106 protein-coding genes and 2 tRNA genes (2 of these 108 cut by a window edge) are annotated in these 114469 nt (G+C 58.9%); 37 read left to right on the top strand and 71 right to left on the bottom strand.

The window, feature by feature from the left end; translation table 11 throughout:
* Positions 1-1142: the 5' portion of an ABC transporter substrate-binding protein gene (locus U8U01_RS01180; protein WP_322169144.1), read on the bottom strand. It extends 406 nt beyond the left edge of the window; only the first 1142 of its 1548 coding nucleotides appear in the window; the start codon lies at positions 1140-1142; its stop codon lies beyond the left edge, outside the window.
* A gap of 258 nt (positions 1143-1400) precedes the next feature.
* Here U8U01_RS01180 and U8U01_RS01175 point away from each other — a divergent pair, with 258 nt between their 5' ends.
* The 6 genes from U8U01_RS01175 to U8U01_RS01150 all read left to right on the top strand — a co-directional run bounded on the left by U8U01_RS01175 (position 1401) and on the right by U8U01_RS01150 (position 7937).
* Entirely contained in the window at positions 1401-3050 is a 1650-nt protein-coding gene (locus U8U01_RS01175; protein WP_322169141.1) for a sensor histidine kinase, read from the top strand.
* 124 nt (positions 3051-3174) lie between these two features.
* Entirely contained in the window at positions 3175-3984 is an 810-nt protein-coding gene (locus tag U8U01_RS01170) for an alpha/beta hydrolase (RefSeq protein ID WP_322169138.1), read from the top strand.
* Positions 3985-4025: 41 nt separating this feature from the next.
* Positions 4026-4838, top strand: a complete 813-nt coding sequence (locus tag U8U01_RS01165; protein WP_322169135.1) for an alpha/beta hydrolase — start codon at positions 4026-4028, stop codon at positions 4836-4838.
* A gap of 262 nt (positions 4839-5100) precedes the next feature.
* A complete protein-coding gene (locus tag U8U01_RS01160) occupies positions 5101-6180 on the top strand; it encodes a PHB depolymerase family esterase (RefSeq protein ID WP_322169133.1) in 1080 nt (359 codons plus the stop codon).
* Between the two features lie 13 nt (positions 6181-6193).
* Positions 6194-7030: an alpha/beta hydrolase gene (locus tag U8U01_RS01155; RefSeq protein WP_322169130.1), complete on the top strand. Its 837-nt coding sequence runs from the start codon at positions 6194-6196 to the stop codon at positions 7028-7030.
* 88 nt (positions 7031-7118) lie between these two features.
* Positions 7119-7937, top strand: coding sequence for an alpha/beta hydrolase-fold protein (locus U8U01_RS01150; RefSeq protein ID WP_322169127.1), 819 nt, complete (start codon positions 7119-7121; stop codon positions 7935-7937).
* A gap of 294 nt (positions 7938-8231) precedes the next feature.
* On the opposite strand, the gene U8U01_RS01145 is transcribed toward U8U01_RS01150, so the two are convergent.
* The 4 genes from U8U01_RS01145 to U8U01_RS01130 form a co-directional block, all read right to left on the bottom strand.
* Complete coding sequence (locus U8U01_RS01145; protein WP_322169124.1) at positions 8232-9113, bottom strand: sensor histidine kinase; 882 nt, start codon at positions 9111-9113, stop codon at positions 8232-8234.
* Between the two features lie 13 nt (positions 9114-9126).
* The gene (locus U8U01_RS01140) at positions 9127-9933 is read right to left on the bottom strand and encodes a hypothetical protein (protein WP_322169121.1); all 807 of its coding nucleotides are present in this window, start codon (positions 9931-9933) and stop codon (positions 9127-9129) included.
* Entirely contained in the window at positions 9926-10837 is a 912-nt protein-coding gene (locus tag U8U01_RS01135; RefSeq protein WP_322169118.1) for an ATP-binding cassette domain-containing protein, read from the bottom strand. The genes U8U01_RS01140 and U8U01_RS01135 overlap by 8 nt, the downstream gene beginning before the upstream one ends.
* Positions 10838-10937: 100 nt before the next feature.
* Positions 10938-11606 carry a response regulator transcription factor gene (locus U8U01_RS01130; protein ID WP_322169116.1) on the bottom strand — a complete coding sequence of 223 codons (669 nt, stop codon included), beginning with the start codon at positions 11604-11606 and terminating at the stop codon, positions 10938-10940.
* A 431-nt stretch (positions 11607-12037) separates the two neighbouring features.
* Between U8U01_RS01130 and U8U01_RS01125 the strand changes: the two genes are divergently transcribed.
* The 4 genes from U8U01_RS01125 (at position 12038) to U8U01_RS01110 (ending at position 16997) form a co-directional block, all read left to right on the top strand.
* Positions 12038-12700: a response regulator transcription factor gene (locus U8U01_RS01125; protein ID WP_322169113.1), complete on the top strand. Its 663-nt coding sequence runs from the start codon at positions 12038-12040 to the stop codon at positions 12698-12700.
* Positions 12697-13674 carry a sensor histidine kinase gene (locus U8U01_RS01120; protein ID WP_322169110.1) on the top strand — a complete coding sequence of 326 codons (978 nt, stop codon included), beginning with the start codon at positions 12697-12699 and terminating at the stop codon, positions 13672-13674. Before U8U01_RS01125 ends, U8U01_RS01120 begins: the two co-directional genes overlap by 4 nt.
* A gap of 81 nt (positions 13675-13755) precedes the next feature.
* A complete protein-coding gene (locus U8U01_RS01115) occupies positions 13756-14442 on the top strand; it encodes an ABC transporter ATP-binding protein (protein ID WP_322169234.1) in 687 nt (228 codons plus the stop codon).
* On the top strand, positions 14439-16997 hold the full coding sequence (locus tag U8U01_RS01110) for an ABC transporter permease (RefSeq protein WP_322169107.1): 2559 nt from the start codon (positions 14439-14441) through the stop codon (positions 16995-16997). Before U8U01_RS01115 ends, U8U01_RS01110 begins: the two co-directional genes overlap by 4 nt.
* 169 nt (positions 16998-17166) lie before the next feature.
* Here the strand turns inward: U8U01_RS01110 and U8U01_RS01105 are convergent, their stop codons facing one another.
* The gene (locus tag U8U01_RS01105) at positions 17167-17832 is read right to left on the bottom strand and encodes a recombinase family protein (RefSeq protein ID WP_322169104.1); all 666 of its coding nucleotides are present in this window, start codon (positions 17830-17832) and stop codon (positions 17167-17169) included.
* A gap of 342 nt (positions 17833-18174) precedes the next feature.
* Between U8U01_RS01105 and U8U01_RS01100 the strand changes: the two genes are divergently transcribed.
* Positions 18175-19653, top strand: a complete 1479-nt coding sequence (locus U8U01_RS01100) for an O-antigen ligase family protein (protein ID WP_322169101.1) — start codon at positions 18175-18177, stop codon at positions 19651-19653.
* Positions 19650-21134 (top strand): O-antigen ligase family protein, encoded by a 1485-nt coding sequence (locus tag U8U01_RS01095; RefSeq protein ID WP_437124375.1) that lies wholly within the window; start codon positions 19650-19652, stop codon positions 21132-21134. Before U8U01_RS01100 ends, U8U01_RS01095 begins: the two co-directional genes overlap by 4 nt.
* Positions 21135-21884: 750 nt before the next feature.
* Here the strand turns inward: U8U01_RS01095 and U8U01_RS01090 are convergent.
* Genes U8U01_RS01090 through U8U01_RS01080 form a run of 3 tightly spaced genes read right to left on the bottom strand, consistent with a single transcriptional unit; the run spans position 21885 to position 23374 of the window.
* On the bottom strand, positions 21885-22325 hold the full coding sequence (locus U8U01_RS01090; RefSeq protein WP_322169095.1) for a C-glycoside deglycosidase beta subunit domain-containing protein: 441 nt from the start codon (positions 22323-22325) through the stop codon (positions 21885-21887).
* The gene (locus U8U01_RS01085) at positions 22280-22498 is read right to left on the bottom strand and encodes a hypothetical protein (protein WP_322169091.1); all 219 of its coding nucleotides are present in this window, start codon (positions 22496-22498) and stop codon (positions 22280-22282) included. The genes U8U01_RS01090 and U8U01_RS01085 overlap by 46 nt, the downstream gene beginning before the upstream one ends.
* 3 nt (positions 22499-22501) lie before the next feature.
* Entirely contained in the window at positions 22502-23374 is an 873-nt protein-coding gene (locus tag U8U01_RS01080) for a sugar phosphate isomerase/epimerase family protein (protein ID WP_322169087.1), read from the bottom strand.
* Positions 23375-23574: 200 nt separating this feature from the next.
* Between U8U01_RS01080 and U8U01_RS01075 the strand changes: the two genes are divergently transcribed.
* Positions 23575-24204, top strand: a complete 630-nt coding sequence (locus U8U01_RS01075; protein ID WP_322169086.1) for a cyclic nucleotide-binding domain-containing protein — start codon at positions 23575-23577, stop codon at positions 24202-24204.
* A gap of 55 nt (positions 24205-24259) precedes the next feature.
* Here U8U01_RS01075 and U8U01_RS01070 read toward each other — a convergent pair whose 3' ends face one another.
* The 23 genes from U8U01_RS01070 to U8U01_RS00960 all read right to left on the bottom strand — a co-directional run bounded on the left by U8U01_RS01070 (position 24260) and on the right by U8U01_RS00960 (position 40978).
* Positions 24260-25360: an alginate O-acetyltransferase AlgX-related protein gene (locus U8U01_RS01070; protein WP_322169083.1), complete on the bottom strand. Its 1101-nt coding sequence runs from the start codon at positions 25358-25360 to the stop codon at positions 24260-24262.
* A 9-nt stretch (positions 25361-25369) separates the two neighbouring features.
* Entirely contained in the window at positions 25370-26770 is a 1401-nt protein-coding gene (locus U8U01_RS01065; protein ID WP_322169079.1) for an MBOAT family O-acyltransferase, read from the bottom strand.
* A gap of 25 nt (positions 26771-26795) precedes the next feature.
* Positions 26796-27374, bottom strand: a complete 579-nt coding sequence (locus U8U01_RS01060) for a bacteriocin transport accessory protein (protein WP_322169077.1) — start codon at positions 27372-27374, stop codon at positions 26796-26798.
* Positions 27375-27687: 313 nt separating this feature from the next.
* Positions 27688-28509 (bottom strand): Fic family protein, encoded by an 822-nt coding sequence (locus tag U8U01_RS01055; protein WP_322169075.1) that lies wholly within the window; start codon positions 28507-28509, stop codon positions 27688-27690.
* Between the two features lie 42 nt (positions 28510-28551).
* On the bottom strand, positions 28552-29397 hold the full coding sequence (locus U8U01_RS01050) for an Rpn family recombination-promoting nuclease/putative transposase (protein WP_322169071.1): 846 nt from the start codon (positions 29395-29397) through the stop codon (positions 28552-28554).
* 63 nt (positions 29398-29460) lie between these two features.
* Positions 29461-29628 carry a hypothetical protein gene (locus tag U8U01_RS01045; RefSeq protein WP_322169068.1) on the bottom strand — a complete coding sequence of 56 codons (168 nt, stop codon included), beginning with the start codon at positions 29626-29628 and terminating at the stop codon, positions 29461-29463.
* 29 nt (positions 29629-29657) lie between these two features.
* Positions 29658-30305, bottom strand: a complete 648-nt coding sequence (locus tag U8U01_RS01040; RefSeq protein ID WP_437124374.1) for a CHAP domain-containing protein — start codon at positions 30303-30305, stop codon at positions 29658-29660.
* A 250-nt stretch (positions 30306-30555) separates the two neighbouring features.
* Positions 30556-31953 carry a class B sortase gene (locus tag U8U01_RS01035; protein ID WP_322169065.1) on the bottom strand — a complete coding sequence of 466 codons (1398 nt, stop codon included), beginning with the start codon at positions 31951-31953 and terminating at the stop codon, positions 30556-30558.
* Positions 31950-32540 (bottom strand): hypothetical protein, encoded by a 591-nt coding sequence (locus U8U01_RS01030; protein ID WP_322169062.1) that lies wholly within the window; start codon positions 32538-32540, stop codon positions 31950-31952. Before U8U01_RS01030 ends, U8U01_RS01035 begins: the two co-directional genes overlap by 4 nt.
* Positions 32537-32806, bottom strand: coding sequence for a hypothetical protein (locus tag U8U01_RS01025; protein ID WP_322169059.1), 270 nt, complete (start codon positions 32804-32806; stop codon positions 32537-32539). Before U8U01_RS01025 ends, U8U01_RS01030 begins: the two co-directional genes overlap by 4 nt.
* Before the next feature lie 63 nt (positions 32807-32869).
* Entirely contained in the window at positions 32870-33301 is a 432-nt protein-coding gene (locus U8U01_RS01020; protein WP_322169057.1) for a HEPN domain-containing protein, read from the bottom strand.
* Positions 33267-33617 (bottom strand): nucleotidyltransferase domain-containing protein, encoded by a 351-nt coding sequence (locus tag U8U01_RS01015; protein WP_322169054.1) that lies wholly within the window; start codon positions 33615-33617, stop codon positions 33267-33269. Before U8U01_RS01015 ends, U8U01_RS01020 begins: the two co-directional genes overlap by 35 nt.
* Before the next feature lie 59 nt (positions 33618-33676).
* Positions 33677-34612, bottom strand: coding sequence for a conjugal transfer protein TrbL family protein (locus tag U8U01_RS01010; RefSeq protein WP_322169052.1), 936 nt, complete (start codon positions 34610-34612; stop codon positions 33677-33679).
* Between the two features lie 34 nt (positions 34613-34646).
* Positions 34647-35060 (bottom strand): hypothetical protein, encoded by a 414-nt coding sequence (locus U8U01_RS01005; RefSeq protein ID WP_322169049.1) that lies wholly within the window; start codon positions 35058-35060, stop codon positions 34647-34649.
* 88 nt (positions 35061-35148) lie between these two features.
* A complete protein-coding gene (locus U8U01_RS01000; protein WP_322169046.1) occupies positions 35149-35487 on the bottom strand; it encodes a DUF3852 domain-containing protein in 339 nt (112 codons plus the stop codon).
* A gap of 40 nt (positions 35488-35527) precedes the next feature.
* Positions 35528-37216, bottom strand: a complete 1689-nt coding sequence (locus U8U01_RS00995; RefSeq protein WP_322169043.1) for a VaFE repeat-containing surface-anchored protein — start codon at positions 37214-37216, stop codon at positions 35528-35530.
* Positions 37206-37865, bottom strand: coding sequence for a DUF4240 domain-containing protein (locus U8U01_RS00990; RefSeq protein WP_322169041.1), 660 nt, complete (start codon positions 37863-37865; stop codon positions 37206-37208). Before U8U01_RS00990 ends, U8U01_RS00995 begins: the two co-directional genes overlap by 11 nt.
* Entirely contained in the window at positions 37846-38007 is a 162-nt protein-coding gene (locus U8U01_RS00985; RefSeq protein ID WP_322169038.1) for a hypothetical protein, read from the bottom strand. Before U8U01_RS00985 ends, U8U01_RS00990 begins: the two co-directional genes overlap by 20 nt.
* A gap of 259 nt (positions 38008-38266) precedes the next feature.
* Positions 38267-38343, bottom strand: a tRNA-Ile gene (locus tag U8U01_RS00980).
* A 129-nt stretch (positions 38344-38472) separates the two neighbouring features.
* The gene (locus U8U01_RS00975; protein ID WP_322169035.1) at positions 38473-38733 is read right to left on the bottom strand and encodes a hypothetical protein; all 261 of its coding nucleotides are present in this window, start codon (positions 38731-38733) and stop codon (positions 38473-38475) included.
* A gap of 53 nt (positions 38734-38786) precedes the next feature.
* Positions 38787-39515: a DUF8091 domain-containing protein gene (locus tag U8U01_RS00970; RefSeq protein ID WP_322169032.1), complete on the bottom strand. Its 729-nt coding sequence runs from the start codon at positions 39513-39515 to the stop codon at positions 38787-38789.
* Positions 39508-40329, bottom strand: a complete 822-nt coding sequence (locus U8U01_RS00965; protein WP_322169029.1) for an amidohydrolase family protein — start codon at positions 40327-40329, stop codon at positions 39508-39510. The genes U8U01_RS00970 and U8U01_RS00965 overlap by 8 nt, the downstream gene beginning before the upstream one ends.
* Positions 40316-40978, bottom strand: coding sequence for an epoxyqueuosine reductase QueH (locus tag U8U01_RS00960; protein WP_322169026.1), 663 nt, complete (start codon positions 40976-40978; stop codon positions 40316-40318). The genes U8U01_RS00965 and U8U01_RS00960 overlap by 14 nt, the downstream gene beginning before the upstream one ends.
* A gap of 184 nt (positions 40979-41162) precedes the next feature.
* Between U8U01_RS00960 and U8U01_RS00955 the strand changes: the two genes are divergently transcribed.
* Complete coding sequence (locus U8U01_RS00955) at positions 41163-41657, top strand: divergent PAP2 family protein (protein WP_322169023.1); 495 nt, start codon at positions 41163-41165, stop codon at positions 41655-41657.
* A 58-nt stretch (positions 41658-41715) separates the two neighbouring features.
* Here the strand turns inward: U8U01_RS00955 and U8U01_RS00950 are convergent, their stop codons facing one another.
* Genes U8U01_RS00950 through U8U01_RS00940 form a run of 3 tightly spaced genes read right to left on the bottom strand, consistent with a single transcriptional unit; the run spans position 41716 to position 43133 of the window.
* Positions 41716-41850 carry a hypothetical protein gene (locus tag U8U01_RS00950; protein WP_322169020.1) on the bottom strand — a complete coding sequence of 45 codons (135 nt, stop codon included), beginning with the start codon at positions 41848-41850 and terminating at the stop codon, positions 41716-41718.
* A 24-nt stretch (positions 41851-41874) separates the two neighbouring features.
* A complete protein-coding gene (locus tag U8U01_RS00945) occupies positions 41875-42405 on the bottom strand; it encodes a hypothetical protein (protein ID WP_322169017.1) in 531 nt (176 codons plus the stop codon).
* Entirely contained in the window at positions 42402-43133 is a 732-nt protein-coding gene (locus U8U01_RS00940) for a hypothetical protein (protein ID WP_322169014.1), read from the bottom strand. The genes U8U01_RS00945 and U8U01_RS00940 overlap by 4 nt, the downstream gene beginning before the upstream one ends.
* 389 nt (positions 43134-43522) lie before the next feature.
* Here U8U01_RS00940 and U8U01_RS00935 point away from each other — a divergent pair, with 389 nt between their 5' ends.
* From U8U01_RS00935 to U8U01_RS00920, 4 genes are all read left to right on the top strand, one after another.
* Positions 43523-45127 (top strand): peptide chain release factor 3, encoded by a 1605-nt coding sequence (locus tag U8U01_RS00935; RefSeq protein ID WP_322169011.1) that lies wholly within the window; start codon positions 43523-43525, stop codon positions 45125-45127.
* A 213-nt stretch (positions 45128-45340) separates the two neighbouring features.
* Positions 45341-45898 carry a hypothetical protein gene (locus tag U8U01_RS00930; RefSeq protein WP_322169008.1) on the top strand — a complete coding sequence of 186 codons (558 nt, stop codon included), beginning with the start codon at positions 45341-45343 and terminating at the stop codon, positions 45896-45898.
* Between the two features lie 5 nt (positions 45899-45903).
* On the top strand, positions 45904-46395 hold the full coding sequence (locus U8U01_RS00925) for an RNA polymerase sigma factor (protein ID WP_322169005.1): 492 nt from the start codon (positions 45904-45906) through the stop codon (positions 46393-46395).
* Positions 46380-46934 (top strand): anti-sigma-I factor RsgI family protein, encoded by a 555-nt coding sequence (locus U8U01_RS00920; protein WP_322169002.1) that lies wholly within the window; start codon positions 46380-46382, stop codon positions 46932-46934. Before U8U01_RS00925 ends, U8U01_RS00920 begins: the two co-directional genes overlap by 16 nt.
* 69 nt (positions 46935-47003) lie before the next feature.
* On the opposite strand, the gene U8U01_RS00915 is transcribed toward U8U01_RS00920, so the two are convergent.
* From U8U01_RS00915 to U8U01_RS00835, 17 genes are all read right to left on the bottom strand, one after another.
* Complete coding sequence (locus U8U01_RS00915) at positions 47004-47312, bottom strand: zinc-ribbon domain containing protein (protein ID WP_322168999.1); 309 nt, start codon at positions 47310-47312, stop codon at positions 47004-47006.
* 50 nt (positions 47313-47362) lie between these two features.
* On the bottom strand, positions 47363-47932 hold the full coding sequence (locus tag U8U01_RS00910; RefSeq protein WP_322168997.1) for a sigma-70 family RNA polymerase sigma factor: 570 nt from the start codon (positions 47930-47932) through the stop codon (positions 47363-47365).
* Between the two features lie 77 nt (positions 47933-48009).
* Positions 48010-48792: a hypothetical protein gene (locus U8U01_RS00905; RefSeq protein ID WP_322168994.1), complete on the bottom strand. Its 783-nt coding sequence runs from the start codon at positions 48790-48792 to the stop codon at positions 48010-48012.
* Positions 48761-49813: an ABC transporter ATP-binding protein gene (locus U8U01_RS00900; protein WP_322168991.1), complete on the bottom strand. Its 1053-nt coding sequence runs from the start codon at positions 49811-49813 to the stop codon at positions 48761-48763. Before U8U01_RS00900 ends, U8U01_RS00905 begins: the two co-directional genes overlap by 32 nt.
* 470 nt (positions 49814-50283) lie before the next feature.
* Positions 50284-50871 (bottom strand): HD domain-containing protein, encoded by a 588-nt coding sequence (locus U8U01_RS00895; protein WP_322168988.1) that lies wholly within the window; start codon positions 50869-50871, stop codon positions 50284-50286.
* A gap of 91 nt (positions 50872-50962) precedes the next feature.
* Positions 50963-51874, bottom strand: coding sequence for a YitT family protein (locus U8U01_RS00890; protein WP_322168985.1), 912 nt, complete (start codon positions 51872-51874; stop codon positions 50963-50965).
* A gap of 334 nt (positions 51875-52208) precedes the next feature.
* Positions 52209-53048: a sugar phosphate isomerase/epimerase family protein gene (locus U8U01_RS00885; protein WP_322168983.1), complete on the bottom strand. Its 840-nt coding sequence runs from the start codon at positions 53046-53048 to the stop codon at positions 52209-52211.
* Between the two features lie 22 nt (positions 53049-53070).
* Complete coding sequence (locus U8U01_RS00880) at positions 53071-53607, bottom strand: DUF6144 family protein (RefSeq protein WP_322168980.1); 537 nt, start codon at positions 53605-53607, stop codon at positions 53071-53073.
* Between the two features lie 7 nt (positions 53608-53614).
* Entirely contained in the window at positions 53615-54673 is a 1059-nt protein-coding gene (locus U8U01_RS00875; RefSeq protein WP_322168977.1) for a Gfo/Idh/MocA family protein, read from the bottom strand.
* A 307-nt stretch (positions 54674-54980) separates the two neighbouring features.
* Complete coding sequence (locus U8U01_RS00870) at positions 54981-55454, bottom strand: pyridoxamine 5'-phosphate oxidase family protein (RefSeq protein WP_322168974.1); 474 nt, start codon at positions 55452-55454, stop codon at positions 54981-54983.
* A gap of 369 nt (positions 55455-55823) precedes the next feature.
* On the bottom strand, positions 55824-56807 hold the full coding sequence (locus U8U01_RS00865) for a MerR family transcriptional regulator (protein WP_322168971.1): 984 nt from the start codon (positions 56805-56807) through the stop codon (positions 55824-55826).
* A gap of 182 nt (positions 56808-56989) precedes the next feature.
* Positions 56990-57685 (bottom strand): nucleotidyltransferase domain-containing protein, encoded by a 696-nt coding sequence (locus tag U8U01_RS00860; protein WP_322168968.1) that lies wholly within the window; start codon positions 57683-57685, stop codon positions 56990-56992.
* Positions 57686-57783: 98 nt separating this feature from the next.
* On the bottom strand, positions 57784-58797 hold the full coding sequence (gap, locus tag U8U01_RS00855; protein WP_322168965.1) for a type I glyceraldehyde-3-phosphate dehydrogenase: 1014 nt from the start codon (positions 58795-58797) through the stop codon (positions 57784-57786).
* Positions 58798-58904: 107 nt separating this feature from the next.
* Positions 58905-59501, bottom strand: a complete 597-nt coding sequence (locus U8U01_RS00850) for a GNAT family N-acetyltransferase (RefSeq protein ID WP_322168962.1) — start codon at positions 59499-59501, stop codon at positions 58905-58907.
* Entirely contained in the window at positions 59491-60069 is a 579-nt protein-coding gene (locus U8U01_RS00845) for a hypothetical protein (RefSeq protein ID WP_322168960.1), read from the bottom strand. The genes U8U01_RS00850 and U8U01_RS00845 overlap by 11 nt, the downstream gene beginning before the upstream one ends.
* A 661-nt stretch (positions 60070-60730) precedes the next feature.
* Entirely contained in the window at positions 60731-61609 is an 879-nt protein-coding gene (locus U8U01_RS00840; RefSeq protein WP_322168957.1) for a hypothetical protein, read from the bottom strand.
* An 84-nt stretch (positions 61610-61693) separates the two neighbouring features.
* Entirely contained in the window at positions 61694-63061 is a 1368-nt protein-coding gene (locus tag U8U01_RS00835; RefSeq protein ID WP_322168955.1) for a citrate synthase, read from the bottom strand.
* 214 nt (positions 63062-63275) lie between these two features.
* Between U8U01_RS00835 and U8U01_RS00830 the strand changes: the two genes are divergently transcribed.
* Entirely contained in the window at positions 63276-64283 is a 1008-nt protein-coding gene (locus tag U8U01_RS00830; protein ID WP_322168953.1) for a SpoIID/LytB domain-containing protein, read from the top strand.
* 989 nt (positions 64284-65272) lie between these two features.
* Here the strand turns inward: U8U01_RS00830 and U8U01_RS00825 are convergent.
* From U8U01_RS00825 to U8U01_RS00800, 6 genes are all read right to left on the bottom strand, one after another.
* Positions 65273-66358 (bottom strand): tetratricopeptide repeat-containing glycosyltransferase family 2 protein, encoded by a 1086-nt coding sequence (locus tag U8U01_RS00825; RefSeq protein WP_322168951.1) that lies wholly within the window; start codon positions 66356-66358, stop codon positions 65273-65275.
* A 94-nt stretch (positions 66359-66452) separates the two neighbouring features.
* Positions 66453-67787, bottom strand: coding sequence for a BclA C-terminal domain-containing protein (locus U8U01_RS00820; protein WP_322168948.1), 1335 nt, complete (start codon positions 67785-67787; stop codon positions 66453-66455).
* 120 nt (positions 67788-67907) lie between these two features.
* Positions 67908-70304: an ATP-binding protein gene (locus tag U8U01_RS00815; RefSeq protein WP_322168945.1), complete on the bottom strand. Its 2397-nt coding sequence runs from the start codon at positions 70302-70304 to the stop codon at positions 67908-67910.
* Position 70305: 1 nt separating this feature from the next.
* Positions 70306-71412: a metallophosphoesterase family protein gene (locus U8U01_RS00810; RefSeq protein WP_322168943.1), complete on the bottom strand. Its 1107-nt coding sequence runs from the start codon at positions 71410-71412 to the stop codon at positions 70306-70308.
* 59 nt (positions 71413-71471) lie between these two features.
* Complete coding sequence (locus tag U8U01_RS00805) at positions 71472-72500, bottom strand: acyltransferase family protein (RefSeq protein ID WP_322168940.1); 1029 nt, start codon at positions 72498-72500, stop codon at positions 71472-71474.
* Between the two features lie 441 nt (positions 72501-72941).
* The gene (locus U8U01_RS00800) at positions 72942-74918 is read right to left on the bottom strand and encodes a methyl-accepting chemotaxis protein (protein ID WP_322168938.1); all 1977 of its coding nucleotides are present in this window, start codon (positions 74916-74918) and stop codon (positions 72942-72944) included.
* A 377-nt stretch (positions 74919-75295) separates the two neighbouring features.
* On the opposite strand from U8U01_RS00800, the gene U8U01_RS17395 reads away from it, so the two are divergent.
* Genes U8U01_RS17395 through U8U01_RS00790 form a run of 3 tightly spaced genes read left to right on the top strand, consistent with a single transcriptional unit; the run spans position 75296 to position 77313 of the window.
* Positions 75296-75826: an FIST N-terminal domain-containing protein gene (locus U8U01_RS17395; RefSeq protein ID WP_367575582.1), complete on the top strand. Its 531-nt coding sequence runs from the start codon at positions 75296-75298 to the stop codon at positions 75824-75826.
* 19 nt (positions 75827-75845) lie between these two features.
* Complete coding sequence (locus U8U01_RS17390; protein ID WP_367575581.1) at positions 75846-76352, top strand: FIST C-terminal domain-containing protein; 507 nt, start codon at positions 75846-75848, stop codon at positions 76350-76352.
* A 13-nt stretch (positions 76353-76365) separates the two neighbouring features.
* Positions 76366-77313: a methyl-accepting chemotaxis protein gene (locus tag U8U01_RS00790; RefSeq protein WP_322168935.1), complete on the top strand. Its 948-nt coding sequence runs from the start codon at positions 76366-76368 to the stop codon at positions 77311-77313.
* A gap of 102 nt (positions 77314-77415) precedes the next feature.
* Here the strand turns inward: U8U01_RS00790 and U8U01_RS00785 are convergent, their stop codons facing one another.
* The 6 genes from U8U01_RS00785 to U8U01_RS00760 all read right to left on the bottom strand — a co-directional run bounded on the left by U8U01_RS00785 (position 77416) and on the right by U8U01_RS00760 (position 85346).
* Positions 77416-78939 carry a DUF5605 domain-containing protein gene (locus U8U01_RS00785; protein ID WP_322168932.1) on the bottom strand — a complete coding sequence of 508 codons (1524 nt, stop codon included), beginning with the start codon at positions 78937-78939 and terminating at the stop codon, positions 77416-77418.
* Positions 78940-79288: 349 nt separating this feature from the next.
* Positions 79289-80731, bottom strand: coding sequence for an FGGY-family carbohydrate kinase (locus U8U01_RS00780; protein WP_322168929.1), 1443 nt, complete (start codon positions 80729-80731; stop codon positions 79289-79291).
* Positions 80716-81669 carry a transketolase family protein gene (locus tag U8U01_RS00775; RefSeq protein ID WP_322168925.1) on the bottom strand — a complete coding sequence of 318 codons (954 nt, stop codon included), beginning with the start codon at positions 81667-81669 and terminating at the stop codon, positions 80716-80718. The genes U8U01_RS00780 and U8U01_RS00775 overlap by 16 nt, the downstream gene beginning before the upstream one ends.
* Positions 81662-82498, bottom strand: a complete 837-nt coding sequence (locus U8U01_RS00770; protein ID WP_367575580.1) for a transketolase — start codon at positions 82496-82498, stop codon at positions 81662-81664. The genes U8U01_RS00775 and U8U01_RS00770 overlap by 8 nt, the downstream gene beginning before the upstream one ends.
* A gap of 357 nt (positions 82499-82855) precedes the next feature.
* Entirely contained in the window at positions 82856-84259 is a 1404-nt protein-coding gene (locus tag U8U01_RS00765; RefSeq protein WP_322168923.1) for an L-fucose/L-arabinose isomerase family protein, read from the bottom strand.
* A 64-nt stretch (positions 84260-84323) separates the two neighbouring features.
* Positions 84324-85346, bottom strand: coding sequence for a LacI family DNA-binding transcriptional regulator (locus U8U01_RS00760; protein ID WP_322168920.1), 1023 nt, complete (start codon positions 85344-85346; stop codon positions 84324-84326).
* A 762-nt stretch (positions 85347-86108) separates the two neighbouring features.
* Between U8U01_RS00760 and U8U01_RS00755 the strand changes: the two genes are divergently transcribed.
* From U8U01_RS00755 to U8U01_RS00730, 6 genes are all read left to right on the top strand, one after another.
* A complete protein-coding gene (locus U8U01_RS00755) occupies positions 86109-86843 on the top strand; it encodes a LytR/AlgR family response regulator transcription factor (RefSeq protein ID WP_322168917.1) in 735 nt (244 codons plus the stop codon).
* Positions 86843-87820, top strand: coding sequence for a sensor histidine kinase (locus tag U8U01_RS00750; RefSeq protein ID WP_322168914.1), 978 nt, complete (start codon positions 86843-86845; stop codon positions 87818-87820). Before U8U01_RS00755 ends, U8U01_RS00750 begins: the two co-directional genes overlap by 1 nt.
* A 208-nt stretch (positions 87821-88028) precedes the next feature.
* Complete coding sequence (locus U8U01_RS00745) at positions 88029-88916, top strand: glycosyltransferase family 2 protein (protein ID WP_322168912.1); 888 nt, start codon at positions 88029-88031, stop codon at positions 88914-88916.
* The gene (locus U8U01_RS00740; protein WP_322168909.1) at positions 88913-90652 is read left to right on the top strand and encodes an ABC transporter ATP-binding protein; all 1740 of its coding nucleotides are present in this window, start codon (positions 88913-88915) and stop codon (positions 90650-90652) included. The genes U8U01_RS00745 and U8U01_RS00740 overlap by 4 nt, the downstream gene beginning before the upstream one ends.
* Entirely contained in the window at positions 90649-92409 is a 1761-nt protein-coding gene (locus tag U8U01_RS00735; RefSeq protein ID WP_322168906.1) for an ABC transporter ATP-binding protein, read from the top strand. Before U8U01_RS00740 ends, U8U01_RS00735 begins: the two co-directional genes overlap by 4 nt.
* A 116-nt stretch (positions 92410-92525) precedes the next feature.
* Positions 92526-92612, top strand: a tRNA-Leu gene (locus tag U8U01_RS00730).
* 345 nt (positions 92613-92957) lie between these two features.
* Here U8U01_RS00730 and U8U01_RS00725 read toward each other — a convergent pair.
* Positions 92958-93521, bottom strand: coding sequence for a TetR/AcrR family transcriptional regulator C-terminal domain-containing protein (locus U8U01_RS00725; RefSeq protein ID WP_322168903.1), 564 nt, complete (start codon positions 93519-93521; stop codon positions 92958-92960).
* Between the two features lie 212 nt (positions 93522-93733).
* On the opposite strand from U8U01_RS00725, the gene U8U01_RS00720 reads away from it, so the two are divergent.
* A complete protein-coding gene (locus U8U01_RS00720) occupies positions 93734-95845 on the top strand; it encodes an efflux RND transporter permease subunit (RefSeq protein WP_322168901.1) in 2112 nt (703 codons plus the stop codon).
* Between the two features lie 36 nt (positions 95846-95881).
* Positions 95882-98074 carry a hypothetical protein gene (locus U8U01_RS00715; protein ID WP_322168897.1) on the top strand — a complete coding sequence of 731 codons (2193 nt, stop codon included), beginning with the start codon at positions 95882-95884 and terminating at the stop codon, positions 98072-98074.
* A gap of 135 nt (positions 98075-98209) precedes the next feature.
* Here the strand turns inward: U8U01_RS00715 and U8U01_RS00710 are convergent, their stop codons facing one another.
* From U8U01_RS00710 to U8U01_RS00700, 3 genes are all read right to left on the bottom strand, one after another.
* Positions 98210-99796, bottom strand: a complete 1587-nt coding sequence (locus U8U01_RS00710) for a methyl-accepting chemotaxis protein (RefSeq protein ID WP_322168895.1) — start codon at positions 99794-99796, stop codon at positions 98210-98212.
* Positions 99797-99846: 50 nt separating this feature from the next.
* A complete protein-coding gene (locus U8U01_RS00705) occupies positions 99847-101079 on the bottom strand; it encodes an extracellular solute-binding protein (RefSeq protein ID WP_322168892.1) in 1233 nt (410 codons plus the stop codon).
* Positions 101080-101330: 251 nt separating this feature from the next.
* Entirely contained in the window at positions 101331-103289 is a 1959-nt protein-coding gene (locus U8U01_RS00700; RefSeq protein ID WP_322168890.1) for a GTP-binding protein, read from the bottom strand.
* Between the two features lie 340 nt (positions 103290-103629).
* Here U8U01_RS00700 and U8U01_RS00695 point away from each other — a divergent pair, with 340 nt between their 5' ends.
* The 5 genes from U8U01_RS00695 (at position 103630) to trxA (ending at position 107961) form a co-directional block, all read left to right on the top strand.
* Complete coding sequence (locus tag U8U01_RS00695) at positions 103630-104511, top strand: transporter substrate-binding domain-containing protein (RefSeq protein WP_322168888.1); 882 nt, start codon at positions 103630-103632, stop codon at positions 104509-104511.
* Positions 104512-104604: 93 nt separating this feature from the next.
* On the top strand, positions 104605-105294 hold the full coding sequence (locus U8U01_RS00690) for an amino acid ABC transporter permease (protein WP_322168886.1): 690 nt from the start codon (positions 104605-104607) through the stop codon (positions 105292-105294).
* A gap of 1 nt (position 105295) precedes the next feature.
* A complete protein-coding gene (locus U8U01_RS00685; RefSeq protein ID WP_322169227.1) occupies positions 105296-106018 on the top strand; it encodes an amino acid ABC transporter ATP-binding protein in 723 nt (240 codons plus the stop codon).
* A 31-nt stretch (positions 106019-106049) separates the two neighbouring features.
* Positions 106050-107495: an amidohydrolase gene (locus tag U8U01_RS00680; protein ID WP_322168884.1), complete on the top strand. Its 1446-nt coding sequence runs from the start codon at positions 106050-106052 to the stop codon at positions 107493-107495.
* Positions 107496-107652: 157 nt separating this feature from the next.
* The gene (gene trxA / locus U8U01_RS00675) at positions 107653-107961 is read left to right on the top strand and encodes a thioredoxin (protein WP_322168883.1); all 309 of its coding nucleotides are present in this window, start codon (positions 107653-107655) and stop codon (positions 107959-107961) included.
* On the opposite strand, the gene U8U01_RS00670 is transcribed toward trxA, so the two are convergent.
* Positions 107932-108624: a Crp/Fnr family transcriptional regulator gene (locus tag U8U01_RS00670; protein ID WP_322168880.1), complete on the bottom strand. Its 693-nt coding sequence runs from the start codon at positions 108622-108624 to the stop codon at positions 107932-107934. The two genes, trxA and U8U01_RS00670, sit on opposite strands and share 30 nt — an antisense overlap.
* A 36-nt stretch (positions 108625-108660) precedes the next feature.
* Between U8U01_RS00670 and U8U01_RS00665 the strand changes: the two genes are divergently transcribed.
* On the top strand, positions 108661-110331 hold the full coding sequence (locus U8U01_RS00665; protein WP_322168876.1) for an FAD-dependent oxidoreductase: 1671 nt from the start codon (positions 108661-108663) through the stop codon (positions 110329-110331).
* A gap of 184 nt (positions 110332-110515) precedes the next feature.
* On the opposite strand, the gene U8U01_RS00660 is transcribed toward U8U01_RS00665, so the two are convergent.
* Positions 110516-111523 (bottom strand): hypothetical protein, encoded by a 1008-nt coding sequence (locus U8U01_RS00660; RefSeq protein WP_322168874.1) that lies wholly within the window; start codon positions 111521-111523, stop codon positions 110516-110518.
* 337 nt (positions 111524-111860) lie between these two features.
* Here U8U01_RS00660 and U8U01_RS00655 point away from each other — a divergent pair, with 337 nt between their 5' ends.
* On the top strand, positions 111861-113888 hold the full coding sequence (locus U8U01_RS00655) for a methyl-accepting chemotaxis protein (RefSeq protein ID WP_322168871.1): 2028 nt from the start codon (positions 111861-111863) through the stop codon (positions 113886-113888).
* 98 nt (positions 113889-113986) lie between these two features.
* Here U8U01_RS00655 and U8U01_RS00650 read toward each other — a convergent pair whose 3' ends face one another.
* Positions 113987-114469 carry the 3' portion of an aldo/keto reductase gene (locus U8U01_RS00650; RefSeq protein WP_322168869.1) on the bottom strand. Its footprint extends 651 nt past the window's final position, so the window shows 483 of its 1134 coding nt (coding positions 652-1134); its start codon lies off the right edge, out of view; it ends in the stop codon at positions 113987-113989.

The following is a 114469-nucleotide window of genomic DNA, read 5'->3' as shown; positions in this document are numbered from 1 at the left end:
CCCTCAATGCCCCAGTTGATCAGGTCGGCAAATTCGCTGCTGCCATAACACCAGTTAAAGAACTCCACTGCCTTTTTCGGGTCTTTGGAGGCATTGGCCACTGAATAGATGGTGATGCCTGCGTTGGATGCCATCCGGCTGCCCAACGGGATAATCTCCAGTTCGTAACCTGTTTGGGCAATTTTCTCCTGTATGGTGTTGGGCTTATACGCCAGCATAATGGAGAAGGTATTCCCCGCCTTCATTTTTACTTCGCCAGAGTCGGTGTTGACGGCAATGTCCTGGGAGGCGTACCCGGCGTCATACCAGGACTTTCCAATTTCGCAGAAATCCCGGAACAGGTCCGATTCATACACATTGGTAACGGTGGTTTCCTGCCCGTAATTACCCAGTACACCAAAACCGTCCCCTAGACCGTCTACAAACGAGCTAGTAACTTGCGTGCCCATAATGCAGGTGCCATCCAAAACCGTCATCTCCGGGTGGGCTGTTTTTACAGCCGCAAAAAGTTCGGTAATCTGATCAAAGGAACGCATATCCTCGGTGGTAACATGGAAATCGTCTACCGAGTATTTCAACTCCTCAAAAATATCCTTTCGTACAGCCAATCCCAAGGGATACCCGGCCTCTTTTACAATGGGAAAGCCGGTAAGGAAGTCGCCAATATATCCGCCTTCCATCAGGCCGCCCACATACTGTTTCACATTGGGCACCATATCCAAGTAAGGGCTAACATCCACAATGTACTGCGACGCAATGTACGTCGCCCCCATGCCAATGCCCAGGGGCATCAAATCCATGGGCTCGCTGGCTGCCAATCTCATAGGCAACTGGGATTGGAATTCACTAAATGTCATGGGGATAAGGTTTACGGTCATGTTCAGTTCTTCCACGGCCAGTTCATTCACTGCGGCACGCACTTTGTCCATATTGGGGCCTACAGAGGCCACCAGATACGCAAAGTTAATTTCATAGGGCTCCTCTTGGGTCGCGGCGCTGGACGGTTCTTCCGATGTGCTGGAAGATCCTGCGCTTGAGGCACCGCCTGTAGAAGAGGCGCTGCTGTTTTCCCCATTCGAGCACCCAGTCAGTGTGGACAGGCCTAGCATGAGAGCCAGGCAGAATGCAATCAGTTTTTTCATGGTTTTCCTCCTTTGAATTTTAGAAAAAGAAAATACGTGCCATGTTCCCAGGGCCCTGGGATGTCATATTCCCTGTTTAGAGCATACCGAAAAAAACGGTACAAAACTAGCAAAAAAACGGAGGAGTAGTTTTGTTATTCGGACTTTCCCCCAAAAAGCATTTACCTGGGCACCGTTTCTATTATATAATTGGGGCAAAGAATTCACAATCACCCAAACATACAGTCCCTGTGGGTGGAAGAGAGGAGGAATACTTCCATGGAAAGTAAAAAAACTTCCTATTCCCTACGTAAAATACTGGCGGTCATGCTGGCTGTTCTGTTTCCTGTGGCTCTGGGCGGTATTTTTTTCATTTTGTATACCATCCGGGATACGCAGGAAAGGGAGCACGAGGCCCTGTGTGCCTCAATAAGTACCCAGACAGCCCAAGTAAGTACAGAACTGTCGCGGATGAACAGCTATATGGTGGATTTGTTGCTGAACGATCCCTATGTAGAAGAGTTGCGCTTTGCCAAAACTGTAAACCAGCGCAATGTCGCGGCCCGGAACTTGATTTCCCAGTTCGAGTACGATGATGCGATTTGGGATACAGCTTACAGCTTTTCTTTTTTCATTCCCCAAGAAGAACTGATGTTCTCCCGATTCAACTACACCTTTCCCTATGCGGATAATCTGGCAATGCGTGCTTTCTTCCAGGAGAAAATCCACAGCGGCACCCTGGAACTTCCTGGCATCACCTGGGAAACCATAACGCTGGGGGAAAGCCTTTACCTCTATCAGGTGTATCGTGTAGACAATATTACCTTGGCAGCATGGGTCTCCTGCGACGCCCTGTTTTTCCCCATCAAGGCCAACAGCCTCTCCCCCCAAGGGGACATTTTCTACCTAAGCGCCTCTCAGGCAACGAAGAAGGAGTTCCCCGACCATACGGTTCAGTTTGAAATATCCCCAGAATATACCCATGTTTCTTTGGTCATTACCGACGAGCCTTATCTGGACTGGGGGAGTTTCTCCCTGATGATCTGCTTTGTGGTATTTATCTTTCTGGTTGTTCTGGTTGTTACCATCTATACCCTCCGGTATTACCGTAGATATATCCAGCAGCCCTTAGAAAATTTTATCCACCATGTGGATGAGTACTCTAAACACCGCCAGTCGGTAAAACGGGGTGGTATCCGGGAACTCAACGATGCATTGGAGGCCTTCGATGGCCTTTCCCAACAAATCGAAAAGCTGCGTATTGACCTGTACGAGGAAAAACTGGTTTTAGCCCAGACGGAGATGGAATACCTACAGCTACAGATTAAGCCCCACTTTTTTGTTAATTGCTTTTCTCTCATCCACGCTATGGCACAAAAGCAGGAGTATAAGCGCATCCAGTCTTTCTGCGTTAAACTCTCTAACTATGTGCGTTACCTGTTTTCCGAAAGCCTCAGCCTTGTCCCCTTGGAGCGGGAACTCTCTATGGTGCGGGAATTTTTGGATATCCAGCGCATCCGCCACCGGGTAGACTCCCAGCTAACGGAGGATATTACCGGTACCCCGGAGGCATGGCAGATCCCCCCTCTCGCCCTGCTTACCTTTGTAGAAAACGCCCTAAAGCATGGGGGCTCAAAAAACATCCACATCGAAATCCGGGTACGGCTATGCCAGGCAGAGGCAAAGGAATGGCTGCAAATTTTGGTCCAGGATACCGGGGCCGGTTTCCCCCCTTCCATGCTGGAAAAAGCCTCTCAGCCAGAACCAGGCAAAAGCAATACCCGTCATTTGGGTATTTTCAACATCAGCAAGCGGCTGCAATTTCTATACGGGGAAAACTTCCGCCTCTCGTTTTCCAATAATTCGCAAGGTGGCCTGGTTACCCTGCTCCTGCCCATGGAATGGCAAGAGAATACGTCTGGATTCTGATAAAACCCTACGCTTTTCTGATATCTCCCCTACCTGCCAATGTGCTATGATGGAATAGGAAAAGCAGCCGCCCCGGTAGGAACCCTCCTGAAGTGGGGCGGCCAAAACGAAAGGATGGTTCTTTATGGGAAAGTTTGTCTGTAATTTCATCAGCTATTCGCTAAAACGTACCGTAGACGTAACCGTGGTGGTACCCACCCCTACCCTGACCGATGGTTTTACCCTGGAGGCCGACCCTGGCGCCCCTGTTAGCCACAAGCCCCAGCACAAATACCCGGTGCTGTACTTGCTCCACGGCATGGGGAATAACCACGCCACCTGGAGCGGCTACACCAATATTGAGATGTACGCTGAGGAGCAGAACATTATGGTGGTCATGTTCTCTGCGGAAAACAAAAGCTATATTGATGTACCCGGTGGCGGCATTATCCAGGATAATTTCTTCCGGTTCCTCCATAAGGAACTGCCTGATTTTGTCTGCGGTATGTTCCCTGCTTTAAGCGAACCGGAGCACACTTACATTGCGGGGCTTTCGATGGGCGGCTATGGTACGTTGGTCCACGGTTTTTCCAACCCGGAGCAGTATAAGGCTATGGGTGTGTTCTCCGTAGGCTGTTCCCTTCCTCCCCAGAGCGACGAGGACGGTAAGCCCATTCCCCGTGACGCCCGCTGGGAGCCTATGAAACTGGCGGAAAAAATCAAGGCCGAAGGCCGGCAGTTCCCCAAAATGTACATTGCCTGCGGCGATAAAGACCACCTTTATGACAGTGCCGTGGAACTCCAGAAAAAAATGAAGGAGTTGGGTGCCGACGTCACCTGGGTATCCCGCCCCGGCTTTATCCACGAATGGCGGTTGTGGGACGAGCAGGTAGAGGCTTTCCTCAACTGGATCCCCCGGACAGACTTTTATGCCGGCAGCAAGCGGCGGATTTAAGCCCTGCGGTCTGTTTGCATAACTAGGAAGGAGCATTTTGAATGGGAAAAATTTCGTGTAATTTTATCAGCTATTCCTTAAAGCGCACGGTGGACATAACGGTGGTGGTGCCCACCCCCACCCTGACCGATGGTTTTACCCTGGAGGCCGGCCCCAGTGCCCCTGTTAGCCACAAACCTCCGCACAAATACCCGGTGCTATACTTACTTCATGGTATGGGGAATAACCACGCTACCTGGAGCGGCTATAGCAATGTTGAGATGTACGCGGAAGAGCGAAATATTATCGTAGTCATGTTCTCCGCAGAGAATAAAAACTACCAGGATGTGCCCGGCATCAACGGGATGCTCAAGGACAATTTCTTCCGGTTCCTCCATAAAGAACTGCCTGATTTTGTCTGCGGTATGTTCCCCGCTTTAAGTAAGCCGGAACACACTTACATTGCAGGGCTTTCAATGGGCGGCTATGGCACTCTTGTTCACGGCTTTACCAACCCGGAACAGTACCGGGCTATGGGGGCGCTCTCCATCGGAGGCAATCCGCCGCCCCGTAAGGACGCAGAGGGCAATGATATCCCCTACCCGGACTCCTGGAAACCTATAAAGCTAGCAGAAAAGGTAAAGGCCGAGGGAAGGCAATTCCCCAAAATGTACATTGCCTGCGGCGATAAAGATGGCCTATACCCCGCCGCTTTGGAACTTCAGGAAAAGATGAAAGAACTGGGCGCCGATGTCACCTGGGTGCCCTGCCCCGGCTTTGTCCACGAATGGCGGCTGTGGGACCAGCAAATAGAGGCTTTCCTGGACTGGATTCCCCGGACAGATTTTTACGCTGGCAGCAAACGGCGGATTTGAACCCTCCGGGATATGCCTTTTACTCCACAGCAGGGAAGGCGCCCTGCTGTGGATGTTTTGTATCTTCTTCTGGTGTGTGCTATACTAGGGCGTGTTCCCATAAGCGTTCGTACCCGTCTTTTGGGCAAATTTTTGCCATCTTTTGCGTTGAAAATTCTTGAAATACGCAAGTACGTCTGCGAATTTTCGCATTGCATCTGACAAAAATTTTCTCCAAAATCTGCATACGCAGCTTATGTGAACACGCCCTAAGGAAAACAGTTTGATTTACAGAAAGGAGCGGTTTACATTGCAAGCACAGGTTTACGCAAAGGTGACGAACATTGGCTGGGCCCCCCACTACTTCCAACTGAAGGGTTGCCCCCAAAACGTTGCCCCGGAAAACTTCACCCTACAGGTGGAACAAAGAGGGAAACGGGAAGAAAAGGCCATTATGCGGGTAGAAAGCCTCCCCGAAGGGTTGCGGCTCTACCCCGAAGAATTCTCCTACAACTGTGACTTTCTGCTGGAAGGGACGGGGCCAGCTAAGGGCATTCGGCTTACCAAGCAGGAAGTAGCCCAGGTAGAGGTGGAAAATCTGGAACTATTTGCCGCCAAAGAGGAACAGGGTGTTCGTTACAGGCTGTATAGCCCCGCCCATGCCGCCGGCCCCAGGCCCCTTATGCTGTTCCTGCATGGAGGTGGAGAAGGCGGCACAGACAACTTCACGCAGATGGTAGGCACCGTTGGGGCCCTCAGGCTGGCAGAGCTTTACCCCGATATGTATGTGATGGCTCCCCAGGCCCCAGCCGGCAAGCCGCCTTCATCTCCTGCGGCCCAGTCTTTCTCTGGCAGTATAAACCAGCCAGATACCGGCTGGCACCGGGCATATCTGGCCGCTGTATGCGATATCATCCGGGGGCTGGTTGCCGCTGGCAAGGTGGACAGTAACCGGGTTTTGGTCACCGGTATGTCCATGGGAGGGGGCGGTACTCTGCGGGCCCTATCGGTAGGCAGCGGGCTATTCGCCGCCGCAGTTCCCATCTGCCCCACCATGACCCCGGAAACCTATGGCATCCTGCGCAGCCTGACAGATACAAAAATCTGGGTAGCGGCTGCTTATGTCGACCACACCATCTACCGCCACAAATACATTGTGGACGGGATTTTAGCGCTACGGGACGCCGGTAACCAGGACGCCCACCTTACCATCTTCTCCCCGGAGGAACTGGCCGCCTATGGCCTGGGTAACGCCCCCAGCATTTCCCTGGAAGAAAAGTTCGGCCAGAACCACGCCTGCTGGATGCTCGTCTACAACGGCGAACACGGGATTATGGAGTGGCTTGCCAGCCAGCACAAATGAAAGGAGAACACCTATGTCCGTCCTTACCTACAATTTTGAAAGCCAATACTTAAAGAACAACCACGAAATTTCCGTCATCCTCCCCGACAAGCCCCGTGAACTGACTCCCGCTCAGTTTTTTGGAAGTGGGCAAAAGTTCAAGGTATTGTGGCTGCTCCACGGCACCTTTGGCGATCATTCCGACTGGCTGCGCAAAACCAGCATTGAGCTGTATGCAACCGAGAAAAACCTGGTGGTGGTGATGCCCTCTGCCCTGAACTCCAACTATTCTAACTGGGACAGCACTATGATGGGCTACCAGATGTACGACTATCTCACCCAGGAGTTGATGCCCCTTATTTACGGCTGGTTTCCCGTATCCGACAAGCGGGAGGACAACTTTATCGCCGGGCTTTCTATGGGCGGCCGGGGGACAATTAAATATGCCGTAAATCATCCCGAAAAATTTGCAGCGGCAGCCGTGCTATCCGCTTCCCCTATGGATTTCTCCCTCCTGTCGCCGGATAACCCCAACGCCATGTTAAATTCACAGAACCCACGCATGAAGAATACGCTGGCCAATGCCGGAGGGCTGGAGGCTTTCCGGGATTCCTGTGAAAACGTGTGGGCTATCATCGACAAGCTGGCCCCCACCGGCAAGCTGCCCCGGCTGATGTTCGCCTGTGGCCGGGATGACACGATGATCTATAACAGCTTGCTGGAATTCAAGAAACACTGCGGTGAAATTGGCCTGGAACCTCATTGGTTTTTCCGGGACGGCTACCGCCACGAATGGCGTTTCTGGGACTTGGCCATCCAGGAGGCATTGGATTTCTTTGGCCTCACCGAAACAGGCGGGAACCCTTTCTAAGGCAAACAGGATCCCGGCTTAAAAAGGAGTAGGTTTCTTTATGTCCTTATTTCAGTACAATTTTAAAAGCCAAAGTGTGGGAAGGAACGTGAACATCACCTTCATACTTCCCACAGACGGCCTGAGTTTCTTCGACCCTGCTGAAGCAGAACAGCGGGGACAGAATCCCATCACCCGGCCCTTCCAATACACCTACCGGCCGGGCATGAAGTTTCAGACGGTTTATGTATACCATGGCGGCGGGGAAGACAATTCCATATCCGCCCGTTACGCTGCCCTGGAACGGGTGGCGCAAGAAAACAAGGTCATGCTGGTTTGCCCAGACATCCAGTTTTTTGGCACGGACTGCCCTGGGGGCAAGTATTTTACCTATCTGACAGAGGAACTGCCCTGCATTGTGCAAACCCTATTCCCCTCTTCACCAAAGCGGGAGGACAATTTCGTTATGGGATATGCTATGGGGGCCAACGTAGCCTTAGGCACAGCCATTCTTCGCTCGGATCTGTTCCGCGCCTGCATGGACATTTCAGGGGGAATCGGGATGACCTTGCAGACCAGCACGTTGGTGGAAGAACTGGAAAGTGACCACTTCCGCACCTATATGCCTTCTTACCAAATAGCTTTTGGAAACCCGGAGAGTTTCCCCGGCTCTACTTATGATCTGTATCCCCCTGCCAGGAGATTCAAAGAGGAGGGCAGGGAACTTACGGAATTCATCCTGGTTTGCGGGAGCAAAGAGTTTATTCGCCAACGGGTAGAGGATGACGCGGCCCGGCTCAAAGAGATAGGCTATCAGGTAACCTACCTCTGCCCAGAGGGCTACGACCATGACTGGAGAACCTGGGACGAATACATGGCCAGGGGGTTAAACGAACTTTTGCCCCTAAAGAGGGAATACCTGTATTGATCAGATTGCCCCCATAAAAAGGAGGATATCCCCCGGTTGTTCGCGCCATTTACCAACCGTATCTGCCGGGAATACAGGATCTTCCGTTTCATATCTACCCGTCTTGGGGCCCGTTGCACCGGTTGAGAAAGCTGGCTAATGTGCATCATAGCCTCCCTTTTCGCAACTTTTTCAAGATTCACACGGCCCCTGCAAGGTATCTTATCGGCAAAAAAGCTATCATAAAAACACGCCGTTCCCCGTAGAGCACCTGCCGGGAACGGCGTGTTTTTGTGATAACCTCTTTCCGCCATTTTACTCCGTTTCGTTTCGGAAACACAGTTCGATCTGCAATTCGTTACCCTCAATCCGCGCGGAAACGCCCCCCTCCATCTGTTCCATCAGTTCCCGGACAATGGCCAATCCCAAACCTGCTCCGCCATGGTTGCGGGCTGGATCCCCTTGGTATAGACGGTCAAAAAGGCGGGTGGGATCGGGCCGTTCGCCTGCTCCGATGGGGTTGGCAAAGCAAACGCCGCTGGCAGTCGCAGATACGGTAAGCCCCCCTCCCCCATGCCGGATGGCATTGGAAATCAGATTTTTGTAGACCCGCCCCAGGGCGTCCCTATCAGCGTAAACGGTGATATCCTCCCTGTCAAACCGCAGTTGCGGCTCAATCTGCGCTATTTCCAGCTTGGGATAAAATTCTGCCAACGCATCATACAGGGGTGGGAGCAATGCCACCATCCCGCAGTCCAGCGGCAGGGGGCCACTTTGCAGGCGGGTATAGAGGAACAGTTCATCCAGTAGCCCGTCTAATTCTTTGAGCCGCTTTCCAATAATCTCCATATACTCCACCCGGCGCTCCGGCTCCTCTTCCAGCAACTGTAAATAGCCCATCGCCCCGGCCAGCGGCGTACGGATATCGTGAGAGATACAGGCCATAGTGTATTTTAACGCCTCTTCTCTACGTATGGTTTCCAGCCGGAGTTTACGGCTTTCTTCCAGCCTGCCATTCATGGCCCTGCATAATTGCCGGGCGGGTTTGCCACCGGTTTGCACTGTCAGGTTCAGGTTGCTCTCTGCCGGGGTTTTCTCCAACACCTGGGCCATTTCCAGAAATTGCCTGCGATATGCATACAGCCGAAACAGTGCGAGCACCAGTGCAAGAACCGCCAAGAGTAAAGCCGGCAGCATAGAGAGCCCCCCCTTATATATCCCGTTTTTTTGTCAGCAACAGGCTGCCGGCAATGTAGAGCACGCTCCACCCAGCCACACTGGCCAGAATCATCCAAATCTTCTCCATCCCCGCCTGGGGAACACAACAATTACTGACCAAAGAGCTGATAAAATACTTCTCTATAGGGGGCCAGCCCAGTTTCCCCGTGAACACACGCAGCAGTACCGCCGGGATCCCCCCACCGCACACCACTGACATAGGGATGCCTAAGGACACGCTGCGCGTGATCAGAACCATAGTCAGCGCCATCAGGGAAAACGCCCAGGTAGGCAGCCAGATCCAAAAGGTGTAGCTTAGCACATCCCCTATTGCGCTAGCGGCCGGATGCAGCCCAAACACAGGCGGCAGTATCAGGGAGAAAAACACTGCCAGTATGGTGATTACACCGCTGTATATCCCGCCAACCAGCGCCTTAGAGGCTACGTATTCCCAACGGTGCGGCCTTGCAAAGCATATGTTTTTTATATACCCACCCGCAAAGTCATTTCCCACAAAGAACGTCATCCCCATACCGGCCAATATGAGCAGGAATCCGCTGGATAAGCACTCATGGGCAAATGCAAGCTGGCTCATACTGGCGATCTGGGCCCCCATCTGATAATCTGCCGTTTCCACATCCGCGCCACTCTGCTCCATAGCGTCCAGAACTTCTGGCGAGGTTATAACAGCCAGCATAAGGCACAAAAACACGACCAGTGCCACCGTTATGGACAACATCACATAAAAATTCCGGCTTTTGAACAGCCTGCGGCTGTCCATTTTCAATGTGTTAAGCATGACCGTCCCCTCCCATTTTCTCTAAAAAGTACCCTTCCAGGTCTTGCTGGTGCTTGCCCATCTCCTCCACGGCGATACCGGCCTGGGTAAGCACCTGGCCGACAGACTTCACATCCACCGCGTCATATATGCGCATTTCCCCTTCAGGACGCATTTCCCAACGGCCCAACGCGAACTCCCGTTCCAGAATGGCAGCAGCCTTTTTAGACTGGCCTGTGCGAAGATGCAGGTAATCGGTGCATTTCTGCTCCAGCTCCTGGGCGCTGATTTGCTCAACCATTTTCCCCTGCCGGATAATACCATACCGGGTGGCAATTTTGCTCAGTTCGCCCAATATGTGGGAGCTGAGCAGAATGGTCAGGCCGCGCTCCCGGTTAAGCCGCTGTAAAAGTTCCCGCATCTCCCGGATCCCTTCCGGGTCCAGGCCATTGATGGGTTCGTCCAGCAGCAGGAGGTCCGGGCTGCCCAACAGGGCAAGCCCAACGCCCAGCCTCTGTTTCATCCCCATAGAATACTGTTTCACCGGTTTCTTTTCATGAGGGATAAGGCCCACTGTCTTTAATGTTTCATCCACCTGCCGCTTAGGGTCAGCCAATCCCAAAAGCGTGGCATAAAGGTACAGGTTTTCCCGGCCGCTTAGATCCTGATACAACCCCGGCTGCTCGACCAGCACCCCTATACGCCGGTGTGCTACTGTATCCCGCAGGGGCCTGTCGAAGATGGTTATCTCGCCCTGCGTGGGGCTTGCCAGGCCACATAACAGCTTGAGCGTAGTTGACTTCCCGGCGCCATTCTGCCCGATAAAACCGTAGATATCCCCCTGCTCTACCCGCAGTTCCAAGTGGTCTACAGCCCACTTGTCCTTGTAACGCTTTGACAGGCCCATTGTCTGTACAACTGCCATTCCAATGTCCTCCTTTGTCTGGTTTACAAGGCATAGTATAGCGGCCAAATGTCCAAACATCGCCAAGAAAAGGTAAAGAAAGTATAAAGTTCAGCCCAGTTCAGCTCAGCTTGAAACCGATCCCCCACACAGTCTGGATGTAGCTTTCCGTACCGCTGGGGCGAAGTTTTGCACGGATATTGCTGATGTGCACGTTGATGGTCTTATCTTCAATCGCGTTTTCTTCCTGCCAGACCGTTTCATAAATCAGTTGTTTCGTAAACACTTTCTTCGGGCGGCGCACCATAAGTTCCACGATCTTAAACTCATGGGGGGTCAGCTCCACAGGCAGGCCCCCCGCTATCAGGGCCATTTCGCCGATATTCAACTGCCAGTCCCGGAAGTACAGCACCTCGTCCTCCAGCGCCGTGCTGGCGTGGCGCAACTGAACCTGTATCCTGGCCCAAAGTTCTTCCAGTTGATAGGGCTTGGTCATATAGTCATCTGCTCCCAGCCCCAACAGTTCCACCTTGTCGGAGAGTCCGGAACGGGCTGACAGGACGATCACCGGCACCCGGCTTTCCCGGCGAATCCCGTCAATCAACTCGCTGCCGGAGAGCCCCGGCAGCATCAAGTCTATTAGCAGCAGGTCACAGCCGGAACTTTTCCAGAGCATACGGCCTTCGGTACCGGAAAATGCCTGGGTACACTGGCAGCCATGCCGCCGCAGGTATCGGGCTGTGGCGTTGTTGATGTCGGTGTCGTCTTCAATGATGAGGATGTGGGGCATAGGGGCCCTCCTTGTTTTCGTTTCTGCTGGAAAACAGTATAGCATCAAATCCAAAGGCCGTCAATCGGCGGACAGGAGGTTCGGTGTGTAGGTGACCGGCAACGCAATGTTTCATCGTTTGTCCCCTTTTCATGCGCTGCCCTGCCAGGTGTCCGCTTAAGAGCAAGTTGGGTTTCCTTCATCCACTGTCGTTTTACACAGCGCCCCCATGCTCGTTCCGTCCTGCAAGCAAGCGCTTAAAATCGGCCAGGGCCCATGGAAACGATTGCGAAATCCCAAAGGCTGGGGTATAATGAAACCATCCATTTGCACCCCCATAGAAACCATCTAGGTCGGGAGCAGCACCTCAAAGGCAGCAAAAGCCTACGGGCACAACATAGAGAACTTTCAGCCCATACGAAACGACGTCACAGAGCAAGGAGGTCACACACATGAAAAAAATCTTGATCGTTGAGGACGACGAAGCCATCCGTACAGGCCTGTGCCGGTCACTTTCTTCTGACGCATGGATTGCGGTGGGCGCAGAAGATTTGGCGTCTGCCGGGCGGCGCTTGGAAACGGAGGGGTTCGATTTATTACTTCTCGACTGCAATCTTCCAGACGGAAACGGCATTGATTTCTGCCGGGACCTTATGAATAAAACGGCGCTGCCTGTGATCTTCCTTACCGTACGGGACGCCGAGATGGACGAAGTGGCGGCGTTTCGTGCCGGGGCCTGCGACTATGTGAAAAAGCCCTTTTCCCTGATGGTGCTCCGGGAACGCATTGCCGCCCTGCTGGAGCGCACGGAAAAGCAAAGGGATTTATATGTAGACCGGCGGTACCGGTTTGATTTTGGGGCGTTGGATTTTTTGGTAGACGGTACAAGGGTGCATCTGGGCGCTACCGAATATAAACTGCTGGCGGTGCTGGTGAAAAACGCAGGCAAAGTGCTTTCCCGGGCAGCGCTGACAGACGCCCTTTGGGAGGGCGGCGAGGAACTGAACGAAAACGCGCTGTCTGTAACGGTCAGCCGGTTGCGCGGGCGGCTGGGGGAGAAAAGTATCAGCACCATTTACGGGCTTGGGTATATGTGGGTAGGTGACCGGGCATGATACTGTTTTTTATCCTGGCTTGGCTCATCCTGACCCTGGTGTTCTGCTTTGCAAACAGCCTTTTTGTGGGCAGCATCTGGCCGGCCGCCTGCTATTTAGCACTTATGGGTTTTGCCGCTTTGGGCTTTGCGCTGTATGAGAAGAAACAAAGGCAAAGGCTCCTGGACGACGTACAAAAAGCCCTGGAAGGCAAAGACGATTTTGCGGTGGAGGAACGGGAAATTGCGCCACTGGCACGGCAGCTTAAGCTGAAACGCAGCGAGGAGGAATGCCGGGACCGGCGGGTTACAGAGAGTTACCGCAATCTTTCCGCGCTGGTTTCCGACATCGCCCACCAATGCAAAACGCCGCTGACCGCTGCCGCCATGTACGCCGAACTGCTGCCAGCCTCCCCCGAATCAGCGGCGATTGGGGAACAGACGAGAAAACTGCGGTTTCTTTTGGATGCCTTGGTCAAACTCTCCCGGTGCGAGGGCGGGCTGATTGCGGAAAACGTACACCCTGCCAAGGAGCCGTTAGAGAAGTTGACGGCCCAGGCCCTGTCTGCTGTTGTGCCTGAGGCCGCAAGGAAAAACCTGACCCTTTCGGCAGAAATCCCCCAGGGCTTGGCCGCGCTGTTTGACCTGCGCTGGACTGCGGAGGCGCTGGGGGCGATTCTGGATAACGCCGTGAAATATGCGCCGGAAAACTCGGAAATCACGGTCGCTGCCCAGCGGTATGACAGCTATATCCGGCTGGATATCCTGGATGAGGGCCCCGGCATCCCGGAGGAGGAGTTGCCGGAGATTTGGAAACGGTTTTACCGCGGCAAAACCGCCCGGCAGGTTTCCGGCGTGGGCATCGGCCTTACCCTCTGCCGGATGATCGTCCAGGCGCAGGATGGGCGGGTTGTCTGCCAGAACCGGGACCGTGGTGGCTGCCGGTTCAGTATCTTCCTGCCGGCAGAACCCCGCCAGCAGGATAAAAAAGCATGATCCTTTCAAAAGTGAAAGATTTTGTTGCCGCAGGGAAAGATTCGTCTGTTATAATTTTGGCATCAGAAAGGAGGAGCGCAAATCATGCTCATACAAACGAATCAACTGACAAAGATTTACGGAAACGGAGAAAACGCACTGCGGGCGCTGGACAGGGTAAACCTGTCTGTGGAGCGGGGCGCGTTTGTTTCCGTGGTAGGTTCCAGCGGCAGCGGCAAAAGCACCCTTTTACACCTGCTTGGGGGTATCGACAAGCCCAGCAGCGGGACAGTGGCCATTGACGGCACAAGCCTGGATTCCCTCGCCCCCGACCCCCTCACCGTGTTCCGGCGGCGCTACATCGGGTTCGTGTTCCAAAGCTACAACCTGATTCCCGGTCTGAACGTCTGGGAGAACATCGCCCTGCCCCTGGGGCTGGACAAGCTGAAAGCCGACAAGGAGGAAATGGGGCAACTGCTCTCTACCCTGGGCATTTACGAAAAGCGCTATTCCATGCCCGCCCAGCTTTCCGGCGGCCAGCAGCAGCGGGTAGCCATTGCCCGGGCACTGGCCACAAAGCCCCATATCATCCTGGCGGACGAGCCAACCGGGAACCTGGACAGCAAGACCAGCCTGGAGGTCATGCTCCTTCTGGAAAAGCTGAACCGGGAATTATCCCAGACGATTTTGATGATCACCCACAACGAGGAGTTGGCGCAGATGACTTCCCGGCGCATCCGCATCGAGGACGGACGCATCGTGTCCGACAGTGGGGAGGTGGCGGGATGATTTTCCGGCTTGCACGCTTGCAGATTCAGTCCCACCGGCTGCGCACGGCGTTTGTGGCCGTGGCGGTGGTGCTCACCACGGTGCTGTACATGACGGTGATCAGCTTTGCCTACTGCACTTTGGCTTCCATCCAGCTTTCCAAAATGTTGGCGTTTACCTCCGATTTTCACGCGTTAATTGTTGATACCGGATATTCTATCTCCGGGGAAACCTTGCGGGAGGAAATTCAAAGCGCCCCTGAGGTTTCGGAAACATTTCTGGCAGCCTTTGCCCCTGTGCATTGGGAGGAACCGGCAGAGGCGAGCAGCGTAGAGCAAGGGTTTGGCATGGCTTTTGTGGATAGGGAGAAAGTTCTCCCGCACCTGTTCATAACACGGACCGAGGGCCGGTTCCCCCAAGGGGTGGACGAAATTATGCTCTACCGGGAGGCGTTCCCCACCCATTCCATTGGCGATCCGGTCCGGCTTTTCATTCTGGGCACGGGGAATGCGGAGCCGATGGTAAGGGAGAGAATCTACACGGTCTCCGGTTTCTATCGCAGCGACGCGGATAGGCCGCCCCCGGCGGTGGCGCTGTATGGAGAGCACGTGGCGGAGGAATTGGAACTGAGTGTGATGGTGAACTTTCACAGCAGTTTCGGAATAGAACAGCGGCTGGAGGCGGTAACAGAGCGGCTTTCCCAATGGGAACTTCCGGGGGAGGAGCAGCGCACACAAATCAACCAGGCCTATGTGGGGGCGGATTTGGGCAACCTCCTCCAGCCAGTCAACGTCCTGCTGATGCTCTTGGTGATCGGGGTGCTGTTCTTTGCGGCTTTCCTGCTCATTTATAACATCTATTCCATCGCGCTGACCCAGGATTTGCGGTCGTTTGGACTATTGAAAGTTATCGGCATGACCCATAGGCAGATGAAAAAGCTCACCCTCACGCAAACCGGGCTCATTGCCTGCGGGGCGCTGCCGGTGGGTCTGGTGGCGGGGTATTTTATTGGGTTCCGGCTCCTCTCCCCTATATTTATGAGCATGAGCGGGGAGGTGCTGCCCTACCGGTTCAACCCGATTATTGCCCTGCTCAGCGGGGGACTGACGCTGTTTACCCTGTTCTTCTCGGCGCTGCGGCCCCTGGCACGCATCAAGAAAATGACGCCCATCCAGTCGGTTTCGGCTGAGCCGGAGAGCAAAACTCCCAAAAAGGAAAAGCAACGGGAGGCCCCTACCTCCCCCCTCACGCTCGCCATAGCCGGGCTGCGCCGCAGTCGTGGCCGGATGCTGGTGACTTCCCTTTCGGCGATGGTGTCTGTGCTGCTCTTTGTGATGGTGGGCGGGTTCACAGATATAATTGTGAACGTGGAAAGGGTCGGGATGTTCGACGTGGAACTGGGGCTGGGGGATGGGGACCGCACGGGCCTTATCCCCGATGCGCTTACGCAAATCTCAAGTTTCATTGCGGTGGAGCCGGATATGATTGAGAAACTTGCCGCGTCCGATACCGTGGAGGAAATGCAGTTTCTGCGCTTTGGCCAGGTAGAGGCAGATATTTCTCCCGGTCTGGAAGAGAGCCTTCGCTCGTTTCTGGCACAAAAAACAGAATATGAGTGGGAGCGTGAGAAGTACCAGGGTATTCTTGACATCGGCAGGATAAAAACCGCCGTTCTCTCCATCCCCGACCAGCTCTGCCGGGATATTGTCGTCTACCGGGATGATATGCTCAAGCCTTTTCACTATGACGGAGAGGAACTGTACGACGGCAAACACGTGCTGTGCGTTTTCACGAAAAACGAGCTGCAGATTCTCCCGGATATACAGTTTTCCGCCGGGGAGGTACTTTCCTCAGAAAGCTTAAAAAGAGAATATGAAGTCATCCCCGTGGAGCTGTCCTATGGCCTCTGGACAGCTCTGGCGGAGATTTGCGGGAGCCCCACGGCGAATAACGCCGGCGTGGAGGAAGTGTTTTTCCTGCTGCCCGAAAGCGTCTTTGAGAAGGAGTTCCCGGACGCGCCGGTGTTCAAGGTGCTTGTGAACGCAAAAGAGGGCAGGTCGGACGCGCTCCTAGAAGAGGCGCAAGCCCTGATTGAGGGGCGCGGCGTGGGCTCCGGCGACACAAGATTCGACTATCTTTTGGGCGGCAAACTCCTGGATTTCGAGGAATTACAGGAGCGGCTTGCGGCGATCCAACTCACCGGGTACGGCCTGTGCGGCATTATTTTCCTGATTGGGCTGATGAACATGGTCAACAGCGCCATCACCTCCACGATTCTACGGCGGCGGGAGTTCGCCCTGCTGGAGGCAGTAGGCATGACCCATGCGCAACTTCGCCGGATGCTGCTGTATGAAAACAGCGTGGGCGGGCTGTTTGGCCTGGGGGCGTTTGCGGTTGGGTCTGCTCTCTCTTATACGCTGCTGGCGCAGGCGTTCGGCGTGCAAGCCCATGCGGTTTCCATGCCGGCAGTGGGCATACTGCTCCTTTTGTTTGCTGCCGGGAGCGTGGCGGCAGAATTTGCCTATCGGATCGTGATCAAAGCCTCGCTGACCGAGCGGGTAAAGTGGGAAGATTGATTGGTTCGGTAATCACGTTTGCGCATTTTGTTTAGCCCAGTTGGGAAGATAGCCGCCCTGTCCCGTTGCCTTCATTTCGTGCACAGTGCACAATTATATTGATAATTCGCTGGCATTGCCCACACAAAGCACAGATAGGCAAGGCAAATTATAGGCTGTGTTTACCCGTCTAAGGGCGCAGGAAGGGGGCACCGGCCCTGGTGCTGTCCCCCTTGCGGAACTGCCGCAGCCGCCTGTAAAAGGTGGAATCGCTTATATCGCACAGCTCCAATACATCCCCAATGCCAAGCTCTTTTTTCTCCCAGCGCCGCACAATTTCGGGAAAATCCGCGGGCAATGGCTTTTCCGGCCTACCGAACTTCACCCCCCTGGCCTTTGCCGCGGCAATGCCCTGTTCCTGCCGTTTGCGGATATTTGTCCGTTCATTCTCTGCCACAAAAGAGAGCAGTTGTAATACAATGTCAGCAATAAAGGTGCCGATCAGGTCTTTATCGGTTCGCGTATTCAACAATGGCATATCAAGAACGCAAATATCGGCGTTCTTTTCCTTGGTAATGACGCGCCACTGCTCCTGTATTTCCCTATAGTTACGCCCCAGGCGGTCAATACTCAGTATGTAGAGGATATCTCCCTCCCGGAACTTTTTCAACATCTGCTTGTACTGTGGCCGCTCAAAATCTTTGCCGGACTGCTTGTCCATGAAGATATTGCCTGGCGGTATGCCCTGGGCTGCAAGCGCAACCCGCTGCCTGTCCTCATTTTGGTCGGTACTGGAAACGCGGATGTATCCATAGGTTTTCACTTTTTTGCTCCTTTCCAAATGGCTTTTTGTCATATTTTGGCAGATTAAGCCGTAATATTTTTAATAATACAGCAAAACCCAAGGAAAGTGGGCAATTTAGCAAAGAAATTTGCCAAAGTGGGTGGCAGGGTCTGCCACCCACTAAACTGCATAAAAAGCCCGCCTGTCCCCCTACAGGCGGGTTATGTTCATTGGCTTTTGGGTCGAAAAGAACCGCCGGACACGGCTTACAGCCGGCAGGGGACTTGACATTTTCCATTATATGTGGTATTATTATATAATATAAGTATCAAGCAACCGATCGCATTCCTGCCCATAGTTTGGTCAAAAAATTGCCGGTTCAACTATTATAAATTCCTATAGGGAGCCTCCTCTATGGCATCTTCAATTTTATGCAAGCAGAACCGATGGGGTGCAGCCCATTTCCTTACCCTATATGTGGTATTGCACCCTTTTATTGATATGCTCACTTATTTCGGCGTGCAGGCGCAAATGCTTTTCACGGCGGGCAATATACTGCGCACGCTGTTTTTGGCAGGGGCCTGCCTTTATATCCTGTTTTGCGGACCTTTTCCCGGGCGCAGGCCCCTGTTGCTTTGGCTGGGGGTGCTTACGCTTTACCTTATAGCCTTTTCTGCCCTGAATTTTTCTGAAGGCGGGCTGCCGGTACTGGTTCGCAACGGCTTGGAGTCTGTCAAAACCTTTTATTTCCCGTATATGGCGGCCTTTCTCTACGCACTGTACCAAAAAGAGCGCTTTGTGCTGCCCGACTGGGCTTTGGCGGTTGCCGGCGCCGGGTACTGTGTGGTGGTTTTGCTGGCTTTTTTGACCAATACCAGCTATATTTCCTATAATGCCGGCTACGGGTACTGCGGCTGGTTTTTCTCCGCCAATGACGTTAGCGCTATGATCTTGCTGACCGCGCCCCTGCTGGTCTACCTGTGCCTGACCCATGTGGCCATGAAAAGCCGCCCCTGGGTGTTGGCCGGGGCGGCCCTGGCCCTGCTTTCCCTGGTTTTCAGTGCGGCGTTTATCGGCACCAAGCTGCTGTATCTGGGGGTTTTCCTATACATCCTTCTGGCCCTGGCCTGGATGGTGGTGCGCTATTTGCGGCGCCGTGAAAAGCTGGTTCTCCGGTGCGTAGCGGTGCTGTTGGTGTGCTGCGCCGGGCTTGTGGCTATCTATCCCGTTTCCCCGCTGAACCACTACATCACGGATATTTACACCCCCATGTCCGGCGATGACCCCGACGCGCTACGGGCCAGCCTGGAGATTCCCGGTGTGGTGGAGAAGGATCGGGCCAAAGCCTATGCGGAATATGAAATGGCCGCCGAGGGCACCTGGCTGCGGCAGCAGATGGACACCCACCGGCTGCTTAAACGCGCGGACTGGCTGCTCAGCAAACGCCTGACCATGCTGGCCCCTATTTTGCAGGAGTATATGGGGGCCCATACGGGCAGGCGCCTGTTGGGGCTGGGGTATGTGAACCTGGACGCCTATGAAAAGGATATTGAGCACATGATCGAGATGGAGGGCCCGGCCCTATGGCTGCGTCACGGCGTGATTGGTTTTGCGCTGTATTATATCCCCTTTTTGGGGGCCTCCGTTTATTTGATCGTACGTTTTTTTCGGCTATTCAGGCACAATATACAGGATTTGCGCACTTGCAGCCTACTATATGCTGTGTGCGTGCTGTTTACCGCCTCTATGCTGATCGGCCATATTCTGGTACCGCCCTGCACCGGGCTGGTTGCCGCCTTGTTATACGAAAAATTGCTGGTACCACAACCGCCTGCCTGCAAGTGGCTGTGCCCGGCAGACAGCAAAGGGCAAGGAGGTGCGCCGGCCTTATGAAAACCAAAGTGGTGGCTTATTTACCGCATTTTATGGCTGTTTTACTGTTCCTTCAGCCGGTGGCGGACGTGGTTTCCTACTGGTTTCAGGAATGGGGGTTCTCCTCGCTGCCCACACTGGCCCTGCGGTTTGGTATGTTGGGCATCTCCCTGCTGGCGGGTTTTTGGCTTTCGGAAAAAAAGCGGGCCTACCTATTGGGCGCCGCTGCCCTTGTAGTGCTGGGGGCCGGCCATGCATTTGCCTGCTTGCAGGCGCCGGGGGGCTATCAAGACCCCTTGCCGGACCTGATCAACCTGGTCCGGATCGCCCAATTGCCTGTCCTGACCCTGTGTTTTATCACCTTTTTCCGGCAGAATCCCAGGGCTTTTGCCGGCGCACAGGCCGGGCTGGCCCTTGCGCTGGGGTTTGTTTTTCTGGTGGCCTTGCTCAGCCGGCTGACCGGCACGGACCCCAAAACTTACTCTGACGGCCTGGGGGTACTGGGCTGGTTTGCCGTCACCAGCAGCCAGAGCGCCATCCTCAGTATGCTGGCGCCGCTGGTTTCCGGGTGGCTGTTGGCCCGCCGGAATACGCCTTGCTTTTGGGCCAGCCTGGCCATAGGGCTGGGTATGCTCTTCTTGTTCGGGACAAGGCTCACCTATTTGGGCATCTACGCCACCACTGTGGGCCTGGGCGTGTCCCTTTTGCTGACCGGCTGCCGCGCCCACTGGAAAACCGCTGGGGTGCTGTTTGCACTAGCGGTTGTGTTTACCTTGCTAATCCCCTACTCTACCATGGGGCACCACTTGCGGGCCGACGGCAGTGCGCAAAATCGCCGGCAGGACGCCATCTACGAGATACTGGGCGAGGATAAGGCCAGGGTGGATCTTTTGAAGGAAAAGCAGGCCGCCGGGACGCTGGGCGAGGCGGAGCACCAGTGGCTGGTGGGCGCTTTGACGCCGGTTTACGAAAAGTATGAGCGGGACTTTGTAGAGATATTTGGTGCGGAAAAGACCATGGAGATGTTTCATTATACGTATGATATCTTTACATTCTATGACGTTCGCTATAGAAAGCTGCTGTTTGCGCGGACTTTGATGGATACTTCGCCCGCCAGTACCCAGATTTTTGGCCTGGATTACTCCCGTTTTTTGGTGGGGGACAACGTATATGATGTGGAAAACGACCTGCATGGTATCTATTACTTGTGTGGGGGCGCGGGGCTGGGGGCTTTGGCCGTGTTTTTTGGTTATTTTGTGTACCTGGTTTTCCGCGCGCTGTGGCAGGATTTCCGCCGGTATTTCACGGTGGAGGCGGCCTCGCTGGGGATTGCGTTTTTGACCTGTTTGGCACACATTGTCAATACATCGGGGGTACTGCGGCGCCCAAATGCCTCGGTTTATCTCTCTTTTGTGCTGGCCGGTATTTACTATTTGGTCAAGGTGAAGGTGTACCCCCAGCCTGCCAAGGGGCAGCGGAAAATCGGGCGAAAGAAGGCATAGGGGGCCTGTTTATAAAGGGCTTGGCCCTTCGATTTTTAGCATAAAATTTCCCAGGAGGAATAAAAAGTCCTCCTGGGTGCTTTTTTTGCCCCGGTTATGTGTGACTAATCGGCCGGTATGGCGGGGATGTTCCCCCGGTCTTGCCGCCTTCTTGCCCCGGTAATGGGCCGGTCTTGAGGGGGTCTTGCCGGGGGCTTGGCGCTTTTTGTTGGGGCGCTGCCCCAAACCCTGCTTAAGGGGCTTTTTGAAAAAAGTCCCTTAAGAATCCCCAAAAACTTTTGCGGGCGTTTCGCGCGGGTCTTTGGATCGCTGTGGCACTCCAGCAACGCTTTTTGGGGCGCTGCCCCAAACCCCGCTTAAGGGGCTTTTGAAAAAAGCCCCTTAAGAATCCCCAAAAACTTTTGCGGGCGCTGCGCGCGGGTCTTTGGATCGCTGTGGCACTCCAGCAACGCTTTTTGGGGCGCTGCCCCAAACCCTGCTTAAGGGGCTTTTTGAAAAAAGCCCCTTAAGGATCCCCAAAAACTTTGAAGGGCGCTTCGCGCGGGTCTTTAACTCATTTTTTATGCGCAAAAGGACAATAATAAAAAAAGAATAAATTTTTTATTCTGTCTGCTGGTTGGGCTGCGGACGTAGGTGCCCTCGCCTGCTTTAAAGATGGCAAAGCGTAAAAGTTTTGTCCACTTTTTCAAAAGTGGTGGGGTTTTTAGGGGTGAAACCCCTAAACTGTAGGAGGCAACAGCGGGGATGAAACTACACGATGATGAGGCGCCGTTCGTTTACGTGGTGGCCGAACTCTGGCATGAACACAAAGCTTTCTTTATCCGGATCCAGTTTCTCCTGCATGGCGGGGGGCATATAGCTGGAGGTGAAACAGAAACCGTACCGCAGGTCATGGTAGCCCTGACGGAGCCCGCCGGGCTTTTTCACCTTAAGGGCCACGGTTTCCGTGGGGTTCCAGTGGGTTTTAAAATCCTGGGCCATTTCGGCGGCCGTGTAGTCCTCCCCGCGGAGGCACCAGACCACCTGCTCGCGGCCAAAGCTTTCCCCATCCACCACCAGGGTGCCGGGCCGCAACTGGGACAGGAACACGCCCCGGTAGTAGGGCAGGCGGATCTTCAACTGGAAACCGATAATTTCCCCGTTTTCTACCAGGTTGCGGAAACCCACTGATTGGATGACTTCTCTTTCCATTGCTTTTCCCTCCTTAGGGCTTGTTTGAAAATAGAGGAAATGACGGTTTTTTGACCAGAAGCGGTCAGCTTCAAGGAGAAAACCGCAAGGAATACTTGCGTATTACGAGGATTTTCGACGCAGGAGATGGCTGCTTCTGGGTAAAAAGACGGCGTTTTCGATTTTTCAAACAAGCCCTAATCGCCCAACAGGTTTTTTAGTTGGATATGCTGCTTGCGCAGGGTTTGGCCCACCTGATAACCGGGGTCGTACTTGTCCGCACCTTCGTACTCGCTTAGAAGATAGCCGTCCCAACCGTGCGCCTGGAGCAGCCGGATGATCTCCGGGTAGGGGATGGTGGTTTCCTGGAAATCGTCGCTCATATGGATAAACTTGGCGTGGCAGCAGTAGATGTAGGGCAGCAGGGGCACCATATCCGCGGGCTCGTTGGGCTGGAACTGGGGGCTACGCCACTCACCCTCGGCAAACTTGTTGCGGAACACCGAGAAGTCGATGTTCAGGCCGAAATGCCGGGTGCCGGTTTCCCGGATAAAGGCCACGTAGTCCTGCACCATTTTCCCCTTAAGATTGGAGGGGGTGTGGATCTCCGGGCACATTACCAGCCCCAGTTTTTCCGCCAGGGGCAGGGCGCCCCGGATGATCTCCCGCCAGTTTTCTACCGGCTCCAGGTCGCCGTTGATCACCGGCATTTTGGTGCGCAGCACGGTGAACCCCAGCCGGTGGGCCAACCGTAAATCCCGCTTTAGCATTTCTACCGACTCTTCGGTGGACAGCTCCCGGCTGCCCAGCACGTGGCTGTCGATCCAGTGGCCGTACTCTACCGGCACAATATCGTACTTATCGCAGAGCCGCCACCAGTTTTCCACCCATTCTTCGGTGGGATAGGGATAGTTTTCGATATGGGTATTGGCCAGTATTTCTATGCCATGGGCGCCCATATCATGCACGTCTTCGAAACAGTCTTCCAGGGTTTTGGACAGCCCGAATTCGGCGGAGTAGCTGTAAAGCGCCACACCACGCTTAGGGCCTTTTTTTGTGTACTGGTACATATGATCGCTCCCTCAGGCCAAAATGTTTCCGGTTGGCGCTGCCGCCGCAACCGGCCGCGCCACGCCCTGATCCTTAAAAAGGGTACCTCCTGGGTTATTTTGCGGGGGCGGGACTGCCCGCCTTGCACCTTAAGTATAGCAGGGCGGCTTGCGCTTTATTGTATCATGTGATACAATAGGTGGGAAAAGAGGGGGGCTTTATGAAATATATCGATCAGCCCGGCCTGCTGGAACAACTGCTGGACGAACGGCGGATCCGCCAGCGGTTTTCCACCCAGGGGCTGGACTTTCAACTGGTACAGTTTGAAAAGGGGGAACTGCTGACAGCGCCCCACAAGCCCATGGATGCGCTGCTGTTTCTGGCGCGGGGGCGGGTGAGCATTTACGGCCTGCGGGAGGACGGCAGCAGTTTTTCGGTTTTTCTGGCGGGGCAGGATGTGCTGCTGGGGGATATGGAGTTTATCCGGCGGGAAACGCTGCCCTTTTTTACGGAGGCTTTGGACCGGGTGCTGTGCGTGGCCCTTCCGGTAGAGCGCTACCGGCCCCTGCTGGAGGCGGACGCCCGGTTCCTGCGCGCCCTGCTGCGCACGGTATCGGACAAATTTATGATGTTTACCCTGCTGGAAAACCCTGCCCAGCCCCTGGAAGAAAAGCTGCTGGCCCTGCTGCGTACCATACAGCCGGACCATATTTTGCACGGCATAAACACGGGGACGTTGCAGCTTCATTGCAGCCGGGCCCAGCTACAGCGGGTGGTGAGAAAGCTTTGCCAGGAAGGGGTGCTGCGCAAGCTGGGAAAAGGGGAATACCAGCTACGGCAGGACCGGTAGCCCGGCAGGGTATGGCAAGAGGGCGCGGCTGTGGTAGGCCGCGCCCTCTTGGGGGTTACTTGATGGTTTCGCTGTTATTGAGGACAGAGGCGCTGTAGAGGAACAGCACGTCCTGGTTGGTAAAGGAGATAAAGCGGCCCAGCATGGCGGGGGATATATAGCGGATATCCACCAGGGTGATGGAGGCGTAGCCCTCTGCCAGCAGGGGGGCTATGCTGCTGCCGAAGGAGTCCCGGAAGAGGATCAGCTCCTTGCCGGTGGGGGCGTGGGGGTTTTCGATCTTCAGCAGCGATTTGGGCCCTGCCAGGAAGAAGGCGTAGGGGTCGCGGCCTGCGGCCTGCGCCGGGTCGTAAAGGGGGATATAGGCCTGCGTTTCGTAGTCGTACACCCGGCAGTCCTCCAGGGCGGCGTAGCGCAGGTAATAGAGCTCCTCCCCCGGCAGGGGCAGGGCCGCCTGCCCATAGTACACCCCATAAAAGGGGGCCTCTGCCAAATGGCGGGTGTAGCTGCCCGGCAGGGTGGCCCCCATCTGGCCGGCAAGGTACCCGGCGGCATCGGTTATCTTTTCCTGCCGCCAATGGCTGTCTGTGCGGTAATAATCGGACAACTCCAGAAAGGGGGAGAGATCGATATACCGGGCAAAATCCAGCCGGGACGCCAGGGCGTCCACCAGGTCCCCATGGTCCAGGGCCGGGGCGCCATGCCCCGGCGCCATATACCCGTTCTTGTCCGGGATGACGGACAGGTAGACCGCCATCCCTTTGCCGGCCAGGTACTGCTGGTAGATATACCGGAACCGCGACGCCGCGTAGTCCACAGAGGGCAGGTCCAGGGGGTAATCCAGCTTGGAGATATGGCCGTCTTGCAGGTAGACCCCGTTGTTGTCCTTCTGCCTGAAGGCGTACAGGGCGGTGAGGGCCTTGACCGTGCGCAGCGTATCCCGCAGGGGGAACTGGTCCAGCGCGTATTCCTCAAAATCTGCCATAAATTTCCCAGAAACTACCGCGTCCCAGCCGGCAGCCGGCGGGGTGGCCAGGGGCCGGCGCTCGCTGGCCGACTGGGCGTCTACAGGCTTGAGGAGCGCCCACAGCAGAAAGCCATACAAAAAGATACAGGTGAGGGCCACAAGGGCCATATCCTTCCGTTTTTGCGGCATACCGTCCTCCTAAAATCTAAAGTATAAGAAGGGATTGAAGGAACCGTCTATGAGATAGGCGGTGCACACCGTTAGCAGCGCCAGACAGGCCACCGGCTCCGCGATTTGGCAGGCCAGGCAGGTATACCTGCCTTTCTGTGCCAGGGCCGCCAGCTTTTTGGGCAGGGGGGTAGCGCCGAGGAGCGCCAGTACCAGAATAACCAGGTAGCTTTGCAGGTAGTAGAGGCTCTCTACCGTAAGGGCCGGCAGGGCCCGGCCCCCGAACATAGCGGAGATATGGGAGAAGGCCGCTGCCACATTTTCCGCGTCGAAGATCACAAAGCTGAGCATGACCAGAAACAGCACGTACAGGTGGCTTACCGCCCTGTGCCTGTGCAGCCACCCGGCCAGCCACAGCTTTTCCAGCATCAGCAGGGCCGCAAACAGCAGGCCCCAAAGGGCGAAATTCCACGCCGCGCCGTGCCAAAGCCCGGTTGCCGCCCACACCACCCCTATATTGAACAGCCAGCGGGGCTTGCCCACCCGGTTGCCCCCCAGGGGGATGTAGAGGTAGTCCCGGAACCAGGCCCCCAGGGAGATGTGCCATCTCCGCCAGAACTCCGTGATACTGCGGGAGATATAGGGGTAGTCAAAGTTTTCCGGGAAACGGAAACCAAACACATAGCCAAGGCCAATGGCCATATCGCTGTAGCCGGAGAAATCGAAATAAATATGCAGCATATAGGCGGCGGCGTACAGCCAGCAGAACAGGACGGAGGGCTCCGCGGACCCTTTAAAGGCGGCCACCAGCGCCCCCAGTTGGTTGGCCACCAGTACTTTTTTGGATAGGCCGATGACGAAACGGCGCACCCCCTTGGCGGCCCCGCCCAGGCTGTGGGCCCGGTTATGCAACTGGCCGGCTATGTCCGCGTACCGGACAATGGGCCCTGCCACCAGTTGGGGGAACATGGCGATATAGGCCGCCAGGTCCACGTAGTTCCGCTGTGCGGGCACCACGCCCCGGTAGACGTCCACCGTGTAGCTGAGCACCTGGAAGGTGTAAAAGCTGATGCCCACCGGCAGGGCAATCTTCAGCAGCGGGAGGGACAGCCCGGTTACCCGGTTGACATTGGCGATGAAGAAATCCGCATACTTACAGTACCCCAGTAGCAGCAGGCTGAAAAGGACGGAAACCGTCAGGAGGGCTTTGGAAGGGCCTTTATCCCGGTATTTTTCGATCAGCCGCCCGAAGAGATACCCCTGGGTGATGGAGAGGAGCATGAAGGCCAGGTATTTGGGCTCGCCCCAGCCATAGAAAAAAAGGCTGGCCACCAGCAGCACGGTGTTCTTCAGGCGCTTTGGCGAGGCAAAGTACAGGGCCACCACAACAGGCAGAAAGTAAAACAGGAAACTTATACTGGAGAATAACATGGCTTAGCCTTTACCCTACCGCCGGTTACACCACGGGCTCATTGCAGAGGGTTTCCGCAGCGGGGTACGCGGCCGCCACTTTTTCCTGGAAGGTGGCGGTGATCCCCTCCTCGCCAAAGAAGGCCACCACATAGCCGCCGGCCTCCATGATCACCAGCCGGTCCGGGAAACCGCACATCCACTGCCGTTGCAGGATGTTCTCTTGCAGGGCGGTGGCAAGCTCCGGCAGGGCGGCGGCGTCTTTCACATGGTACACGCCGCAGGTAAAGGTATTGGCGTTCATCATGTGCACAAGGGAGGCCGCGTCGTCAATTTTGTCCACAGCGGCCGCGGGGAAACCCAGGGTGGTATCCAGGGCGGCGGCATCGCTGAGGCTGAACTTGCCGGGGCCGTCCATGGTCATGTTTTCCTCGGACATATCGCCGCCGGCGGCGGCAAAGCGCTCCTCTTCCCCATAGCCGGCCCACACGGTGGTGAGCAGCTCCAGGGCGCTGCCTATGGCGGTTTCCCCTTCCCCCTGGGAGCCGGCGGCCGGTTTGCCGCCGCAGGCCGCAAAGGCCAGCGTGAGCAGCACCGCCAAAAGGATTGCCAGGTTTTTTTTCATTGCTTTTATTGCTTTCATTGTTTTCATGATGTCCATCCTCCAAAATATGATTGCCTTGGCTGTTTGGCCGGACAGGGCCAACAGGGGCGGGTCAAAAGGAAAATCCCCAGAAACCGCACAGTTTCTAGGGATTGTAGACTTGGCTATGGGCCAAGGTCTTGGCCCTACCGTGCTTAAAAGATGCCATCGACCCTTGGAGGGCCAAAAACCCTAGTATTTATGCGGTTTTCCGGGCTTTTCAAAAGCCGTCATTATAACTCTGCCTTAAAAGATGCCATAATTTCTTACTCTGTTTGTAATGCGTTTCGAGCCCTCACTGGCAAAAATCCAATTCCAACTTTTTCTCAGTATCCCCAAAACCCTGCTCACAGGCGATATTCAAATATTCGTCCAACCTCTGGCTTTCCAACTCGGCTACCATCTCCGCAAAAGGCCGCAGCTCCTGGTTCACGACATAAACATCCAATGCCTCAAAATATTCAAGGCGCTTTTCTTTTACAATCGAAACTGGCAGGAAACCCGCCTGCATCAACTGATAATTCATGATCATCCGCGATGTTCTGCCGTTGCCGTCGGTGAAGGGGTGGATGCGCACAAACTCGGCATGTGTCCATGCCGCCATTTCAATAGCATTTAGGTCTCGGGGATTGTGCAGCACAGAGCAGAATTCTTTGATCTGCCAGTACATCTCGCTGGGAGGAGGCGGCTTATGATTGGCTCCTGTGATACGCACCCCAACATTTCGGTATATCCCACCGATCTGGATGTTCTCCATAATCCGCGCATGAATGTCTTTGATGATCTGCTCGTCCAGCGGCCTTCCCTTTGCTATGCAGTCTTTCACATAGCTGAACGCCCTGGCGTGGTTTGCAACTTCATATATCTCCCGGAGGGTTTTGCCGCCCACTGACAGCCCATCCTCCAGAATCGCTTTTGTTTGGACAAGCGTTAGAGTGTTTCCCTCAATGGCGGTGGAATTGTGGGCATATTCGATCTCAAATGCTTTGTCAAACTTGGATATGACCTGGTCAGGAATGCCGGGCAGAGTTTTCTGGAGCTGCCAGCGCTTTTCACATAGCATTTGATAATCTACAGGACTGCCTTCCTCCCTTGTACAAAACGTTGTATAATCCATGGCACTCACTCCACCTAACTTCATCCCGCGCAGAAAGCCAACTCAGCCTTCTTCCGCTATTTTTTTGACTTCGTCCAAATCCATGCCACAAATATCGGCAATTTCCTCCAGAGTCTTATGCCGCTCCAGCAGCCGCTTAATCAGGCCAGCCATGGCACTATGCTCACCCTCGGCCCTACCTTCAGCACGACCCTTTTCCTCACCCTCTCTCAGGGCAATAAACCGTACATCCTCCAGTTTCGCCGCCAGCGTCATAAACCTCTCCACCTTCCTGTCGTCGGATTTGATATCCTCCACCGCCCGGTCGATCCGGGTCAGATATTCGTTGCCGGAAACGTCAAAGGACAGCTTATTTTTCTTCGCGTTGATGTACCGCAGAAACTCCAAAGCCGACTCACTAAGGTTTGGCTTTGTGAACTGCGCGTTCAAAATATACGCATGGGAGCCGTCATCATATACGATGTCCTCCGCACCATCAATTACAGATTTACGCTTATAAAGCGCCAGTCCCCGACCATAATAATCGTCCGTGCAGACGAAAATCACATAGCTGGACTTCAGGTCCCGGTAGCGCTCAGATACCTCCAGGGTTCGCCGGTCCAGGGAACTCTGGTAATACCTGATCCGGCGCTCCAGGTCATAGGCGCTGCCGGTCTGCATCTCCACGGCGTACTGCGTCCTTTCGCTGTCCTCCAGGGAAATATCCAGCCGGACGCCATGCAGTTCAAACCCGTCCTTAATATCCTGCTGTTTTTCGATATAGGTGATCTCCGCAATTTTCTTCTCCAAAACCGCCTCCAGCAGCGGCTTGACGTTCTCAGGCTGGCGCATCACTTCGCCGAAGATGAAATCATTGGCCAGCGAAAGCTCCGCCGCAGCTTTGTTCATGGCGTTCACCTTCTCTCTGTTATCATTATACCCGAATCCGATCTAAAAAGCAACTGTTTTCGCCTACTCATTGCCGCCCTCCGGCGCGGCAATGTCATCGTGTTCTATCGCCCTCTCCACCAGCCGGGTGACAAAGTCCTTCTGCTTAACCTGATGCCGCTTGAGATAGGCTTTCAGCCGCTGATAGGTTTCCTCGGGCATCTGAATGGCCATTGTTCTTGTGTTTTCCATAGTGATTTTCTCCTTTACATTATATGTTTTTAGAATAAATTCGGCGTCCCATACCCCAAAATCTGGTAATTGCCGATGGGGTAGCTGTTCCGCTCACAGGCGTCGCCGGAATTGCCCTCAATGGTGTAGACCCTGCCGCCCTCCACTTTTTCCACAATGCCAACATGGTCAGAGCTGCCATCCTGTACGCCGTTTTCGTCCGGCCAGTCAAAGAAAATGATGTAGCCGGAGTCAGGGGTCGTGCTGCCATCCAGCCATTGGTTCTTATTCTTGAACCAGGCTACGCCAGTATCGCAGCCTGCAAATTTAGGTATAATGCCCTTGTCGATATAGCCGCACTCGTTGGCGCACCAACTGACAAAACAGGCGCACCACTCCACCCGGCCCTGGAAACCGTACCAGCTCCAGTATGGCTCGCCGCCCACATTGCCAAGCTGGGCTTTGGCAACCTCCACCAGTTGGTGATTGGCGTAGTTCATGATTGCAGAGAAGTCCTCCGGGTCAAGGTCAGTACCGAACACAGCGTTGACCTCGGCAATGAGCTGCTGGTCCGTTTGACTGTCCGCAAAGCACCCTGCCAGCTTTGCCACAAACCCTGGCTCCTTTGCCTGTTCCGACAGCGCCAGTATGTACAGCACCTCGGCGGCTTTGATCTGTTCCGCTGTTCTGCCGGTCATTTTGTTCTTTCCAGACCTTTTTGAACTGTCCGGAGAGATACTTCATCCCGCGCTGAAACTTGCGGTCGATGAAGTACTGGGTGTCAAAATAGGGATTTGCGTCCATCCGTACCTTGGTATGGCGAATAATGGGGAAGTAGGCGATATTCAATAGCTGCTCCTTATCAGTGGAAAATATCCAGTTTTGCAGTTCTCGACTGTGCCAATAATTCCCCACTATCCATTTGCGGTTCTTGTTGGGGTGGCACGCTTATCCTAGCAGTACGACCACATTAGGCTTGCAGTTTTCCCACATTGTCCCACAGGCTCCCCACCCCGCCGTTACCAGCGGCGCAGGCTGTGGTAGGATTACCCCAAATGGATAGACCTGCTTGTACACGCTCTCGGTGTATTGATGACCTTCCAACAGGAGCATGGCCATCTTCCTGCCCACCGCTCCTGGACGGCGGGCTGCCTCCAAGAGCAGTCCGTCAAGATTTTCCTGTTCTGTAATCCTGGGGAGCAGTTCCTTGAACTCTCCCAAGTCGCCGTCCCGGATCGCGATGAGCGCCCGGTCCGTTTCGGACATATGCAGGGGCCGTTGGCCTATCAGGCTCATATAGCCGGTAATCCCCCCGGTCATGCGCCGCAGGAGCTGCTCGGTCTGGCAGAGCGAGCTCTCCTGGCGTTCTCTCTGCTCCACCAGAGCGCTGATTACTGTGTCCTGCTCCCGCATGCTCAAATGCAGGATGGAGCCGCCTTTGTCCTCCTGGCCGTTAATACGGTCATGCCTGGAATGGGCCGCGTTTTCGCCGTGGAATGCTTTGGTAATAGCGGACGAAATCAAGAACATCCTGTCCAGGTCGTTCCCGTTCTCGCCCAGGGTCTTGCCGGTAATAAAGGTTTTTGTGATGGGCTTGCCGTCCTCGTACCACTTGAGGTAGACGTCAATGTAGACGCCCTCGCTTTCACCGTAATCGGTGGTGCAGAAGATGTTCGCTCCCTTGCCAGCCGCATCGGTAAAATTGATGTGCCGGTATAACTTTGATTCCACCGAGTTGGCCTGGCACACGGCAATCACCCGGTACTCCCGCGCACCTTCCGGCGTTTCCAGAATGATTTGACTGTGATCCTCCCTGTACGCCTGTTCCCGAAACCAGAGCAAATCCGTGAACATGGTCCCATCGAACATATTGTGGCCGTACAAAATCAGGTTGTCACTGTCTAAATCACAGCGGTGGTCTAAAAAGGGTACCCCATAATCGGAGTAATTTCCGTAGAAGTCCCGCCGGAGATAGCGCTCCGGGTCCTCCGGCGTCCACATAAACGGGTAGTCGATGTCCGTCCCTGGCACTCGAATCCAGCCGGCACATTCAGCGTTTTTCTCCTTGAGCGCCGCTATATCGTGAAGTACCTCCGGGCCGCTCGGCTCGGAGGTGTCCCCCTTACGTGAGGACATGGGGTCATCCAAGATTGAGCCAAGGATATTAAAATCAGGATCTTTTTTCACAGGAGCTTTCGGTTTCTCCAAAAGCATAGATTCCGCCAGCTCCCGGAAGTTTGCCTGCTGCTCCTTGGACTCAATGAACCGATGCACCAGCCAGAATCCCGACCCCGCCAGGGCAATCGCCAGCACAAATCCTATCAATGCTTTGATACCTTTCTTCAACTATCCGGCCTCCTATCCAAGTTAAAGTTTTTGATGCCGTCCACGTCCTCCACCGCCTCGCCGGTCATGCTGGTGCCGAAGTACAGCCCCAGCACCCGCTTGAGGTCCTCCCGGTCCATGCGGCGCACTTCAAAGCCCTGCTCCGAGATGGTCTTCTCCGTCAGGTTGATGGCCTGGAACACCTGCTCCGGCTTTTCCCCCTTGGTGAACCGCAGCACAAACAGGAACTGCCGGGCTGTGGACATCTCGATCTGCTTGGATTCCAGGTAGCCGCCCTCCTGTTCCAGGACCTGCCGCACTGCCGGATTTTCTTCCTCCCGGAGACGCTGCTTGATGAACCGCTTGTTATCGTCAAAGCGCTGGCAGGAGTCCAGGCAGGAGATCTCCAGGCCCGGATGGGCGGAGAACACCATGAGCAGACGCCGGATTTTAATCTCCACATTGGCATGGGACAGCACCGAGATATTGGTGGGCTGCACAAGAAAAACCGCCAGCTCCCCGCCAGCGGTCTGTATGCCATAGTTTGTGAACCCCTCCAGGCCCAGCAGAGCGCGGGTGGAGTTGCCTTTTTTCTTTTTCTGCCTCATCCGCCGCACCTCCATGTGTATTCCTGTTGACTGAATAACAGGAAGTTTCCGGCGTAGCGCACATAGTCCAGCACCGTGATCTCTTCCAGCCGGATGGATAAAAACGCATAGGCCACGGTCAGGGCAAAGGGCGAAATCAGCCCCAGTTGCGTCAGCGCCAGTACAGAAAGCAACAGCCCCACACAGGCTGTGGCGAAATCCCGCAGGCTCCACAGCCATAGGTTGGCCGTGGCCTTGAGGTTTTGCGGGTAGATGTATTGGGTCATGTTTTTCTTCCTTTCCGCATGAGAAAAAGGCGCTGTTTCCAGCACCTTTTTTCAATAACTGTATCAATTCATCTTTTGTTCAACATTTTGTTCTGGCTCCTCTTTCAGGGACATATCTATCCTTGCGACAGCAAACTCATATATGTCCTGTCCGGTCTTCAAAGCCCACTGGGCGTCGGTTTCGTTGACTTCCAATTCATTTGGATATCGTACCACTACGCTGAATGGTGCAAACCGGGAGCACTTATCTTCCCAGGTCTTGAACTCCCTGTCATATTCCCCGCAGAGAGCGCACAGGATCGCGCAATCATGAGTCCTGGGCGGTTCTTCTCCATAAAGACTCAGAACACATTTCAAGGATTTCTCCACAGCTTGCTGGCAGAGAAAACAGATCACTTCATAGGGAGCCGGGTGGTGCTTACTCAGGCATTCCGCCGAATAGATATCCTGCCAGGCTTTATCAAGCCATGCTTGGCTGCGGCTGGATCGTCTCACTGTACAGCAACACCCCTTTCTGCTTGACGGTACGTTCCAGGGTCGGCTCGTCAGACAGGCACGCAAACCGGCTCTCCTTGCCTACCATAATATCCAGGGATTTATTGCAGTGTCTATGCAAAACCGCCGATAGGTCCTGCATGGCTGTAAGCGGCCTTGGACCGCTGTCCGGTATTACCACATACAGGTCATAATCACTATCCCCATGGGGGCTGCCGTAGGCGAAAGACCCGAACAGGTATACCTGCCGTGTAGGCACAGTCTGGCGGATGACCTGGCATAATTTCTCCAGCTCCCGGCGATTTTTTTCCGTCATAGAGCTCACCCCTTTTCTTTTTCATTATACCAGACTTCCGGGTAAAAATCCACTGCTTTTTACCCGATCGCCCTGGCAATGTTCCGGGTCATATTTACAGCAGTCGATGTGGCGTGAACCACGCTCATCATGTTGACCTTGACCGAGCTGTCCAGCCCGAACTGCTGGGCGATCCTCGGCACCTCTCCAGCCGCCAGCATAACCCCCAGCCCCAAAAGCATATTGTCGTGGAACGTCAGCAGGCCCAGGAAAAGGAGCGTGGTCTGCAGAAAGGCGGTCAGGCACAGGGCGATGATCTGCTTGCACCACTGGTTGAATCCGTCCGTGTAGCCCCGCGGGACAGAGAAGAGATAGAGGGTGCCAACCGCCATTTGAATCAGGAGAATGCCCCCTCTTTTTATGTTCGAGAAGAACACCTTTAACACGCAGTAGGACAGCCCGATCAGCATACACAGCGGAAACAATCCGTTGAGTACCAGCCCTGTGGGTCCCCCGAACACGCCGGTCAGCACCTTGAGGGCCACGTCCCCCAGGTTGAAATCCACCGTCCCCACAAAGCTCCCGGCCAAATCCTTGAGAAAAACATTTTGCAGGTTGATGCAGAACTTGTACAGCTCCACCGGCGCCAGCGTCACCAGATTCGCGGCGAAAAAGCCCTTGAGGACATTAAGTGCCGTGGACTTCACATTGGCCCGGCCATTCTGGTACTCAATCGCCAGGTCAAACGCCGCCACGATCATGCCCACCGCGAACAGGGTCCAGCCCAGGCAGGCGAACAGCCGGACCGAGGCCACGATCCAGCTCAAATCGAATATCTCCGCCCCCATGCCGCCGATCTGCGTGAACACATCGGAAATGGTACCGTAGAAGGACTTGAGCATCCACTCCACCAGTCCGTCCCAGATGGAGTCCACAATGCCCTCCCCAAAGGTGGAGAACACATTGCCCAAGGCCCCGCCAAAGCTGCCGATGAGACCTCCCAGCCAGTCTAACATTTTGATTGCCCCCTTTTTTCTGTATGTTCATAGATCAGCCATTCTCGCTCTGGAACAGCCGAATGTAACCCAGGACGGTGTCTGCAATCTTCTGGCGCTGGGCCTCGGTGATGGGGATAAACCAGGCAGGCTTGTTTCCGTATTCCCACACATGTGGCTCCACTTCGCCCAGATCCTCCCGGCGCTGGGGGCCGATCAGGTCCCGAAACAGGAAGTTCTCCTTGTCCACAAAGCCCTTGCCCCGGTTCAAGAGGATGACCTGGAGGGCATTGTAATGGTCCGCGGACAGGGAGGGTATAAACTGGACCTTGACCAGCAGCTTGTCCCCCAAACGGCCCAGCAGCACCCGCCCGGCAAACTGCTTGTCCTTGATGGTATGGTCGCGCTCGAACATGGCGCGCAGTTCTTTTTCGTAGAAATTCATGTTGATTTTAACCTCTCTTTTCATTTATTAAAAATAGAATAATGGAGTTTGTGTTTCCTGCTATCGGTCAGGAGGCCCTCTGGCCCTTCCCTCGATATGCCCGCTCATGGCGTTATATCCCTACAACGCCCCAGATATAGAGGGGGGCGGTCAGGGTGAACACCAGACAGGCAAACAGGATGGCAGGCGCGGCGAACTCAAACTGGCCATGTTTGCGATATTCAAAGTAACTTGTGGACACCTTGACGAAAAACAGGATGACTAGCACCACGTCAATGACCGGGAATACCACGTTGTTCACAATGGCCTTGATCTGGGCCTGTGCCGAGGTCCAGGTGGACTGAACGGCCCCGGCCACGTCGCCGGTCGCGGCGGCAGGCAGGGCGAAACAGCACATGGTGAGTACAACAACAGCCAAAAGGCACAGCAGCCTTTTCATTCTTTTCTGCATAGATTTTCCTCCTTGGAGATATAAGGGCCTCAAATTATAATCAGTCCTGTCCCTTTTTCTTCTTTCTGCTGATAACCAGAGAGAGTACCACACCTCCCAGGCTCACGCCGAACACAGCCAGGGCCAGCCGCCAGCCGGTATCGCCGGTGTTGGGGGTTCCGGGATGGTCCTTGGGCCTGTCCTTCATGACAACGGTGATGGCCTCGTCCGAGTCCTTGACCGTGAACTTCACGTCCTCGGCCAGCAGGTAGCCGTTGGGGGCGCTGGCTTCGTGCAGAACATACTCCCCGGCAGGCAGTTTCTCAATGGTATGGGGCTTACCATCTGTGGTCCAGCTTTCGATGACCTTGCCGTCCTTGTCCCGGATCTCCAGCTTGGCCCCTGTCAGCTCCTTGCCGGTGACGGAATCCACCTTGGAAATGACGATTTGAGTCTTGGCGTTCTCAATATCCTCCAGGGTGACCGTGCTACTGTCAACCGTGACCTTAATGGAATCATCCAGGGGCACATAGCCGGGCAGCGGCTCCAGCTCCACGATCTGCCAGTCGCCGTAGGGCACCTTGTCAAACTGGAACTTCCCTGCTTTATCGGTTTTTGCGGTAGCCACAGCCTTCTCCTTGGTGAATTCCTTGGCGTCCTTGGGGAACAGGCCGAAGAGAACGCCCTCCAGAGGATTTCCCCCGGTATCGGTCTTGCGTCCCACGATCTGGCCCCGGAGCAGCTTGTTATGGAACTTCACTTCAGCAAGGTCGCCGGTGGTGACAGTGACGTTCTTTCCTTCCTGGATCTTGTACCGGGCAGTTACCTTGTCGGAGATCTCCGTGACGGTATACTCGCCGGGGGCCAGGCCCTCCACACGAATCTCACCATTTTTGTCGGTCTTGAACTTTTTGGAGTAGTCCTTGCCGGTGATGAGGAAGGAAATCCCCTCAACGAAGTTGTCCTCGGCGGTTTTCTTGATCACCAGCCCGCCCAGGCCGCGGATGGTGATGGTCTGGCTTTTGTCGTTTATATCCGCGTGGACGAACACCTCCACGTCCTCCTGATACAGGGTTTCAAAGACCACAATGGACTTCCCGGCCAGTGTGGAGGCGTTAAAGGTGAAGGGAATCTCTACAGAGCCGGTGGCGTTTTCGGGGGTGAACTCAACTTCAGCGGTAACTTCCTTGCCATCTACCAGCAGTTTTTCCCCGGTAGATTTGTCCATGAGAATCCCGCTGATTTTATAGGGCTTGCCGGGAACCAGGCCGGAGTAGCTGACTGTATCGATGATGGTGACTTCCTCCAGGGGGTCCACTTCCTTTTCGCCGTTAACCGTAGCCTCGGTTTTGATTTCCGGCTTGTCCGGGGTGGTGAACTCTACGGTCTGGCCCTCGTCGTTGATGTCAGCGTGAACGGCCACTTCCTTGCCCTCATGGTATAGCGTTTCAAACACGACCACGGCTTTGCCAGCCAGTGCAGAGGCGTCAAAAGTAAAGGTGATCTCCTCTGTACCGCTGGCGCTCTCAGGGGTGAACTCCTTCTCGGCAGTGACCTCTTTCCCATCCACCAGCAGCTTGCCGCCTGTGCCCTTGTCCATGAGGACGCCGGACAGCTTATAGGTCTTGCCAGGGGTCAGACCGGTGTAGCTGACTGTATCGGTTATGGTGACTTCACCTACCGGCTCGGCTTTCTTTTCACCGTTTACTGTGGCTGTGGTCTTGATTTCCGGTTTCTCGCTAAAGGTCACAGTCTTTTGCTTCCCGGAGCTTCGGCAAATTGCTGTTCCAGTTGCTTATGTTGAATTGCCTCGGCTCTGGAGAGTTGATGACGGATTTCTGAAACAAGCGGGGGAAGTAGTTCGGCAGGTCGTAGGCTTCGTAGGGATAATTAATCCCCTCGCCATACTCGATATCTGCTTTCAGAGCTTCTTCAATCATCTCCCCGGTGGTCTCACTCATATTGTCAAAGGCGTCCTCGCCGGTCAACTCTTTTAGCGCGTAATACCCGGCATAAGCAAAGCTCTCAAACCAGTATCCATCGCCAGGGTCCAGATCCGCCAGGGTATCCGGCTCCTTCAGCGCGGCGAAGTACGCCTCTTTGCCCTGGGAAATCAGCCAAGCGCGGAAGTCCGTAAACCCATCATCCGTGGCGTGGCCCATGAGCCTCACAGCGCTCCAAAGGCCGTACTTGTAGGCCAAGTCCGCGTATGCGTGGACGGCGTCGTGGAAGTCCTGGGCATATTCGGGGCCCTGCTCCTTGAGCCGGGCCTTGAGCATATCCATATACTTGTCTTGGTCTTGGCCGCAGGCAGCGTTGACCTCCGCGATGAGGTTCCAAAACCCCTCTTTGCTCATGACTCTGCAGCCCGGTATGCGGTTATTTTGATTTTCTGTCATGGGGTTCCCCCTTCTGACGCTGCTTTTTCTCCAGGTCCCGTTGGATGGTTTCTGCCTCCGGTGGGTCCCGCTGGAAACCGGGAATCTGTTGCATAAAACTCTCGTAGGCACGGTCTGTCTTGCTTTCTGTAAACTTTGGCACTCTGTATACCTCCTAAATCTTTCTCTGGAAAAAGAAAAAGGGCCATGATTTTCATCATGGCCCTTCTCAAAAAATATTTTGTTTTTTCTTCTGCCCTTACTCGCTTTCTGTCAACCACGCAGGTTCAGATCCCAAAATTGGGGGTGGCATCTCCCAAAACACGTCACGCCGTGACGGTCCTTTTTTGGCCTCTTGAACGCCAAAAAACCCCGGAATTCCGGGGTTTTTTCGGTGTGGCATCTTTTAAGATGTGTAAACATGGTGGACCATCAGGGACTCGAACCCCGGACCGACCGGTTATGAGCCGGTTGCTCTAACCAACTGAGCTAATGGTCCACGTGGGCCAGGAGCGGCACGCCGGGCCTTCCAGATTATCATACCACATCCGGGCCGGATTGGCAAGCCTTTTTTTGTGATATCCGCCCCTTATCCCCGAAAAATACGCCGCCCCCTTCCGTACAGGCTCTACCGCGCCTCCTCCTGCCAGGCGGCCTCCAGCCAGGCAATCAGTTCGTCCAGTCCCTGCTGTGTCAGCCGGAATTCCGCCCGGGCGGTTTCGCCGGCCCGCTCAAAGCACCGGTCCGTCTGCCAGCGCCAGGCCGTCAGTTGTTCATTTTCGCGGTCGGGCTCCACCCGGTACCGCATCACCCTGCCGGCAGGCTCGCTGACACTGCCGGTAAACAGGTTCCCCTCCGCGAAAAAGGCCAGTTTCTGCATATCGATCATTTCCCATCCATCCTTTCAGTAAATAATGGGGCCAAAAGCCCACAGCCCCCGTCCTACGCTTGCCGGGCCCGCCTGTACAGATAGGCCCGTCCCCGTGAGCCGGCCCGCTCCACAGCCCCCAGCGCTTTTGCCGCGGCCAGCGCCAGGGAGCCGTCCATGGAGGAAAGCCGCCCCTTCTCCCGGAAGTCTTTGGCCGTAAACACCTCCGGCAGGCCAGGGGGCAGCAGGGCGGCCGCCTCGCCGGGGTCACGCACCCAAACCTCCCCCAGCAGCCGCACAGGCATACGCTCCCAACGGGTATAGCCCCGCCGCCCGCCCCCTTTTAGCCGGTACTCCTCCACCTCTAAAAGCGGCACGCAGAATCCCAGCCCCGGCCGTCCCAACTGCTCCCGCAGGCTGTACAGTTCCGTCAACAGTTCCCAGGGGCCGCCGGGCTTGGGGCTTTTCCGCGGGCGGCTCTGGGCCCCGTCCCCACCTACGCTGACCAGCCACTTTACCGCTGCCACCGGGTACACCAAAGTTACCTGGTAATGCTCTAAAAAGAAGGCCAGTTTCTCCCGCAGCCGGCCAAAGTTCCCGGTCTGTATCTCGGTGATGCCCCTTTCGTTCACAATATCCGCCACATACCGGCCCACCTGTACCTCGTGCCGGCCCTCGTCCGGCTCCAGGTAGAACTTCAGCGCCGCGTGCAGGGACTTCTCCCCCAGCCGCCCGATGCCCTGCCGGGGCCCGGCCGCCTCCATGGCCCGGCTACAGGCCGCCAGGAACGCCGCCTCATCCATGCCCGTCCACCCCAAACAGCCGGGCAAAGTTGCCGTACAGTATCGCCCGGTTTTCCTCCTCCGGCAGCCCCAGGGCAAAAAACCGCGCCAGTTCCTGCTTGGCCTGCCACATGGGGAAGTCCGTCCCAAACATCACCCGCTCCGCCCCAAAGCAGGCTATGCTTTCCAGGGCCTCTTCCCGGCTGAGGAAGGGCAGGGAGCTGGAGGTATCCGTATACACCCCCGCCCCCCGCAGGCAATTCCGGGCGGCCTGCCACTGGGTATAGCCCCCCAGATGGGCAGCTATGCAGGTCAGCCCCGGCACCTTGTCCAGCACCCGCGCCAGGCGTAGGGGCGAGGAGGCGTCCCCACGGGGGTCCCCGATGTGCAGCAGCAAAGGCAGCCCCCGCCGGGCCGCCGCCCGGTAAAAGGGCAGCATGGTAGGGCTGTCCAGGCAGAACCCCTGAAAGTCCGGGTGCAGCTTGATCCCCCGTAGCCCCTGGGCCTGTAGGCTGTCCAGCCCGCCCTCCAGGTCCGCCACATCCGGGTGCCAGGCGGCCAGGCCCACAAACCGGGGATCCTCCCGGCAGGTGTCCGCTATAAAGCGGTTGATGGCCGGCACCTGCTCCGCTTTTGTGGCCACAGAGCACACCAGAAAGCGGTCCAGCCCTGCCGCGGCCCCGGCCTTTGCCAGCACGGCGGGCAGGCCGGTTTGGGCCATCTCCAGCCCATAAAATTCCCCCACCGAGGCCGTGGCCTTTTCGGCGATCTTCTCCGGGTAGATATGGGCGTGGGCGTCGGCGGCCAGGTAGCGTACGCCCTTATGCGTCACCATGGGCTGCGCCCCCCTCCCGCCGGTTTTTCTCCGCCTTTTCCCGCTCCCTCTGGGCTTTGGAGTACCGGCACCCGCAGTAATCCTGCCGGTACAGGCCATACGTCCGGGAAAGCTCCACCGAGCGCTTGTAGCCCTCCTGCTTTTTAAAGTCAGCGGGCAGATGCCGCACGCCGTACTTTTCCCCCAGTTCCTCGCCCATACGGTTCAGGGCCTGGGCGTTTTTCAGGGGGCTGATGCTCAGGGTGGTGGTAAAGTAATCCAGCCCCAAGCGCCGGGCGGTTTTCGCGGCCTCCTCCAGGCGCAGGCGGTAGCAGGCCAGGCAGCGGGCCCCGCCCTCCGGCTCCCCTTCCAGCCCGGCGGCGGCCCGGTCAAAGGCCGGGGCGTCGTAGGGACAGGGCACCAGGCGCGGGGGGTGCCCCAGGGGCATTTCCCCCACCAGCCGTTCCAGTTCCTGCAGGCGCTTGCCATATTCGGCCTGCGGGGCGATGTTGGGGTTATAAAACAGCAGGGAAATGTCAAAATAATCAGCCAGATAGGCCAGCACCGCGCTGGAGCAGGGGGCGCAGCAGGCGTGCAGCAGCAACGTGGGCGCCTCGCCCTTCAGCCCACGGATAAGGGCCTGCAATTCTTTGGCATAGTTCCGGTTCACAGGGCATCCCTCCTGCATCCGATTTTACCACAGTTTGAAGGGGAATGCAAGCCGCCCCGCAAAAAGGCCCCGCATCCCCCAAAAAGAAACCCGGCCATCTTCCCCTAAGCGGTTGACAGGCCGGGCAAAAACCGTTTATAATATAAACAATATTCAAAAATCGCCCCCGGAAAGGACGTCCCGCATGGATCTGAGTTTTCTCCTATCAAACCCGCTGATCAACGCCAGCGTAGCCTCCTGGGCCGCGGCCCAGGCCATAAAAACCTTGGTAGACGCGGTCAAGCACAAGCAGTTCGACCGGCACCGGCTGGCAGGCGCGGGCGGGATGCCCAGTTCCCACTCGGCCGTCACCTGCTCGGTGCTGCTCACCAGCTATTACCTGTATGGGTTCAACTCCCCGGTATTCGCCCTAAGCTTTGTGTTGGCGCTGATTGTGATGTACGACGCCACCGGGGTTCGCTGGGCGGCCGGGCTCCACGCCCGCGCCATCAACCACATTGTGGAGTACCTGGAAACGGCCGGCGACGCCCAGGACCGGCAAGCCCTGCGGGAGCTGATCCCCCGGCTCAACGAATCCCTGGGCCACCGGGTGCGGGAGGCCATCTGCGGCGCGGCCCTGGGCTTTTTAATCGCCGTGATCGGCCACAGCATACGGCTGGGGTATTTTTCGCTGTTTTAGGGACGCGCCCTCCCCTGCCGCCACGCGGCAAAAGGGGCGCGCTGTTTTAGGCCCGTGGTTACGGCTTGCGCTTACGGCGGGGCCGTTTGGCGGGCCTTTCCCTTTTGTGCGCCATAACCGCCGCCAACAGCCAGCAGGCGGCTACCGCGGCCGCCACATACCCGCCAATCACCCATAGCCAGCAGCCTCCCATCCCACAGCCCTCCCTGTCCCCGGCCTATTCCGGCTCCGGCTGGGCCAGCACAAACACCTGCTGCTCCCACCCCAGCAACGAAAGCTTTTCCAGATCTTCCGGGGCCAGGGCCTCATTCAACCTGACAGCCGTATACACGGCGGGGGTTTTCCGGCCGGGCAGCAGCACATCGCCGGTCTGCCGGTTGTTATAATATAGGTATTCGCCCCGGGCTGTCCAGTATTCCGCGCTCCGGGGCGTTTCCGTGCCCGCGGGGGCAAAGCCTGTGGGCGTTTCGTGGCCGGCCTCCAGCACGGGCTTGCCGTCCAGTTCGGTGACGCACAGCTTTACCCGCAGGCGGCACCCGGCCCGCCCGCTGTTGCGGAAGGCCACGCCGCCGGCTGCGGGCTGGCCCTGGGTCAAAACCGTGCCCTCTGTGCTGCCCGTGCCCTCCTCCCGCAGAGAGACTGCCTCTACCACCAGGGCCTCCGCCTGCGGCTCCAACTGCCAGCAAAAGCCCCAAAGCCCGGCCAGCAGGGTCAAAAGGGCAATGGCCATGCCCCTGCTCCCCCTCATGGCTGCACCCCCAGCCGGTAGCTTTCCCCGGCGGTTTCGCTACCGCCGGGCAGGGGGCCAAAGCGCAGAGCCGTTTCCGCCCGGGCGGTGCTGATGGTATCGTCCGTTTCGCAAACCCCCAGCCGGGCCGTTTGCGCCTGCCCCCCGGACATAGCCGTCACCCGGTACACCCCATAGGGCAGGCCGGAAAAGACCGCCTCCAGCCTAGGCGGGCCGCCCTGGGGGTCGGCCTCTACCACAGCCTGGCGGTAAAGGGCCAGCCCCTGGCCCTCCAGCCGGAACAGCCCCTGGCTCTCCGGGCCCAGGCCGGCGGCGTCCACCAGCACCCGCACGGTGCCGCCGGCCACGTTCACCCGGTATGTAAGGTTTTTCCAGGTATCCCGGCCACCTTTGCCGTAAAGCACCACAGAGAGCTTGATGTCCTCATCGGCGCAGGGGCGGTAGCGGCCCAACTCCTCCAGGGGGAGCAGGCCGGTGGGGCTGACATAGAATGCCTCCAGCAGGCCGGGGGGATTGCCCAGCGCCTGCCGCAAAGCCTCCTCCAAAGGGAGGCCCTGGTGGCGCAAAGGCACCGCCTGTCCTAAGAAAATGGTGGTTTCCAGGCGCACGGGCTCCAGGGAGGGGCCGGGGGAACCGGTGGCGGCAAGGGCCTGGTGGGCGGTGAAAATCAGGGCAAAAGAGAGGGCCAGCGCAAGGGCCCGGCAGGTCTTGTTTTGGTTGATTGGCATGACGGATGGCTCCTTTCTGCGTAAAAACGTTTTTGGGGGGCTTTGTTTGCCCCGCTTGTCCCAGTTATCCTGCTTGAGAACAAGGTACCATGTTTGGGGCGGGAATCCTGTCACAGTTTGCGATGGGGCCAAAATGCATGGCAGGGGCAATGGCCTTACCGGCGTCCCCCAGAGGGCGGCCGGCTGGGGCGCCTTGCGGCAGTGCATAGGGAAAAGCACCGCGGAAAATGCGCCTATGGGCCCGGATGGGTTGAAAGTTTTGGAAAGATGGCGTATAATAAGGGGTGGCCATGAAACGGCCGGGGAGGAAGGTACCCATGTAGAGTTACTTTGCATCACACACTATATAGGCGCTATATTGTATTATATAAACGATAAGGAGGCTGCTTATGCCTGACCATAAAACCGCGATTACCCGCCGCCGGACCTTTGCCATCATCTCCCACCCGGACGCGGGCAAGACCACCCTCACCGAAAAATTCCTGCTGTACGGCGGGGCCATCGCCCTGGCCGGGATGGTCAAGGGGAAACGGAACTCCCGGCACGCGGTGTCGGACTGGATGGAGATCGAAAAACAGCGGGGTATCTCCGTTACCTCGTCGGTGATGCAGTTCCAGTACGGGGACTACTGCATCAACATACTGGACACCCCTGGGCACCAGGATTTCTCGGAGGACACCTACCGCACGCTGATGGCAGCGGACTCGGCGGTGATGGTGATCGACGCCTCCAAGGGCGTAGAGGCCCAGACCCGCAAGCTGTTTAAAGTGTGCGTCATGCGGGACATCCCCATATTCACCTTCATCAACAAGATGGACCGGGACTCCCGCAGCCCCTACGACCTGCTGGACGAGATCGAGAAGGAACTGGGCATTGGCACCTACCCCATGAACTGGCCCATTGGCAGCGGGGTGGATTTTAAGGGCGTGTACGACCGGGAGAAAGGCCGGGTGCTGCGCTTTGAGCCCGAAGAGAGCGGCGCCGGCCGCCGGGAGGTGCAGGAGCAGGACTTTACCCTGGACGACCCGGCTTTGGAGCCCGCCATCGGCCCCTACCTGTACGGCGCCTTGCAGGACGATGTAGAGCTTTTGGACGGGGCGGGGTATGAATTCGACCTGGACAAGGTGCGCCACGGCAAGCTTTCGCCGGTATTTTTTGGGTCCGCGCTTACCAACTTTGGGGTAGAGCCCTTTTTGGAGGCGTTTTTGCGACTGACCACCCCGCCCCTGCCCCGCACCGCCGGCGGCGCGCTGGTAGACCCCTTTGACCCGGCGTTTTCCGCCTTTGTGTTTAAGATACAGGCCAACATGAACAAGGCCCACCGGGACCGCATCGCCTTTATCCGCATTTGCAGCGGCCGGTTTGAGAAGGGCATGGAGGTGGAGCACGTCCAGGGGGGCCGGCGGATGAAACTGAGCCAGCCCCAGCAACTGATGGCCCAGAGCCGGGAGATCATTGAGGAAGCCTACGCGGGGGATATCATCGGGGTGTTTGACCCAGGGGTGTTCTCCATTGGCGACACCCTGTGCGCGCCGGGGAAGAAGATCCGCTTTGAGGGCATACCCACCTTTGCCCCGGAGCTGTTCAGCCTGGTGCGCCAGAAGGATACCATGAAACGCAAACAGTTTGTAAAGGGCGCCAACCAGATCGCCCAGGAAGGGGCTATCCAGATCTTCCAGGAGATCGGGGCCGGCATGGAGGAAGTGATCGTGGGCGTGGTGGGCAGCCTGCAATTTGACGTGTTCCAGTACCGTATGGAGAACGAGTACAATGTGGAGATTTTCATGCAGAACTTGCCCTATTCGTTTATACGCTGGATAGACAACGAGGATATGGACGAAAGCGGCCTGAAAAAGCTGAACCTGACCTCTGACACCAAAAAGGTGCAGGACCTGCGGGGGCGCTACCTGCTGCTGTTCTCCAACCAGTGGAGCATCAACTGGGCCCTGGAGCGCAACGAGGGGCTGCTACTGTCAGAGTTCAGCGAGAGCTGAACTCTGGTTTAGCGAGAGCTGAACTCTGGTTTAGCGAGGGATAAACGCTTAGCGAGGGTTAAGCGCCCGTCCGGCCAACCACCCGGCGGAGGGCCGGATTGGAAGGGCCGGAAAAGTTTTCAAAAAAATTTTTTGCCCATGAATGGTTTTGGGGTGGGGGTTCGTATTGTAAGTAAGACCGGGAACGGCCAACATTATTTGGAGGGATTTATCATGAAAAAGACATTGGCACTTTTGGCGGCCATGCTTTTGCTGGTACTGGCGCCCACCGGGGCCATGGCCTACCATCAAAACGGGCACCACAGCGTCAGCCGGGGCATTTGCACCGGGCTGCAAACCATCCACCAGGGTGGGGCCGGCCACCGCTATTCCCACTGCGCAGACAGCAGTTGCGCCGACTGCCGGGGCAGCGTGTTCTGCGGCACCTGCGGCCTGCGCCACTGCGAGGCCCACGGCAACTGCCAGGACGGCAACTATGCCTACCCGGACTGCCCCACCTGCGTGGGTAGCGCCGTATGCCCCACCTGCGGCTTGCAGCACTGCGGCTCCCACGGCAACTGCGGCAACGGGAATTGCGTGGACGGCACGTGCAACGGCTGCCTGAACAGCGCCGTCTGCCCCACCTGCGGCCTGCAACACTGCGGCGCCCACGGCAGTTGCGGGACCTGGAACGGCAACGGCAACGGTAATGGCAACGGCAACTGGGGCGGCAACTGGGGCGGCAACGGCGGCCATCATGGCGGAGGCCATCACGGCGGGCAGCACTGCTAAAAGCCATGCGCAGCGAGCAGGAGGCCAGCCGGGCCATCGAACAGTACGCCGACCTGGTGCGGCGGATCTGTTTGATCTACCTTAAAAACGAGGCTGACTCGGAGGACATATTTCAGACCGTATTTTTGAAGTATGTCCTTAGCTCTGTTGTGTTTCAAAACCCGGAGCATGAGCGGGCATGGATGATCCGGGTGACCATAAACGCCTGCAAAGACCTGATAAAGACCATATTCCGCAGCCGCACCGTGCCCCTGGAGGCGCTGGCAGAGCTGCCTGCCGCAACCGGCACCCAGGAGCGGGAGGTGCTGGAGGCGGTGCTCTCTTTGCCGGAGAAGTACCGCAACGTGGTATACCTGCACTATTATGAGGGCTACACCGCGCCGGAAATCGGGCGGATTTTACATAAGAACCCCAATACCGTCTATACGCTGCTGACCAGGGCCCGCAAGCTGCTGGCAGAACGGCTGGGAGGTGACAGCTTTTGGATAACCAACTGAAAGCCGCCCTGGACCGGGTGCAGGCCAGCGAGGCCCTGAAGGCCCGCACCCAGGCCTATGTGCTGGCCCGGGCGGCCGGCCGCCCCAAAGCCCGCCACCCGGTGCGCTGGGCCCTGGCTGCCGCCGCGCTGTTTCTGGTGCTGGCCGTAGAGGGCTGGCTGTATTTCACCCCGGTTTCCGCCATCGGCATACGGGTAAACCCGGAGCTGGACCTACAGGTCAACTGCTTTGGCATGGTGGTAGGGGCCAAGGGGAACAACCCGGAGGGCGAGATGCTGGCCGAAACCGTTGACCTGCGCTTTATGGGCTACACCCAGGCCGTGGAAAAGCTGCTGGCCAGCGACCAGGTACAGGGCTATGTGCAGCAGGGCCGGGAAGTATTTATCGAGGTACTGTGCGACGACGAGCGCAAAAGCTGCGAAATGCTGGCCAATCTGGAAACCTGCGCCAAAAACCACCAGAATGTAAGCTGCCATGCCGGCCGGGCCCAGGGCCACGGCGACGGGCACCGGCACAGGCATCATGGCGGGCAGGGGTAAAGGGCTGGCAGGCAAAAAAATAAAAGGCAAGGCCCCCGGCGGGATGGGGGCCTTGCCTTTTGCTATGGTTCAGGGCCTGCGGCCCCGGTGGCTCCGGTTGGCCCGGCGCTCTGCCTGCATCTGGCTGTAGCAGTCGCGGCAGTAGATCAGCCGGGTTTCCTCCGGGCAAAAGGGCACCTGGGCCTCCCGGCCGCAGGCAGCGCATATGCCTTTGTACAGGGTCTGCCTGGTCCGGCGGGCCTGCTGGGCGCGGCGGCACTCTTTGCAGCGCCTGGGCTGGCTGGCCAGGCCCTTTTCGGCGTAAAAAGCCTGCTCTGCAGCGGTAAACAGGAACGCCCGGCCACAGGAACGGCAGGTAAGGGTCTTATCTTCCGGCATAGGGTTCGCCTCCTTGCAAATGAAAATGGCAGGGCAGGCTACAGCCAGGCTTACAGCCTGCGCAGTTTCAGCCGCACCCGGTGCAGCGCGTTGTGGAACCGGCGGATGGGGATACCCGCCTGCCCCTCGATCTCCTCCCGGCCGCAGCCTTGCAGGTACAGCCGCAGGGCCTGTAGTTCCAGGGGGGTCAGGGCGGCCTCGATCCGCCGCCACATCCGGTCGTAACTTTCCCGCAGTTCGTAAAGGCCCTCCGGGCCCTCGATCGATTGGGGCAGATCCCCGGCAGAGTCCAGCGGGAGGGACTCGTTGAGGGGGCGGTTGCCCAAGCTGCGGTGGCGGCGGGCGGCGCTGGCCATGCGGTTGAACACGCACACCCCCGCGTAGGTGGCAAAAGACGCGCCAGCGGTGGCGTCAAAGGTAAGGGCGGCGGTGTACAGGCCCAAAAACCCCTCCTGGGCCAGGTCCTCCCACTCCGGCATACCCGGCCCGGTAAAACGGCCGGCTTTGGCCCGCACCAGTTGCAGGTACCGGGCGCTCAGCTCCACAAAAGCCTCCGGGGCGCCGGCCTGTATTTTCTCTGTCAGGGCCTGGTCGCTACAGGCCCTGTAGTCCTCTGCCATGGCCACACCCCCTTTTTCTTAATCATAGACGTTTCCGGGGGGCTTGTCCAGGGCCCGGCTAGGGCTGCCGGCGCCCCTCACCCCGGCTCATCCTCGGCCAAAAGCTTTTCCGGGGTAAAGCTTCGGGCAGCCCGGTTGAACAGCAGCACATCCGCTACCCCCAGCACCAGCGCCGTAACCAGCAGCACCAGCCAGTTCAACCGCAAAATACCCGTAAACTGCGCCAGATACAGCGCCGCCACCGGCAGGATCAGGTACCCCATGGTCTGCAACGACTCCCCCGTGCTGTGCACCCGGTTGACGATCAGCGCCACAAACACCACCGACGACAGGGACAACACCGGCATCACCAGCACCAGCAAAACCAGCCACTCAAAGCTGAAGAACCAGGGCACCCCCGCAAACACCGCGGCAATCACCGCCGTAATCCCAAACGCCACAAAGGCCACTCCGGAGATCAGCACCGAAAGGATGGTACAGTTGGTCACTTTCGCGTTGAACACCGCCTTCACGTCCATGGAAGTCAGCAGCAACGTTTCCAGGGTGCCGCTCTCCCGCTCGTTTACAAAGGCATAGCTGGCCGAGGCCGCCGCCGTCAAGATCGGCACACAGGTAAACAGCAGCGGGCATAACAGGTCGATAAAGGCCACCAGCCAGCCCTGCCGGTAGTCCAGCCGCCCGGCCCAGTCCGGCAGCAGGGCCGCCAGCGCCTGGGGCAGCCTGGCCCCTGGCTCTACCGGCAGCAGGGAAATCGCCGCAAAGTATACCGCGGGTATAATCACCACCAGCGCAATGGGCAGCACGATCAGCAGCGCCCGCTGGCTGTTTTTAGCCCAAATGGTCGCCAGGTCCTTCTTCACCAGCAGCAGTTCCGCCGAGGAAAACAGCTTGGTTCTCCCCTCCTTCTGGGCTGCCGGCCGGGGGCTCCGCTCCCGCTGGGCCGGTCCGTGTTTCGCCCGTTGTTCCATGAAATGCCTCCCTTCTCCGTCCGCCGGCCAGGTAGGCCGCGTATATCTCTTCCAGGCTGGGGCGTATCACCCTGGCCTCATACAGGCTGCCCCCTGCCGCCACCGCCTGGGCGATCAGCCGGGGCATCTCCTCCTCCGCCTGTATCTCCCGCTGCCAAAGGCCCTCTTGCTGGTAAAAGCCCGTAGGGCCCGGCTGGCCCTCTGCCAGCCGCAGGGCAGCCCGCAGGCGCACGCCGCCCCCTACCCGCAGGGCCTCCATGCTGCCCCGCGCCATCAGCGCACCCCTGTCCAGCAGGGCAAAGCTGTTGCACACGCCGGGGGCGTAGTTCATGTTTTTGGTGCAAAACAGCAGGCTCACCCCCTCCTCCTGGATCACATACCGCAGCAGCCCCCGCACCATCTCGGCGGTTTCCAGGTCCATCCCGGCCCCCTGCTCGTCAAGCAGCAGTACCTTGGGGCGATGGATCAGCGCCCTGGCCAGCCCGGCCCGTTTCAGTACCCCGGTGGGTAACTGGCCGGGGTGCTTGTCCCGCTCGTCCCATATGTTCAGCCGGTGCAGCAAAAAGGATGCCCGCTCTATGCCCTGGTCTTTGGGCACATAATGGGCCCCCGCAAAAAAACGCATATTGTCCCAAAGGCTCATGCTGCCGTACAGCTTTGCGCTGTACAGCACCGCCCCCATCATCCCGTGCAGCCTGGCCGATTCATGCGCCGGCGATAGCCCCAGCACACTGCACCCCCCGGAACTGGGCCGCCCCAGCCCCGCCATCAGCCGGGCAAGGGTGGTCTTTCCCGCGCCCTCCGGCCCCACACAGGCCATCGAGCCCCCCTCCGGTACCTGCAAGTTTACCCCCCGTAGCGCCGTGTTCTCTCCATATGCTTTCGTTAAGTCAAACGCTGCAAACGCGTCCATGCTCCCACCCACTTTCCTTTTTCGCTCCACTGGGCCCCGCCCAAACCCGCTGGGCTCTGCCCAGGCCCACTGGGCTCTGCCCAGACCCGCTGGGCTCCGCCCAGACCCGCCAGGGCTTTGCCCTGGACCCACCGCCCTTTAAAAAGGGCGGCCCTAAACTTTATGATGCCCCACTGCTTTCCTCTTCCCAAAGCCTTCAGCCAACTTATAAGAACTTCCCCGAAAAACTTTTTTCTTTTTTCATCCTTACCCCATGCTATACGCCTGTCAAAAAAAAGAAAAAGAAAAAAGTAAAACAGTGAAAACTCCTCCAAAGCCTACCTCCGCGTCCAAAAGCCAAACGGCATTTGCCCTCTCCCCCGCGCGCGCAAAAGTTTTGGAAGATTTTTAAGAAACTTTTTTCAAAAAGTTTCTTAAACGGGGCGTGGGGCAGCGCCCCACAAAAACCGTGCCGGGGAGGCAGAAAGCGCCTAGCGGTTGCCGCCGGAGGTGCCGTGTTCCCGCAGGTAGGTAGCTTCCAGGTCAGCCAAGTGGAGTTTCACGGCCAGGGGGTAGCGGTCGTAGGCCTGGCTGATGGCAAAGCTGCCTCCCTTCACGGCCTCGTCAAAGCCGCCCATATGCCAGCGGATGGCCACGGCCTCGTCGGTTTTCAGGCGAATAAAGCGCTCGATAAGAAAGACAGACTTTTCCCCGTGCCCATAGGGGAAAGCGTCCTCGGTGGTGTAAAAGGGCACTTTTTCCCACTGGCCGGTCTGGTCGTTTTTCACGTTGCGGGTACTCACCTTGTAAAACTGGGCCTTGCAAAGGTCGTGCAGCAGCCCGCAAATGGCAAAGCTCTCCTCGCTGTCGCCCTCCTCAAAGTATTTCTCCCGCAGCACCTTATATACGTTGATGCTGTGCATCACCAGCCCATACTCGCAGGCACAGTGATACTTGGTGCTGGCCGGCGCGGTAAAAAAGTCCTTGCTGCCCAGCCATTCCAGCAGCTTTTCGCTGCCGCTGCGGGTCACATGGGTCTGAAAAATCTGGCAAAATTCCTCCTTATACGGGTTAGCCATCGTTATCCGCTCCTTTCAAAAATTATAAAATCCTACCCTGTAAGCATACCCGGTAAACCGGCTCCCCCAAAGGCGCCCCGGCAAGCCCCCGCTATACGGTGCGGAACCCCTTGCCGATAATCTCGCTGGTATTGGTGATAAACATAAAGCACTGGGGGTCTACCTGCTTGCATTTTTGCCGCAGCCGCAGCGCCTCGCCCCGGCGGCAGGCTATCAGCACCACCTTGCAGCCCACGTGGGAGTAGGCCCCCACCGCGTCCACCACCGTAGAGCTGCGGTTCATATCGTGGATGATATAGTCGCAGATCTCCTGGGGCTTTGAGGTGACAATCGAGAAGAACTTGCACAGGTTGATGTTCTCGATCACCGAGTCCACCACAAAGGCTTTTAAAAACAGGCCCAGCAGGGAGAAAAGCCCGGTTTTCATCCCGAATATCCAGCAGGCGGACAGGGCGATAAGCCCGTCGCTGGCAAACAGCGCCTTGCCGATGTCCTCAAGGCCCGTGTATTTTTTCAGTATCATGGCCACTATGTCCGTCCCCCCGGTAGAGGCATTGCTGTTAAACAGCAGCGCCGACCCCACCGCGGGCAGCATAACGGCAAAGCACAGCTCCAAAAGGGGCTGGTCGGTAAACGGGGTTTCCATCGGGCACAGCTTTTCCAGCAGCCAGGTTTCCGCCGAAAAGGCCACGCTGCAATAGGCCGTCCAAAAGCCAAAATCCTTGCTTAAAAACATAAAGCCTACCGCCAGCAGCACCATGTTGATGACCCACATCATCGTGGCCGGCGACAGCCACGCCACCGGCACCAGCCGCCCCAATATAATGGATAGGCCGCTGACCCCGCCTGTTGTAAAGTTGTTGGGGAACTTAAAAAAGTACACCCCCAGCGACGACAGCAGTACCCCCAGGTTGATGGTCAAAAACTTTTGCAGGCTTGCCCGGCTGAACCCCTTGCGCAGCAAGTTCCCCAGCCGGGACCGGTTGAGAGTTTCCTCGTCCATTTTCATTCCTCCTAAACCATACTTTGCCAACACATGGCTATATGAATTTTAACACTGTTTGCGCCATTTTACAAGCCTTTGCGCAAAAAAACGGGAATACTGTAAGCTTTCCCCTGGCCGTAAGCCCAGGGGGCACAGTATTCCCGTTTTGGGTAGGCGTGGGGCTATGGCCGCCTCCGGCGGCGTAAAAAACTTTCTTCAGAAAGTTTCTTACGGTTCTTCCAAGACTTTTTATACGCCCCGGCGCTGGTGCTTTGCATGGACGGCCTGTCTGATTTTCGGGCGGGCGCTTGTCCGCTTTTTTCCTTTTGCGGATGCCCCGGCGCGTGCCGCCTTATTTTATCAGGTTCTCCAAGAACTTCACCGCCGTGGCAATATCCCCGGCCGGGTCGTCGCCCACTTCCCGCTCAATGGTCAAAAAGCCCTTGTAGCCAATCTCGTCCAGGGCCTTCAGGTAGTTGGGGAAGTCCACATCCCCTTCGCCCAAAGGCAGCTCGATAAAGGAGCTGCTGCCCAGCATCTCTTCCTCCGCCAGCCCGTATACGATCTCCGGCGCCACGTACCGCAGCCGCCGGCCGTCCTTGGCATGGGTGTGGAAGATATAGTCCTTCAGCGTATACACCGCCTGCACCGGGTCGTCCCCGGTCACCATCACAAAGTTGGCCGGGTCCAGGTTCACCGCCACCCCGGTAGAGTGCAGCCCGTCCAAAAAGCCCTTCAAAGTCACAGCCGTTTCCGGGCCTGTTTCAATGGCGAAATGGGCCTGCATCTGGTCCGCGTAAGCCGCCAGCTCCCCGCAGGCGTCCTGCATCACGGCGTACCGGGGCTGGGCCTTGTCCTCCGGCACCACGCCGATGTGGGTGGTCACAATATCCGTTTCCAGGTCCTTGGCCAGATCCACAATGCGCTTGCTCCGCTCAATCCGGCCGGGGTTGATCTCCGGGTTGTCAAAGGCCCCAATGTCCCCGCACAGGGCGGAAACGATCAGCCCCCGGTCCTTCACTTCCTTCAGCAGTTCCCGCCGCTTTTCGGGGGTCAGGGCCTCCGGGGTCAGGTCGCCGTCCGTCACACGGATCTGCACACCGGCCATGCCCAGTTCTTTGGCCTTGTCCAGGGCCTTTAGTACGTCCATCTGGAAAGACTCCAGCAACACGCCTATGGGGTAATGATACATAATGATCCTCCTTTGTAAGATATCACATATAGACTTTAACAACACACCGCTGGCCGCCGGACTTGATCGTTTCCAGAAGTTCCACCCTGGGCTCCCGGCCCAGCACCTGGCCAAACAGGCCGCGCACATGGCCCAGGGTGCACAGGCACCAAGTCCGGGAAATATGCTCCTCCACCCGCTTTATGCAAGAGCAGTAGCACACCGGGTAAATCACCAGCAGCCCGCCCTCTGTGGCCTCCAGGCTTACGTACTTCTCCTTTTCGTTAAAGAGCCGGGCAAACGCTGCCAGATCCGCCGCCTGGGCAAGGTACCCCCGCATACGCGCCGCCAAAGCCGCCCCTGCCTCACAGTGGCAGCGGGCCCGGATGTCCCCGATGTCCTCCGGGGAAAAGCGCCCCTCCAGGAACCCGCACTGGGACTTGGCCCAGGCAAACTTCTTTTCCATCGTGGCGGACTTGGAGAGGGGGTGCTTTTCCGCAAACTCTACGGCCGCGTCCCGGTCCAGCAGCGCCAGGCTCTCATAGAACCGGCGGGCATGGGCGTTATCATTTTTTGCCATACCCTGCTTACCCTAAGGTAATCTCCCGGTGCTGTTCGGCAGAGTCGTAAATCGCCTGCATCATCTCCGCGGTGATGATCACCGTGTCGATGTGGGAGGCCAGTTTCTTCCCGGTCTTAACGCAGTCCACAAACGCGTCGATCTCGTTCTGGAAGTGGTCGCGCATCTTAAAGTGGGGGGTATACTCCACCAGCGCGCCGTTCTCCGCGGTGTAGTAGGTGAAGTCGCTGCCGTAGCGCAGGCGGATGCCGCCCTTGTCCCCCATAAAGTCAATATAGGTTTCGCTCTCGCCGATGTTCTGGGCCCAGGCGCCGTTCAGGGTGATGACCGGCCCCTCGGTGCGGATCATGCCGGTAACAGAGTCGTCCACGTCGTACACGCCGTTCTCCTTATCGCTGCTGGCCTCGGCCCACATATCCACATAGGTGTAGTTCTTCATATCCTTGCCCAGCTTGCAGAAGGTTTCGCCGGAAACGGTCTTTACCTTGGGGTCGCCGCAGCAGTACATCACAATATCCAGGTAATGCACACCCCAGTCGATGAGGGCGCCGCCGCCGGCAATGGCCTTGGTGGTAAAGGCCCCGCCCAGCCCGGGTATAGAGCGGTGGGCCCTAAAGCTGGCGTACACATGGTGGATGTCCCCCAGCTTGCCCGCGTCAATATACTGCTTAATGCGGTTGACGCTGTCGTTAAACCGGTTCACCACGCCAATGTTCAGCACCTTGCCGGTTTCATGCTGGGCCTTCTGCATCTCCAGGGCCTCGGCATAGGTGCGGGCGGCGGGCTTTTCGCACAGCACGTTTTTCCCGGCCCGCAGGGCGTCAATGGCAATCTGGGCGTGCACATTGTTGGGGGTGCACACAGACACCGCCTCAATCTCCGGGTCGTTCAGCGCCACATGGTAATCCTCAATCGCCGTACCGCAGCCATACTTTTCCACCGCCGCAGCCGCCCGCTCAGGGATAATATCGCAGAAATACTTGATCTCCGCCTCCGCATTATTCATATAAGAGGGGATATGGGCCGCGTTGGCAATGGTGCCGCAACCAATAACAGCTACTTTCATAATAAAGGCACACTCCTTTGGGGCAAACGCCCGTGTTTTACCGAAATTATACCCCATCCGCCGCAAAAAATCAAATGGTTTGCGGAACTTTTTCCCGTAAACCGCCCCAAAAACCCGGCAAAACGGAATAAGCTAAATTTGCAGTAAATAATGCCCACCCCCCCAAAGCGCCGGATAAGGAGAACCCGCCCCTTCAGGAAAAAGCGTCCGCCCCCACAAAAGTCTTTGAAGATCCTTCGACTTCATCTTCGATGAAACCGGAAACTTTCTACAGAAAGTTTCTTAAGCCGCCGGAGGCCCCTCGTTTTCAGCCCACAGCCCGCCGCTTGCCGCTGACCGTATCCAGCCGCACCCGCAGCACAGCCACATGGGCGGCCTGTTCCGGGGTAAAGGTAAACGCCTTCCCCGCCAAGTGCCGCAAGATGGCCGCCAGCCCCGCCGCTTTCTCCTGGTAGCTGTCCAGTATCTCCGCCCTGCCAAAGCCGATCACGCTCTCATAGGCAAAGCTGTGGGCGCAGGCAACGTCCCCGGTAAGCAGCCGGTGGCCGCCGTCAAACTCCAGGCAGACCGCCGGGTTTTCCCGCAGGATATCCAGTTTCCTGCCTGTTTTCGCGCTGTGCAGGTATACCACCACCTGTCCGTCCTCCTGCTCCACGCCAAAGTTCATGGGTACCACATAGGGGGTCCCCCTGTCACACAGCCCCAGCCTGCACACCTGGCACCGCCGTATGATCCCCATCACCTCGCCCCTGTCCGTAACTTCCCTGTCTTTGCGCCTCATGCCGGTTCCTCCTTCTATACCATAATCGTACAACCCTATTCTATCCTCCCCCTCCCCCTTTGTCAACCAATCCCCCCCGCCCCACAAAAGTTCCTGGAAATCCTTAAACCACCAGAGGCCCTCCCAAAAAAGAAAAAAGAAGAAAAAAGCCCCCCACCCCAAACCGCCAGTTAAGAAGAACCCGCCCAAGCAAAAAAAGATGTCCGCCCCCACAAAAGTCTTTGAAAATCCTTCGACTTCATCTTCGATGAAGTCGGAAACTTTCTACAGAAAGTTTCTTAAGCCGCCGGAGGCCCTAGCCGCCGGCCCCGCCCACACCCGCGCAAACAGCGGCAGGCCCCTCCCCGCCGGGAAGTGCCTGCCCAAAGGCTATCTTTTTTTCACCGGGATCAGCAGATCCAGTTGGGTGCACGCGGGCTCCCCCTCTGCCGTCTGCCGGATATGGTCATAATAGTTCAAGTGCTCCTCCAGGCACCCATACATATCCTCCGGCGTGCCGGAGCCGTTGATCTCATACTCCTTGCTCTCGTAAGCCCACCGGAGCAGCCAGTCCCACTCGTGGAAGTTCCCCATCTGGATGCAGTGGGCCGCGTAGGTCCCACCAGGGAAGCGCTTTTTCTCCAGGGGGGCGGGCACCTCCATGTCCTCCGGTATGGCCAGCCAGAATTCATACCCATACTCGCCCCCCTCCGGCGGCGGGCTGGGGTGATTAAAGCCGTACAGGCGCATACTGCCGCCCTTCTCCCACAACTTATGTTCCCTGGCAAAGTCCGCAATCATCTGCCCGGCATGGTCCTCCGGGTTGGGCCCCACATAGTGGGCCGTTGCCACGGCCGTGGCGGGCAGGTGCACAATGCGCACATCCTTCAGCTTGGCCTCGTTCTGTTCCGCGCGGTTCAATTCTTCCATCCTGTTTGCACGCTCCTCTATGGTTTGATGGGAAGGCCCCAGCGCCCCAACCAGTTCCAGTATCTCCCCGTCCTCCAGCAAGATGCGCCCCGCGGGCAGCCAGTAGCGGCTTTTCAGCGCTGTCAGCAGTTCCTGTAAAACGCCCCGTATGGTTTCCAGCGCCTCCAGTTCCCCGCCCAGTTCCGCCACCTTCCCCTGGAATACCCGGATCGCCGTCTGCGCACTGGCGTCGTCCATAATCTGCTGGATGCTCCGCAAGGGCAGCCGCAGCTTGCGCAGCAGGGTGATCTGCCGCAGCCGCCTGACAGCCTCCCCGTCATACACCCGGTAGGCATAGCCCTCCCGGCGCCGGCTCTCCAGCAGCCCCAGCTTTTCGTAGTGCCGCAGCATCCGGGTGGACACCCCAAAGGTCTGGGAGATCTCCGTCACGGTCATTTCTTCCATCACGCCGTCCTCCTTCCGGTAAACACGCCGCCGGCCCTGTCGCCCGCGCCGTGCCCACTACCGCTATCATACACTGCGACATCGTGTCCAAGTCAAGGGGCCGCCAAAAAAAATTTTCTCAAACAATCCCAAACACGCTCAAACGCTCCCCAACACGCCCAAACCGGCCCAACCGGCCTACACTACAGGGCCAGCTTTTGCAGCCCCTGGGGCTCCACGGCCTGCAACTGCTCCTGGCACCAGCCGATCATCCCCCTGTACAGCCCCTCTACATCCTGGGGGCCCAGGGCCGCCACCCATGCGGGGTCTGCCGCCCGCAAAAAGCCCTGCTCCCGGCTGCTCAATAGGGGCAGCATGGCGGCTTTCCGGTTTACCAGCGGCTGATGTCTGCACAACAGCCAACTGCGCAGGCAGAAGAACGCCGCCTTCCCCAGCCCTGGCAGGGCCTCTTTGGGGTCGCTGCCGTACAGCCAGGCATGGCAGGCCCCGTGGTACAGCGCCGAGGCCCCTACCTGCAAGGCGTCCCAGGCGTCCCGCCGGGTCAGGGGCGGCAGCAGTTCCCGCAAATCCCCCCGCACCGGTATGGTGTCCACCAGCAGGCTCACCCCGTCAAACCTGGGCCACTTTTTCAGTTCCCCGGCCCCGCAGATAAACCCGCAGGCCAGTTCCCCGCTGGGCATTCCCCGCACCAGTTCCCGGTAGCAGGAGAGCTCCTCCATCCCCACCGTGTCCAGCACCGTTACCATGTCGATGTCGCTTTCCGCCGTGGCCTCCCCCCGGCCGTAGCTGCCCTGATACCCCACAAAGCGCAGCCTGGGCCCAAAGGCCCCCTCCAGCTTTTGGGCGAAATCCTCCGCCCAGGCAGTAATCTCTATCACAAAGCCTCACCTCCTAAAAATCATCCCTGGCGGTATGCCCCGCCCATAGCAAAAGCCCCCGCTGGGCTTGTCCGCGGGGGCTTCCGTTTTATTCTCCCTTAGATGGAAGCAAAGTACTTAATGGTGCGCACCATCTGGCTGGTGTAGCTGTTCTCGTTGTCATACCAGGAAACTACCTGTACCTGGTACAGCCCGTTACCAATCTCGGTCACCATGGTCTGGGTGGCGTCGAACAGGGAGCCATAGGTGATGCCGATGATGTCGCTGGACACCAGGGGCTCCTCGGTGTAGCCGAAGGAGTCGGAGGCAGCAGCCTTCATGGCGGCGTTGATGCCGTCCACGCTCACGTTCTCACCCTTCACAACCGCCACCAAAATGGTGGTGGAGCCGGTGGGTACGGGCACCCGCTGGGCAGAGCCGATCAGCTTGCCGTTCAGTTCGGGGATAACCAGGCCGATGGCCTTGGCAGCGCCAGTGCTGTTGGGCACAATGTTCACGGCGGCGGCGCGGGCACGGCGCAGGTCGCCCTTGCGGTGGGGGCCGTCCAGTACCATCTGGTCGCCGGTAAAGGCGTGCACGGTGGTCATAATGCCACTCTGGATGGGCGCGTACTTATTCAGGGTGTCCGCCATGGGGGCCAGGCAGTTGGTGGTGCAGCTTGCCGCGCTGATGATGGTGTCCTCAGCGGTCAAAGTGCCCTCGTTCACGCTGAACACGATGGTTTTCAGGTCGCTGCCGGCAGGGGCGGAGATAACGACCTTCTTGGCGCCCGCGTCAATGTGGGCCTGGCTCTTGGCCTTGGAGCAGTAGAACCCGGTGCACTCCAGCACCACGTCCACGCCGATTTCGCCCCAGGGCAGGTCCTTGGCGTCCTTCTCGGCATAAATCTTGATGGTCTTGCCGTCCACGGTAATGGAGTCCTCGCCGGCCTCCACCTTGTCGCACAGGGCATAGCGGCCCTGGGCGGAGTCATACTTCAGCAGATGGGCCAGCATCTTGGGGCTGGTCAGGTCGTTGATGGCGACCACCTCGTAGCCCTCCGCGCCGAACATCTGGCGGAACGCCAGGCGGCCGATGCGGCCGAAACCATTGATTGCAACTTTTACAGACATTGGAATGACCTCCTGTAATTTGATGGATGCGGAACTACCCTTATTTTAATACATTTTTTCCAAAAAAACAAGTCCTTACCAGCAAATCGCGCGAAAAAATGGCGGCCCTATTCCGGCCGGTTTGCCAAAGCGCCCCTTTGGCGGAAATACGCCTCCCTGGTGAGGGCGTAATCTACCCGGTGGAATACGCCCCCGTTACACACCCCGGCACAGGGTGTTACGCCCAGGGGGTGCAGGCCGCACTTTTCCATCACCCGGCCCGAGGCGGGGTTCCTGTCCGCGTGCCAGCAGTGTATCCGGGCAAAGCCCACATCCTCAAAAAAGAACCGCAGCACCACCCCCACTGCCTCGGTCATATAGCCCCGGCCCCAGAAGGCCCGGCCCAGTTCATAGGCCAGCTCCACGTCCCTGGCTCCGCTGTCCGGATGCATCCCGAACACTCTGCCGATGGCCGGCCCCTCCGGCTTTTGGGCCAGGGCCCAACTGTACCGGTCCAGCCGGCTGTAGGCGGCAAACCATTTTTCGGTGAATAGCCCGCCCTTCTCACGGACATCGGCCAGGCTCTCCATTTTGGGATAGTTGGTCCAGCGCCACACCGCCTCATCGCTGAGGCAGTGGCGGTAAAAGGGCTCCAGGTCCTCTGGGGTGAACCGCCGCAGGACCAGACGCCCGGTCTCCAGCCGTACCGTGCCCTTATGCCCCATGGCCGGCCTCCTGCGCCCGCTCCCAGGCGTCGGCAAAGTACCGGCGGAAGAACCCCTCCTCCGGCCGGCCCCGGTAAAAGCCGTTTTGGGCAATGGCCTGGGCGATCATCCCGGTCAGTTCCGCCTGCTTTTCCGGGGTCCGCTCCGTAAAGCGCCATATCCGCGCCCGGCCCTCTTGGGCCTGCTCCTCCAGGGCCGCGTACACGTCCGGGATAAAGTCCGCCCCTGCCACAGGGGTGTCCGCCGGGGCGCTGAACAGGCCCTCCCGCCCCGGCACAGGCAGCATCTCCGGGGTACGCTCCACCCGGTACAGCCAGCCCGCGGCCCCCTGGTAAAAGGCCGCCAACTGGCCCGCAAACTGCTCCTCGTACTGGGCAATCCCCCCGTCCAGCCAGGCCGTCACGTGCTTGCAGGGGTAGCCCGTGCGCCCCACGTCCCAAATGTAGAACAGGGCATAGGCCGGGCTGTCCGTCAGGTACAACACCGGCTCCCCGGTGCCGTGCAGCCGCGAGCCCGCCCGCAGCCGCCGGATCCCCTCCACCGGCGACCCATGGTATAACCACGCCATCCGCAATCCCTCCCAGGAAATTTTTGAAGTACGCGCGTATGTCTGCGAATTTTCGCCTTGCATCTGAGAAAATCCACGCCAAAATCCACATACGCAGCTTATGTGACCACGCCCGCCGCCCCCTTGGCCCAACGGCCCCCCGGCAGCCGGCCCAGCCTCCATCCGGCCATGTAAACCCTAACCGTATCACCCCCCGGCAAAGCACCAGCCACTCACGCAAAACAAGACCCTATCCTTTCACCCCCACACCACCGGCCAATGCCCGTAATAAAACTATAATACGATCAAAATAATTTTAACACCCCGCCACGCAACGCCTCCGCCACATCCCCCACCCCAGCAGAGCCGCACACCAGCCAGTCATGCAAAACATGATCCTATCCTTCCACACCCATACCACCGGCCAACGCCCGCAATAAAACTATAATACGATCAAAATAGTCTTAACTCTCCACCGCGCAATGCCTCCGCCACATCCCCCACCCCGGCAGAGCCGCACACCAGCCAGTCATGCAAAACATGATCGTATAATCTCAATCAACACCGTGCTCCTATCCCCCACCTATCCCGTCCATACCTGCCCAATACCTACCGGATATCCCCCCCATACCCCGGCATAAACCCGTTAAGAAACGGTCGTTTCCCAACGAAAAACGCCCGGCTACCCCGCAGCGTCCTCGCCGCAACCCTGCAAGTACCCCACGATGACCGCCAGCATAAACAAGGCCACTGCCAGGCCGCACAACTGCAATTCCACCGGCATTTCCCCGGCATAGGCCCGGCCCGTCAGCCGCAGCACCAGGTCTGCCGCCTGATAGGGCGCCCCCAGCAGCACGGCCACGCCCCCGGTAATGGCCATCCAGAGCCCGGCCCCTGGGGCGTCCACCCCGGCCAGTAGCCGGCATAGGTATAATAGCCCTAAAAACAGCGCTGCCGCGCCGCCCATTGTGTGCAAATTCTCCACAACCGCCGAGGATTTGGCGTAAAACACATACGTCAGCACCATATAAGCCGCCCCCCACAAAGCCGCCGGCAGGTACAGCAGCGGCCACCGCACCAGCAGCATCCGCCCGGAAAACAGCCCCCCCGCCAGCACCAACTGGGCCACGCCGAATAGCAGGCACATGGCAAAAAAGGCAATATGCACCCATTGTCCCGCCGATTCATACCGGGAAAGCCCGGTTTTGGCGTACCCGGCGTAATCTGCCGCCAGTACGGCCCCCGCCCACAGCAGCACCCCCCCTGAGGCGGCAGCCAGCGCCCCGGCGACCGGCCGCCGGCCGGCCGCCCAGCCGCCCAGCCTGCCTTTATGCTTTACGCACAGCCAAACCGCCAGCCCCCCCGCCGCCAGAGGCAGCAGCAAGCCCAGCCAGGCGGCCACGCCGCCGTCCGTGTAAAAGCCTGTATCAAGGTCAAAAAAGCCCAGCCGCAGCACGGCTTGCAGCACCGTACCTAAAACAGCCCCCGCACATAGCAGCACCCCTGCGCTGCCCAACCGCATTGCCTTGGAAAAATCCATATCAGCGTCCCTCGTTTCCATATTTTGTGCAAATATTATATCATATTTTCCCCGGTTTTCCAATAGCAATTTATATGCCGGCCATCGTCCGGGCAGGCCAGCCTTTTACCGCTGGGCCAGGGGCACATAGCCCTGGCGCACCGGCAGGGCCCGGTAAGCCGGGCGCATAATCCGCCCGCCGGTGGTCAGTTCCTCAATACGGTGGGCGCACCACCCGGCAATGCGGGACACCGCGAACATGGGGGTAAACAAATCCTCCGGTATGCCCAGCATTTCATATATCAGCCCAGAGTAGAAGTCCACATTGGCGCTGATAACCTTCTCGTTGCCCGTTACCCGCAAAAAAGCCTGGGGCGAAAGCTTTTCTACCAATTCGTACAGGGCCAGCTTTTTGCCGTAGCCCCTCTCCTCAGCCAGCGTTTTGGCCTGGCTTTTCAGCATCACCGCCCGTGGGTCCGAGAGGGTGTAGATGGCGTGCCCCATGCCGTAGATCAGCCCGCTGCCGTCAGCAGCCTCCCCCCGCAAGATCTTCTCCAGATAGCGCCCTACCTCCTCCTCGTCGGCCCAATCGGCCACATGGGCCATGATGTCGTCCATCATCTGCCGCACCCGGTGGTTGGCCCCACCGTGGCGCACGCCCTTTAAAGAGCCCACCGCCGCGCTGATGGCCGAGTAGATATCCGTGCCCGCCGAGGTGAGCACCCGGGTGGTAAAGGTGGAGTTGTTGCCGCCCCCATGCTCCGCGTGGAGCATCATGCACAGATCCAGCAGTTGGGCCTCCGCCCGTGTAAACTGCCGGTCCGGGCGTAGGGCGTTCAAAATGGCCTCCGCGGTGCAGTGGCCGGGCTCAAAGGGGTGGAAAAACATACTCACCTTGTCAAAATGCCGGCGCTTGACCTGGTAGGAATAGGCCATAATGGCGGGCATACGGGCAATGAGGGAGATACCCTGGCGCATATTATTCTCCAAACTGGGGTCCTCCGGGTCGTCGTCATAGGAATAGAGCGCCAGCACCGACCGGGCCAGCTTGTTCATCACGTCCCGGGAGGGGGCCTTGAGGATCATATCCTCCGGGAAGTATTCCGGCAGTTCCCGGTTGTCATACAGCAGGCCGCAGATACGGTCATACTGCCGCTGGTTGGGCAGCTTGCCGAAAATCAGCAGCCACACCACCTCTTCAAAGCCAAACCGCCCCTCGGCCCGGCAGCCGGCAGCGATCTCTTCGATATTGATGCCCCGGTAGGTCAAACGGCCTTCATCGGGCACCTTATCCCCGTCGTCAATCAGGTAGCCGTGCACGTTACACACATGGGTCAGCCCGGCCATTACGCCGGTGCCGTCGGCATTGCGCAGGCCGCGTTTCACGTCATGGCGCTCAAACTGCTCCCGGGTGATGGCATTGTTCCTGCGGTACTCGGCGCACAGTTCCTGGATGGTGGTGCTTTGGGGGCTTTCATTGTTCAGCCGCTGCATAAGCAGGCCCTCCTTCTCTCATAGCGTTACTGCCCATTGTACCCTGTTCCCGTGGACAAGTCAAGCTTTTTGCATAATACATCTCTCTATCATGCAAAATTTATCGATTTATCCAAATATCTCCAGATGTTTCCTTTGTATTTTGAAGGAAACAGGCTATACCTTGTCAAAATCACACGAATACCCTTTACCCCAAAACAAAGGAGTCCTTCCCATGAAAAGCCACAAAGCCCTTTTGCTCACATTCCTATTCCTGTACCTTGTCATCACCCTGATGCCGGCTGCTGTTTGGGTTTGCCAAAACCCGGCTACCGGGGAAAGCCCCAGCCCTGCCCCAAGCCCTACAGCCGCGCCCTCACCCAGCCCGGCGCCTACCACGGCTACGCCCCAAACCTTCACCCTACAGGACAGGGCCACCGGCGAAACCCTCACCGTTTCCGAGCGGGAATTCCTGATGGGAACCCTGGCCTGCGAGATGGATTTGCAAAGCCCAGCCGAGTCCCTGAAGGCCCAAACCGTGGCCGCGTACACCTATTATGCCTATCAACGTATGTACAATGTACCTATTGAATGCGACACCAGCAACTGGCTTGTGTATGTGCCGGAAACGGCCATGCGGGCCCGCTGGGGGGAGAACTACGACGCCCATGCCACCGTTTTGGCCGGTGTTGTTGACGCGGTGCTGGGCCAGACCCTGACCTACCAGGGGGAGTTGGCGCTTACCAGCTACTTCGCCATTTCGCCGGGGAGTACGGAGGCTGCCGCCCATGTGTGGGCCCCCGACGCCGGGGAGGAACACCCCTACTTGCAGGCGGTGGCCAGCCCGGGCGACGCTTTCAGTGACGGGTACCTCTCTACGGCGGACTTTAGCCTGGAAGAGTTCCGGGAGGCGGCCTTGGAGATAGCAGGAGAGGGGCTTGATGGGCCCGTAGAGGACTGGCTGACCGATGTGACGTATACCCCCTCGCACATGGTGAAGAGCGCCTTATTGGGCGGCACAACGGTCACTGGCACCCAACTGCGGGCAGCTTTCGGGCTGCGCAGCGCCAGTTTTACGGTGGCACTAGACGAGGAAGGTTTCCATTTTACGGTGCGAGGCTGGGGCCATGGCGTGGGCATGAGCCAGGCCGGGGCCGTGTTTTTGGCCAAAAGAGGGGCCAATTATCAGGAGATACTGGCCCACTATTACCCAGGTACCCAACTGGTCCTACCGGGTTCTTAAGGGGATATGGGGCAGGTCTTAGGGGGATAGTAAGGGGGTATTTTGGGGGATATTGGCAGCCTTCCGGGTAAAAACCCGGCTTTTGGGGCAGATTGTTTTATGTGGGCACCAAGGTAGCTGACTAAAGTTTTCGAGGTGGGGCGGGAGCTTGCGGAGGCTTTGGAATAGAGCTACTGAATAGGGTTTATGAAAAGCAGGGGAACTCTGGTTTTGGGCAAGCGGTACCTATGGGGGCGTTTTGCTTGAAGGGGTTCCATCTGCCGGGTAAAAAACTGGCTTTTGGGGGGCTGGCTGTTTTATGCAGGCGCTAGGGTAGCTAACTAAAGTTACGGGATCGGAGTGGAGGATCGCCGAAACTTTGGAATAGAGCTACTGGATTGGGTTTATGAAAAGCAGGGGAACTCTGGTTTTGGGCAAGCGGTACCTATGGGGGCGTTTTGCTTGAAGGGGTCCCATCTGCCGGGTAAAAAACTGGCTTTTGGGGGGCTGGCTGTTTTATGCAGGCGCTAGAGTCTGTTTTAAAGCCGGAGAAATGCCGGATTTTTGTCCAAAAACGAGGGCTTTCAAGGAAAAAACCGCAAGAAAGGCTTGCCGCCTTTCGAGGATTGTTGACACAGAAAGCACCGTTTTTGGGCAAAATAGACGGCGTTTTGGAGTTTTAAAACAGACTCTAGGGTAGCTGGCTAAAAGTAGCAAGGCTAGAGTGGGGGCTTGCTGAGGCTTTGCGGGTGTGTAGGCGTTGGCCATCCCCGCACCCGTCCGGGCAAGAGAAAAGGCCCCGCACAGCCTACGCTGTACGGGGCCTTTTCCTAAGCTTTCTACTCTGCCGCGCCGGGGTTTAGGCTGGCAAAACAGGCCGCTGTAGGCCATCACGGGCGCGGGAAAGGGCCCCTGCCCAAGTTTTCTACTCTGCCGCGCCGGGGTTTAGGCTGGCGAAACAGGCCGCTGTTGGCCATCACGGGCGCGGGAAAGGGCCCTGCACAAGCCTTCTACTCTGCCAAGCCGGGGTTCAGGCTGGCGAAGTAGGCCCGGTTATAGGCTACCGCGGGCGCGTCCGGCTGGAACTGGGCTGCCCGCTCGTTATAGGTCTGGGCCTCCTCTTGCCGGCCCAGGCGGCTGTAGCACACGCACAGTTGGATGCAGGGCAAAAAGCCGTAGGCCTCGGGCAGCACAAAACCGCCCCGGCTGTCCTGCCGCGGGCATTCCAGCGCCCGGTGGTACCAGTAGGCGGCCTGCTCCCAAAGCTGCCGGTCCAGGAAATGCTGGCCGATATCGCAGCAGGTTTCCGCCCGGGGGAGGTCGTAGGCAAAGCTTTCCAGCAACGCCTGTAGGGCCAGGTCCTCCCGGTTTAGGGCATACCAGCAGTAGGCGCACTGGCGGCAGGCCTCTATGTTATTCTCCAGCCAGCCCTGCCGGCTGTCCAGAAAATCCCGCAGCACCTGAAGGGCCTCCTGGTAGCGCCGGTGGTAGTACAGCTCCCGCCCATAGTAGAACTGCTGGCGGGGGTCCAGGGCCGTACCCTGGGCCAGCAGCTTTTCGAAGATGCGCAGGTTCCGGTCCGGGTCGGCAGGGTGCAGCTTTTGATGGGTAATGCCGCAATCGCCGTAGCGCACTTTGCCTTTGGTTTCGATCACCTCATGCACCGCGCCCTTCCAGGCCATGCCCGCGTGGTTGCGCACAATGCGCTCCCGGTAATAAGAGAAAGTGACCCGGCCCTGGCTGTCAAAGCCGGTGTAGTAGGGCAGCATCACCACGTCCACATCCTCCCCCAGGCCCGCCTTCAGCCGGAGGAATTTCTCCCGGTCCGCCGGGGCGAGCACATCGTCCGCGTCCAGCCACATACAGTACGCGCAGTGGGCGTGGGAGAAGGAAAAGTTCCGGGCGGCCGCAAAGTCGTCGATCCACGGGAAGTCAAAAACCTGGCCGGTGAAGGCCTGGGCTATCTCTTTGGTGCGGTCCTTTGAGCCGGTATCCACAAGGATGATCTCATCCACCAGGTCCGCCACGGACGACAGGCAGCGGCCCAATACGTCCTCCTCGTCCCGGACGATCATACAAAGGCTGATGGTTGCCATAAAGCCCTCCTATCCGTTTGGTTGCCGTAATAAAGGTGGGAAAGCCTCCCTGGGGCAGGAGGCTTTCCCACTTACACACAGGAAAAGCGGCCGCTTAGGCCAGACGTACCACGGTCATCGACGCGCCGGAGCCGCCCTGGAGCACCACGCCCGCGATGACGCCGGACAACTGGAGCGTCAGGGTATCGCCGGCTGCCAGGGGGGTGACCACCGTAGCCTCGTACCCGGTGGCGGACGCCACGGGCGCAAACACCGAGCCGGGGATGGCCACACCGTTGCGCAGCACCTGGGAGGACAGGGCCACCGCCACCGTGGGGCTGACCCGGTAGGTGATCAGGTAGGTGCCGGTTTCAGGCACGGTAAAAACGGTATTCGTGCCGTCGGCCGTAAAGCCGTCCAGGTTTTGGGCGCTGGGCAGGGGCACCGGGGTACCCCCCAGCACCACCGCAAGGGTCTGCCCGGTGGTGTTAGAGGCGCTCATGGCAGTGGCTGTTACGGCTGGGCCGGTGGGGCCGGTAGCGCCGGTTGCGCCTGTGGGGCCGGTGGCACCGTCTGCGCCGGTGGCGCCTGCCGCGCCCGTGGGGCCGGTGGGGCCGGTGGCACCGTCCGCGCCGGTGGCGCCCGTTGCGCCTGTGGGGCCGGTGGCACCGTCTGCGCCGGTGGCGCCTGCCGCGCCCGTGGGGCCGGTGGGGCCGGTAACGCCGTCCACGCCGGTAGCGCCGGTTGCACCCGTGGGGCCCGTGGCACCGTCTGCGCCGGTGGCACCTGCCGCGCCCGTGGGGCCGGTGGGGCCGGTGACACCGTCCGCGCCTGTGGGGCCGGTTGCACCCGTGGGGCCTGTGGCACCGTCCGCGCCGGTGGCGCCTGCCGCGCCCGTGGGGCCGGTGGGGCCGGTAACGCCGTCCACGCCGGTAGCGCCGGTTGCACCCGTGGGGCCCGTGGCACCGTCTGCGCCGGTGGCGCCTGCCGCGCCCGTGGGGCCGGTGGGGCCGGTAACGCCGGCTACGCCGGTAGCGCCTGTGGGGCCCGTGGGGCCGGTTGCCCCGGTGGCACCGGCAGGGCCGGTAGCGCCATTTGCGCCCGGAGCCCCTGTGGGGCCGGTATCACCCCTGGGGCCGGTGGGGCCGGCCAGGCCATTGGCGCCGGTAGGGCCCATAGCGCCCGTGGGGCCGGTATTGCCGTTCGCCCCAGTAGGGCCCGTGGGCCCGATGCGCCCGGTAGCGCCCGTCGCGCCGGTAGCGCCCGTTGCGCCGGTGGCACCCGTGGGGCCGGTAGCGCCGGTGGGGCCCGTAGGGCCGGTGGGGCCGCCCGGCGGGCAGGGTGGGCAAGGCGGACAGGGCGGAGGGCAGCAGGGGGGCGGGCAAGACGGCCGGCCGCAGTCGCAGCCGTCACCGCAGGCCGAAGAACCCGAATAGATCTTCATGTTCATGCTGGGAATACCTCCAGAAAAGATATGGCCCTGGCTCTCTTGCAAACCAAGGCCTATCTTCAGTATATGCCTGTCCCGGAAAAAGGTGCAAGTCCGCCCCACGGCCGGCCGGAAAACCGGCTACGGGCCCAGGCGGATCAGGTGGCCGCCCAGCAGTTCCGCGATGGCGGGGTCGCAGGTGGTGAAGATCACCTGGTTGCCCCCGGCGAAGGCTTGCAGCAGCCGGGCGGCGTTTTGCCGGCGGCCGGGGTCCATGTCCAACAGAACGTCATCCAGCACCACCAGGCCGCCCTCCTGCTGGAAGTAGAACCGCAGCAGGGCCAGCCGGAAGGCCAGCAGGACTGCCTGCTGCGTGCCCCGTGACAGCAGTTCCCTGGCGGGCAGGCGGTTTTGCCGGCTTTGCAGGGTAGCCCCCTCCCCCAGCCGCACCTGGCCGCCGGTGACCAGGGACAGGTACTCGTCCAACTGCCGGTAGAACGGCGCGAAACGGTCCCCCTGGGCCTCTTTCAGGGCCAGAAAGTCCGCCCGGATCCTGCTGTACTGGCTGTAAAGCCTTTTTTTCGCCTCAAACTGCCGTTGCAGCTCCTGCACCCCGGCCTCCAGCCCGGCCAAGTCCACCTCGTTGGCGGCCTCCTCCTTTGCGCCGATCTCCCGGTTCAACTCGTCGATCTCCCGCAGGAGCCCGCCGCTGCCGTTTACGCCGTACAGGGCGGCATCCAGCCGGCGCTTTTGCGCCTGGTATGCCTCCATGGTCAGGGGGCAGGGGGGCAGGGCCCGGAGCCTCTCCCCCAGGCCGGCGGCCTCTTCCCTTTTCCTGGCGGCGGCCTCCCGCAGCCGGGCAAGGGCTACGTTCTCCCGCTCATACCCCCGCAAGGCTGAGGCCACCACCGCCATGCGCTCCTCCAGGGTATCCGCCCCGGTGCCCGCCAATGCCAGGCGGATGGCGCTGTCCAGGTCCTCCCGCACGGCCACATCCTCCTGTAGGGGGATGCTCTGGAGCGCTGCCTCCAGGGCCTCCACACTGCCGCCGGGCAGCCGGGCCAGCTCCAGTTCCAGCCGGTCCAGGTCCTTCACGGCCTGGGCGTACGCCGCCGCTTTCCCCTCCAGCCCGGCCAGATCCGCCACGCCGTACTTCTCCAGCAGGGCCCCGGCCGCGGCCCTGTCCGCCTCTATCTGCCCTTGCAGGGCCGGGATATCCAGATTTTGGGGGGCGACCCGGATCTCGCCCACGCCGGGGATCTCAATCAGGGCAAAGCCGTCCACATCCTGCTCGCAGCGGGCCCCTACAGGGGCACCCGTGCCCCCGGCCGTGGTAAGGGTGGCGGTGTAGCCGGGCTGTAGGGCGATGCTGGCGTGCAGTTTCCCGCTGCTGAGGCTGGCTTGGGCGGCCCCTGCCCGGCGGAGCAGCCGCCGGCACGTTTCCCCGTCCCGCTCCGCGTCCTTTAGGGGCCCGGCTGCCTGCCGCAGCGTTTCGCGCCGGCGGCCCAGGTCCCTGGCGCGCTCCAGCGCCTGCTGCAAAGCCTGCCTTTTGTCCCGGTTCTGGCGCTGGCCGGCCTCCTGTTTCAGCGCGGCCAGGTGGGCGTACTCCTTCTCCAGCCGGGGCCATTCCTCCAGGGCCCGTTCCATGCGCGCCAGCTCCTTTTCCGCCGCCTGCCGGGAACTTTCCAGCGCCGCGCTGTGCTCTTGGGCCTGCAACTCCCTGTTTTGGGTTTCCAGCCTTTCCCGCTCCTGCCCCAGGGTTTCCAGCCGGGTCTTCAGGGCCTCGTACCCTGCCAGCAGTTCCCTGGCGTCCGCCTGCTCCTGCCGGCGGTTTTCCAGCGCGTAGTAGGCGGCCAGGATCTGCCCCACCCCCTTGTTGTAGGGGTTGCGGATGCCCCGCCGGTTTTTGGGGCCCTGGGCGGCAAAATCCCACAAAGCGCCCAGTTCCTCCAGCTTTTCGTCCAGCTTTTTCAGGTACTGTTCCTCGGAAACGCCCCCTGCCGCGGACAGCACGTCCCCCACGTCCTGCCGGGCCCGGAGGACCTCGCCGCTGGCCCTGCCGCCGGCGCCGGCCTCCATAAAGCCGAAGTACCAGTCCAGGACCGCCGCCTCGTTGCTCTGCCTGCCGAACACAATGTGGTCATACACCCCGGCGCCAAAGGCCAAAAGCCGGCAGAGTTCCTCCTCGGCGGCAGGGCCGGTAAACTTTTCTCCGGTGTCAAAAAGCAGCACGGTGCGGGGGTCGCTGTTGGCCAAATCCCACTCCTTCTTCACGGTTAGCCGCCGGCCGTTGACGGTAAGGCCCACGGTCCCGTCGATGCTGGTGCTCCGGTTGGTGGGGAAACGCTGGGCCACAAAGCTTTTGCCGGTTTTGCGGTTGATTTTAGAACTCACCAGCAAGGTGTCGTAGATGCCGACAATCACCGTGCTCTTCCCGGTTTCGTTATCCCCCAAAACCACGTTCATGCCGGGCCGGAAGGCCAGGTCCTGGCCGTGCATACCGGCGTACTGCTCGTTGGAATAGCGCCATATCTCCATCCTAGCCCTCCTCCTTACAGGCAAGCATCAGGCCAAAGGCCAGGTCCAGCAGTTCCGCATCCTCCCCGTAGTCGGCCAGCAGCCGGTGCAGCAGGGAGCCCGGCACGGTTTCCCTGTCTATCATCTGGGGGGTGATCTCCTGGCGCAGGCCGCTGTCCCGCACCTCGAAGGACAGGTAGCCCCGGCCCGCCTGCCGGTAGATGGCCTGCCGGTCCTCGTAGTCCCCGGCGGCGGCTGTGCCGGAGAGCAGCACCCGCAGGGAAACGGCGGCAGGGTCCGGGTCTGGGAAGGCCAGGGCCCGGCGCAGGTCCTCCCCCCGGCCCACCTCCACCGCCCTTTGGGCGAACCGGATGACTCCGGTTTCCCGCCGCCGGGCCCTAACGGACTTATCCCCGGCAATCTCTATGACAAACACCTCGCCGGTGGCGTGGTCCGCCATGTCGGTCTGCTGGGGGGTGCCGGCGTTAAACACCCGCTGGCCCGGTACGTCCTCCGGGGCAGGGGGGTACGGCACATGGGTGTGGCCCAGCAGCCAGACGTCCATCCCCTTGCTTTCCAGTTCGCCCAAAGTCATCGGGTAATAACGCTGGTCCTGGTCCAGGGAAAGCCCCTCCAGCGCCCCGTGGGCAATGCCCACCCGGTACCGGGCCGGGTCCCCGGCGGCCCCGTCCCCCAGCCAGCCCAAAGCGTTCCCGGCGGAATGCTTGTCATGGCAGGGGCAGGGGTAAAAGTCCACCTCCCCCAGGCTGTAGGGCCGGCCCTCTTTCAGCACCCTGGTATTGGAGGGGGAGTACTCCTCAAACTTCTTCCACAGCAAGTCCCCCTCCCCGCTGTAATAGTCGTGGTTGCCCGGCAAAACCAGCACATGGCCGCCAAACTCCCCCAGAGCCCCGCAGGCCTCCCGGTGCAGGGTGGCCGGTATGCCCCGGACTTTGTCGTATAGGTCGCCGGCAATCACCAGAAAGCCGCAGCCCTCCCCATTGCCCACCGCCACGGCGTTGCGCAGGGCCTGCATACGGGCCTCCCGGTAGCGCGCGGCCACCTCCGGGTCCTCTTTTTGATAGCTGCGGCCCAAATGCAGGTCGCCGGTCAGTAAAATCTTGATCATAGCTTGCTCCCCCTGTGTGTTCTCCCCCCGGCCCTGGCTGTGCGGTACCAAGCCCGCCCTTACGTCCCGGCCTTTTTCCTCCTGCTCTGGAAAAACCAGACAACCGCCCCCACGGCCGCCCCCGCAGCCAGGGAAACCAGGAAGGTAAACAGCGCCAGCATATGGTATAGGCCAAATTCCCGCTGCCAGGGCAGGTAGGCGTAGTAGGCCCCCCGGATCAGGTCCAGGAAATAGATATGTACGATGTAGACCGGCAGCGAGGCGTACCGGCCCAGCCAGGCCAGCGCCGCCACCGGCTTGTTGGGGGCCGCCAGCGGGTGGCAGGCCGCCAGATGGGCCAACACCAAAGCCAGCAGGGCCGCGCCCAGGTAGAGCTCCCACACGCCCAGGGCTTTAAACTCCCCAAGGGCCAGGGCGCAGCAGCCTGGGATGAGCACCCAATAGGCCCAGCCCGGTAGGGGCCGCAGGGGGCTGCAAATTTTTAGCAGCTTGCCCAGCAGGTAGAAGGGCAGGCCCAGCAGCAGGAAATTGCGGTAATGGTATAGCTGGAAACCGGCCGCGGGCCGGGGGGCCAGGGTATGGTAGAGGGCCAGGCCCCCCAGCAGCAGCAGGGCCGAAAGGGCACCCAGCGCGGCTTTTTTGTACGGCAGCTTTTGGGCCGCCGCGGAAAAGAGGATATCCAGCAAAACGCAGTAGAGCAGCGCGCCCAAAAACCACAGGTGCCCGCTGATCGGGGATTCGTTAAACAGGAGGAAGTCCCAAACCCGCCCGGCAGAGAACAGTTCTCGCAGACGGTGCTGGGCCGCCTGGGCGGAAACCTGCCGGGAAAGGTCCACCCCCAAATACGCCAGATTGGAAAATACCGCCAGCAAAAAAAGCTTGGCCGCCTGCATCCACTTGCGCCGGGCCGTAAAGCCCACCGAAAAATAGCCGGAGAACACAAAGAATAAGGGCACGGCAAACCGGGCCAGGGCCACCACTTCCTCTGCCCAGGCCACATTGCTGCCGCTAAAATTGTGCAGGCAGATAACGGCAAACGCCCCTATCAGCCGCAACAGGTCGATGGTGTTGTTCCTTGCCTTTGTCATGGCTAAACCTCCCAGGGGCAGGGCCCGCCCCCAGGCCCCCTCTGTCCCCTTTATACGATTATACTTAAAATAAGCCTATAACAGCCCGGTCAAAATGTCAAGGCTTTTTTCGGCAGGGGTGTTTCCAAAACGAAGGGATTAAAAACGGGGCTCCGGCAACCAAATGGTAAAAGTTTCGTCGTCTCACCTGCCGGTTCGGTAGGCTCGTAACGGCCACCCCCGGTGGCCCTCGCCCTTTTCAAAGGTGGTGGGGTTTTTAGGGGCAAAGCCCCTAAATCGCCGAAGGCCAAAATTTCGTTATAAACTCTTCGCTTTGGACACTCCCTTCGGCCGGGGTGGTGCAAAAAAATCCCCGTCAACCTTCCGGTTAGCGGGGATTTCTCACACAGCATATGGCCCCTTATGGGCAAAGGGCGGCTTTTCTGGCTTTCTCTAAAAGCCCTAGTCCTGGCCCAAAGTAAACTGGTCCACCAGTTGCTTAAGGCTGCCCGCCTCGGCGGAAAGCTCCTCGCTGGCCGCGGCGCTCTCCTCCGCGGTCGCGCTGTTGGTCTGCACCACCGAGGAGATCTGCTCGACCCCCTCCGTTACCTGGGCGATGGCGCTGGTCTGGCTCTCCACCGCCTGCACCACAATGTCCATCTGGGCCGTCACCTGGCCGGCCAGTTGGCTGGTGCGCTCCAAGGCGCCGGTCACCCGGCCCACGGCCTCGTTGCCCTCAGCCACCGTGGCCATAGAGCCCTCTATCAATTCCCTGGTAGCCTTGGCCGCCTCGTCCGACTGGGTGGCCAGGTTGCGCACCTCTTCGGCCACCACCGCAAACCCCTTGCCCGCTTCCCCGGCCCGGGCGGCCTCCACCGCGGCGTTCAGGGCCAAGATATTGGTCTGGAAGGCAATGTTCTCAATGGTGGCGATGATCTTGGCGATCTCCTGGGAGGAGCCGGAGATCTTGCCCATTGCCCCGTTCAGTTCGCCTACCGCCTCTACGCTGGCCCCCAACTGGGCCCCGGCCTGGCCCACAAACACGCCGGCCTGCTCGGCCGCGGCCGAGGTGCGCCGGGCGCTGGCGGAGATATCGGTGATGGTGGCGGCCAGTTCCTGCACCGAACTCGCCTGGGTCATAGCCCCCTGGCTCAGGGTCTGGGCCCCGGAGGAAACCTGCCCGCTGGCGGCCGAAACCTGCCCCGCGGCGGCGTCTATCTGGCGCATGGTGGCGTTCATCTGTTCCTTCAGCCCGCGCATGGCCTGCAAAATGGTTTCAAACTCGCCCACATAGGCTTCCCGGTGGAACGAACGGATGTCAAAATTCTTCTGCGCCATCTGGGTCAGCAGGAAACTGATGTCATGGAGGATCCCGTTGAGCCCTGCCACCAGCTCCCCGGTAGAGCGGGTGAGTTCTGCGGTTTCGTCCCGGCCAACGGTTTCGGGCACAGGGGAGGAAAGGTCGCCCGCGGCCAGCCGTTTCATCCGCTGGGCACAGGCCCGCATGGGGCGGCTGATGTTGGTGGAAAGTTTCAGCGCCACCACCACCGAGGCCAAAATGGAGAGCAGGATCACCGCCAGGTTCACAATAATAGAGAAGTATGTATCGCCCAAATAGTCCCGCTGCAAGGCGGTCACAGCCAGGCTCCAACCGTCCGTGCCATCCACCGGGGCGTAGGCCGCAAAGCGGGGGCCGTCCTGGGCGTTAAAGCTGCCAAAGCCCGCCTGCCCCTGGCACATGGCCTGGTGGATCGCCGCCAGCTCCTTCAGCGAGCTGTCCGTCTGGGCCTCCCGGCCGATGTTCTGGGTGGTGACGGTTTCCAGGGTGGCGTCCGCAATGGTGTCGCCCGCCCGGTTCAGCATATAGGCCCGGCTGCTGCCGCTGACCCGCACCGAGGACACAATGTCATTCAAAAAGGTTTCCGGGGGCACAAAGTAGACCACGCCCACAATGTCGGCCCCGTGCTTGCCGCCGGCATACAGGGGGGCCGCCACCATAATGGAAAGCTCCCCGGTCACCTTGCTGACCAAAGGCTGGGAAACATACACCTCCCCCGCCATGGCCCGCTGCACATACTCCCGGTCAGAGTAGTCTTTGCCGTCAAAAATACTGACCCCGTTAAGGCCGATCACGTTCCCCCGCTGGAAACCGTGCATGGCCACCCGCTCATCCATAATGGCGCGCTTTTCCTCCACGGGCACGCTGCTGTCTGCCAGTTGCGGCACACAGCCCGTATCTATTACCACGTTTTTATAAGCCGTCAGTTCCTGGGTAATGCGCTGGGAGGCCAGCAGGGCCGTTTCGCCCATCATGCCCTCCACCGTGGTCAGGGTGTTGCGGTAGGTCAGGCAGATGCTCGCGGCGCCTACAGCCAGCAAAGCCAGCACCACCGTAACAATCAGGCAGGTCGTAATCTTCTTGCGAATACTGTCCATCATACTCCACACTCCCTCATGTGAAAACTGGATGGGCACAGCCCACCCTTTCCATATTATACTAGCCAAGGGGGTATTTGTCAATGATGAAAGCCCGCCTCCCCTGCCCCCCCAATATCCGCAGTTGACAGCCGCCCGGTTTTCACGTATAATCTTTACCAGAGAAGATAGCTTAAGGCAACACCGCACAAAGATTGTGCGCGCGTTGCGCCGTCAGATTTTTCGTCAGAGTGCACAGATTGAGCGCCTTCAATCTGGCGATTGGCAAGCGAAAGCTGTGTGCTATGACGGAAAATAGGCAAGCGGATCGTAAGCAAAGGCCGTAGGCCGGTCTTTGTGCGGCGTTGCCTTAAAACCAACCATAGGGGAGTGACAACAGCTTGAAACAATTCTTTGGTATGAGCCAGAGCGGCAACCTGGACGAAGCGCTCCGCGGCCTGCATACCCCGCAGTTTATCATGCTACTATCCACCAACGAGCAGTTTGAAAAGCACGTGGCAGAGCTTGAAAAACAGTTCCCCGGCGTGCCCAGCATCGGGTGTATCGGCATGGGCTACCACACCACCGTAGTACAGCGCGGCGTGGTGGTCATCGCTTTTTATGACGGCGTCTGCGCCACGGCCAACGTGCTGGAGGAAGCCTCCACCATGCCCGCCAAGTATATCCGCCGGCTGGAGGCGGACATAAAAACCGTCCAGGCCGCCGAGGAAAACACGGTTTGCATCGATTTTTGCAGCGGCAACGACGCCTGCGTGCTCACCACCATCAACACGGTACTGCGCCGGCGCAACGTCTGCCTTATGGGCGGCACCGGCGACCAGGGCCGGGTTTCCGCCAACGGCCGGGTCTACCAAGACGCCGTGGCCTACGGCCTGGTACGCAACCTGGGGGGGCCGGGTCAAGGCATATAAAGAGAACATCTACCACCAGTTGGGCGATTACCGTTTCATCGCCTCCAACACGGACCGGGCCCGCTACATATTGGGCAGCCTCAACGGCAAGCCCGCCAAGCAGGTGTATAAGGACATCCTCCATGTCACCGACGAGGAGATCCTCACCCGCACCTTCCAAAACCCCTTCGGCAAGCTGAACGGGGACGACACCTGCATCATCTCCATCAAAGAGGTGGTGGGCAACGCCCTGGCCTGTTTCCGCCAGGTCAATGATTCCGACGTGCTCCTTTTGCTGGAGCTGGGCGATTACAAAGCCATCACCCAGGAAACCATCCGGCAAATCACCGCCGACTTCCCCCGCCGTTCCGCCGTTTTCTCCGTCAACTGCCTGTTCCGCTACAAGCTGTTCTCCCAGCACGGCTATATGCAGCGCTATTTGCAGGATATGGCGGTCCTGGGCAGCCACGCCGGCCTGGTGGGCTATGGCGAGCACTACAACAACCGTTTTGTCAACCAGTCCATGACCTGCGTGGTCTTTGAGTAAAGGAGGGGACACCATGGGTATCTTTTTCAATCGGAAACAAAAGCCCCGCCAGCCCCAGGAGCCCCAGGACCTGTACCCGGTGCTGCACGTGGCCGAAAGCCTGGGCCAGTACCGGCAGGAGCTGGTGCAAAAGGAAGTGGCCGCCCTGCAAGAGCTCAGCCTGGTCAACTCCTCCTTCTCCGGGGTGGTGCAAGAGGCCGCCCTGTTCCAGAACAAGCTGCAGGACCTGGGCGATTCCTTCGCCAATATCGACGAAACCGCCGGCCAGTTCGGCCAGGTGCGCGCCGGCATCGCAGAGAGCGTTTCCGGCGCCCAGGCCCTTATGGTAGAGCTTGGCAAAGTTTCCGCCGCCGTCCAGGGCTCCTATACGGAAATGGCGGAAACCTTCGCCCAGCTTCAGGCCGCCATCAACGGCATCCAGCAGTGCATGGGCAAAATCGTGTCCATTGCCGACGAAACCAATATCCTAGCCCTCAACGCCTCCATCGAGGCCGCCCGGGTGGGCGTGGCCGGCAAGGGCTTCGCCGTGGTGGCCGTGCAGGTCAAGGACCTGGCCAAGGAGATCAAGGTCCTGGCCGGCGAGGTAGACGCCGAGGTCAACAATATCGAAACCCACGCCAATGCCCTCAGCGGCAAAATCGCCCACTCCCAGGCCACCCTGGGCCAGGGCGTGGGCATCGTGACCCAGACCGATGAGAGTTTCCAAAGCATCACCGCCTCCGCGGACAGCGCCCTGGACGTGCAGGAGGAGATCTCCAGCGTCATCCAGAACTCCCAGGTAGAGCTTCAGGTCATCTGCAAGTTCTTTGACCGTATCAAGGACCTGAACCAGCAGGTCCAGGCGCACATCAACAACGCCAGCCGCCTGGGTACCACGAAAAGCGCCATGTTTGAGGATATGGACAACATGATCTCCCAGCTCCCCCCCATCGTCCGCGACCTGGAGGGCCATGGCGCCTGACCAGGCCCGCGCCCACCGGCATAACCGACCAAAAAACCTGCCCCATCCGGGCCGCCCCACAGGGCCGCGCGGACAGGGCAGGTTCTTTTTTTACCGCCGTACTTAGCCGGGCAGTTTGGTCAGCCGCACCGCCATGTATTCTTTCCCCGGCAGCTTTATGCGGAACTTGCCCTCGTGCACCCCGGCGCCGGTCACGGTCATCTCCCAGGTGTCTATAACCTCCGCCTTCCACTGTTCCCCCGCCGGTTTCGTAAAGTCCCGGAAACTGGGCCGCCCAAACCCGTAGTAGTGTATCTCGTACCCGGCGCCGCCGCCAAAGGCCAAAAAGCCCGGCCCGTCGGGTACGCCCACCACCTCGTCAAAGCTGCCCTGGCCCCGTTTCAGGCCGTAGCCGGGGGTTTCCCGCAGTATCCCGTGCAAAAAGCGGATGCGCGCCGGGCTCTCCCCATGCAGTTCCCCGCCGTGGCTCCACCACAGGATATCCTCCCGCTCGTCCACAAAGGTTTCCCCGTGGCCCGCGTAGCCGCCCCGCAGGGCAGCCTCCCAAAACCGCCTGGCCAGCTCCTGGCCGGAGATATTCCCCCAGCCCATGTCAATGTTCCCCTCGTAGCTGATCTCGTCCCACACAATGGGCTTGCCCCAGCGGGTGCGGTACTCGTCCGTATACTCCACGTGCCGGTAAAGGTCCTGCCTCTGTAAGCTGCAATGGGTAATCCACGGCCTGCTGTGGTCGTAAAAGGCCATGCAGTTGTGGATGCCCCGCAGGTGCCGGTAGGGGTCGTTTTGGCAGATGATCCCGGCGTAGCGTTCCCAGTCCTCCAGCGTCTTGGCCGCCAGCAGGTCATATTCGTTGGCCAAGCTCCACCACACGTTGCGGTAGGCGGCAAACCGGGCAATCACATACTTCCAGTACAGGTCGTCCTGTTCCGAGGTCATGGACTTAAACCCCCAGCGGTCATAGGGGTGCATCACAATCACGTCCGCCTCTATCCCCCGCTCCATCAGGTCCTCCAGGCACCGTTCTATGCGGCGGAAGTGCGCCGGGTTAAACCGGGTAAAGTCCCACCGGTTGCCGGAGATGTCCATCTCATAGGTAAAGTTCTCCTCGCACAGGCCGCTGTTGTCCATGGGCGTGCCCTCATAGGGGAACGTCACCGGGTCCCGGAAATTGTGGATGTAATGCTTGGGGAACACGCAAAAGCGCATCTTGTTAAAATACCCCTTGTCCAGCTCCGCCAGCGTCCGCCGGTACACCTCTTCCGGCTGATGGGCCCAGGCGTAGCAGGTGGTGCCCACCGGGTAATAGGGGGTGCTGTCCTCATAGGCAAAGTGGAACTGCCCCACCACCCGCATGGGCCCGTGGTTCCCCGCTTTCGGCGGGGTCACGGTAAACCCGCCGGCCACAGCCTCGCCAAAGCTGCCGCCCATTTCGTAGGTATATTCCCCTTCAAAGCTGGGCATAAACCGGGCCTTATAGGTGCCGTCCCCGTCGTAAAAGCCCTCTACCGTAACGGTTTCCTCCTTCCCCTTAAAGGTCGCCGTGCAAGTGTAGTCGGTAAAGGGGTTCCCCTCTGTTTTGCCCGGGGCGCTGATCTCCAGCATCCCCCATTTTTCCACAGTTAGCATAATGCCTGCCTCCTTTGTTTTCGTCTGTACTTTATACCAGCATACCTACCGCTTTTTTCTATCCGCCATAGTGCTTTTCCCCCCACCCGCTACCCTTTTGGGGGCAGTAGCGGCTGATCTCCAACATCCCCCATTTTTCCACAGCCGGCATAATGCCTGGGCGTGTCCAAAACCAGTGTTTTATGACGAAGTAACCGGCCTCCGGCGGTTTAGGGGCGTTGCCCCTAAAAACCCTACCACCTTTGAAAAGGTGGACGAAACTTTTCCTTACCCATCGCCAAAACATTGTGCGTATAACAACGCCTTTGGGCACGCCCTAACGCCTGCCTCCTTTGTTTTCGTCTGTACTTTATACCAGCATACCTACCGCTTTTTTCCATCCGCCATAGTGCTTTTCCATCCAGCCGCTACCCTTTTGGGGGCGGTAGCTGTGGCGCCCGGCCCGCTCCAGTACCTCCGGCCGGTACAGCCCGCAGGCAATGCCCGCGCAGTACCCCGCGCCCATGCCGGAAAGCTCCTCCCGCTCCGGCACGGCCACCGGCAGGCCCAGTATGTCCGCCTGGAACTGCATCAAATACCCGTCCCTGGTGGGCCCCCCGTCCGCCCGCAGTTCTGTCAGGGGGATGCCCTCTTCGCGCATGGCCTCCACCACGTCCGCTATCTGGTACCCAATGCACTCTTCCGCGGCCTTCACCAGTTCCGCCCGGCCGGTACCCCGGCCCATGCCCCAAAACATCCCCCTGGCAGCGGGCTGCCAGTACGGGGCCCCCAGCCCGGTAAAGGCCGGCACCAGGTAGGTCCCGTCCTCCGGGTCGGCCTGTGCCGCCACCCGGCCCGCCTCTTTGGGCGATGCCAGCAGCCCCAGGCCCTCTGCCACCCAGGTGGTCACGGCCCCCGCGTAGTTGATGTTCCCCTCCAGCACATACTGCACCTTGCCGCCCATGCCCCAGGCCAGCGAGGTCACAATGCCCCGGCCGCTGTGCACCGGCGCCTCCCCCACGTGCACCATCACCGAAGACCCGGTGCCGTAGGTGGCCTTGCCCATGCCCGGTTTCACGCAGCCCTGCCCAAACAGCGCCCCGTGGGAGTCCCCCAGCACCCCGTGCACCGGCACCGGCCGGGGCAGCAGCCCTTCCAGGTCCGTGTCCCCAAAGCGGCTGTCGCTCATGCATACAGCGGGCAGCAGCCCCCTGTCCACCCCAAAGGCCCCGCACAGCCCCTGGTCCCAGCACAGCCGGTGGATGTCAAACAACTGGGTACGGCTGGCGTTGGAGTAATCCGTCTTAAACTGCCCGGTCAGCTTGTACAAGAGCCAACTGTCAATGGTCCCCGCGCACAGGCGCCGGCCCTGCAAGTCCGGGGTATTCTCCAGTAGCCAGGCCCACTTGGCCGCCGGAAAGTAGGGGGAAAGCCGCAGCCCGGTTTTCCGGCTGATCTCCTCCCCCCGCCCCGCCAACCGTGCGCAGATGTCCTGGGCCCGGCCGCACTGCCACACCACCGCGTCCGCCACCGGCAGGCCGGTGTCCCTGTCCCACACCAGCGCCGTTTCCCGCTGGTTGCTTATGCCAATGGCCTCAATCCCCGCCGGGTCCACCCCGGTGGCGTCCAGCAGTTTCCCGGCCGCCAGCAGGGTGTTCCGGTAGATCTCCACCGGGTCGTGGCTCACCCAGCCCTTCCCGTTTACCTTCTGGGCGTGGGGCAGGTCGGCCCGCCCCACCAGTTCCCCTTCCCGGTCCAGCAGCAGGGCCTTGGTGCCGCTGGTGCTCTGGTCTATGCTCAAGATATACTGCATCCCAACATCTCCTCTACACAGCGGGCAATGCCCTCGCCCGTAAGCCCGTAGTGGGCAAACACCTCCCGGCTGGTCCCGGCAACCACCGGCGCGTCCGGCAGGGCCAGGCACCGTATCCGCCGGGGGCAGCACGCGCCCACTGCCTGGGCCACCATGCTGCCCAGCCCCCCGTAGGGCGCGTGCTCCTCCACCGTCACCACCACCTCCGCCGCGGCGGCGGCCTCTTCCACAGCCTGCCGGTCCAGGGGTTTCACGCAGTACATATCCAGCACGCTGGCGGCTATGCCCCGCTGCCCCAACCGCCTGGCGGCCTCCAGCGCCGGGTAGACCATCTCCCCGCAGGCGATCACCGCCGCCCGCACCTTTTCCCCTTTCCCCATCAGCCAGTTGGCCCGGTCCATCACAAAGGGGCAATGGGTTTCGCTGTAAATATCCTCCACCGGGTTGCGCCCCACCCGGATGTAAGCCGGCCTGTGGTCCTCCAGCAGGGCTTCCGTCAGGCGCTTTGTCTGATGCCGGTCGCTGGGCAGGTACACCCGCATATTGGGCAGGGCGCTCATGGCCGCAATATCCTGTGCCGAATGGTGGCTCATCCCCAGCGCCCCGTAGCTTACCCCGCCGGAAATGCCGATCAGCTTCACATTGGTGTCCGAGTAGGCGCAGTCCACCTTGGCCTGCTCATAGCTGCGGGTGCTGAGGAAACAGGCCGGCGAGGCCGCAAAGGCTTTCATCCCGCAGGCAGCCATCCCCGCGGCCATGCTCACCAGGTTCTGCTCCGCAATGCCCACCTCCACAAACTGTGCCGGGAACCGCTGGGCAAAGGGCGCCAGGCTGGCGCTGCCCCGGCTGTCGCTGCACAGCACCACAATATCCCGGTCGGTTTCGGCCCTGTCCATCAGGGCCTGGCAGATCGCCTGCCGGTTGGGTATGTTATGCATACCGGGCCGCCTCCTTCCTTTTTGCAAACTCTTCTTTAATCTGCCCGTACTCCTCCCAAGTGGGCAGATGGTGGTGCCACGCCGCCTTGCCCTCCATCAGCGCCGCGCCATAGCCCTTGGTGGTGTTCGCGATGATCACCACCGGTTTCCCGGTAAGTTCCTTGGCCCTGGCATAGGCTTTGTCCAGTTGGGCCAGGCAGTCCCCGTCCACCGAAAGCACCTCCCAGCCAAAGGCGGCAAAGCGCCCGGCCAGCGGCTCATGCCCCATCACCTCTTCGGTGGTGCCGGAGATCTGCAACCGGTTGCGGTCCACCACCGCGCACAGGTTGTCCAGCCGGTAGTGCCCGGCGGCCATGGCCCCCTCCCAAACAGAGCCCTCGGCCAGTTCCCCGTCCCCCATAATGGTGTACACCCGGAACCCGGCCCCTTTGCGTTTCCCGGCCAAAGCCATCCCCACGCACACCGGCAGCCCGTGGCCCAGCGAGCCGGCGTTCATCTCTACCCCCGGCAGCTTGTTGTTGGGGTGGCCAATGTAGGGCGAGCCGAACCGTGAGAACCCCTTTTCCACCTCCGCCCAGTCCAAAAAGCCCCGGTGGCACAGCACCGCGTAATAGGCCTCCATCGCGTGCCCCTTCGAGAGCACGAACCTGTCCCGGTCCGGGTCACCGGCGCTCTCCGGGCTGATGCGCAGGTGGTTCTCGTAAAGCGCCAGCAGGGCGTTCAGCAGGCTCATGTCCCCGCCAATGTGCCCCCCGCCCCCGGCCATAATCAAGTCCAAAACCCGCTGCCGCAAATCCCAGCTCAGCAGCTCCAATTCACGTATGTTCAAACTATCCCCGCTTTCTATGTTTATATCCCGCCCCTGGCCCCCGGCGGCCGGGGCCTTGCCCCAGCCCACTTTGGGCCCCCCGCCGGGGCTTTGCCCCGGTCCCCACTGGCCTCCGGCGGTCGGGGCTTTGCCCCGATCCCCACTTAGGGGACTTTTTGTAAAAAGTCCCCTAAGAACCCCCAAAAACTTTCCTGCCCCCCACCTGAATCCCCCCCAACGCCCGCAGCGCCTCGCCAGCCCGGCGCTTCCCCCGGCCCCGTTTTGGGCCCCCGCCCGCCGGGGCTTTGCCCCGATCCCCTAAGAACCCCCAAAAACTTTCCTGCTCCCACTAAATGTCCTCTGCCGGCCCGCCGTCCTTTATTCCCCCCGCAGATACGCCCGCACCTGGGCCTCGTTCCCGTCGTACAGGTCCGGGGTAATGCCCATATACTTGCACGCCTCATACAGCACCGGCACCACGTCCTTGTGAATGCCCACGCAGTGGTGGATATACGGCCCCTCCACAATCTTCGCCTCCAGCCGCTTGATGTTCTCCACCTCCACCCACAGGTAGGTGCCCATCCCCTTGGGGCCGTCTATGCCCTTGGCGTTGCCCAGCAGCAGGCTGTACGCGCCGTTGTCCCCGTCAAACCGGCACAAAGTCAGGTCCCCATGCTTGGCCTCGGCGGTTATGGCCCCTGGGTGGTCAAACGCCAGCGGGTAGGTAATGCACGGCCTGCACCCCGCCACCGAGAGGGGCCAGGGCCCACAGTGCTGCAAAAGTTCCCCGTTCTCCCTGTCCGGGTGCCGGATGGTCCAGTCCGCAAAAAAGCTCCGGGTGCCGTCGTTGGCGGCAGCCTCCGCCAGCAGGGCCGTCACCGCCCCGTGTATATCCGTTTCGCACACCACCGGTATCCCCTTATCGTTCAGCAAGGCGTTGGCCGCGCAGGGCATAATGCCCAGCTCCCCCTGCAAGGCGTTCCAGCACTGGATCGCCGCCGCGTTGCAGTGGTATTTCCCCACCAGGCGTTCCATGGCCACCGCCAGCCCGGCAACCATCTCCAGTTGCCCGTCCGTCACGTTGATGTCCATATGTTCCCGGCAGTAGGCCATGGCCGCCTGCACTTCTGCCCCCTGGGCGAGGGCTTTTTTCACTTCCCCGGTCAACTCCGGCAGCGGGATGGGCGCAAGCTGGATGTTGAACTTCTCCAGCAACTCCCCCTCGTTGCACATGGTCGACCAAAAGTCAAACGGCCGGGGCCCAATCTGCAAGATCCTGATGTTCCGGAAGGTGCGCACCACCCGGCACACCGCCAAAAAGTCCCGCAGCCCCCGCGCAAACACCGGGTCGTCCAGCCGGCAGTTGGTCAGGTAGGTAAAGGGCACCCCAAACCGCCGCAGCACCTTGCCGGTGGCAAACAGCCCGCACTGGGTGTCCCGCAGCCGGGTGCCGTCGGGTTCCGGCCGCTCGTCCAGGGGCCCCCACAGCAGCACGGGCACGCCCAAATCCTTGGCCAGCCTGGCGCACAGGTACTCGGTGCCAAAGTTGCAGTGGGGCAAAAACAGCCCGTCCACCTCCGCCGCCTTAAACTTCTCCAAAATCCGCAGCCGGTCCTCCTCGCTGTACAGCAGCCCTTCCCCGTTGATGCCGTCGATGTCCACAAACGCCACCCCCAGTTCCCGCAGCCGCTCTGCCGTCAGCCCCCGGTACTTCACCGCGTCCGGCGCGCTGAAAATGCTCCGCCTGGTAGGCGCAAACCCCAGCTTGATGGTTCTTTCCATACAAAATCTCTCCTTTATCTCTATACTGCCAGGCCGGTGTACCGGCCCGCCTGCCCTTTCCCGGTCAGCCCGGCGCCTTCCCCTGGTCCCGCAGGTCCCGCACGCTGTCCCTGCACACAAAGGCGCTGGTTACCTGCACCTTGGTGCGGTACCCGCCCCCGTCCCCGGCTATCTCCAGCAGCCTGCGCACGGCGGCCTGGCCCATCTCGTAGTTGAACACCCGCACCGTGGTCAGCGGCGGGCTGGAAATGGCGCAAAAAGGCAAATCGTCAAACCCCACCACCGATACCTCCCCCGGCACCTGCCGCCCGGCCTGTTCCAGGGCCCGCATGGCCCCCAGGGCGATCATATCGTTGTCCGCAAAAAAGGCCGTCGGCAGTTCCGCCCCGCTGGCCAGCCAGGCCGCCATATCCGCCCTGGCCTGCTCCATGCCGGTAGAAAGGGGCACGGTGTACCGGGGCTCCACCGGCAGGCCATGTTCCGCCATGGCCCGCAGATAGCCCTGCCGCCGGTAGTAGAAGTTCTTGATCTGCCCCTTCCCCTGCAAATGCCCAATACGGCTATGCCCCTGGCCGATCAGGTAGGAAACCGCCTCAAACGCCCCGTCGGTATTGTCGATGAGCACCGCGCTAAAGGGCAGCCCCTCGTACCAGTTGTCCAGCACCACCACCGGCCCCGCCGCTTTCCGGAACCGGGCGGCCTCCCCGGCCTCCATCTCCGTGGCCAGCAGCAGCAGCGCCGCGCCGCTGTCCTCCAGCAGTTCCGCCAGCCGGGCGTCATAGTCCGGGGCCCCCTTTTGCAGGTGGCAGGTTATAAGCTCCAGTTTCAGCCGGCGGCACTCCGCCTCCACCCCCGCCATCAGCCGGGCAAAAAACGGCGAGTCATTGACCACCGCCCCGTCGGCCTGGTACACCACCAGCCGCAGCCGCTGCAAGCCCGGCCCGTCAAAATACCCCGCCTCCCTGGCGGCCCGCAAAATCTTCTCCGCGGTTTCCCGGCTCACCCCCCGCTTGTTGTTCAGCGCGTTGGAAACCGTCGCCGGTGAAAACCCCGTCATCTCGCTAATACTCCGAACGCTCGCCTTCATCGCCCCTACCTCCTTTTCTCTTTTCATGCCGCGCCGGATCCTCCAGCGCCCTATCACCCAACACAGCCCTCCGCTGCCCCCCCCCACTTCTCCCCCTCCACGCCGTAAAACTCTCCGCGCCCCATCAAAGCCAACCCAGCACAGCCCCCACGCCGCACCCCGGCCCATTCCAAACAACCGCAAAACAAAACACAAAAACGAACAACTAAATAATTCACATCTATGTTTATAGAATACCACACTCACGCCCGAAAGTCAAGTAATATCTGCCCCCTACCCGCCCATAATCTGCCCATAACCCCCCTCCTACCCCCTGGTTACATCCCTCTAACCCACCCCAAAACCCCCTCCAATCCCCCGCATAAACAAAATATAAAACCGTTCGCCACCCGTTTATACCAAAACCAGCCATTTTCCTAACCCATAATTGATAACCGCCGCCCCCCTTCCAAATCCCCCCCACAAAAAACACACCTCTTGCCCAATCCGTCCAAACGCCCCCTTAACATCCCCGCGTAAAAGTTTCGGGCCGCCCTTTTCAAAGGGTGGCTGGTTTGGGCGGAGCCCAACAAAAAGCCTCCACACCCCCGCGTAAAAGTTTCGGGCCGCCCTTTTCAAAGGATGGCCGGTTTGGGCGGAGCCCAGCAAGAAACCGCAACACCCCCGAAAAAGCCCGGAAAACCGGGGGAAACGGGGTGGCAAGTTGACTTAGGCGCCTGACTGTGCTACACTATAAGGCACCCCAAGGAAGGAGGCCACACCATGCGCATCATCCTGTGTGACGACGACCCGGCGCCCCTTGCCCAGTTACAGTCCTACCTGCTGGAGTACTTTGCCTCCAACCGGCTGGATCCCCCGGTATTATGCGCCTACACCCAGGTTTCCCAGCTTTTGGCGGCAGAATCCCACCCCGCCGTCCCCCCAGCCGCCCTGGCCTTCCTGGACGTAGAAATGCCCGAAACCAACGGTATCAGCCTGGGTGCCCGGCTGGCCGCCCAAAACCCCTACCTCAAGATCTTCATCGTCACCTCCTACCCCGACTACCTGGATGACGCCATGAAATTCCACGTATTCCGCTACCTTTCCAAGCCGGTAGATAAAAACCGGCTGTTCCGCAACCTGAAGGACGCCCTCTACCAGCTCAGCGTAGACACCCGCCCCGTCCTGCTGGAAACCCCCACAGAGTCCCTGACCCTGCTCTCCCACGAAATCCTGCTGGTAGAGGCCCAGGGGCGCAGGCCGGTGGTACGCACGGCCACCGGCCTGTACCAGTCCACCCAAACCATGCGGCATTGGGAGGAAACGCTGCTGGGCATTGGCAGCTTTTACCAGCCCCACCGCAGTTTCCTCATCAACATGAAATACGTCCGCCGCTTTTCCGCAAACCTGATCACCCTATGCGCCCCGGACGGCGCCGAGTACGCCGCTTACCTGACCCGGCGCAAGTGCAAAGACTTTAAAAATACCTATATGCTCTATGTGGAGGCGATGCGCTGATGACCGAAACCCTCTACCTGCTGATGGGGTTCTTTGCCTTGGCCCTGGCCGGCAGGCTGCTCTATGTAGGCTATACCGCGCTGCTGGCCCGCCTGGCCAAAGCAGGTGCGCCGCTCCAAGGCCGCGCCATCCCGGCACTGCTGACGGGCTTTTCCCTGTGCACGCTGTTCATCCTGTTTATGATGGGTTTCTGCGTGGCAGTAGCCGGGTTCCCGCTCACCCTGGGCTCCGCGCTGCTGGCAGGGCTGTTGATCCTGCTCTTCAACAACCTGCTGCTCTTTGTGGGGTACCAGGTCAACCGGCAGATGTACCGCCGCAGCCTGGACCAGCAGTTGATGCGCCAGAAACAGCGCACCGAGGCCGGCTATTACCAGGCCCTGGAGGAGCAATATGACCGCCAACGGGTGCTCATCCACGATATACGCAAGCACCTGGCGGCACTGCGGGACCTGGCCGACCGGGCGGACAACCAGGGGGTAGCCCGGTATGTCGCCCAGTTGGAGGCCTCCCCTGCCCTACAGCGGAAAGCGCGTATCTGCGGCAACCACCTGCTGGACGTGGTACTGTGCCGGTGCCAGGAAGTCTGCGAGGGCAAAGGCGTGGCCTTTACCGCCGATGTGCGGGAGGGTGCCGCAGACTTTATGGAGCAGGCAGATATCACCGCCCTGTTTGGCAACCTGCTGGAAAACGCTGTGGAGGCTGCCACCGGCTCTCCCGGCGGGTACATAGAGCTTTTGGCCGACGCCCGGCCGGGCAGCGCCCTTACCGTCACGCTGGTGAACACCTGTACCCTGCCCCCAGAACCGGACGGCAAGGGCGGTTTCCTGTCCCGCAAAGCCCAAAAAGAGCAGCACGGGCTGGGCCTGAAGAGCATACGCAGCGCCATACAAAAATACAGCGGCAGCCTGCGCCAATACTACGAGGCGGAAACCGGGCTGTTCCATACCATTGTACTGCTCCAACGGCCAGCCCCCTAGCGGCCGGACACGTTGCCTGTTTACCCCTGCCGCCCAAAACATACCGCCCAAAGGCCCCCACCGCGTGTGGGGGCCTTTTTGTGCGTCTACAGGGCCCTGGCAACCAAAACAGCCCGATTTTCGACCACTCATGCAAAACCCCTTGTATTTCCCGCTTGAAATGCTATACTGGGGCAAAAAGATACCACACGAAGAAAGGGTGTTTGCTATGAAAAAGATCTCCGTTATCATCCCCGTTTACAACAACCCAGAGGAACTGCGGCTTACGTTGGATTCCGTGGCCGGCTCCCATTTCCCCCTGGCAGATTTGGAGGTGCTGGTCTGTGATGACGGCTCCTCTGCCGGTATGCAGGCTGTGGCAGAGGCATACGCCGGGCAGTTTGCCCTGCGGTACTTCTGGCAGGAGGATGCGGGGTTCCGCCCCGGTACGGCCCGGAATATGGGCATACGCGCCGCGGACTCCCAACTGTGCGTGTTCCTGGACAGCGGGGTGATCCTTACCAGCAGTTGCCTGGCGGAGCATTACCGGCTCTATCAGGCGCACGGGGAAAAGCTGGTCACGATCGGCTACATCTTCGGCAATGACCTGACCTCTGACCTGGAGGAAATGCGGGGGATCATCCATGCCCATGCCCCGGACGAGGCCGCCGCCCTCATGGCAGAACGCCGGATGCTGGACGGCCGGGAACGGGACTACGCCTCTTGCGGGGACGCCCTTCACCGCTGGCCCGCCCCCTGGATCGTGCTGTGGAGCCTGCATTTCTCAGTGCCTACGGCGTTTATGCGGGAAAACGGCCTGTACTTCGACGAGTTCTTCTGCACCTGGGGCTGCGAGGACAACGACTTCGGCATACAGGCCCATGAAAAAGGGGCCCGGTTCGTGCTGGCCAGGGAGGCAAAGGCCATCCACTACCCGGCCAAGGAGCGCAGCTACGACAGGCTCCACAACGATCCGGTGTTCCGGGCGGGCTGGCTGAAAAACAAGGACTATCTGCGCCAAAAATGGGCGGATCACCCGCTGGTACAGCTTTGGCTGACAGAGGGTGGCAAGGCCATTAAAGACCTGCCCCTGCTGGAAGAGGGGGCGGGGCTATGAACGCCGGCTCCCTTTTGCGGTTTTACATCGACAACCGGCGGTACCTGCCGGGCATTGTGGTCATTGTGGGGCTGTCCCTGGTATCCGGGGTGCTGAAGATGCTTTCGGCCACCTACTGGGGCCGCTCCCTGGACTACGGCGTGGCCGGCCTTACCCAGGAGATGCTGGCCACCGCCGGGATGATGGCCCTCTTTATCCTGTTGGACTGCGCCCGGACAGCCCTGCACTACCGGATCATCGGGCATATAACGGAGGATATGTTCCTGGGGGTACGGGGCCGGGCCTTTGAAAAGCTGACCCGCGGGGATATGTCCGTGCTGGAGCAGAAGTTCCGTACCGGGGACGTGGCCGCCCGGCTCAACGGGGATATCGACTTCCTGAGCACTTTTTCGGCAGGGCATATCAGCAATTTCTCCCGGCTGATCTTCTCCGGCCTGTTCGGGCTGACAGCCTGCGTGTTCATTTCCTGGCAGTTGTCCATCGCCTACCTGATCATCCTGCCGGTGTCTTTGTGGATGGTGGGGGCCATCAGCCGGCCCATAGAGGACCAAGCCAAGCGCTCCATGGATCAGACGGGCTCTGCCATGAGTATTGCCGCCGATGTGATCGCCGGGGCACTGAGCGTAAAGGCCTTTGCCGCCGAAAAGGTACTGGGCAAGCGGTTCGACCGGGCGGTAGATGCCTCCCTGGATCAGAAAGTGCGCTCGGAGCGGCTGAGCATGAAGATGACCGGGGTAAAGTACCTGGCCAGCGTAGCCCAGACCATGAGCCTGTTTTTGATCGGCTCCTGGCTGGTGAGTTCCGGGCAGCTAACTGTGGGGGCCTTTGTAAGTTTTGTTACCCTGAGCGGCTATATCACCGAATCCTTCAGCCAGTCTGACTATATGCTAAAAACCGCGCGCGGCGCCTCGGCCAGCGCCCGCCGGTATTACGAGGTCATCGACATACCCGACGAGCCTGTTGGCCCGGTGCGCCGCCCTACAGGGGAAAACCCTGTCCCCTGTGCGGCGGAGGGCCTGTGCTTTGCCTACGGGCCGGGCAGCCCCCGCGCCCTGGACGGCCTGGCCCTACAGGTTCCTCCCGGCAAAAAGGTGGCCGTGCTGGGGGCCAGCGGCTGCGGCAAGTCTACGCTGGTCAAGCTGATCTGCCGGTTCTACCTGCCGGAGGACGGCAGCCTGCGGCTGCTGGGCACCCCCACGGAGGAATGGGACCCAGAGGCCCTGCGAGAGAACCTGTCCATCGTCACCCAGGACCCCTGCCTGTTTGCGGGGAGTTTCTATGAGAATATCGCCTATGGCCGGCCCGGCCTTACCCGTGCGGCGTGCGAGGCCGCCCTGCGGGAAGTAAGCCTGTGGGACTTTGTAAGCGCTTTCCCCGACGGGATGGACCACCCCATTGGCGAAGGGGGCCGGGATCTTTCCGGCGGGCAGCGGCAACGGCTGTGCATTGCCCGCGCAATGGTAAAACAGGCCCCCCTGGTGCTGTTGGATGAGGCCACCTCTGCCCTGGATTTGCAGACCGAGCGGGAAGTGCAGGCCTCGCTGGACAAACTACTGGAAGGGCGCGGGGCGGTGATCATCGCCCACCGGCTCTCTACCGTGCAGGGGGTAGATTACATTTACGTGCTGGAGGACGGCAAAGTAGCGGAAGAGGGCGCCCCCCACGCCCTGCTGGCCCAGCGGGGCCGGTACTATGAGATGTGCCGCCTACAGGGCTTAAAGGAGGTGTCCGTATGAAAAAACGGTCTGTAATCCGGCTGTTCTGGCAGTGCTTTTCTTACCTGGGGCCTGCCCGGTGGCGGTATGTGCTGGGCCTGCTGCTAAGCTGTTTCGAGTTTGCCCTGCTGTTCGCCCTGCCCTATGTAAACCGCGCCTTGCTGGATATTATCACCGGCGCGCGGGAGGACAATATTTTCCTGGCCCTGCTGGCGATGCTGGGGCTGTTCCTGCTGCTGGCCCCACCGGTGGTCTACGGGGCCTACCTGCGGGCCACTTGTTCGGAGCTGGCCACGGCCCGGCTGCGCAAGGAGCTGTTCCGGCACATAGCCCATATGCCCTATGAGCGCCTGACGGGCTACCGGACCGGGGACTACATCACCCGCCTAACCAGCGATGCGAACCGTTGCGGCTATGCCCTGGGCGGGTTCTCGGTGGTGCAGCTTCTGCGGTTTGCTGCGGTGTTCCCGGTCACGCTGGTGTTGCTGCTGCGCAACGACTGGCGCATCGCCCTGGCCGGGGTGCTGTACGGCAGCATAAACATGGCCCTCTCGCTATACCTAAACCCCAGGGCTAAGCAGCAGGAGGCGGTGGCAAAAGGAGAAATTGCCAACTCGGCCTCTTTTCTGGTAGAGGCTTTGCGCTCCATGCCGGTGGTACGGGTGTTTGTAATGCGGGAGGCGATGGCTGCGCGCTATCGGGCCATCTGCCAAACCATACGCCAAAAGCGCATGAAGTACCAGAACATCATCGGCCTGACCTACGGGGTGGTAGACTTTTTCGCCCAATCGGCCCAGGCGGTAGGGTTTATACTGGGCATACTGTTGGCAAAAGAGGGCCAGACCTTAGGCCAAGCCGCCTTTAACGCCACGCTGATGGGCATGATGGGCGACGCCATCTACCGGCTGAGCACCTTCCTGCTGCTGAGCCAGGCAAACCTGGTAGCTATGGAGCGGGTACAGGGGGTGCTGGACCAGCCCTTGGAGGACCTGGAAACCGGGCATACCCAGGTGGATACCGGCCATGCAGTTGCCGTGGATTTCCGGGGGGTAAGTTTTTCCTACGATGGAAAAACCAATGTCATTGAGGGCCTGGACCTGACCCTGCACCGGGGGGAGCGGCTGGCCATCGTGGGGGGCTCCGGCGGGGGCAAGTCCACGATCGTCAAGCTGATAGAAGGTTTTTACACCCCCACAGCCGGGGAAATCGTACGCTTTGGCCAGACAGGGCTTTCATTGGCCGCCACACGGGCGTTGTTTGCCTATGTGCCCCAGGAATGCACCCTGTTTGACGGCACCATAGGTGAAAATATCCTGTTGGGACGGCAGGGGGCCACCCAAGCCCAGGTGGAAGAGGCCGCCCGGACGGCGGATATCCACGACTTTATCTTAAGCCTGCCAGAGGGCTACCAGGCCCAGGCAGGCGAACAGGGCGGGCAGCTTTCCGGGGGGCAGCGGCAGCGCATTGCCATTGCCCGCGCCCTTCTGAAAGATGCGCCGGTGCTGCTGCTGGACGAGGCCACGGCCTCTTTGGACTCCGCAGCGGAAAAGGAAGTGCAGCAGTGCCTGGATCGGATCGCCCAGGATAGGACCACCGTTACCGTAGCCCACCGGCTGAGCACCATTGAGAACGCCGACCGCATTCTGGTCATGGAGGGCGGCAAGGTGGTGGAAGAAGGGGGATTTCACCAGCTTATGGCTAAGGGTGGCCGGTTTAAGGCATTATACGATAGCCAACAGCAGGCTGAGCGGTTAGGGCAAACCGGCGTTACGGCTTAACGGCGCGCCGTAGGGCCTTTCTGCCCACCGGAAGGCAGTGCGCTGGCCGCCGTGAAAAGTATGTAAAAAAACGCTTGCTTTTTTGGAAAGGGAGTGGTATAATAAATTTGTTAAAAGCCGGTGTGATGGAATTGGCAGACGTGATGGACTCAAAATCCATTGGTAGCGATACCGTGCCGGTTCGAGTCCGGCCACCGGCACCAGCGTAACGCTGGCCCCAATTCGCGCACCCACACTGGTGGATGCGCGAACTTTTTTGCCCGCAAGAAAAGCACCTATTGTTGTCCGAACCCCTACGGGCTTGGACAACAATAGGTGTTTTTCTTTTTCTGGGATTTATGCAGGGTTTGGCGTATACACTGGATCCTATTGGCTGGGACATATATGGCCAAAAGTTCAAATTAGCCATCAAAAATCAAATTCCCGGCCCCCGAAACCCTATGCCTAATTGGAAGTTCCTCCTAATAGCAGCAAAAGCGCAAAAAGGGTATGTGTTTCCTAAGCTGGCGGCTTTATAGGTTGGTACATAGTTTCCGGCTTACCACCCTTTACCGCCTGAATTTTTCCAACGCCGTTTCCATGCTGCCGTCCATCATAACAAAGTAGTCCTCCAGCCGTACGTGCCTTTCGTCGGGCATACCATCCTCTATCCATTCCAGGACAATCCCCGCATAGCCCCGCGCATACACCTTGGAAATAAACTCTTTTTTCTCCTCCGGCACGGCTTGGGCCTGGGGATAGGTTTCCAACCGGTTATATACCATCTGTGACACCCATTTGACCACCACCCGTTCGTACTGCACCCGGTTGGTCGCGTCATATCCGTGTAAAATGGCAATCCTGTGCTGGTAGAAGAAATGGAACAGCAGGCGGATCTGGTCTTGCCAGTTTTCGTCTACAGCGAGTTGCTGGCTGGCATATTTCTCAATACCCTGGGTCAAACACCACTCCATCAGGTCATAAATATCGCGAAAATGGTAGTAAAAGGTCTGCCGGTTAACGCCGCATTCTGTCGCGATATCTTTCACCGTTATTTTGTCAATACACCGCTTTTCCAGCAGTTCTAAAAACGTCTGGGCAATGGCCTGTTTGGTGGTTTGCCGCACGGGCATACGCTCCTCTCTGTATCGGTTTTCATTATTATATCGTATTTGCACACGGGATTCAAGATATTTCCGTGTTTTAGACAAAACCCCGGACGTGTAATATTTTTCAACAATCATTTCCGTCTGTTTGATTTTTGCACAGCGGCTACAATATGTCGGTTGCAGCGGGACCTACCCGGCAGTATAATAGGTGCAAATCAACCAATGGAGGGATCTCTATGAAACCCATTGCGCGGGCCGTCGTGCGCCACAGGAAACTGGTTTTAACCCTAGCTGTCCTGTTGCTGATACCAGCCCTGTTGGGCACGGCTGCAACCCGCATCAACTACGACATCCTCACGTATTTACCGCCGGAATTAGACTCCATGATAGGGGAAAAGGCCCTGGAGGAGGACTTTAACTTGGCCTCCACCGGCATGGTAACCGTGGAAGGCCTGCCCATGGAAGAACTGCTAAAGATGAAAGCGGAAATGGAACAGGTAACAGGTGTGGAGCAGGTGTTCTGGCTCAGCGATGTGATTGACCCGGCCATTCCCCGCGAAATGCTACCCGCAGCTATCCAGCAGGCCATGTACCAGGAAAACGCCACCCTGATGCTGGTACGGTTTTCGGCCCCCTCTGCCAGCGAGAGCACCATGAACGCTGTAAAGGAACTGAAAGGCCTTTTGCGGGAACACAGCTTTATGGGTGGCATGAGTGTGATCCTACAGGATACCAAGGCGCTGGTCGATAAGGAAATGCCACTCTATATCCTGTGCGCCGTGGGGGCCAGCCTGCTGGTGCTGTTTATGGCCATGGAGAGCACGTTGGTGCCGGTATTGTTTATGGTGGGGCTGGTATTCCCTATCCTGTATAATTTTGGTACCAACTGTTTTCTGGGGCAGATCAGCTACATCACCCAGGCCCTGTCCACCGTTTTGCAGTTGGGTGTAACCATGGACTTTTCCATTTTCCTGCTCCACCGGTATGAAGAAGAAAAAAGCATCTGTAAGGACAAGGAGCAGGCTATGGCAGGTGCTATCAGCAAGACATTCTCCTCTATTACAGCCTCCAGCCTTACTACCATCGCCGGTTTTTTGGCCCTATGTACCATGCGGCTGACCTTAGGCAGGGACATTGGCCTTGTGATGGCAAAGGGCGTGGCCCTGGGGGTACTGTGCACCGTCACCATCCTGCCCTCACTGATCCTGACCTTTGACCGCGCCGTAGAAAAGCACCGCCACAGGGTGCTCATCCCGCAACTTAGCCGGGCCAGCCATTTCATCACCCGGCACCCTGGGCCGATCCTGGCTGTATTTCTGGCTGTGGTGATCCCCTTCACCCTGGCCCAAAGCAAAACCAACGTTTACTATACCCTGTTTGACAGCCTGCCCCAGGATATGACCGGCATTGTGGGCACCAACAAGCTGAAAGAGGACTTTGGGATGACGACCACCCACTTTATTCTGGTGGACGGGGCGTTATCCAGCACACAGGTGGGCGAACTGTGTACTGACCTACGCCAGGTCGAAGGCGTCACACAGGCGGTTAGCTTGGACGCGCTTACGGGCCCGGCCCTGGACAGTTCCCAGTTGCCGGATGAACTGGCCCAACTGGCACAGTCAGGGGGGCGCAAGCTGATCATAGCCAACTCGGCATATAAAAGCGGCACCAGCGAACTAAACGCCCAGCTAGGGCAAATCGGCAGCCTAATAAAAGCAGTGGACCCAACAGGGGTTGTCACCGGGGAGGGCGCCATGACCAAAGACCTGATCCAAGTGGCGGATGTTGACTTTGCCAACGTCAATGTAACATCCATCGCGGTTGTTTTTGTAATCATCGCCCTTTCCTTCCTTAGTTTCTCCCTACCTGTGCTGCTGGTGGTTTCTATTGAAAGCGCCATATTCATCAATATGGGCATCCCATACTTCACCGGCACCCCCTTGCCCTTTATTGCCAGTATCGTAATTGGCACGGTTCAACTGGGCGCCACGGTAGACTACGCCATCCTGATGGCCTCACGTTTCCGGGAGGAACGCCAGGCAGGCCGCACGCCCAAGCAAGCGGCCCAAACCGCCTGCCAGTTTTGCAGCCAGAGCATCCTTTCCAGCGGGCTCACCTTTTTCGCGGCTACTGTGGGCGTGGCAGCCATCAGCCAAATGGAACTGTTAAAAAGCATTTGCCTGCTTATCTCAAGGGGCGCGCTGGTCAGTATGTTCGTTATCATATTCATCCTCCCTTGCCTGCTTATGCTGTTGGACCCGGTCATTAAGCACACCACCTTCCGCTGGTTGGGCAAGCGCCGTGGGCCGGCGGCGGAACAGCCGGCTGCAACCGTGCCGGACATATAGGATAAACTGATACATCAACGCGAAAGGAAGATTCTTATGAAATGGATGCAAAGAATAACCGCACTGGGCTTATCCGCCCTTTTGGCAGCGGGTATGGCCCTGCCTGCTTTAGCTGTAGATCCGCAAAGGCTGGAGAAAAACGAAACGGTTTATGTGGTGCTGGAACAGGACGGCAGTGTGCGCAGCCAGACCGTAAGTACCCATCTGCACCGGGAGGGAGGCTTTTCCGGCGCTGTGGACAGCACTATCCTATGGAATATTGAGAACACCCAGGACGGCGCCAATTTTACACAGGATGGGGAAACCCTTACCTGGGACACCGAGGGCGAAGATGTGTACTATAAGGGCGAAACCGACAGGCCCGCGCCCATCGGGGTGAAAATCACCTACTCCATAGACGGCCACGAGGCCCCCCTGGAGGAACTTTTGGGGAAAAGCGGCCGGGTCACCGTTACCATCGAACTGGAAAACCGGGAAACCGCTACCGTAGAAATTGACGGGGAGAAAAGAGAAGTGTGCACCCCGTTCGTCACAGTGGTAGGAGCCATGCTGGAGGAAGGCTGGAAGGTGGAAGAACCACCGCACGGCATGGTAAAGCCGGTGGGAAACCGGCAGGCTGTGGGTTTTGTCTGTATGCCCGGCGTACGGACCAGCCTGGAGGGCCTACTGCCAGAAGGGGTTTCCGATATAGACGGCTATCTGCTGGATCAGGTGGCTTTTGAGGCTGATGTAACAGACTTTACCGCGCCCAGCATATTTATCCTCTGCGCTACAGACGCTGAAAGCCTGAAGGCAGAAGGGCTATCCGGGTTAAAGGAACTGGATGGGCTTGACGCATTACAAGAGGATATGGATGCTTTGGACGAGGGCATCAGCCAACTTCTTGGCGGGGCAGCCCAGCTTACTGCAGGGGCCCAGGCCTTGCACAGCGGTACACTTGAGCTGGCATCTGGCGCGGCTACTCTGGTACAGGGGGCAGCCCAACTGAACTTAGGGGCTGTTTCACTACGCGACGGCGCACAGGAGTTGCGTATAGGGGCCAGCAATGCCCAGGCCGGGGCCCAGCAACTGCAAACCGGTGCGGAAGGGCTTTCCGGCGGGCTGTATGAACTGCAAGCCGGGACCGGGGCGCTCGTGCAAGGGTATGGCCAGCTAAAATCCGGCAGCAACACGCTGGTATCCGGGCTTGGGGAACTTCAAAGTAAGGGCACGGCCTTGGCCAGTGGCGCGGAGCAGTTGTCCCAGGGAATAGGAGATTTATACGCTGCTGCCGGCCCGGAGGGCCCGTTGGCGGCAGGTGCACAAGCCTTTGGGGCCGCATTGGAAAACGCCGCGTCAGCAGGCGCGGGCGCGTTCTCGCTGCCCGGCCCAGAGCAGTTCGTCCCCGCAGACCCCACCCTGGCCGCAGACCCCAACTACCAAGCACTCTTATCCGCTTACCAGCAGGCCCATGGCACAGCCCAGGGCTTGGCGAACGCGCTGGGCGAACTAAGCGGCAGCTACACACAGGTGGCTGCCGGCGTGCAGCAGGTAAGCGGTGGGATCCAGGCGTTGCAGGCAACGGTTTGCGGTGACAGCGGGCTTACCGCAGGGATTGCGGCCTATACACAGGGGGTGGCGGCGGCAAGTGCCGGGGCTACCCAACTGGACGCGGGCCTGGAACAACTGGGTAACCAGCTACCTGCCCTTACAGGCGGGGTTTCCCAGTTGGTAGATGGCTCAAACCAACTTTCCAGCGGGGCGCAGGCACTCTCACAGGGTAATGCGGCCCTGGCCGACGGCGCACAACGTTTGGCCCAGGGAAGTGAAGATTTGGTGAGCGGCACCCAGCAGTTCCAGCAGGGCATAGGCGCCCTACAGGCCGGGGTACAGTCCCTGGTCAGTGGCAGCGGCCAGGTCGCAGAGGGCGCCGGCAGTTTGCAAAACGGCCTAGAACAGTATAACAGCCAGGGGATCAGCAAGCTGACCGGCAGCTTAGACCGGCAAGAAACCGCCGCCCTAAAGGCCTGCCTGGAGGCGCTAGATGACCAAAAAGGGGCATATGGCTGTTTTGGCGGTACCCCGGACGGGGCCGCCACGTCCACCCGCTTTATCATGAAAACCGCGCAGGCAGCAGAGCATCCCGCCAGCGCGGAGGAAGATAGCACGGAAAGCCAACCCCAGGAGGAAAGCCTCTGGGACAAATTCCTGGGCCTGTTTCGCCCGGAAAAAGCCGAAGATGAAAATTGAAAGGCAATTATTTTCCCAGCCATAGAGCGGTCGTGATACCAGAAAGGCGGCCCTAAGTTCTTTCCTCTATGCAAAAGCCCTTGAGGGACAAAGTTTCCTCAAGGGCCTTTCTCTATTCAGCCACTATGCATAGCCTTACAAATTTGCCAAAGACTCCATCTGCTTTTGCAGTTCGCCTACAATTTCCTGATTGGTCGACATCCCTTCCGTAATCCCGGCCATGTCCTCCACCAAGTCCTGGGTGCGGCCTGCCGCGCCGTTTACGCCTTCTACCGCGCCGCCAATGGCATCGGAAATATTTGAGATAGAGCCCGCCACCTCGTCCATAGAGGCCCGCAGGCGCTCCACCCGGCTGTTGAATGCCTCAATGCTGCTCTCCACATAAATGGCGTCGTCACGGTACTGCTTGCCAGACGCTGCCGAGCGCTGGAACTGTTCCAACACGGCATGGCCCAAATATTCCACCAACTCCTGGGCGCTGCCGGACAGATAGTCCACCGCCCCAGTCACTACGCCGCTGACCCGCTGGATGTGCCCGGCCGTTTCTGCGCAGGAATCTGCCAGGCTGCGTATCTCCCGGGCTACCACGGCAAAACCCTTGCCGGCCTCCCCGGCTCGGGCCGCTTCAATGGCCGCGTTGACTGCAATCAGGTCTGTAGAGGAGGAAATGGACAGAATGTCCTTTGTCAAGCTGCTGATCTCCTCCACGCTCTTGCTTTTCTCAATAGCCGTGCCCAACTGGGATATGATCTCCTCGGTCCGCGCACGAACAGACTCCATATTCTTCCGGGCGGTTTCTTCTATCTCCTCGGCCCGCCCCCGCATCTCTACCGAATAGGCGGTAATCGCGGCACATTCCTCCGCCATATCCTGGGCGTCCGCCCGGGTTCCGGCGGCGCTGCCGCTGATGGCCGCCGCACTGCCGGAAACTTCCTCCAGCGCGGCGGAAAGCTGGGATGTCAGGCTGGAAAGGGCCTGCACACTGCCGCTGGAACTATGGATACGGCTATGCACCTGCCCCACCACGCCGCCCAAGCGCTGGGAACTGTCCTGCAACGTGCCCATGGCCTGGCGGATGGGGGCAACTACATATTTTCTTACAATACGGAAAGCCGCCGCCACCAGGATGACCCCCGCCGCTAAGGTACAGGCGCTGATGATCAGCGAAGTCAGGTATACGATGAATAACCTGTCTCGGGCCGTGCCCGCTTGGGCGCTGGCCGAGGCGTACAGCGTATCGATCCGCCCTTCTGCCGAACTGCCGTAAGAGGCCACGTCCCCATTGGCCATTGCGTAGGCCTCCTGGGTTTTGCTGTCTGCACTGGCACACACCAGCCTGACCAGGCTATGCTTAAAAGCGGCGTAATCTTCTAAAAGCGCCTGATACGTCCCCAACTCTTCCTCCGGAACGAAACTTTCATAAGCGGCCAACTGCTCATCCAGCGCCGCCTCCTCTTCTTTGATTTCCTGTACCAGCCGGATCATGGTGCTGTGATCCGCCGCAACGATATGGGACAGGGCCAGCCGGTGTATGCCCATCATCGACCGCCGGATCTCCTCCAGCTTGGTTTCGCTTGCCATATAAGTGTCAACGATGGTACCCGCGTTGGCGTTAACGTTATTGACGCCGAATACGGCCAGTATGTTGGAAAGTAGCGACACCAGGCCCAGTAGGACAATGGGCAGGATCAAGCGCTGCTGCAGGGTCAGCTTGCCTTTCATGGAATCCCCTCCGAGAAATAATTTGCATCTACGCTACCGCGCAAAACGCCCTACCGGGCCGTTACCCCCTCTACCAACCTATCCAACTGCTCCTGTAACGGGACGCCGTTGGGGTTACCCAGGGCCATATTCCCGGCAAACTCGGAAACCGGATCCCAGAATTTCCCGCCTACCCGTTGCAGTTGCGAAAACTCAGATTGGGCCAGCAGGGCCGCAATAGCCGGGGAACCCTGCACCTCGGAAGAATTCGCCGCGCGTATGTTGGAGGGCCCCTGCCCCCGCACCGCAAAACGGCGGGCCTGCCCGTTCTCGTTGGTAATCCACTCGGCCAACCGCGCCGCCCATTCTTTTTCAGACGAATAGGCGTTGACGCCAATCAGTTTGCACCCGGAGAAAGACGCCATTTGGATTTGCTGCCCGGCACAGTCAAAGGTGGGCAGCTTGGCCGCCCCGGCGTTTTCGCCCCAGGCCTCTTCCACCGCCACCGCGTTCCACACACCGCTGACCCCTGCTGCCACCGAGCCATCCTGTACCCCGGCCAAAAATTCCGTATCCGGCCGGTTGGCAAATCCTGGGCTGGCAGCAATGTCCAGCATGGCCTGGGCCACGTCTACCCCGCTGATGGGCCCCTCGGTACTGTTCCAGGTGCAGGTGTTGGTGATGCCGTCATCGTTTAGCTGCACCTCCATGCCGGTGTTGCCGAAAAAGGCGTACACGTACCAGGCGGAGGACCAATCCATCGTTACTACCTGCCCAGCTTTAGCCGCCGTTTCTACCAGGCGGTTAAAACTCTGCACATCCTCTTCTGTAAAGTAAGCTTTATTATAATATAAGAAATAGCCGTTATCCGCTGTGAGGGGATAGGCATAAAGTTGGCCGTCCACACTGGCTGCTTCCACAGCGGCAGACAAGTTGGCGCTACTGACGCTTGCCGCGTCCGCTGGTGGCTCCAGGGCACCGGCTGCCGCCAACGCCGCCAACTGGTCATCCGCAAAAGCGAACACGTCCGGCCCCTCTTCCAATTCCGCCAGCAGGGCGTCCTTACAGCCTGATTCGCTTTGGGCCTGGTAGGTGATTTCAAAATCCGCCTGCCCCGCATACTGCTTTTGGAATGAAACAAAAAGCTCAGCCAACAATTCCTCATCTTCCTGAGCCCCCCAAACTGTCAGGGCTACTGTCCGGGATGTAGGCCCGTCCTCCTGTGGTAAGGGTTCCTGGCTTGTACAAGCCGTCAGCAAAAGCAGTAAACCCGATACCAGCAAAACGAAACTCTTTCGAACCATAAAGTATCATGCCTTTCCGTAACCTTTGAACGCGGCGCCCGGCAGTGCCCACAGGGAGGGGCGCTCCCTGTCTATTATCCGTATGCGCAAGGCGCAACTGGATATATTATACCATATTGTAGTTTTCCTGGCAACCCTTTTGGTGCTATGAAACCGCAAGGGCCCAGTATAACAGCAAGCGCGTTCGGACAAGCCAGCCCGGACGCGCTATTTGTTACCGAATATGGTAGAACGGGACGTCGGGAAACCATCTATTCCCCTGCCATTGCCGAACGGGCAGCCAATATAAATGGTGCGCGATCCAAAGGGTCCGGGCCGATGCGTTCCCGGCTGGCGCCCAGGCCAGGGGGGCAGTCCTGATAGTGGGAGAAACGGGCGCTGTAAGTACCGGCCCCAGATGTAGCCGAGGCAAAATCCACCGGCAGTTCCATGGCCTCGGCGGCGGGTACCATGGCCTCCAGCCGGAACCGCCCATCCTCTAAGGCAGCAGGCTGGAACTCTGCCCGGCGGTTAGCCAGCAGCCCCATCGCCCGGCCCAGGCAGTCCTGGGGGCCTGCCATCTCCACCTGCAACACCGGCTCCAAAAGCTGGGATCCAGCCTGCCGCAGAGCATCCATCAGCCCCAACGGTGTAGCCACAAAGAAATCCAGCGGATGGGTGTGCACGTGATGCCAGGTACCATCAACCAGGGTGACTTTCAAATCTGTTACCTGCCAGCCCCGCAGCCCTTGTTTCAGTGCCCTGGGCACGGCTGTTTCTACATGGGTCTGGTAGCGGTAGGGCAGCCGTCCGGGTGAAACCCGGCATTCGTATTGCAAACCGCTACCCCTGGGCAGCGGCTCCACCTGAAAGCGCACCTCTGCCCAACAGGGCTTGGGCCAGGTGTAAGACTCATACCCTTCCGCCGGGGCGGCGGGTGTTTCCCTGTATATTACCGAGGGCTCCCCAAACCGGGCACGCAGCCCCCAACGCCCGGCCAACAGGGCCTCCAGCACCTCGATCTGTAGCTTGCCGGTCAGCCTGGCCCATAATTCCTGTTTCTCCCGGTTCCACTCGCAACCCAAAGCCGGGTCCTCATCCTCCAGTTGGCCCAGGGCCTGGGTCAGCTTGGGCAGGTCCGCCGGATCCTCCGGCATAACACGGGAGAGCAGCAGCGGTTCTGCCAGCCGGTAGGCCCGCAGGCCCGGCAGTTCCCGTCCCACCAGGTCACCGGCCCGTACCCCCTCCAGCCCATATGCCACCGCAATGCCATTGGCACAGACGCGCTCAACGTCCACCAGTTTCCGGCCCTCCACGGCCCGCACCCGGGTGACTTTTTCTTCCCTGTGCCCCTGTTGCCCTACCGTTTCCACTGCCTGGCGGTTGTGGAGCTCCCCGGCAAACAGCCGCAGATAAGCGGCTTTGCCCAGCACAGGGTCATGATCCACCTTGTAGACCCGGGCGCAGAGTTCCTCCCCCAAGGGGGCGGGCTGGGGCAGTAAGCGGCACACCGCATCCAGCAGGTCGCCCACGCCCAAGCCATACTTGGAGGCCCCGCACACAGCCGGATAAAGTGCCCCCCGCCCTACACACGTCGATAAAGCCTCCCATAGGGCCTCCTCCGGCAGGGCACCCTCGGCCAGAAAGCGCTCTACCAGGGTTTCGTCCCCGGCAGCCAGCACCGCCCCCTCCTGCCAATCTGAAGAGCCGGGACCGATAAGCCGGGCAGCCACCTCCCTGCACCCCTCCCCCTCCGCCTGGGAAAGGGCCAGGCAGCGGGCGCCTTCCTGTTCCACCCGTGCCAAAGCCTCCTGCCAATCGCTGCCAGCCCGGTCCAGCTTGTTGAAGAAAAGGAAACAGGGCAAACCCGCCCGGCCGATGGTTTCCAGCAACATACGGGTTTGGGGCTGCACCCCTTCTACCGCCGAAACCACCAGCACGGCCCCGTCTAACACCGCCAAGCTGCGCTCTACCTCGCTGAGGAAGTCCGCATGGCCGGGGGCGTCGATCAGGTTCAGCCGGCAGCCCTTCCACAACACCGAGGCACAGGCCGTACACACGGAAATACCCCTGCGCCGCTCAATCTCCATGCCATCGGTAACAGCGGTACCCTCATCCACACTACCCGGCGCGCGAATAGCCCCTGTGAGGTAGAGTATCTGTTCCGTCAATGTGGTCTTTCCCGCGTCCGCATGGGCTACAATGCCTATATTCAAAGTTTTCCCATCCATTTCTACGCCTCCTGCCCCGGACAATGTGAACGCCGGTGTTCAAACCCAGGGCCATGATGTTTTGTACATTTTACCACAGGGGGCGGCAAAAATCCAGTGCTTTCCCATATAAATGCGCCCCCTTCCGGCAGCCTGCCAACCGGAAAAGTATGAATGCAAACAGGGGGCCTGCCGGGGTTTGAGGCGTCAACATTTCTCTGGATATCCCCAAAATACACAAAATATGTACCCATGTATATGAAAATGTAGGGATGAAAGGAAATTCATAAATATTCCTTGACAATGCATATTTATGCGTTTATAATGGGTGACAAATCAAACAGAAAGAAGTGCAGTGTGTATGAAGACGAAACGACTGATTGCCTTGACGCTGGCCCTGTGCCTGCTGCTGGCAGCCTTTACCGCCTGTGGCGGGAAAACAGACGGCGGCAACACCTTAAAGGTTGCTACCAGCCCGGACTTTGCCCCTATGGCCTTTGTGGACACCAGCAAGCAGGGCCAGGACCAGTATGTAGGCTTTGACATTATGCTGGCCAAGTATATTGCCGACGAGATGGGCAAGGAACTGGTGATTATGCCCATGAGCTTTGAGGCCTGCACCACCGCCGTCAGCACAGGCACCGCGGATATGGCCATCTCCGGTTTTTCCTGGCGGCAGGACCGGGAGGACGGGTTCAACCTCTCCGACTTCTACTATCCCGGTGATAATGAAAGCGACCAGGTAGTCATCACCCTGAAGGAGAATGAGGGCAAGTTTACCACCCCCGCAGATTTTGCCGGGGTAAAGGTAGGCGCCCAGACCGCCTCGTTGCAGGAGTCCCTCTGCCGGGAACAACTGCCCGACTGTGAGCTTGTTACCATCGGCGACTTGGGCACCGGCCTTTTGCAACTGAAGAACGGGGACTTTGAGGCAATGGCCGTAGCAAAGGGCCAGGCAGACGTCTTTATGGCCAATGACCAAGCTGTAGCCCTCTCCGGTTTCCAGTTTGAGGTGGACGAGAAGTATACCGCCAATGTTATCGTGATGAAGAAGGGGGCGGATGACCTGACTAAAGAGGTCAACGCCATCCTCAAAAAGGCGTATGATTCCAATGTATATGGCACCTGGTATGAGGAGGCCAAAACCCTTGCCATGAGCGCCACCGCCAACGAGGTGACGTATGACGAAGAGGGCAACGCCCCCGCCGAAGAGGAAGTTTCTTCTGAAGAAAGCGCTGAGTAAAGCCAGGTAAAAAGCATATCCATACATTCCTGACGGCACCTGCCCGGCATAAGGGCGGGTGCCGCGGCATGATGGGAACGGAGGGAGCAGGGAATGGATCTATCATCATTAGGGCCCAATATTGTCAAGCTTTTGCAGCAGTATTGGCAGGTATTTTTACTGGAGGGCGTGGCCAACACCCTAAAACTGACAGCCATCGCGGTACTGTTCGGCGTCATTTTGGGTACGCTGGTGGCCATGGCCAAAATGAGCCGTTTCAAGGTGGTGCGCTTTCTCATTGGCGTATACATTGAAGTGATACGCGGGACGCCAATCCTTTTACAGTTGTACATATTCTACTTTATACTGCCCCAACTGCTGCCTTTCCTGGCCCTTTCCCCCTTTATGTGGGTGGCGCTGGCGCTGTGCATCAACTCCTCGGCCTATGTGTCCGAGGTCATCCGGGCAGGTATCCAGGCCGTGGACAAGGGCCAGACGGAGGCCGCCCGGAGCCTGGGCCTTTCCGGGCGGCAGGCCATGCTGCGCATTGTGCTGCCCCAGGCCGTGCGGAACATTTTGCCCGCGCTGGGCAACGAGTTCATTATGATGCTCAAGGAAACCTCGCTGGCCTCCACCTTCTTCCTGGGGGATCTCATGACCTCCTACCTGCTGGTGGGCGGCGCCACCTACCTGCGGTTTGAGGCGCTGATCATTGTCGGCGTGATTTACCTGTGCCTGACCTTCCCGCTGAGCAAGGTCGTGGCCGCGTTTGAAAGGAGGATGGCCCGTGGAACAGCAGACTGAACTGATCAAGACCGTGGACTTGCACAAAAGCTTTGGCAAGTTGCAGGTACTAAAGGGTGTGTCGGAAACCATCCACGCCGGGGAGGCTGTGTCCATCATCGGCCCCTCTGGCGGGGGGAAAAGTACCTTCCTGCGCTGCCTGAACCTGCTGGAAACCCCTGAGCAGGGGCAGATCTTCTTCGAAGGGGTAGAGATCACCGGCAAAAAAGTGGACATTGACCGGCACCGGCAGAAGATGGGGATGGTGTTCCAGCACTTCAATGTGTTCCCCCACCTGTCGGTGAAAAAGAACATCACCCTTGCCCCCACTCTCGTAAAGGGCATGGGCCAACAGGAAGCAGACAGGAAAGCGATGGAACTGCTGGAACGGGTGGGCCTACAGGACAAGGCGGACGTGATGCCCGGCAAGCTTTCCGGCGGGCAAAAGCAGCGGCTGGCCATTGTGCGGGCCCTGGCCATGGAGCCGGACGTAATGCTGTTTGACGAACCCACCAGCGCCCTGGACCCGGAAATGGTGGGCGAGGTGCTGGAGGTCATCAAGGGCCTGGTAGAGGGCGGCATGACCAGCGTGATCGTCACCCACGAGATGGGCTTTGCCCGGGAAGTTTCTGACCGGGTGCTGTTTATGGCTGAGGGGGATATTTTGGAGTCCGGGCCCCCGGAGGCGCTTTTCAGCCAGCCGGAAAATCCCAGGCTGCAAGACTTTTTGGCAAAAGTGCTATAATAATAGAATATGTGCTATCAGGAGGTACACGATGACAAAAGCTGACCTGTATCATCTGCTGGAAGACAAGCAGCAAGTGTTTTTTGACGCCGCAGACGCCATCTGGGACGACCCGGAGTTGTCCCTTTCGGAGCACCATGCCACTGCCCGGTACGAAACCCTGCTGAAGGAACTGGGGTTCACCGTGGAACACGCGGTAGCCGGCATAGAAACCGCTTTCTCTGGCACCTTTGGGGAGGGCCACCCGGTAATTGGGATTTTGGGCGAGTATGACGCTCTGGCAGGGCTTAGCCAACAGGCCGGGGCCCTGGAGCCCTGCCCCGTTACCGAGGGCGGGTACGGCCACGGTTGTGGCCACCACCTGCTGGGGGTAGGCAGCCTGGCGGCGGCCTGGGCTATAAAGGAGTACCTGGCTGCCAGCGGCACAAGCGGCACGGTCATCTACTACGGCTGCCCCGGAGAAGAAGGTGGCGCCGGCAAAGCCTTTATGGCCCGGGAGGGCCTGTTCTATGCCTTGGACGCGGCCCTCACCTGGCATCCGGGCACCACCAACGAAGTCTTTACCGGCACCAACAACACCTCCATGCAGGTAGAGTACACCTTCCACGGCATAGCGGCCCATGCCGCCGGGAACCCCCATCAGGGCCGCAGCGCCCTGGACGCGGTAGAGTTGATGAACCTGGGGGTGCAGTTCCTGCGGGAACATATCCCCGGCAGTGACTGCCTGCATTATGCCATCACCAATACCGGGGGCATCTCGCCCAACGTGGTGCAGCCTAAGGCCACGGTACTGTACATGGTGCGGTCAGACACGGTCCCCCACAACAAGGAACTGCTGGCCCGGGTGGATAACATTGCAAAAGGCGCGGCACTGATGACAGACACCCGCTTTACCCGGCGGTTTATCGACGGCACCGCTGACCTGTTGCCCAACGAGGCCCTGGAGCGGGCCCTGTATGCCAATATGGAAGAAATCCCCCTGCCGGTATACACCCAGGCCGAGCGGGACTTTGCCGCGGCCCTGGACGCTACCTGTCCCCAGGACGAAGAACTGCCGGGTATGGGCGCCAAATACGACCCGGCCCTGAAAAAACAGGCAGCAGAGCTCTCGGACAACGGCAAGGCCCCTCTAAACGACTTTTTGCTGCCCTACTTCCATAGCGACAAACAATCCCCCGGTTCTACCGACGTGGGGGATGTAAGCTGGCAGACCCCCACCGCCCAGATCAGTACGGTGACTTGGCCTGCCCACGCCCCGGGCCATAGTTGGCAGAATGTCAGCGGCGGCAAATCCGGCATTGCCCACAAAGGGATGCTTTACGCGGCCAAAGTGCTGGCAGGTACGGCCGTTGACCTGTTTACACAGCCCAACTTATTAGAGAAAGCGAAAGCTGAATTTAAGGCAGCCTCTGTAAAGGGCTACACCTGCCCCATTGAACCCGACGCGGTGCCCGTGCCGGTAGAGGAGATGCTATAGCCCCTTCCCCTATATCCAAGTAACAGAACCTCCCCCAAGCTGCCCGCTTTTGGGGGAGGTTCTCTCTTGGTAGGCGAAAATTGTGACCATGTCACAGAAACGAAAGCAAAAAACGGGTATACTAAAGCCATCAACAAAAGGAAGGCAGGTAAAAAATATGTCTGTGCTCAGTGTGAATAAAACCAATTTCGATACCGTAAAAAATAGTGGCAAGCCAGTTCTCCTGGACTTTTACGCCGACTGGTGCGGGCCATGCCGGATGGTTTCCCCTTTGGTGGATGAGGTTGCCGAGGAAAACCCCCAATACCTTGTTGGTAAAGTCAACGTGGACCAGGAGCCGGAACTGGCCCAGGCCTTCGGGGTGGCAAGCATCCCCACCCTGGTGGTCATGAAGGACGGCCGGCCCATACAGCAGTCTGTAGGCGCTATGCCAAAGTCACAGATCCTGGCCCTGCTGGAGGGCTAACCGGCGCAGGCGCTTTTTGTCCAAGATCTTTATGCCTTTGCGGGAAACCTCTACGATCCCCTCGTTGGCAAAGTATTTCAGCATCCGCGATACCACCTCCCTAGCAGAGCCCATATACCGGGCGATCTGCTCGTGGGTCAGGGCCACTATGTCAGCATCGTTCCGGGCCGACTCATCCGCAAGGAAGATAGCCAGCCGCTTGTCCATGCTCATAAAGAGGATCTGCTGCATGACCCACATCACATCTGAAAACCGGCTGACCGCTGTTTCCAGGGCGAAGATTCTGATCTGCGGGTGCCGGGCGGAAACTTCGGCAAAGGCCGGGCCGCTGATGACATAGCACTCGCTGTCCTCCTCCGCATCCACCATCACATCAAACGTAATGGCTTGCAGCACACAGGAGGCGGACAGCATACACATATCGCCTTTATGTAAGCGGTAGAGCGTAATATCCCTGCCACCCTCTGACATCATATAAAGGCGCAAGCTGCCCGAACGAACAAAAATAACCCCGGAACACTCGCTGCCATCGTGGATATGGGCGCCCTTAGGGTAGGGTTTCACCACGGAATTCTGGCAGATAAACGCCCGGTCCGATTCCGGGATCTGGTTCCAAAACGGGAATATCTCCCGGTATACAGGCTCTAACTGGCTTTGTCCCATTCCAAAATCTCCTTCCAGGAAAGAGGTATGTTGACTATGAAAACGATTGTTATTGGCGGCGTGGCCGGTGGCGCGTCGGCAGCGGCCAGGCTCCGCCGGCTGGATGAGTCCGCGGAGATCCTGGTTTTAGAGCGGGGGGGCTATGTTTCCTTTGCCAACTGCGGCCTACCCTATTATATTGGCGGCGTGATCACCGAAAAGAGCAACCTGACCTTGCAGACCCCGGAAAGCTTTAAGGCAAGGTTCAACATAGATGTCCGTGTGCACCACGAGGCTGTGCAAATTGACCCCAGCAACCAGGCTATAACGGTAAAGGACTGGCAGACAGGGGAAACCTATGTGGAAAGCTACGACAATCTGATCCTCTCCCCCGGCGCGGAACCCATCAGGCCGGGCATACCCGGCGCGGACAGTGACTTTGTGTTTACGCTGCGCAATATCCCCGACACGCTGAAAATCCGGGCGTATATCGACCAGGCCAAGCCAAAATCTGCCGTTGTTGTAGGCGGCGGCTATATTGGCGTTGAAATGGCGGAAAACCTGCGGGAGGCCGGGCTGGATGTTTCCATCGTTGAGCTTGCCAACCATCTCATCGCCCCGCTGGACTTTGACATGGCGGCCGACGTCCACCGCTACATGAAGGCAAAGGGTATCCGGCTGTACCTACAAAACGGCGTAAAGGCCATTGAGGGCCATACCGTCCTTTTGCAGCAGGGCGAACTCCACGCCGACATGGTCCTTCTCTCGGTAGGCGTGCGGCCTGACACCGGGCTGGCCCAGGCCTGCGGCATAAAGACCAACCAGCGCGGCAGCATCCTGGTGGACCGGCAGATGCGGACCAACCTCCCCCATATTTATGCGGTAGGCGACGCCGTGGCAGTGGAGGACTTTATAACTAAGGCCCCTGCCTTTATCCCACTGGCCGGGCCTGCCAACAAGCAGGGGCGCATCGCGGCGGATCAGATCGCCGGTATCCCTTCCGCGTACACCGGCACCCAAGGCTCATCCGTGCTGAAACTGTTTGATATGACCGTGGCCACCACCGGCCTAAACGAGAAAGCCGCGCAGGCTGCCGGTATCGCCTATGACAAGGCCTATATCTATTCCGGCTCCCACGCGTCCTATTACCCTGGGGCCAACAATATGTCGGTCAAGGCGCTGTGGGATAAGGAAACCCTGCAAATCATCGGGGCACAGATCGTAGGCTTTGACGGGGTCGACAAACGCATGGATGTGCTGGCCACCGCCATCCGCTTTGGCGGCAAGATTACCGACCTGACCGAACTGGAACTCTGCTATGCGCCCCCCTTCGGCAGTGCGAAGGATTCTGTAAATATGCTGGGGTTTGTGGCGGAAAACATTGTTACGGGGAAAGTCAAGCAGTATTTCTGGCACGATATAGAAACCCTGCCCCGGGACGGCAGCGTGACGCTCCTTGACGTAAGAACCCCGGCCGAAGTCAGCCGCGGCAAAATAGATGGCTTTATGAACATCCCGCTGGATACCTTGCGGGCACGCATGGGCGAGATACCCGCGGGCAAGCCGGTCTATGTACACTGCCACAGCGGGCTGCGTAGCTACATTGCCTGCCGCATCCTTGCCGGCCACGGCTATGACTGCTTTAACCTGGCAGGCGGCTGGCGGCTTTATGAGTCCGTGATCAACGAAAGGACTGTGCCCGAATATGTCTGCACCGAATGTAAATAGGGTACCTGCGCTGCCATTACACGGGTAAATATGCAACTGTCCAGGGCTTAGGCCCTGGACAGTTTTGTGCGAAAGCCTATTTGCCTCCATGGCAGGGGGCCTCCCCTCCCTCGTTTTCTATCTGGGCGCAGAACAGGTAAACATTGCTGTTCTTTGCAAAACCTTCGGGAAATACCTCTGCGGTTCAATACTTTTCCGGGTAAGGGATGGGGACATTTTGCCCCAAAATGATATTCCGGGTCACATCGTACATAGCGTCCGAGTCAAAGCCCTCCCGCCGGTGCATGGCCTCTTCATCCCCCGAAAACACCGCACAGGCAAACTGGGGCAGATACGGCTGGCCAGGCTGCCGGTTATCTTCCGGCACAAAATCCACATAGTCAAAGCCTTCCGGCGCCGGTGTATCCGCAACCATAAACCGGCCATACAGCCTGTGGCAGGGCTCCACATCCGCACCCCGCGCTTTGTGGTGGATAAGCACAGTGTCATGGTGAAAGCCACAACGGTAAGGGGCCAGGGCGTCCAGGGTGCCCAATAGCGCTGCCAACCCCTGGGGGTCTTGCGAGAAGTCCTTCTCTACCCCAATAAAGCGCATGGCGGGCAGTTTCCTGTAGGCAAAGGACTCCAGTTTAAACCCGCTTTGTTGCCGCTCAACCAGGCCGGGCATGAAAAGCGTCCACTGGATGCCGGCGTCGCAATCTTTTAAGTAATTCACATACCCAATAATGTCTACCGTATCTGTACTCGTGGGGCCGGTGATGTTCCCGGCAAAAAGTGTCCGGGTTTCCGGGTCCCGTATGGCAGAAAAATCCGCAAAAACCCGTTCTACGCTTTCTTTCAGCCACTCCACCTGGGTATGGCCCTGTAGTTCCGCGTCAAAACGATCCAACGCTTCAAACACTGGGGGATTGACCACCCCGGCGGGTTCCAACTGGGTGAGCACCTCCCGGAGCAGCCGGTTCTGCCTTTGGAACCGGGCCAGGATGCCGCCCATGAGAATGTCCCGGTTGCCGGCCAGTTCCTCATCTTCCCACTGTCCAGCCTCCAACAGCCATTTGGTCAAGCTGTCAAACACGCCCGGATTTACGCCCCTGGCTTCCGCGGCCCATCGCGTGACCTGCTGGTACTTTTCCAAGTCCGTCCCGTTCCCCAGTATGTGTGGGTCGAACCAATGGAACTCAAAAGCAGGCATTTCACCACTCCCTTTTGTATATTTTGGATAAGGTTTCGTGTATTATAGCGCATTCTGGTAGAGTTGTCAAGAAATAAAGCGAACGGTACGCACATCATAGTATAGCCCGCCCAAAATTTTCTGGACAGTGCACAAGTTTTATGCCATACTATATTATGACTTAAGATAAACGGATAGCCCAAAGGTACCAGGTGGTTTTTCACACATTTCCAGTTTCCCAGTGCGCCCCTACCGTCCGGCCGGAGGCTATGGCCTGTGATCTTAACGGTTTCCCCGGCCGGCAAACAGCTTGGGAACGGGGGAACCCTTCAAAACTATTTTCTGCGGAAGAGAGTTTATGAAGTTCCTTGCAAACAAAAAGCTTGCTACACGCATTGGCATCGTTACCACGGTGCTTGTTTTGGTTGGGATGCTTTTACTGTGGCTCACCGTTTCAACCAATGCATCCGCCACGGTACGGGCCAATATCACCAACCAGTTGACCGACGCGGTAGAATCCCGCGCCGCCATTATCAACGACTATGTAGCCTCGGCAGAGGAATACGTCAAAGCCTTTGCCCTTGGCAGCGAGGTGCAGGACCTGTTGCAGGCCCCGGACGACCCTGCCCTCTTGAAAAAGGCCCAACAGTATACAGAAGATTTTGCCTCTGTCAAGGGGGTTTTTGAAGGGCTATACATTGCCACCCCAGCCACCCACGTCCTTACCCACACTTCCCAGGGCGCCATCGGCATGACCACCCGGACCGGGGACTCCCTGGTGGAATTTCAAAACAGTATTTTGGCGAAACAAGAACTAACCAACCTGGGGATCATGAAATCCCCCGGTACCGGCAGCATGATCCTCTCCATGTATTACCCGGTTTTTGATGGGGACCGCTGCCTTGGCTATGTGGGCGCCGGGGTATATGCCAGCCACCTGATGGACGCGCTGCTGAACCTGGACATTAAGGGCCTTCCAGACAGCGAGTACGCTTTCCTTAATGCAGATTCCGGCGTATACCTGTACCACGAGGACGAGCAGCTTTTGAACACAAAGACTACGGATCCAGGCTATCTGGAGATTTTACAACGGATCGCGGCGGACGGGAATACCCAGGCAGGCACCTACTCCTACCGGGATGCGTCCGGCCGGGAGCAACTGGTGGTCTACAAATACCTAAAAGACCGGGGCTGGGTGTTTATGGTACGGGAGAGCGCTGCGGAGGTCTTTCAGGCCGTAACCGCTGTGCGGATCATTGTGGGTGTGCTGTGCGCTTTGGTGGCTGCCGCTATTATCCTGATCACCCTGCTCATCCTGCGCCGGGAAAGCCGGGAACTGATGGTGGTAGAAGGGGCCATCAGCCGCTTGGGGGACTTGAACCTTTCCGCCGGTGCAGAGTTGGAGCGCTTTTCCGGCAGGGAGGACGAGATCGGCAAAATCGCCCACACAGCCCAGCGGGTATGCGGATGCCTGCAAGAAACCATTGACGACGTGGGCCGGGTGTTGGGTGAAATGGCCGAGGGCCGCCTCACGGTGGATGTAAGGGTAAACGAGGGCCTCTATATCGGGGATTTCCGGGTCCTTTGGGAGAGCCTGCAGGCCATCCATACCAACCTGTCCCGGGTGATCCGGGATATTTCCCAGGTGGCGCACCAGGTAGATACCAGCGCAGACCAGGTTTCTACCGGCGCACAAGTGCTGAGCCAGGGCACCGCCGAGCAGGCCGCCTCGATTGACGGGCTGGTGGAAAATGTCAGCGGTATCACCACGCAAATACATACCAGCACGGCGCGTTGCGGCAGCGCCGGCGAGTTGGTGTCCAAAGCCACCGGGTATGCGGAGGAAGCGGACGTTAAGATGGCACAGCTTATGGAGGCCACCAAAAACATCGACCAGTCCTCCTCACGGATCGTCAGCATTACCAAGACGATGGAGGACATTGCGTTCCAGACCAATATCCTGGCGCTGAACGCCTCTGTAGAGGCCGCCCGGGCCGGCACAGCCGGAAAGGGGTTCTCTGTTGTGGCCGAAGAGGTACGGAACCTGGCGTCTAAGTCGGCCGAGGCCGCCCAAAACACCAACAGCCTGGTCACCCGTTCCATCCAGGATGTGAAAACCGGGACAGAGTCCACAGATATGGCCGTTTCCGCCATGCAGGTCATCCACAGTTGTGTCCAGTCCATCCAGGAACTGATGGATGAGATCGCCGCTGCCAGCGTACAGCAGTCAGAGATGATTGCCCTGGTGGAAAGCGGGATAAAGGATATCTCCCAGGTTGTGCAGGCAAATGCGGCGGCGGCCGAAGAGAGCGCCGCTGTATCCAAGGGCCTGTCTGCCCAGGCCCGCACCCTGAACCAGTTGATCAGCCGGTTTCAGGTTGACTGACCGGCAGCCGTTTCATAAACAAGTAAAGAGGGAGCCTACGGTGTTTACCTTAGGCTCCCTCTTCATCATTGGCCGCACCCGGTAGGCCGCTCTTTTGCTTAAGCCCAGGGTTTGGGGGTAAAGTCCTTCATGGCTTCGCTAATCTTGATCTGCTGGGGGCACAGTTCCTCACAACTGCGGCAGCCGATGCAGGCGCTGGGCCGCTTGTCCTCCGGCAAGGTGCTGATCGCCATACTGGGCACAAACCCGCCCCCGGTAAACTTCCAGTCGTTGTAATGCCCAATCAGCTTGGGGATATCCAACCCTTTCGGGCAATGGCTGGTACAGTACCGGCAGGCAGTGCAGGGCAAAAGGCCGTCCATCATGCCCGCCGCCATGCGCAGCAAAGCGTCCATCTCCGGGCCTGTCAGGGGTTTTTCCTCCCCCCAGATCCCAATGTTCTCCTGCATCTGCTCCAGATTAGACATACCCGAAAGGGTGACTACTACCTCCGGCAGGCTCTGCAAAAACCGGAACGCCCAAGCTACCGGCTTTTCGTCCGGGCGCAGGGCAGCTAAAGCCTGCTCGTCCTTCTCAGCCAG

Origin of the sequence: Acutalibacter caecimuris (genome assembly GCF_034335085.1) — a bacterium.
Taxonomy (GTDB): Bacteria; Bacillota; Clostridia; order Oscillospirales; family Acutalibacteraceae; genus Acutalibacter; species Acutalibacter caecimuris.
This window is presented reverse-complemented; position numbering and strand designations above follow the sequence as displayed.

Bases quoted from the DNA above. Each gene is read 5' to 3' on its own strand.
- U8U01_RS00660 (WP_322168874.1), bottom strand. From the start codon at position 111,523: ATGCCTGCTTTTGAGTTCCATTGGTTCGACCCACACATACTGGGGAAC.
- U8U01_RS01110 (WP_322169107.1), top strand. From the start codon at position 14,439: ATGATTTTCCGGCTTGCACGCTTGCAGATTCAGTCCCACCGGCTGCGC.
- U8U01_RS00935 (WP_322169011.1), top strand. From the start codon at position 43,523: ATGCCTGACCATAAAACCGCGATTACCCGCCGCCGGACCTTTGCCATC.
- U8U01_RS00865 (WP_322168971.1), bottom strand. From the start codon at position 56,807: ATGGAAGAAATGACCGTGACGGAGATCTCCCAGACCTTTGGGGTGTCC.
- U8U01_RS00945 (WP_322169017.1), bottom strand. From the start codon at position 42,405: ATGAGGGGGAGCAGGGGCATGGCCATTGCCCTTTTGACCCTGCTGGCC.
- U8U01_RS00785 (WP_322168932.1), bottom strand. From the start codon at position 78,939: ATGCTAACTGTGGAAAAATGGGGGATGCTGGAGATCAGCGCCCCGGGC.
- U8U01_RS00875 (WP_322168977.1), bottom strand. From the start codon at position 54,673: ATGAAAGTAGCTGTTATTGGTTGCGGCACCATTGCCAACGCGGCCCAT.
- U8U01_RS00800 (WP_322168938.1), bottom strand. From the start codon at position 74,918: ATGATGGACAGTATTCGCAAGAAGATTACGACCTGCCTGATTGTTACG.
- U8U01_RS01145 (WP_322169124.1), bottom strand. From the start codon at position 9,113: ATGCTGCCGGCTTTACTCTTGGCGGTTCTTGCACTGGTGCTCGCACTG.
- U8U01_RS01075 (WP_322169086.1), top strand. From the start codon at position 23,575: ATGAAATATATCGATCAGCCCGGCCTGCTGGAACAACTGCTGGACGAA.
- U8U01_RS00775 (WP_322168925.1), bottom strand. From the start codon at position 81,669: ATGCATAACATACCCAACCGGCAGGCGATCTGCCAGGCCCTGATGGAC.
- U8U01_RS01090 (WP_322169095.1), bottom strand. From the start codon at position 22,325: ATGGAAAGAGAAGTCATCCAATCAGTGGGTTTCCGCAACCTGGTAGAA.
- U8U01_RS00735 (WP_322168906.1), top strand. From the start codon at position 90,649: ATGAAAAAACGGTCTGTAATCCGGCTGTTCTGGCAGTGCTTTTCTTAC.
- U8U01_RS01060 (WP_322169077.1), bottom strand. From the start codon at position 27,374: ATGAAAAAAAACCTGGCAATCCTTTTGGCGGTGCTGCTCACGCTGGCC.
- U8U01_RS00765 (WP_322168923.1), bottom strand. From the start codon at position 84,259: ATGGAAAGAACCATCAAGCTGGGGTTTGCGCCTACCAGGCGGAGCATT.
- U8U01_RS00805 (WP_322168940.1), bottom strand. From the start codon at position 72,500: ATGACAAAGGCAAGGAACAACACCATCGACCTGTTGCGGCTGATAGGG.
- U8U01_RS00655 (WP_322168871.1), top strand. From the start codon at position 111,861: ATGAAGTTCCTTGCAAACAAAAAGCTTGCTACACGCATTGGCATCGTT.
- U8U01_RS00690 (WP_322168886.1), top strand. From the start codon at position 104,605: ATGGATCTATCATCATTAGGGCCCAATATTGTCAAGCTTTTGCAGCAG.
- U8U01_RS00820 (WP_322168948.1), bottom strand. From the start codon at position 67,787: ATGAACATGAAGATCTATTCGGGTTCTTCGGCCTGCGGTGACGGCTGC.
- U8U01_RS01050 (WP_322169071.1), bottom strand. From the start codon at position 29,397: ATGAACAAAGCTGCGGCGGAGCTTTCGCTGGCCAATGATTTCATCTTC.
- U8U01_RS00700 (WP_322168890.1), bottom strand. From the start codon at position 103,289: ATGGATGGGAAAACTTTGAATATAGGCATTGTAGCCCATGCGGACGCG.
- U8U01_RS01120 (WP_322169110.1), top strand. From the start codon at position 12,697: ATGATACTGTTTTTTATCCTGGCTTGGCTCATCCTGACCCTGGTGTTC.
- U8U01_RS01010 (WP_322169052.1), bottom strand. From the start codon at position 34,612: ATGTTAGACTGGCTGGGAGGTCTCATCGGCAGCTTTGGCGGGGCCTTG.
- U8U01_RS00895 (WP_322168988.1), bottom strand. From the start codon at position 50,871: ATGGCTAACCCGTATAAGGAGGAATTTTGCCAGATTTTTCAGACCCAT.
- U8U01_RS00715 (WP_322168897.1), top strand. From the start codon at position 95,882: ATGAAATGGATGCAAAGAATAACCGCACTGGGCTTATCCGCCCTTTTG.
- U8U01_RS01165 (WP_322169135.1), top strand. From the start codon at position 4,026: ATGGGAAAAATTTCGTGTAATTTTATCAGCTATTCCTTAAAGCGCACG.
- U8U01_RS00720 (WP_322168901.1), top strand. From the start codon at position 93,734: ATGAAACCCATTGCGCGGGCCGTCGTGCGCCACAGGAAACTGGTTTTA.
- U8U01_RS01170 (WP_322169138.1), top strand. From the start codon at position 3,175: ATGGGAAAGTTTGTCTGTAATTTCATCAGCTATTCGCTAAAACGTACC.
- U8U01_RS01040 (WP_437124374.1), bottom strand. From the start codon at position 30,305: ATGACCGGCAGAACAGCGGAACAGATCAAAGCCGCCGAGGTGCTGTAC.
- U8U01_RS00850 (WP_322168962.1), bottom strand. From the start codon at position 59,501: ATGGGGCATAAGGGCACGGTACGGCTGGAGACCGGGCGTCTGGTCCTG.
- U8U01_RS00705 (WP_322168892.1), bottom strand. From the start codon at position 101,079: ATGGTTCGAAAGAGTTTCGTTTTGCTGGTATCGGGTTTACTGCTTTTG.
- U8U01_RS00830 (WP_322168953.1), top strand. From the start codon at position 63,276: ATGAAAAGCCACAAAGCCCTTTTGCTCACATTCCTATTCCTGTACCTT.
- U8U01_RS00790 (WP_322168935.1), top strand. From the start codon at position 76,366: ATGGGTATCTTTTTCAATCGGAAACAAAAGCCCCGCCAGCCCCAGGAG.
- U8U01_RS00695 (WP_322168888.1), top strand. From the start codon at position 103,630: ATGAAGACGAAACGACTGATTGCCTTGACGCTGGCCCTGTGCCTGCTG.
- U8U01_RS00940 (WP_322169014.1), bottom strand. From the start codon at position 43,133: ATGCCAATCAACCAAAACAAGACCTGCCGGGCCCTTGCGCTGGCCCTC.
- U8U01_RS01125 (WP_322169113.1), top strand. From the start codon at position 12,038: ATGAAAAAAATCTTGATCGTTGAGGACGACGAAGCCATCCGTACAGGC.
- U8U01_RS00745 (WP_322168912.1), top strand. From the start codon at position 88,029: ATGAAAAAGATCTCCGTTATCATCCCCGTTTACAACAACCCAGAGGAA.
- U8U01_RS00755 (WP_322168917.1), top strand. From the start codon at position 86,109: ATGCGCATCATCCTGTGTGACGACGACCCGGCGCCCCTTGCCCAGTTA.
- U8U01_RS01140 (WP_322169121.1), bottom strand. From the start codon at position 9,933: ATGCTTAACACATTGAAAATGGACAGCCGCAGGCTGTTCAAAAGCCGG.
- U8U01_RS00710 (WP_322168895.1), bottom strand. From the start codon at position 99,796: ATGAAAGGCAAGCTGACCCTGCAGCAGCGCTTGATCCTGCCCATTGTC.
- U8U01_RS01105 (WP_322169104.1), bottom strand. From the start codon at position 17,832: ATGACAAAAAGCCATTTGGAAAGGAGCAAAAAAGTGAAAACCTATGGA.
- U8U01_RS00900 (WP_322168991.1), bottom strand. From the start codon at position 49,813: ATGGACGCGTTTGCAGCGTTTGACTTAACGAAAGCATATGGAGAGAAC.
- U8U01_RS01055 (WP_322169075.1), bottom strand. From the start codon at position 28,509: ATGGATTATACAACGTTTTGTACAAGGGAGGAAGGCAGTCCTGTAGAT.
- U8U01_RS01130 (WP_322169116.1), bottom strand. From the start codon at position 11,606: ATGCCCCACATCCTCATCATTGAAGACGACACCGACATCAACAACGCC.
- U8U01_RS01135 (WP_322169118.1), bottom strand. From the start codon at position 10,837: ATGGCAGTTGTACAGACAATGGGCCTGTCAAAGCGTTACAAGGACAAG.
- U8U01_RS00780 (WP_322168929.1), bottom strand. From the start codon at position 80,731: ATGCAGTATATCTTGAGCATAGACCAGAGCACCAGCGGCACCAAGGCC.
- U8U01_RS01080 (WP_322169087.1), bottom strand. From the start codon at position 23,374: ATGTACCAGTACACAAAAAAAGGCCCTAAGCGTGGTGTGGCGCTTTAC.
- U8U01_RS00725 (WP_322168903.1), bottom strand. From the start codon at position 93,521: ATGCCCGTGCGGCAAACCACCAAACAGGCCATTGCCCAGACGTTTTTA.
- U8U01_RS00845 (WP_322168960.1), bottom strand. From the start codon at position 60,069: ATGGCGTGGTTATACCATGGGTCGCCGGTGGAGGGGATCCGGCGGCTG.
- U8U01_RS00760 (WP_322168920.1), bottom strand. From the start codon at position 85,346: ATGAAGGCGAGCGTTCGGAGTATTAGCGAGATGACGGGGTTTTCACCG.
- trxA (WP_322168883.1), top strand. From the start codon at position 107,653: ATGTCTGTGCTCAGTGTGAATAAAACCAATTTCGATACCGTAAAAAAT.
- U8U01_RS00950 (WP_322169020.1), bottom strand. From the start codon at position 41,850: ATGGGAGGCTGCTGGCTATGGGTGATTGGCGGGTATGTGGCGGCCGCG.
- U8U01_RS00925 (WP_322169005.1), top strand. From the start codon at position 45,904: ATGCGCAGCGAGCAGGAGGCCAGCCGGGCCATCGAACAGTACGCCGAC.
- U8U01_RS01095 (WP_437124375.1), top strand. From the start codon at position 19,650: ATGAAAACCAAAGTGGTGGCTTATTTACCGCATTTTATGGCTGTTTTA.
- U8U01_RS00870 (WP_322168974.1), bottom strand. From the start codon at position 55,454: ATGAGGCGCAAAGACAGGGAAGTTACGGACAGGGGCGAGGTGATGGGG.
- U8U01_RS00890 (WP_322168985.1), bottom strand. From the start codon at position 51,874: ATGGACGAGGAAACTCTCAACCGGTCCCGGCTGGGGAACTTGCTGCGC.
- U8U01_RS01065 (WP_322169079.1), bottom strand. From the start codon at position 26,770: ATGTTATTCTCCAGTATAAGTTTCCTGTTTTACTTTCTGCCTGTTGTG.
- U8U01_RS00955 (WP_322169023.1), top strand. From the start codon at position 41,163: ATGGATCTGAGTTTTCTCCTATCAAACCCGCTGATCAACGCCAGCGTA.
- U8U01_RS01175 (WP_322169141.1), top strand. From the start codon at position 1,401: ATGGAAAGTAAAAAAACTTCCTATTCCCTACGTAAAATACTGGCGGTC.
- U8U01_RS00880 (WP_322168980.1), bottom strand. From the start codon at position 53,607: ATGGCAAAAAATGATAACGCCCATGCCCGCCGGTTCTATGAGAGCCTG.
- U8U01_RS00915 (WP_322168999.1), bottom strand. From the start codon at position 47,312: ATGCCGGAAGATAAGACCCTTACCTGCCGTTCCTGTGGCCGGGCGTTC.
- U8U01_RS01025 (WP_322169059.1), bottom strand. From the start codon at position 32,806: ATGACCCAATACATCTACCCGCAAAACCTCAAGGCCACGGCCAACCTA.
- U8U01_RS00910 (WP_322168997.1), bottom strand. From the start codon at position 47,932: ATGGCAGAGGACTACAGGGCCTGTAGCGACCAGGCCCTGACAGAGAAA.
- U8U01_RS00835 (WP_322168955.1), bottom strand. From the start codon at position 63,061: ATGCAGCGGCTGAACAATGAAAGCCCCCAAAGCACCACCATCCAGGAA.
- U8U01_RS01015 (WP_322169054.1), bottom strand. From the start codon at position 33,617: ATGACGGAAAAAAATCGCCGGGAGCTGGAGAAATTATGCCAGGTCATC.
- U8U01_RS00665 (WP_322168876.1), top strand. From the start codon at position 108,661: ATGAAAACGATTGTTATTGGCGGCGTGGCCGGTGGCGCGTCGGCAGCG.
- U8U01_RS00965 (WP_322169029.1), bottom strand. From the start codon at position 40,329: ATGGTGACGCATAAGGGCGTACGCTACCTGGCCGCCGACGCCCACGCC.
- U8U01_RS00740 (WP_322168909.1), top strand. From the start codon at position 88,913: ATGAACGCCGGCTCCCTTTTGCGGTTTTACATCGACAACCGGCGGTAC.
- U8U01_RS00840 (WP_322168957.1), bottom strand. From the start codon at position 61,609: ATGGAAACGAGGGACGCTGATATGGATTTTTCCAAGGCAATGCGGTTG.
- U8U01_RS01045 (WP_322169068.1), bottom strand. From the start codon at position 29,628: ATGGAAAACACAAGAACAATGGCCATTCAGATGCCCGAGGAAACCTAT.
- U8U01_RS00970 (WP_322169032.1), bottom strand. From the start codon at position 39,515: ATGGATGAGGCGGCGTTCCTGGCGGCCTGTAGCCGGGCCATGGAGGCG.
- U8U01_RS00810 (WP_322168943.1), bottom strand. From the start codon at position 71,412: ATGATCAAGATTTTACTGACCGGCGACCTGCATTTGGGCCGCAGCTAT.
- U8U01_RS00930 (WP_322169008.1), top strand. From the start codon at position 45,341: ATGAAAAAGACATTGGCACTTTTGGCGGCCATGCTTTTGCTGGTACTG.
- U8U01_RS00680 (WP_322168884.1), top strand. From the start codon at position 106,050: ATGACAAAAGCTGACCTGTATCATCTGCTGGAAGACAAGCAGCAAGTG.
- U8U01_RS01000 (WP_322169046.1), bottom strand. From the start codon at position 35,487: ATGCAGAAAAGAATGAAAAGGCTGCTGTGCCTTTTGGCTGTTGTTGTA.
- gap (WP_322168965.1), bottom strand. From the start codon at position 58,797: ATGTCTGTAAAAGTTGCAATCAATGGTTTCGGCCGCATCGGCCGCCTG.
- U8U01_RS00670 (WP_322168880.1), bottom strand. From the start codon at position 108,624: ATGGGACAAAGCCAGTTAGAGCCTGTATACCGGGAGATATTCCCGTTT.
- U8U01_RS00990 (WP_322169041.1), bottom strand. From the start codon at position 37,865: ATGACAGAAAATCAAAATAACCGCATACCGGGCTGCAGAGTCATGAGC.
- U8U01_RS01070 (WP_322169083.1), bottom strand. From the start codon at position 25,360: ATGCCGCAAAAACGGAAGGATATGGCCCTTGTGGCCCTCACCTGTATC.
- U8U01_RS00825 (WP_322168951.1), bottom strand. From the start codon at position 66,358: ATGGCAACCATCAGCCTTTGTATGATCGTCCGGGACGAGGAGGACGTA.
- U8U01_RS01155 (WP_322169130.1), top strand. From the start codon at position 6,194: ATGTCCGTCCTTACCTACAATTTTGAAAGCCAATACTTAAAGAACAAC.
- U8U01_RS00885 (WP_322168983.1), bottom strand. From the start codon at position 53,048: ATGTATCATTACCCCATAGGCGTGTTGCTGGAGTCTTTCCAGATGGAC.
- U8U01_RS01100 (WP_322169101.1), top strand. From the start codon at position 18,175: ATGGCATCTTCAATTTTATGCAAGCAGAACCGATGGGGTGCAGCCCAT.
- U8U01_RS00815 (WP_322168945.1), bottom strand. From the start codon at position 70,304: ATGGAGATATGGCGCTATTCCAACGAGCAGTACGCCGGTATGCACGGC.
- U8U01_RS01005 (WP_322169049.1), bottom strand. From the start codon at position 35,060: ATGAAAAGAGAGGTTAAAATCAACATGAATTTCTACGAAAAAGAACTG.
- U8U01_RS01030 (WP_322169062.1), bottom strand. From the start codon at position 32,540: ATGAGGCAGAAAAAGAAAAAAGGCAACTCCACCCGCGCTCTGCTGGGC.
- U8U01_RS00975 (WP_322169035.1), bottom strand. From the start codon at position 38,733: ATGATCGATATGCAGAAACTGGCCTTTTTCGCGGAGGGGAACCTGTTT.
- U8U01_RS00750 (WP_322168914.1), top strand. From the start codon at position 86,843: ATGACCGAAACCCTCTACCTGCTGATGGGGTTCTTTGCCTTGGCCCTG.